Here is a 105,239-nt window from a genome sequence, read left to right on the forward strand (position 1 = left end):
ACAACTCGGGTCGTCGCAGTTGGTGGGGCCACGCCTCCTACGGGCTCGTCGCCGTCGCCGTCGCCGGAGGTGGAGGTGACGCTCATCGAGCCGGGGCGGCCGGTGGCCGCGGCGTTGTCCACCATGTGGGCCGGGTCGAGCCGGTGGAGCCGGGCTCGCCGAACCGGATCGGGGGGCTGACGTTGGCCACCGTGACCTTGGATCCTCCCCTACCGCCGCCGCCGCCGCCGACGCCGCTCGGCTCGCTCGACTCACCCTTCGGCTCCGATGACGGACGTGCCCTAGGAGACCGCCCCGGGTCCGGGCGCCGCTGGGTGTCTCTGGTCACCGCCGAGGTGTCGCTCCTAGCCGTTCACCTCGCGGTCGTCTGGGGTTTCGTGCGGGTCTATGACACCACCGGGTCCCTGGGCGATCTGGTTGCGTTCGCCCTTGCTGGTACCGCCACCGCCACCGCTGCCAGGCGGGCGCGACTGCGCCCCGCTGTGGCGAGCCTCATCTCGCTGACTGGCCTGGCCCTGGTCTCGGCCTGGCTCTTGTTCCCCGACACCCTCGCGTTCGGTGTCCCCAGCACCGCCACCATTCGGGCCGCAACAGATGCGGCGAAGACGGCGGGTCGAGAGTTCGGCACCGTCATCGCCCCCACCCCGGCACTGGTCGGATTTCAACTGCTGACCGGTGTTGCGATCTGGGGCGCGGTGCACTTCGCTGACTGGGCCGCCTTCCGCCTCCGAGCCACCGTCGAAGCTCTGGTTCCTGCCGGGATCGTGTTCGGGTTCGTGTCTGTGCTGTCCGGCGACGACCACCGAGTCGCAGCGGCGGTGGCGTTTGCGTTGACCACGCTCACCTATGTGGCCAACCACCGGGCCCACCTGGCCTGTGTCGGCGACGCCTGGCTCGGGTCATCGCCGATGGCGGGAGCAGCATCGCTTCGTCGAACCGGGTTGGCCATGGTGGCGGTGGCCGTTGTGGCCGGATCTGTCCTGGCCCCGTTAGCGCCTGGGTTCAGCCAGGATCCGCTGGTCCGCTGGCGTCAGACCAAAGACGGTGGGTCCCAGCGTGACACCGTGAGCCCCATCGTCGACGTCCGGGGTCGGATCCTGCGCCAGACGAACCGGGTCATGTTCACGGTCCGCTCCACCGCCCCCGCCTACTGGCGACTCACATCGCTCAACCACTTCGACGGACGGATCTGGTCCTCCAGCGCCGAGTTCCGAAATGCCGACGGCACCCTCCCTTCATCCACCGACCGCACCCTGACCACTCGACGGGTGGTCCAGGGCTTCGAGATCGTCGGGCTTGGAGCGCTATGGGCTCCAGCGGCATTCGAGGCCCGGGAGCTACCTCAGTCCAGCGGTCCTCTCCTGTGGGACCGGGACTCCTCGACGCTCATCGTCGACGACTCCCTTGCCACCTCCGACGGTGTCACCTACACGGTGGCGTCAGAGGTGCCGGTGCTCGATCCGAGTGTCCTGCGGGCCGCTGCCGGCTCTGATCCGACCGAGATCCGAAGCACCTACTTGAACCTTCCCCTCGACCTTCCCGAGCGGGTCCGAACCGAAGCCGAGGCTGTCGTCGCCGGACTGGACAGCCGCTACGACCAGGCCCGCGCCCTCCAGGACTTCTTCCAGAGCGAACGGTTCACCTACAGCACCGAGGTACCTGAAGGCCACGGCAACGATGCCCTGGTGGCCTTCTTGGATTCCGGAGCGGGCTACTGCGAGCAGTTCGCCGGCACCTATGCGGCCATGGCGCGGGCGGTGGGGTTGCCGGCCCGGGTGGCCGTCGGATTCACCCCCGGCGACGCCGATGCCGAAGACCCGACCTTTCACCGGGTGCGCGGCGTGCACGCCCACGCCTGGCCCGAGGTCTACTTCTCCGGCATCGGTTGGGTTCCCTTCGAACCCACCAAGGGACGAGGGATCCCAGGGGCAGAGTCCTACACCGGCCTTACACCAGCCCAGGAGCAAGGTGTCGAGGAACCGGCTTCGACCACCACCACCTCCACCACCACCATCCCGCTGCAACCGGGAACATCGGTTCCCGCTCCGCCAGCCACCACCCCTCCCCCTCCCATCCGGGGAACCTCGCTGGGAGCACCAGACCGAGACGAACCTTCCGTCCTCCAGCGCGGAGCAATCGCCCTGGCCGCGGTGGTGATCATCGCCGGGGCCATCGTTGTTGCCGCACCGTGGGTCAGACGCCGGATGCGGCGACGAGGACAAGACCCCCGGTCACGCACGGCCACCGCCTGGGCCGACATCGTCGACCCGTTGCGCTGGCACACCGGCACCGTGCCCGAAGAAAGCGAAACCCACCAGGAGGTCGTCCTTCGCGCTGCGCCCGGCCTAGGTGAGCTCGCGTCGACGCTTGGCGAGCTTGCCGACCTGACCACCACCGCGGCATGGTCGCCCGATCCCCCCACGACCGACCAAGCCGACCGGGCCGTGGATCTGGGCCGACAGTTCCGCCACCAGGTGCTGGCTAGCCAGACCGCCCGACAACGAGTACGACGACGCCTGTCGTGGCGCGAAGCGTTCGGCATCCACCCGAACCCCTAACTGTCGGTCCGTCACCAGGCGGAGCCGTCCAGCAGAGCTCGGTGGCCGGCCGCTGGGAATGCGGGTCAGATGTCGGTTTCAGACGTGTCGTCGGGTTGCGGCTGCTGGTCCGAGGCGGGGTGGGTTCGAATACCGGGGATCCGCAACGAGTCGGCCAGCTGGTCCATGCCCGCTCGACCCAGTCGGCGAAGGCTGCGCTCGAACCACAGCGCCGCCCCCAGCATCACCAGGAAGCCGCCGAAGGCCACCGGGAACGGGGCGGCGGTGGCCAGGGTGACCACCAGGACGACCACACCGACCAGGAAGACCAAGGTGGCCCGCTTCATGCGGCTCACCGACTCGACGTACAGCGAGTGCCGGCTGATGTCTCCGGCCAGCCTGGGGTCGTCCGCGTAGAACTGCTGCTCGATCTCAGAGAGGATGCGTTGCTCTTCCTCTGACAGCGGCACCGGATGAACCCCTTCGATCCCTTTCGAACCCTGGACCCCCGGTGGGGACCGGCGGCCCGGTCAGTTTCGCACAGCATTCCTAGACCCACAACGCGGAACGATCAGCCCCAGGAACGCGCGTCGCCGGTTGGTTGTGTCCGCGACCCGCGCCGCCTACCAACCGTCGTGGCGATGGCGGGCGTTGGGGTCGTCGTTGCTATCGGGATGATCGTGGTCAGCGTCGGAGGTGGACGACGGCCCGGCGACCGGTCCCCATTGCTGGGCACCCCGGCGGGCCACCCGCAGACCATTGGGACCGATGAGGTTGGCCGGCCCCACGGCGCGGGCTCCGAAGCGGGCCCGCACCTCGTCTACCGCAGCTTCCACCCGGCTCTGCTGACCCCGATCGCCGCCTCCGCCAGGGCCGGGCGCCTCGACGAGCAGATCATCCAAGGAGAGCTGACGGACCGAGCCGGCACCCAACTGTGTGACGCTCACCCCCAACAGCCGGACCCCAGGTGTCAGGTCGATCCCATCGAGCAGGGAGCGGGCCACACGAGTGATCTCGTGGGTGGTGTCGGTGGGTTCGGTCACACTCGACGACCGACTTACGGTGCGAAAGTCGCCGTAGCGGACCTTCACCCCAATCGTGCGCCCCACCGTGCCCGATGCCCGCAACCGCGATGCCACCGCGTCGGCCAAACGAGCCAACTCGACGCGGACCGTTGCCGCATCGGTGAGGTCCCTTGGAAACGTCTCCTCGTGACTGACCGACTTCATGGGTTGACCGGGCACAACGCCCCGGGGGTCGACCACGTTGGCCAAGGCGTGCAGGTGGGTTCCAGAGGCTTTCCCCAACGCGGCGATCAAAGTGGGCAGCGGGGTCTCGGCCAGGTGCCCCACAGTGGCTATTCCCAGGCGTTCCAGCTTGACCAGGGTGGCCGGTCCGACGCCCCACAGGGCTCTCACCGGCATCGGATGCAAGAACTCGGTCTCCCGGCTCGGGTCGACGATCACGACGCCGGGACCGAATCGTGGACCGGTCGGTGAGGCTTTGGGTTTGGCTGCCTCCGAGGCCAACTTGGCCAGGAACTTCACCCGGGCCACCCCTACCGAACAGGTGAGCTTCTCGGTGTCACGGATCTCGGCGCGGATCTGGTGGGCGATCTGTTCGGCGGAACCGATGAGGCGACGGGCACCGGACACATCCAAGAACGCCTCATCTAGCGAGATCGGCTCGACGAGCGGGGTGTAGCGGGCGAACACCGCCATCACCCGGGTGCTGACCTCGCTGTAATGGGCGTGGTCACCGGGCAGGAACACCGCGTGCGGACACAGGCGCCGAGCGGTCACCCCGGCCATGGCCGAGTGCACGCCATGGGCCCGAGCCTCATAGGACGCCGCGGCCACCACCCCCCGGGGCCCGGACCCCCCGACCACCACCGGACGTCCCCGCAACTCGGGGTGGCGAACGAGTTCCACCGCAGCGAAGAACGCATCCATGTCGACGTGGAGGATCGACGGCGCCTCCACGGGGGCGACCCCTCCACCGCTCACGGAAGGGCCGAGACCCGCAACGACCGGTGGTCGGTGCCCTCCACCTGGAATCGGAACGCCCGACCCGTGTCCCACCGCTCGTTCAGCCACAGGCCCAGAGGGTCACGAACCCACGGTGGCGACCCGGCGAGACGCTCGTTGCACTCCCCGATGGCCACGTAGCAGGCGTCGACCACGATGCCGTCAGGGTCGGCCACGCACAGCTCGCCATCCCAGGCCAGGGCCCGGTGAACGACAACGGTGAGGTGCCAGTCCAGGTCGGGGGCCACCGCTTGGATCTCATAGACGGGCTCAGACCAGTCGCTCACCACCAAGCCGGTCTCCTCGGTCACCTCACGGGTGAGCCCGTCGAGGAGCGCCTCGCCAGGATCGACCACGCCGCCCGGTGGGGTCCAGTCGACCCGTCCGTCGTGACGGCGGTTCTGCACCAGCAGGAGGCCCTCTTCCAGCTCCACCAGGGCGCCGGCCACCAGCCATTCCCTCATCGGTCAGCTCCGACGCCGCACTCGCCGGACTCGGTCACGGACGCCCCACCTGGTCACCAGCACCAAGGCCTCACGAACGATGCTCGGAGACATCTTGGACACCCCGAGCTTGCGGTCCCGGAAAGTGATCGGGATCTCCACGATCCGGCCACCGGCCTTGACGACCTCATAGGCCATCTCAATCTGGAAGCCATAGCCGTCGGCACGAACCCGATCGACCCCGATCTTCTCGATGATCGAGGTCCGGTAGGCCCGGAACCCGGCGGTGGCGTCTCTGATACCAAGCTTGAGCATGAAACCTATGTAGCGGTTACCCCACTGCGACAGGATCCGACGGTTCGCGGGCCAACCCGGCACCGCACCACCGGGCACGTAGCGAGATCCGATGACCAGGTCAGCGGGGGCGGTCTCCAGTGTGGAGATCAGTTCGGGCAGCACCGCTGGGTCGTGTTGTCCATCGGCGTCCATCTCCACCAAGACGTCGTGACCGTGTTCCATGCCCCAGGCGAATCCGGCTCGATACGCGGGGCCCAACCCGGCCTTGGCCGGGCGGCGCAGCACATGGATCTGGCCCAGCTCGGCTGCTACCTCGTCGGCCAGGTCGGCGGTGCCGTCGGGACTGCCATCGTCCACCACCAGCACGTGAGCATCGGGCACGACCTCACGCACTCGGGTGAGGGCGTTGCGGATGTTCTCGGCCTCCTGATAGGTGGGAAGGATCACGAGCGGCAACACGGGGGCCACTCTACGGTCCACCGGCTCGTAGCATCGCGCCATGGACGACGACAGCCCCATCGAGTCCGCCGTTCCCCCCGCCACCGCTCGCATCCTGGCTTTCGCAGCCATCGTGTTGGCCGGAATCTGCGGCGGTCTGATCGGTTGGAAGTTCACCGCCCTCCAGGTCGACGACGGCAGCATCCTTCCCGGGGTCGGCGGCGTGGTCGGAGCGGTGGTGGCCGCGGGCGGTGTCGCCGTGTTGTCGGTTCTGGTCATGCGGGCCATGGGTGAGTGGCACACCATCCAGCAGACCGGTGACCCCGGTGCCGCCCGACGGGGCCGGTCCTGATTCCGTGACAACGACGAACACCCATAGCGCCGCGGCATCGGGTCCCGAGTTGTTGGCGGTGGCCCGGCCCGTGGCCGAGGAGGTGGCGGCCGAGCTGGTCCGAGCCCTCGACGGCGACCTCCGGGCCACCACCGTCTCGTCCAAGTCGACGGGGACCGATCTGGTCACCGAGATGGACCGTTGGGCCGAACGTCGGATCACAGAAGCGATCTTGGCGGCCAGGCCCTACGACTCGATCCAGGGCGAGGAGGGGGCCGACGTGGAGGGGACCAGCGGGGTGACTTGGTGTGTCGACCCGATCGACGGCACCGTCAACTTCGTGCACTCGATGCCCGGGTTCTGCGTGTCGATCGCGGCTCAGACGCTCGGGCCCGAGGGCCGACTTCAGACCGTGGCCGCAGTGGTGGTGTCACCCATGCACCAAGACGTGTTCACCGCCACCCGTGATGGTGGGGCATTTCGCAACGATGCCCGGATCCGGGTTTCGGATCCACCGTCGCTGGCTCGAGCAGTGATCGGGACCGGGTTCGGCTACGACCCGGCCCGGCGACGACGCCAGGCCGCGGTGGTCGGCCGGGTGATCGACCAGGTTGCCGACATACGTCGTAGCGGCGCTGCTGCCCTGGACCTGTGCTGGGTCGGGTGCGGTCGCCTCGACGGCTACTGGGAGGTCGGTCTCAATCCGTGGGACCATGCCGCCGCGTCTCTGGTGGCAACCGAGGCCGGCGCCCGCTGCGAAGGCATGCGGGGTGCCCCGCCCTCGAGCGACTTCGTGATCGCGGCTCCCGCGGCGGTGTTCGATGAGCTCCACGCCGTCCTGGCCGAATGCGATGCCATGACGGTCTGAACCACCGGCCCACGGCCTCATGCCACCTCTTGGGGGCCAGGCCCGGCACTAGCATCGCCGCTGTGGCGATCCGGATCCTGACGGTCGAAGATGACGAACGCATCCGCACGGCGGTGAAGCTGGCCCTCGAAGACGAGGGTTGGACGGTGGCCGAAGCCGAGAACGGCGAGGACGCTCTGGCCATCTTCAGTCAGTCACCTGCCGATGTGGTGTTGATCGACATCATGCTGCCCGACATCGACGGCTTCGAGGTGTGTCGGGCCATCCGCCGCCACTCCGATGTTCCGATCGTGATGGTCACCGCCCGAGACGACACCCACGATGTGGTGGCTGGCCTCGAAGCCGGAGCTGACGACTACCTCACCAAGCCGTTCGCCCCCAAGGAGCTGTCGGCTCGCATCCGGGCCTTGTTGCGTCGGGTCCGTTCGGCCGACCCAGGTGCGCCTCAGCTTCGCTTCGGTGATCTGGAGATCGCCCCCGATCAGGGCATGGTCCGAAGGGACGGCACAGAGATCCACCTGACCAAGACCGAGTTCAAGTTGCTGGTCGAACTGGCCACCTCACCGGGCAAGGTGTTCAGCCGAGAAGCATTGCTGGACAAGGTGTGGGGTTATGACTACTTCGCCGATGGCCGGCTGGTCGATGTTCACGTGAGGCGCCTTCGCACCAAGGTCGAGGCCGATCCGGCCAACCCCCGCCACGTTGTGACCGTGCGCGGGCTGGGCTACAAGCTGTTGCCCTGAGCACCACCGCGTCTTCCTCCGCCTCGGCTGCCGGGGCCGCCGGGCCAGACCGGCTCGCGTCGGAAGGTTTCCCGACCGGAGATCCCTCCGATCCCCAGGCCGGTCCGAGGGCAAGAAGCGGCGACGGTCGTCGCGTGCCCCATCCCAGGGGGGAGCGAGTCGCCGCCGCCGCTGGCGGGGCCCGAGACTGGGGCTGCGGTCTCGCATCGTTTTGGCCTTCACATTGAGCGCCGCGCTCATGTCTGCCCTATTGGCCGCCACCACCTGGGGTCTCACCCGGGAGAGCATCGTCAACCAACGTGAGGGCGTGGCCACCACCCAGGCTTTCCGACACGCCACTTTGATGACCCCGCAGTTGGCATCGGAGACCGACGACGAGCAGCTCCGGGCCACGATGGCGTCGTTGGAGAGCGAGAGCGCTACCCGGGCCCTGGTCCGTGACGATCAGGGTTCGTGGACCAACCAGACCACAGCCTTCGACGAGCGAGCGGTCCCCCGGGAGATGCTGGAGATGGTCGAGGCCGGCCAACCGGCGCGGATGCGGGTGAACATCGACGGCGAACCTCAGCTATTGATAGGTGTCCCCTTGCCCTCGGTTGGCGGGCTGTACTTCGAGTTCGTGTCCCTAGCCGACACCCAAGATGCGCTCGAGTCGCTCTCGGCTTCGCTTTTCGGGTCTGCGGTGGTCACCGCCATGGCCGGCGCCGCGGTGGGCTGGTGGGCCAGTCGCCGGACCCTCAAACCATTGGCTCAGGTTTCGGTGGCGGCCGAGGCCATCGCCGGTGGCCGGCTCGATACCCGCCTGGGCGCCGCCCACGACCCCGACCTGGGGGTGCTTGTCACCTCGTTCAACCACATGGCCGAGGTGTTGGAAGGTCGCATCGACCGTGACGGTCGGTTCGCGTCCGATGTCAGCCACGAGCTGCGGTCACCACTCATGACGCTGTCGGCATCGATCGAGGTGTTGGCGTCTCGGCGCGAGGAGATGCCCGACGCATCGGCTCGGGCCGCCGTCGACCTGATGGTGGCCGATGTGGCCCGGTTCAAGCAGCTGGTAGAGGACCTGTTGGAGATCTCCCGCTTCGACGCCGGCGCGGCCCGTCTCGACCTGTCCGACATCCGTCCCGGCGAACTGGTGCACCAGTCTGTGGCATGGTCCCAGAGCCCCGATGTCCCTATCGAGATCGATCCGGAGCTGGCCGACGTGGTGGTGCGGGCCGACAAGCGGCGCCTGGTCCGGGTGGTGGCCAATCTCTTGGACAACGCCCGCAAGTACGGCGGAGGTCCGACCCGCATCGAGCTGACCCGGCTCCCGGCCGCGCTTCAGATCGCAGTGGAGGACGCCGGCCCCGGTGTTCCTGTCGAGGAGCGTGAGCTCATCTTCGACCGCTTCTCCCGTGGGGCGGGGTCGGGGCGCCGCACCGGCAGCGAGGGGGTCGGGCTGGGCCTGTCCCTGGTGGCCGAGCACGTTGCGCTGCACAAGGGGAGGGTGTGGGTCGAGGACCGTCGAGACGAGGAGCCCGGAGCCCGGTTCGTAGTCGAGATCCCGGTGGTATGGGCCGCGTTGGACGACCCCGATGATGCCGACGACGGAGACGAGGAGTTCGCATGAGCCGTTGGCTGATCACGCTGGCGGTGGCTCTGGCCGTGCTCGCCACAGTCGTGACCGGTTGTGGTGTGCCCATCGACGGTGAACCTCGCGCCATAAGTCGCACAACCGTCGATCCCAGCGTGGATGACTCCCGGGTCACCCCCACCACCACAGACCGCCCTGGTGCCGCGACCGTCGCTGCATTCTTCATCGGGGATCAACGTCTGGTCGCTGTGGACTTCCCGGTGGAGGATGCTCCTACTCTGGCCGATGCCCTGGCCTTCACCCTGGGTGAGCCACCTCGGGATCTCACCACCGCCCTGCCGTCGGGAACCAAGATCCTGTCCGCCGTCGTCGGCGACTCGGTGGCCATCGTCGACCTGACCAGCGAGATCAACGACATCAGCGGCCAGTCTCAAAAACAGGCCTATGCCCAGTTGGCGTTCACCACCTTCGAGTTCTCGGGTATGGACCAGATCCAGTTCCTGGTGGACGGCAAAATGGTCGACGCCCCCACCGACAACGGCAACAAGGCGGTGGTCACCGCCGAGGACTACCCGACCCTTGCCCCCGGGATCTAGGCCTGGATCCACCCTGTCCTACGGTTCCAGCTCGTCGGACCGCCAACACCATCGGCGGCCACACAGCTTCGGGGTCAGGTGCGGTCGTAGGGCACCTGGAAGATGGCGCTGGTGCGCAACATGGCGGGTTCGACCATCTTCAGGTGACCAACAGCGTCGGCCACCTGAACCCTGGTGATCTCCCCGGCTTGGAGCGCCACCATCTGCCCCAGTGCACCGTCGGCCACAGCATCCACGGTCGCCACCCCGAACCGGGTGGCCAGGACCCGATCGAAGGCCACCGGAGTTCCGCCCCGCTGCACGTGGCCCAGCACGGTGGTGCGGCTCTCGATTCCGGTGCGCCGTTCGATCTCGGCCGCAACCCGGTGGCCGATCCCGCCCAGGACCTGGTGGTCGTACACGTCGACTGGTATCTCCGGCATCGGCATGGTGCCCTCTACGGGGACGGCACCTTCTGCCACCACCACGATCGAGGACCAGTGGCCGCGCTGATGGCGGCCCGAGATCAACGAGGCCACGTGTTCGATGTCGAAGGGCTCCTCGGGCACCAGCGTCACCGCCGCGCCTCCGGCGAGGCCCGCCCAGGTGGCGATGTGGCCTACGTGGCGACCCATGACCTCGACCACCAGCACCCGGTCGTGGCTCTCGGCGGTGGTGTGGAGGCGGTCGATGGAGAACGTGCAGATCTGCACCGCGGTCTGGAACCCGAAGGTCATCTCGGTGAGACCGATGTCGTTGTCGATGGTCTTGGGAACGCCGACCACTGGGATGCCGTCGCGGTGAAGGTCCTTGACCACCCCCATGGAACCCTCTCCCCCGATGGCCACGATGGCGTCGAGGCCGTGACGGTCAACGGCTCGGCGCACCGCCTCGACGCCGTTGTCCATCTTGTATGGCTGGTCCCGGGACGTTCCCAACACGGTGCCACCTCGGGGCAGAAGACCCCGGCATGATTCGCTGGTGAGCGGCTCCCAGTCGTCGTTGACCACGCCCCGCCATGCATCCTTGAACCCGACGACGGTGCCTCCGTGTTCGATCTCCACGGTCCGAACCGTGGCCCTGATGACGGCGTTGAGCCCGGGGCAGTCTCCGCCCCCGGTGAGGATCCCGATGCGCATGGGTTGGACCCTACCGAGCGTTGATCGCCTCCGATGACGGGTTCCGGGTCGGTAACCTGCGCCGCCATGGCTGTGGTCATTGCTCTTGACGCCGGCACCACCGGGGTGCGGGCCATCGCGTTCGACGAGTCCGGTCTCACCGTTGGTTCCCGTTACCGCGAGTTCACCCAGCACTTCCCTCGGCCCGGCTGGGTGGAACACGACGCCGATGAGATCTGGTCGGCCATGGTCGGGGTCACCGCCGAACTGATGGCCGCACTCGAGACCCCGGTGGCTGCCATCGGGATCACCGACCAGCGCGAGACGGTGGTGGCCTGGGATCGCACCACCGGCAAACCTCTGCACCGGGCCATTGTTTGGCAGGACCGGCGAGGCGCAGCCCGCTGTGACCAGTTGGCCGAGGACGGACACCTCGGTCTGGTCCGCTCCACTACCGGGCTGGTCCTCGACCCGTACTTCTCGGCATCCAAGATCGAGTGGCTACTGACCGAGGGCGGCGTGATGCCTGGGCCGAACCTGGCCCTCGGCACCATCGATTCGTGGTTGCTGTGGAAGCTGACCGGCGGAGAGGTCCACGCCACCGAGGCCTCCAACGCCAGCCGCACCATGCTCTACGACATCGTCGACCACCGCTGGTCGCCCGAGCTGTGCGGCCTGTTCGGGGTCCCGGTCGAGGCGCTGGGCGAGGTCCGTCCATCCAGCGGTCGTTTCGGCGTAACCCACGAACGGAGCGGGCTACCGCCTGGCATCCCGATCTCGGGTATCGCCGGCGACCAGCAGGCCGCCCTGTTCGGACAGGCGTGCTTCTCCCCGGCTCGACCAAGAACACCTACGGCACCGGATCGTTCGTGCTCATGAACGTGGGATCCACCTGTCCCGAACCGGTGGATGGTCTGCTCACCACCGTGGCCTGGACCATCCCCGATGCTTCGGCCCCGGGGGGCCTGCGCACCGACTACGCCTTCGAGGGAGCGATCTTCTCGACCGGCTCGGCCATCCAGTGGCTACGCGACGGACTGGGCATCATCGACTCGGCGGCCGAGGCCGGTCCCCTGGCGGCATCGGTGGACAGCACCGACGACGTGTTCTTCGTGCCCGCGTTCACCGGACTGGGCAGCCCGTGGTGGGACCCCTACGCCCGAGGCACCCTGGTAGGCGTGACACGGGGAACCACCCGGGCCCACCTGACTCGAGCGGTGGTGGAGGCCATGGTCTTCCAAACCCGAGACGTGGTCGATGCCATGACCGCGGGTTCGGGCTTCGAGGTGACCGGCCTGCGAGCCGACGGGGGCGCCACCGCCATGGACCTGCTCCTGCAACTCCAGGCCGACCAACTCCAGGTCCCGGTGCGACGCCCCATGGTCCAAGAGACCACCGCCCTCGGTGCCGCCTATCTGGCCGGCCTGGCCGAAGGGGTGTGGTCCTCCACCGCCGACATCGAGAACAACTGGGCACTAGACGCCGAATTCACCCCTCGCGCCGAGCGGTCCGACACAGACAAGGCCCACACCCGTTGGCTTCAGGCCCTCGACCGCTCCAGGGCGTGGGCCACCTCCTGAGCAGGCCTCGGCCATCAGGACGTGGCGAAGGTCACTACCGCGGATCGGGAGCGATAAGCGTTGAAGCGGCAGCGCTAAGAGGCCGTTAAGGGCCCTTCCAAGCGGTCGTGAGCACCGGTAGGACGGGTGCCATGACAACAACGATGCTGGCCAGGGACCCGGTCCAGCCGGTGAGCCCTTCCGACGCGGGACTCGGCGGACGGTCAATGCACAACCCGCGGCACTGGCTCCACTTCCCGCTGGTGGAGGTCTCCAATGCGTGACCTCGCATTCCTCGCGCTGGTCGTGGTCTTCTTCGCCCTGATGACCGCCTACCTGAAGGCGTGTGTCGCCATCGTCGGCGCCGAGGAGCCCCCACCTCGACCGGGGCCGGATCACATCCACAATCGACCGCGGTCACAGAGATCGTCACGGGAGGTCGGTCATGAGCGTCGACCATCTTCTCGGGCTGGCAGTCGCAGCCGGGGTCGTCGTCTATCTGGTGGTGGCCCTCCTCTTCCCGGAGCGCTTCTGATGAGCGCGTCAGCGTGGCTCCAACTATTCGCGCTGGTGGCGGTGATCGGTCTGGTCACCCCGCTGTTGGGGTCCTATCTGGCCAAGGTGTTCGGCGACGGTCCCTCCCCCGGAGACCGGGTGTTCGCCCCCATCGAACGTGCCATCTACAAGGTTGTGGGCGTCGACCCCGACCAGGAGCAGCACTGGACCACCTACGCCCGTTCCGTGCTGGCCTTCAGCGTCATGTCGGTGATGGCCCTCTATCTGATCCAGCGGGTCCAGGGCTGGTTACCGCTCAACCCGACCGGGCGTGAAGGGGTGGCTCCCGCCATCGCCTTCAACACGGCGGTCAGCTTCGTCACCAACACCAACTGGCAGGCCTACGGCGGCGAGTCGACCATGAGCCACCTCACCCAGATGCTGGGCCTCACGGTACAGAACTTCGCCTCGGCGGCTGTGGGCATTGCAGTGGCCGTAGCCCTGGTGCGCGGTCTGGTACGCCGTCGTTCGACCACCATCGGCAACTTCTGGGTAGACCTCACCCGGTCCCTCACCAGGGTGCTGCTACCCGTCGCCGTCATCGCCGCGCTGGTGCTCGTCAGCCAGGGCGTGGTGCAGAACCTCAGCGGTGGCGTCGACGTGTCGACGGTGGCTGGCGGCGAGCAGGTGGTTCCGGGCGGGCCGGTGGCCAGCCAAGAGGCGATCAAGCTGTTGGGCACGAATGGCGGTGGCTTCTACAACGCCAACTCGGCCCACCCCTTCGAGAACCCGACCGCTCTGGTCAACCTCCTCCAGATCGTGCTGGTGCTGATCATCCCCTTCGCCTTGACCTGGACGTTCGGGACAATGGCCCGCAACCGCCGTCAGGGATGGGTGGTGTTCGCCGCCATGTTCGTCCTGTGGGCCGGAGGGGCGGCCCTGGCCGTGTCCTTCGAGGCCGACGGCAACCCGCTGCTGACCGACCGCGGCGTCACCCAGGTGGCCGACGCCTACCAGTCGGGCGGGAACATGGAGGGCAAGGAGGTCCGCTTCGGCACCACCGGGTCGGGCCTGTTCACCGCCGCGGTCACCGGCACCTCCACCGGTGCGGTCAACTCCGCCCACGACAGCTACACGCCCTTCGGCGGAGCCGTCCCCCTGGTGAACATGATGCTGGGTGAGGTGTCTCCGGGCGGTGTGGGAGCTGGTCTGTACGGCACCTTGGTGTTCGCCCTGCTCTCGGTGTTCATCGCCGGGCTGATGGTGGGCCGCACGCCTGAGCTGTTGGGCAAGAAGATCCAACCGGCCGAGATGAAGCTGGTGATGCTCTACCTGTTGGCGGTTCCGGCGGTGATCTTGGTCTTCGCCGCCATCTCGGTGGTGATGGGTAGTTCCAAGGCCTCGATCTTCAACCCCGGTCCCCACGGGTTGAGCGAGATCGTCTACGCCTACACATCGGGGGCCAACAACAACGGCTCGGCCTTCGGCGGCCTCAACGCCACCACCGACTGGTACACCACCACCATCGGCCTGGCCATGCTTGCCGGTCGGTTCTTGTTGATCGTGCCGGTCCTGGCCATCGCCGGGTCGATGGCCGCTAAGCAGCCGGCGCCGCCTAGTGCCGGCACGTTCCCCACCGACACACCCTTGTTCACCGGTCTTCTGATCGGAGTGATCCTGATCGTGGTCGGTCTGACTTTCTTCCCGGCGCTGGCGCTGGGACCGCTCGTGGAAGGGCTGGGCCTGTGACTACTGCAATGACCGAAGGCCGACTGGGTTCGCCGGTGGCCAAGAACCGTTCCCGCCCCTCGGGGTCGGGCTCTCTGTTCGACCCCGACATCGTCCGGCGAGCGTTGCGAGAAGGCGTGACCAAGCTCGACCCCCGACTGATGGTCCGCAACCCGGTGATGTTCGTGGTGGAGTTGGGCAGCGTCCTCACCACCATCCTGTTCGTTCGGGACTTCGGGTCGTCTTCGAGCTCAGAGAACGTGTTCGCGGGGCTGATCACCGCCTGGCTGTGGTTCACGGTTCTGTTCGCCAACTTCGCCGAGGCGGTGGCCGAGGGCCGCGGTAAGGCCCAGGCTGACACCCTGCGCGCCGCCCGCACCGACACCGCAGCCCGGGTGATGACTTCGGACGGCTCGATCACCGAGCGATCGAGCTCGCTGCTCGAGGTCGGAGACCGAGTGGTGTGTGAGTCAGGCGACATCATCCCCTCCGACGGCACGGTGGTCGAAGGCATCGCCAGCGTCGACGAGTCGGCCATCACCGGCGAGTCGGCCCCGGTCATCCGCGAGTCCGGCGGGGACCGCTCAGCGGTTACCGGTGGTACCAAGGTCTTATCGGATCGGATCGTGGTGGAGATCACCGCCCGGCCGGGAGAGACGTTCCTGGACCGGATGATCTCGCTGGTCGAGGGCGCCGCCCGCCAGAAGACGCCCAACGAGATCGCCCTCAACATCTTGTTGGCCGGGCTGACCATCATCTTCATGTTGGCGGTGGTCACCCTCCAACCCTTCGCCGTGTATTCGGGGGCCGAGCAGAGCCTGCTGGTGCTGATCGCTCTGTTGGTCTGCCTCATTCCCACCACCATTGGAGCACTCCTGTCGGCCATCGGCATCGCCGGGATGGACCGTATGGTGCAGCGCAACGTGCTGGCCATGAGCGGTCGAGCGGTGGAAGCCGCCGGCGACGTGTCCACGTTGTTGTTGGACAAGACCGGCACCATCACCCTCGGCAACCGCCAAGCCGCCGAGTTCGTCGCCCTGCCAGGCGTGTCCATCGACGAGTTGGCCGAGGCGGCCATGGTGGCCAGCCTGGCCGACGAGACCCCCGAGGGGCGGTCCGTGGTCGAGTTGGCCCAGTCCACCTACGGTCGAACCGCTCGGACGTTGGAGGGGGCCATCCTGGTGCCCTTCACGGCCCAGACCCGCATGAGCGGCGTGGACCTGGACGGCCGCCAACTCCGCAAGGGTGCCACCGACTCGGTGCGCCGCTGGGTGAGCGAGGCGGGGGGTCCGGTACCCGAGGAGATGACCACCATCACCGATGCCATCGCCTCGGCCGGAGGCACACCGCTGGTGGTGGCCGAGGCCTCCGCCGACGGCCGCTATTCGGTCCTGGGGGTGATCCACCTCAAGGACGTGGTGAAAGCCGGCATGGCCGAACGTTTCGACCAACTCCGGGCCATGGGAATCCGTACGGTGATGATCACCGGCGACAACCCGCTGACCGCCAAGGCCATCGCCGCGGAGGCCGGGGTCGACGACTTCCTGGCTGAAGCAACCCCCGAGGACAAGATGGCCCTGATCCGCCAGGAACAGGAGGGGGGCCGCCTGGTGGCCATGACCGGTGACGGCACCAACGACGCTCCGGCGCTGGCCCAGGCCGACGTGGGACTGGCCATGAACACCGGTACCCAGGCGGCCAAGGAGGCGGGGAACATGATCGACCTCGACTCCAACCCCACCAAGTTGATCGAGGTGGTGGAGGTCGGCAAGCAGTTACTGATCACACGAGGCAACGCCGACGCCGTCTCCCCCAACCTGCGGCCCACCTTCCTCGACGAAGTCGTTCCGGCCGCAGTGGCCAGCCTGGGCCCCCGGGGGCGGACTGTGAACATCGAGGTCACCGAGACCACTCCGGCGGTGGACGCGGACCCGGGCCTGCTCGAGCGGGTGCTGGCCAACCTCATAGACAACGCCGTCGCCCATTCGCCAGCCGACTCGCCGGTACGCGTCGAGGTGGGTGAGACCGCCGGGCGCGTCATGGTGAGGGTGGTCGACCGCGGTCCGGGCGTCACCAACCGAGACCGGGAGCGGGTCTTCCAGCCGTTCCAGCGAATGGGTGACAGCTCGCCGCGGGCGGGCGCCGGAGTCGGGTTGGGCCTGGCCGTGGCCCGCGGTTTCAGCCGGGCCATGGGAGGCGACGTCACGATCGAGGACACCCCCGGCGGCGGAGCCACCTTCGTGGTCGATCTGGAGGTCGCGGGTTGACCCGGGTTCTGGTGGTGGATGACGAGGCGCCGATCCTGCGCGCCCTCATCGCCAATCTCCGCGCCCGCGGCTTCGAACCGGCCGGTGCCGCCACCGGAGAGGATGCGCTGCGGGTGGCGGCCGAGTTCCATCCCGACGCAGTGGTCCTCGACCTCGGGCTGCCCGGCATCAGCGGCTGGAGGTCATCGTCGGGCTTCGAGGTTGGAACGCTGTCCCGATCATCGTTTTGTCGGCGCGCGACGGTGAGCGCGACAAGGTGGCGGCCCTCGATGCCGGGGCCGATGATTACGTGACCAAACCGTTCGGGATGGATGAGCTCTTCGCCCGACTACGGGCCGCACTACGCCGAGTCGCTCCCGTAACCGAAGCCGCGGTGTTCCTCACCCCCGATTTCTGTGTCGACCTGGCGGCCAAGACCGTCACCCGAGCCGGCGAAGAAGTGAGGCTCACCCCCACCGAATGGGGGATCGTGGAGATGCTGGTCCGCCATCCCGACAAGCTGGTGAGCCAACGTCAGATCCTCCAGGAGGTCTGGGGACCCAACTACGGCGAGGAGACCAACTACCTACGGGTCCACATGGCCCACATCCGTCGCAAGCTGGAGCCCGAGGTTGGTCATCCCCGATACTTCATCACCGAACCCGGAATGGGTTACCGGTTCAGAACCCCCGAGCCCCCGAGCTGACCCAGCGCACTCGGTTGCTCGACCTCTGTAGGTCACCGTCCGTGCGCGCTCATTGATCGGCGCTCATTGATCGGCGCCCGGCTCGGCTCAGGCCAGGGCCGTCCAGCGGATGGCGACGATGTCGGCCAATGCCTCTATCTGACGACGTTCGCGGTCGCGCCAAGCGATGCGGTCTCGGCCGGCGACCAGGGCAAGACCGCACCCCTCCAACCCCACCCAGGTGACGTCGCTCGGGGATGCGTCTCCGCCACCCAGCGATGCCGCCGTCGAAGCGCCGTGGACAAACGCCTGGAGCCATGGGTCCGACGGAGCTCCGTCCCCGGCCACCAGCGTCGTCCCGGCCTCGGTGTCGAGCACCGCCACCCACGTGGCAGCTAGCGAACGGTGGGCCTGGTCTCGCACCACCTCGAGCAGGTGGTCACGGGTGGCCGCCTCGACGAGGCGGGCCGCGGTCACCAGGGTGTCCCGGCGGGGATCGTGGCCCTCGGGACCTACGGGGCGGACCTCCTCCACCTCCACGCCGTCGACCTGGCGGATCTCGCTGATGAGCAGGTCGACCAGGGTCGACTCGGGTAGTTGAACCACCAGTTCGTCCACCGCCTGATGGTCACCGGTCTCGAGGATCTCAATACCTACGACATCTCCCTTGACCGCACCGATGCGGCTGGCCACCGCACCCAGGGCACCAGGACGGTCCGGCAGCCAGACCCGGATCACGTAGCTCTCCATTTCCCCGACGCTAGGCCAACACTGTTTCGGTGGCGTTTCTCATCGGCCAACAGCGCGAGCCGGGGCCAGGTACACCAGCTGGGCGCGGGCACCCGATTCGGTCACAATCCTTGACCAGATGGTCAAGTACGGTGGCGGGGTGGACCGCAAGCTGACCCAAAGAGGCGAGGAGCGCCGCACCCAACTCATGGAGTTCGCGGCGGCACGCTTCGCCCAGAAGGGCTTCCACCCAACCTCGGTCGCCGAGATCGTCGAGGGCATCGGGGTGGGCAAGGGCGTGTTCTACTGGTACTTCGACTCCAAGGAAGCGTTGCTGCGGGCCATCCTCGCCGACGCTCAGCGAGATCTCCGACGCCGTCAGCGGGCCGCCATCGCCGATGGCACCACCCCCATGGAGCGCATCGAACGCGGTATCCGGGCCTCGATCCAGTGGTCGGTCCAACACACCGACAACTTCCGTTTGGTCCAGTTCGCCGCCACCGATGAAGCGTTCAGCAAGGGAGTGCTCAAGGGCCAGCAGGTGGCGGTCCGCGATGCCGCCACCCACATCAGCGAGGCCATGGCCGCCGGGGAGATACCGCCCGGCGACGCCGAACTGGCCGCCCAGTTCATGATCGGGGTCCACACCCACCTGGTTCTCCAGGTGGTCCAGGGTCAGCTCCGGGCCACCGACGAGGTGGTCGACGCCGCCGTGAACTTCTGCCTCCACGGCATCACCGGCCCCCGCCCCTGACCGGCAGACCGGCACACCGGCCCCCGCCCCTGACCGGCAGACCGGCAGACCGGCCCCTACTGGAGTCGGGTGAGGGCCTTCTTCAGGTTGCGGACCGCTTGGCCGATCCGCTGTTCGTTCTCGATCAGGGCGAATCGGACGTGGCCGTCGCCGCCCGGGCCGAAGCCGACCCCCGGTGAGGTGGCGACCTGGGCTTCGCGGACCAGGAACGAAGCGAACTCGACCGAGCCCATCTCACGGTACGGCTCAGGGATGGGTGCCCAGGTGAACATGGTGCCCCTTGGCGGCTCGATCTCCCAGCCGATCCGGTTGAGCCCGTCACACAGGGCGTCACGACGGGCCTGATAAGTCGGGAGCACCTCGCGGGGATGCTCGGGATCCTCGTTGAGGGTGACGGTGGCGGCGATCTGGATCGGCTGGAAGGTGCCGTAGTCGAGGTAGCTCTTGAGCTTGGCCAGCGCCTGCACCACCTCGCGGTTACCGACCAGGAATGCGACACGCCAGCCGGCCATCGAGAACGACTTGGTCATCGAGTACAGCTCCACCGCGCACTCCTTGGCGCCCTCGGCCTGGAGGATGCTGGGCGGCTCGTAGCCGTCGAACCCGAGCTCGGCATACGCGTTGTCGTGGACCACCACCACGTCTTTGTCTCGGGCGAAGTCCACCACCCGCTGGAAGAAGTCGAGGTCCACACACGCGGTGGTTGGGTTGTGGGGGAAGGACAGCACGATCACCCGCGGCTTGGGCCAGGAGTACTCCCACGCCTCTTGGATCTTCTCGAAGAAGTCGGTGCCGGTACCCATGGGGATCTCCCGCACATCGGCCCCCGCGAACAGCGGCCCCCAGATGTGGATCGGATAGGACGGCGACGGGACCAGTGCCGCGTCTCCGGGCTGGAGCAACACCCACATCAGGTGGCTGAAACCTTCCTTGGCCCCGATGGTGGCGATCACCTCGCGGTCGGGATCCAAGGCCACACCGAACCGACGCAGGTACAGGTCGGCCACCGCTTCGCGCAGCTTGGGGATACCCCGACTGGCCGAGTATCGGTGGTTGCGGGTGTTGACCGCAGCCTCGGCCAGCTTCTCCACCGCTATCTGCGGCGAGGGCAGGTCCGGGTTGCCGAACCCCAGGTCGATCACATCGAGCCCCTGGCGGCGAGCCTCGATCTTGAGCCCGTCGATGATGGTGAACACGTACGGAGGAAGACCGGTGATGCGACGAAACTCCATCGGTGCAACCTAATCGGACCTCCGGGCGCCTCCGGATCGGTTTCAGACGACCTCCGATGGTGCCAGAACCCATGCCATGGGCGGCGGGAGGCGGCCGGTTGGCGCGGCGGTCACGGGGCTGAGCACCATGGGGGCCATGTCTTCTGAGCAGCCCTATGTCCCCGTGGTGGTGGAGATCGCCCGCGGTAGCCGCAACAAGTACGAGATCGACCACGAGACCGGTGAGATCTGGTTGGACCGCCGGCTGTTCTCGGCCACCGTGTACCCCGCTGACTATGGCTACATCGATCACACGCTGGGCGGCGACGGCGATCCGCTCGACGCTCTGGTGATCATGGAGGAACCGACCTTCCCGGGCTGTCGCATCAAGGCCCGACCGGTTGGCGTGTTCTGGATGGAAGACGACGCCGGACCCGACGCCAAGATCATCTGCGTCCCCCACGGCGACCCCCGTTGGGACCACGTCCAAGACATCGATCAGCTCCCCGACCACCTCACCGACGAGATCGAGCACTTCTTCGAGGTGTACAAGCAGCTCGAACCCGGCAAGTTCGCCAACACCAAGGGGTTCGAGGGCCGCGAGAAGGCCGAGGCCGAGATCACCGAGAGCCAAGAGCGCGCCCTAGGCACGTCCTTCGCCTAAGGGGTCCTAGCGGATAGGTCCGGTCGTCGTCGCTACCAGGTTGACCAGACCGAGGCTTCGCCTCGGTTTAACCATGCCGTGCTTATGGGTCGGTCCGCCTATCGGCGCACCTCCTAAGGGTCCTAGCGGCTAGAACAAGCGAGGCTCGATCTCGCCGTGGTCAGGGGACGCGGGCTGCGGCCAGCAGAGCCGCGCCCCAGGCCCCGGCTCGCTCGCCCAGCGTGGCTGCCACCACAGGCACCGGCTCACGACGGTCACCACCCATCGGCAGGTCGGTGAACGCCCGGCGGATCGGATCCAACAACAGGTCACCGGCCGCGATCAGTCCCCCGCCGATCACCACCACCTCGCTGTCGAGCACGTTGACCAGGTTGGCCAGCCCTGCCGCCACCCACCATCCGAGCTGTCCCATCACGGCCAGGGCATCGGCATCACCGAGGGCTGCCGCCGCCACGACGTGCTCGCCGCGGATCTCCTCGACACGGCCGCCGGCCTGGGCCAGCACCGCGTCAGCCTTCCCGGCGGCCACCGCTTCCCGTCCGAAACGACCCAGGGCGTTGCCCGACGCGAACTGCTCCCAGCAGCCGAAGCGACCGCACCGGCACTCGGGACCGGATGGGTCGATCATCATGTGGCCGGGTTCGCCGGCATAGCCGTGGGCCCCGCGGAGCACGCCGCCCTTGACGGTGAGTCCCGCACCGATGCCGGTGCCGAGGGTGACGGTCAGCGAATGGTTCACGCCTCGGGCCGCTCCCCGTTCGTGTTCGGCCCAGCCGGCACAGGTGGCGTCGTTGTCGACGGCTACCGGCAATCCCAGATCGGCGCTCAGCTCGGCGGCCAGCGATCGGTCGACCACACCGGGCAGGTTGGGACCGAAGCGGAACACCCCGTTGCGGTCGACCAGTCCTGGCGCCCCTACCCCGACGGCTCGAACCCGGGCCCCGTCGGCGCTGGCCACGGCCTGGGCGATGGCGTCGCGGGCCACCGCGGCCAGGCCCGCCACCACGTCTCCCCCCGGCCGGGGAACCTTGGTGACCACCAGGGGCTCCGCGCTGTGATCATCGGGGTCGACCACCACGGCCAGGAGCTTCGTTCCGCCCAGGTCGAGGCCGCAGACCAGATCTGACATCTGACTACCCCACCACCAGGGCGTGGTCGCGCCCAAGGTCGTGCGCCCAAGCGGCAACCTCGGGCCGGTCGCTGAGGACGATCAGTTGCACCAGGTCGGTGAGGCGAGCCAGGCGCATCAGCACCTCGACCGCCTCGTCGTCGCTCAGGTCCACGAACGGATCGTCCAACACCACCGGAAGGTGGCCGGCAGGCCCCTCCGAACGACAGGCCTCGATGCGAACCATGGCCCTCCAGATCACGTCGTCCACCAGTGCGGCTCGGTCGCTGGGGTCGAAGGCCACGTAGCCGACCGGTTGGTTGCCCGTCTCGCCGACAACGAGCTCGTCGTCCACGGCATCGTCAGGTTCCTCGACCGGCCCATCGGCGACCGGTTCGCCGGCGACGGCTCCCCCGGCGACCGGTTCGCCGCCTACCGGTTCGTCGACGGCCGGTTCGTCGTCGGCCGTAGTCAGTGAACCTTGATCCTGATCAGAATCGACGAATGGGGTTGACACCGTCACGGGTTCGCTGCCGGTTGGGGTTTCGACGTCGCTCGCCCAGCCCGAACTGGCGAAGATGTCACGGGCGCCCCGCTCACCCCAGGCCTTGGTCTCGTCACCTGCGTCGGATCGGCCCGGGTTCGGCGGCAGAGCGGGCCGCGCCAACTCGCCAGCGATGGTCGCGCCGGTCCCATCACCGGCACTGTCGTCGGTGGCGGGAGTGTCGGCGTGCTCGGCAACGTCACCGGGGGCGAGGGCCTGACCCTGCGCGATGAAGTAGACGTCGGTGGCCGCCACCATCTCCAACAGCCCGACCGGGGGCTCAGCCATGTCGGGTAGGTCGGGCAGGTCCGGCAAGCGCGGCACGTCGGCGGCGAGCTCCACCTCCAAGGCGTCCACGTGTACATCGATGGCGGCCACCGCCACCTCCAGCTCCTCGCGGCGACGGTCGTCGTTGGCGACGCCGTCCAGGAACTGCTCGGCCGCCACCATCACCGAGTCGACGTCGGCCCGATCAACCTCGGGCGCGGCCGAGTGCGCGTCTAGGGCCGTGATCAGCCGTGACGTCTCCCGTGACCGGTCCGAGTCGACGCGCAGGCTGCGCAGTTCGTCTTCCACGCCCGATCCCACCGGCTGGTGACCCAGGAGGGCCGCCACCTCGGTGCTGAGGGCATCTTGTCTCTCGCTCAAGTCCTGGCGGCGACGACGTCGTACCGCCGCTCCCGGGGTCGGCGATGCAGTGACCCAACTCTTTGGTGGCCGCCTCCAGGTCGGCCTTCTCTCGACGCATGTCGGGGTCCGCCGCCCGCTTGGAGGTGTTCAGCATGTAGTCGACCCAGGAATCGAAGCCGAAGCGGGCCAGGATCCGGGCCTCCTCAGCCTCGGCGTCGGCGAGCTGCTTTCGAGCTCGGCCCGCTCCGAACCGCCTCTCGTCGACCTTGTCGGAGGCTTCCACGTAGTCGGCGTGGGCCGCTTCGATGCGACGGATCTGGTCGTCGGTGAGTTGGGGTTGACGCAGCACGGCTTCGGCCTCGGCGACCGCCAACTCGGCCGCCAACACCTCGGCCATCGCCGCCCGCTCATCTGAGGTGGTGGCCAACTGGATGGCGGTGGCTTCTCGTTGCAGGTCACGCCATCTATCTGCCAGTTCCTCAGCTCCGGCCACAGGGGTTCCCACCGGCACATCGCGTAGCGCGGCCAAGGCCTCGCTCACCTGGGCGGTGTCGACCCCGGGCAGGGACTCGGCTAGGCGGTTCAGTTCCAGGCGCCGCTGGCGCAGCGCGCTCAGACGCTGCCTGATCGCCTCTGCCACCGGATCAGGTGGGGCCGGTGGCGGCACAGGCGGAGACGGCGCCAAGGCATCAGCCCCTTGGGGGACGACCGCCACCGGCAGGTCGCGGTGGTGGAGGTCGACGCCGCCGCCCTCGGGCTCTTGCGCCCCGGCGATGTCCATGCCGACGGTGTCGGCAGGACCCGTCTCGAATGCCAACGCCCCGTGCACCCCGGTGGTGGCCCCACCCGAGGCCCCGCCGTTAGCGGACTCCGAAACCGGAGGACGCAGGTCTGCGGCCACCACCACCGAACTATGAGCCACCACCAGGCCCAGCGTGGACAGCGACTTATCGGTGAGCGAGAAGCGGATGCCCGACGCTTCGACCTCTCCCGATGCGGTGGAAACCCGGCCAACAGCCAGGTGTCCGATGGTGTCGATGCACCATTGCCGGGCTGGGTCGTGAAACCCCCGAACCACGGTGATCTGGGGGTGCAGGTTGAGGTCCACGTCGGCGCTGGTTCCGCCGTGCAGGTGCAGGATCCTCACCGGTTCCTCCATGGGGTGGGGTGGGCGAGTCGCCCGAAGCTGGTTGTCACGACACCGGGATCCGCTGCACGGGGGAGCCGTCGTCGGGGTCGTCTGGATCGTTGCCTTCGGAACCACTCGCCCGTCCACCCGAACGCCCCGACCCCGCTCCCGCCCGGGTGACATCGGCGGCTGCGGCCCGTACCGTACGGCCGGCCAGGTCGCCGATGTCGGCCACCACCCCGGCCAGGCGGGCCATGCCCTCGGGGCGGTCGACGAGGTCTTCGGCGGCATCGAGCAGGGCTCGAGATGCAGCGATCACCTCGCGGGCGGCCCGTTGAAGGTGATCGAGACCAGCCGCCACCCGCTGGTCGTCACCGCCGGGAACCCGGTGGCTGTCGTGGCCACCCCGAGGTCCGTCGTCGTCCCACCCTTGGGACCAGTCGTCGTCCCAGTCCGAACCCCAATCCGAATCGTGACTGGAGTCGTTCCCGGGGTCGTGACCAGGTTCGTGATCGCCCGGGGCGACGGGAGGCGGGTTCGACGCGGCCCGGGTCGGGTCCGACAGGTCCGGCTCCGCGCCCGAAGGTTTCGCCTGTGGGTCGGGTTTCATCGGGATCGCTCCCCGCCCGAGCTGCCCGCGGCCCGCTCGCCGGGCCGGGTCGATGACGGGGGAGAGTTCCGTCGTCTGTTCGACGACGGCTCACCGGCGAAGGTGACCCGGAGGCGGCCGTCTCGCAGGCTGGCCGCCCCCACCGGGTGACGGCGCAGGGAGTCTGGCAGCATCATCGCCCTGCGATAGCCACCGACCCGGATGAGCAGTTCATCGTCTCGCCGTCCCAGCTCCAGGTCATCACGGTCGGCGAAGGGCAACTCGATCACCAGCTCGAACCCGGCGCCCTTGCGGATCACCTCGACCGGTTCGCCCTCGTGGAGCACACCGGCGGGATCGATGTCTCCGTAGAGGCCTTGGGCGAAGCCCCGCAACGCATCCACACCGACCAGTTCGGTCGGGGCCAGTTCGGCCCGCAGGATCGGCACGGGGGCGAAACCCTCCTCTATCGAGGCCAGATGTTCGGCGTGGCGGGCCTTCCACTCCTTGAACCACGGGTCGTTGATCTCATCGGGCAGGAGCCGGTTGGCCACCACGGCATCCACCCGGTACCCGAACAGCGAGAGATAGGTGTGGGTTCGACGGGCCTCGGCCACCACCAACTTCTCAGGGTTCACCACCAACCGGACGCTGGTCCGGGACGTGTCGCACAGCAGGTCCCGCACCCCGTCGAGTCGGTCATAGAAGCGCGACGCCGAACCGAACACCTCGTCGCCGGGCGTGGGCAGACCGGCCACCCGGCCCAAGATGGGCGACACCACCTTGTTGATGCGCCGACTCATCGGGAACACCCGGTCCATGTACCAGCGCAACACCTCGGGCAACGACAACAGACGAAGGGTCTCCGCGGTGGGGGCACAGTCGACCACCACCACATCCCATTCACCGCTATCCGCGTAGGTCTTGATGTCGCTGAGGCTGAAGATCTCGTCGAGCCCCGGGATGACCGACAGCTCCTCGGCTTCGATGGCCGCCACCCCGGCCCATTCGAACACCTCGAGCAGCCATGCCTGGATCTCGACCCAGGCGTCTTCCATGCGGGCCTGGGTGTCGAGCTGTTGGCCGAACAGCCCGGGCACCACCTCGACGGGATGATCCCCCAGATCCACCCCGAAGGCGTCGGCCAACGAATGAGCCGGATCGGTGCTCAACACGATGGTCCGCAGCCCCGCATCGGCACAGCGCAGAGCGGTGGCCGCCGCGGTGGTGGTCTTCCCAACCCCACCCTTGCCGGTGAAGAGCAGGACCCTCACTGAACCTGGAGCTCCACCCGGGCCTTGAGCTCTCGGAGGGCGGTGTGCATGATCCGGCCCTGCGTGCGTCGCTTGATGAACCCGGGGATGGGAACTATCAGGTCGGCCTCGAGTTGGTAGGTGACCTCGGTGGTGCCGGCCTGGTCGCCTTCGAGCAGCTCGTAGTAGCCGTCCAACTTTCGGGTGATATCGCCTTCGGTCAGCGTCCAGGCCACCACGTTGGGGTCTGAGTGGTCGTAGGCCAGCGTGTAGACGGTGGATTTGCCGAAGCCGGCGGCCCGGAACCGCACCGAGGTACCGCGGCCCTGGTCGTCGGCCTCGAGTACCTCCACGTCCTTGAGATCTGGGGCCCACGCCGGGTACTGCGCGAAGTCCAACAGGACGGCCAGCACCGCGTCGGGGCTGGCCTCGATGGTGGTGTGCTCTATGACCCGATCTGCCATCGGGCCATTCTGCCCCACCCGCTCAGCGAGGGGGGAAGGAGCCGTGGCGACTGGACCACAAGGTGAGGATTCCGATGCCGAACACGGGGGCCATGACCGCCCAGGGCGGCTGGGTGACAGCAACGCTCACGGTGGCCACCGCGATCTGGGTGAACCACAGTCCGAGCAGCATCCGTCGCACCGGGACTGGAGCGGCCCCGGTCAGGTAGAAGAGCCCGGCCAGGTCGATCGTCTCGGTACGACTGCGTCCCGCGGCCCGGAGGAAGCCGACCGCGAAGGCGGCGCAGCCAGCCACGAACAACACGGTGCAGGCCACCAGATAGGCGATCTGGGCCGCTCCCACGTCGAGGACCGCGGCCATCAGGGTGCACATCACCATCAGCGCCGTGCCGACCTGCCCGAGGACGATCACGGCGGAGCCGGCGGTCTGGCCCTCTGGTTCGGTCACCGAGAGTCGGCCCATCGGTGCAGGGCCCGGTCCAGCCGGGCGGCCAACACGTCGTAGGAGAACTCGGCCACCGCTCGACTACGAGCCGACTCCCCCATTCGCCGTCGGCCGTCCGCGTCGGCCAACAGGGAGCCCAAACCGTCGACCAACTGATCAACCGAAGTGGGGTCGTCTATGACCAGCCCGGTTCGACCGTGGTCCACCGCCTCGGCCGCCCCGCCGCTGTTGCCGGCGATCTGGGGTACACCGCACGCCGCCGCCTCCAAGAAGACGATGCCGAAGCCTTCCTGTTCCAATCCGAGCCAGCGGCTACGGCAATCCATCACGAAGACGTCGGCGCTGGCGTAGAGGGCGGGTAGGTCATCGTCGTCGACCCGTCCCAGCATCTGCACCGGCGCCCCGGTCGATTCGACCAGCTTGTCCAGCCGTTTGCGGTCACGGCCCGATCCACCGATCAGGACGACGAGGTCCCGATGACGGGGAGCCAGTTGGGCGGCGGCTCGGATCAAGGTGTCCATCCCCTTGCGGGGGACGAGGCGACTCACCGAGACCACCAGGTCGGCGTGTTCGGCCACCCCGAGTCGGGCACGGGTCTGGCGGCGCAGGTCCGGGCTCAGGGGAACGAAGCGCTCGGTGTCGACGCCGGGCGGCACCGACACGATGGGCAGTTCCCGTCCTACCGCCCGCTCACCTTCGGCGGCCGGGTAGGTACCGGCGGCCACCACCAGCGATGCCCCTCCCAGGACCCGAGCCAAGGCGTGGCGTGGGCCCGGAACCCGGCCCGGGACGGTCACCTCGGCACCGTGGAGGATCACGCCGTAGGGACGTTCGAGGGACGGACCAAGGTGGCCCAGGGGCAGAGCCGGGTCCAGCAACACGAGGTCGGCGTCGATGTCAGCGGCCAGGGCATTGATGTGGTCGCGCACGGCACGACGAGGTAGCAGCACCTTGTCTCGGCTGCGTTCGATCCGAAACCCGGCCTGGCGGTCGAATTCGGCGGCCCCGGCGTAGGGCGTGGTGAGGACGGTGACCTCGTCGGCGGGGAGTCGGCGCCACAGCTCCCACAGGTACGACTGGATCCCCCCGATCTTGGGCGGGAAGTCGTTGGTGACCAGCAGGTGCTTCACGACGGAGAGACAGCTCGGGCCGGCGAGACCAGCGGGCTCACCACTGGGCGGGCCAACTCCTCGGCCACCATGGGGTCCTCATCTCGATCCATCTCCACCAGAAGATCGTCGCACCCCAGGCGCCGTGCGCTCCACACCGCGTGGGCTCTCACCACCGCGACGGGGTGGGCCAGGCATGCGACCAGCACGGAACGGACCCTGGGATCGGTTCCGTCGCCGGTGTTGCCCAGCACCACCAACGCGTTTCGGCGCAGATAAGCCGGGTCGCGTTGGGGCACATACCAGTGGCCGTAGGCGGCCATCACCTCGCGGTCATCGGCTTCGAGCAGGTCCAGTACCGGCACCCACACCCGAGTTGGGTCTCCTTCGGCTTCGAGGGCCTCCTCGTTCGGTCCGGCGCGGCGCACCTCCACCCGATTGGGTGGGCACACCTCCTGGCATTCGTCGCACCCGTAGATCCGATCGCCGAGGGCCTCGCGATGACCGAGGGGGAACGGACCCGTGGTTTGGAGGCTCCAGGACAAGCACCTTCTGGCGTCGACAACACCCGGAGCCACGATGGCCCCGGTGGGACACGCCGGAAGGCAGCGGGTGCACGTTCCGCAGCCGGCGGCCATGTCGGCCGGTGGTTCTTCCTCGGCCCGGTCACCCACAACCGGGGCGTCGGTGAGGACGGATCCCAACAAGAACCAGCTACCCGCACCCGGCACCAGGAGGTTGGCGTTCTTTCCGAACCAGCCGAGGCCGGATCGGTGGGCCACTGCCCGGTCCACCAGGTGGTTCTGGTCTGACACCACGCAGGCCCGCCAGCCCGCAGCCTTCAATTCTGCCGCCACCGCAGCCAACCCGTCGGCCAGCACTTGGTGGTCGTCGGCCCACACGTATCGGGCGACCCGCGCCACCGGCCCCACACCAGCCGGAGCCGGTGGGCGCTGGCGGTGGTAGGACCGAGCCCCCACCAGGATCGAGCGGGCTCCCGGCAACAAGGCCTGAGGGTCGGTGGATCGGGTCGGGTTCTTGTAGGTGAACTGCATGGTGCCGTTCAGGCCGCGAGCCTTGCGATCCTCGAGGTCTCGGCGGGTGTCAGCCAGCGGCTCGGCGTGGGTCCAACCCAGGTGGGCGATTCCCCCGAGGCGCGCAACCTCTCGGAGATGCTCCAGTGAGGGGACCTCGGCCATGCCCCCATCCTTTCAGTGCCATCGCTCCAACCGTCACTCGGCACCACGCACTGCCTGGGCTATCCGGCGGCACCAGCTCGCGGTCGGTGGCGCAGCGGCGGCACCAGGCCGGCGGCATCGAACATCTTGATCGCTCTCACCTCGGCCAGGTCGACCACGACCGGAGATGCCGAGTCGCTTCGGCAGATGAACGTGACGACACAGTCGACACAGGCTGACGTGTCACGCAACGAACAGTCGTTGCAGTCGATCAGCAGTGGCTCTGCTGGCAAGGGGTTGCCCATGATCGGCCTCCGGTAGGGACGACGGGATGTACTGCGCCATCTTCCCCAGCCCCAGTGACAACGAAGCGCTCCGGGTCCCTGCGGATACGTCACCTCACATCTGGACGCCTTGGCGCCGACGGACTCGACTCCGGCGCTCCCAACCCGCTGGCGGGGATGCCGTACGCCTCCGCTGGAACCAGACCTCGGCGGTGACCGGCCCGGTCAGCGCCCCAGGGCAGTCAGGTAGTCAGTGCTCGACAGCACCACCGCGCCCTGACGGCGGGCATCATCGGCCACTTCGCGATCCGAGGACACGACCAGTATCGGCTGGGACACTGGCGTCACGGCGAGAAGAGCAGCGATCTCCTCATCGGCGGTGACCCCGGTGGGCGAGAAGATCACGCGCAGCACTCTGCTCGCCGCCGGAGCCGAGGCGGTGTCATCGCCGTCGAACACCACCGTCACCTCACCTCCAGACCGGGCGGCCGCTTCCTCCAGCAGGACCACGGTCCGGCGACGTTCCTCCTCGGGCAACAACCCGCTCCAAGCCGATCGGGCCAGGTTGTAGCCGTCGACCACCACCAGCACCGCGGGATCAGCCACCAGATGCCTGCGGGCCTCGGGCGAATCAGTGAACAGCCCCGGCGGCACCACCGGCTGACGCCGCCGCACTCGACCGACGCGACGATCGGACCCGTCCCGCCCGGCTGGACCTCGCCCCGCCTTCCCTGGCGACGCCCCAGGCCCATCCTCGACGGGCTCGCCCGGATCCGCTTCGGGGCGTCGAACGACCCGATCGGACCGGCTGACGGCTGGGTCCAAAGCCGCAGCGGCGGCACCGAGGGCCCGGGCCATCTCTCCGGCCGCGGCCGCCGCCGCGAACACGGCATCTCGGGCACCAGCGACGTCCATCACGGGTGCCACTTCGCTGGGCCCGGGAGGTGGAGAGTCACCCTCGCTCGCCACCGCGGTCGCTGGAGGCCCGCTCCGAGCCGAACCGTCGGTACTCGAGCCCTCCCTGGTCGACGCTGACCTTGACGAGCCGGGAGCGGTAGAACCTGCATCGGTGGATACGGAGCCAGCCGCAGTCGGGCGGGCCGTACCGGTCCTCTCGGGCCCGTCATCGGATCCACCGGGCCCCTCGTCGGGCCCCCCGGTTGCCGGCAAGGAGCGGCCCGCCAACTCTGCTTCGGCCTCCCGGGTGGCTTCGCGAGCCACCTTCAGGTCCCGGCGGGTTTGGGAGAGCTCGGTCTCCAGGGCCTTCTGCGCCCGAACGGCGGCGTTGCGCTCGACCTCCAGCCGGTCCACCTCGGCCTTGAGCAGATCTCGTTCGTCGACGAGACGAACGGCTTCGGAACGGGCCTCGTCTCGTTGTTCCGCCGCCCGCCGCCGGGCCGCCTCCGCCCGTTGCGCCTGGTCGCGGGCTGTCTCGAGCTTCGCCTGCAAGCGGGAGACCAGTCGGGGCGGGCCCGATGCCGTCGCTGCCTCGTCGCCGTCGACACCGTCACCCTGCTCCCCTGCGACCTCCGGCCCGACGGTGCCGGTGCCGGTGCCGGTGCCGGTCCCGGGTGGATGCCCGGCCCGACGACCAGCGCCCCGACCTGACCGTGGGGAGGCTTGGGTCTCGAACACCGGGTCCGCAGCCCATCCCTCCGGTTGGGTCAGCCACAGCCAACCGGCTCGACCCACCAGCATCTCGGTGGCTTCGTCAGCCACCCGTAGACGGAAGTCGTCGTCGGACTCGACCACGACGCGTATGCGTCGGTATGCCGCAGCCGAGAGCTTGCGGAAACCGAACAACGGCCGGATGGCGGTCGGTGATGGGATCCGAGGTTCGGCCAGGTCACCTTCGGCGGCCACCTTCAACGCCAGCACGCACGCCTGTCGGAGCAGCCTCGGATCAAAGGCGAGGTCAGCACGGGCCCCATAACGGCCTGCGGCCGTCAGCCAGACGGCCTGGCTCCGGATCGGCCAGCTCGGGCTCGGGTTCGGGCTCGATGGCGCACCTAGCTCTCGGTCGGCGGAGGTGTCACCTCTGCTCCCGGTAGTTCGTCGCCGACCACGGCCTCGACCCGCCCGGCCGAGCCACACCAGCGACATTCGACCAGCTCGACCGTCTCGCCGAGGACATCGACGTGCTCAACGGTCAGCTCCCCTCCCACGGTGTAGTGGTGGTAGGAGCGAGTGCGGCGGGTGGCGGTGACGTCGAACCGAGTGAGGTTTCCGCACGACGTACAGCGATAGCGGGATGGCGTCGACACGTCAGGGACTCTACTGACCGCCACGCTGAGCCAATGCGGGCCGACGCTTCCATAGGTCTCGGGTTTCACTACGTCCCGATCCGGCAGAACTCTTGTTCGTCGAACTTCTGTTCGCTACCTTGCCGGAGATGCAACGCAGCTTCGACGATCTGGGTACCCCGCTCCACCAGGTCACCTTCTGCGTGCTCGACATCGAGACCACCGGCGGGACTGCTGCCGACGGAGGCATCACCGAGATCGGAGCGGTCAAGGTTCGCGGCGGCGAGGTACTCGCCACGTTTCAGACCTTCGTCAACCCCGGCCATCCCGTCCCCCGCCAGATCAGCCTCCTCACCGGCATCACCGACCAGATGGTCGCCACCGCTCCCTCGACGTCAGCCGTTCTGCCCTCCTTCCTCGAGTTCCTCGGAGACGCGGTGGTGGTGGGCCACAACGTGCGCTACGACCTCGGCTACATCAACGCCGCCCTGGAACGAGAAGGCCGTCCCCGGCTTTCCAACCAGGTGGTGGACACCCTCGGGCTGGCCCGGCGGCTGGTCCGCGACCAGGTTCCCAACTGTTCGCTGGGAACGCTGGCCACCCACCTCCGCCTCGATCATCGCCCCAGCCACCGGGCCCTGGCCGACGCCCTAGCCACGGTCGACCTGTTGCATCTTCTGTTGGAACGGGCCGCCTCGTTCGGGGTGTGCGGTCTCGATGATCTGATGGCCCTGCCGTCCATGGGAGGCCACCCCCAGGCCGCCAAGCTCACCCTCACCGACAAGCTCCCTCGAAAACCCGGCGTGTACATGTTCCGTGACGCCCGGGGCGAGGTGCTCTACGTGGGCAAGGCCACCAACCTGCGCAGCCGGGTCCGGTCGTACTTCTCAACCGACGACCGTCGCAAGATCGGCCAACTCCTTCGGGAGACCGCCCGAATTGACCACACCGTGTGTCCCACCCCGTTGGAGGCCGCGGTGTTGGAGGTACGCCTCATCCACCGCTTCGAACCCAGGTTCAACCGCCAAGCCAAGACGTGGCGGCGCTACGTGTACCTCAAGCTCACCACCGATGCCTTCCCCCGGCTGTCGGTGGTCCGCACCATCAGAGACGACGGGGCCCTCTACCTCGGACCGCTCTCGTCAACCCGGGTCGCCCGGCTAGTGGCCGACGCAGTGGAGACCGCCCTCCCCCTCCGGCGCTGCACCGCCACTCCGGGGCGTGCCGTCCGGTCGGGACCATGCGCCCCGGCTCAACTCGGCGTGGCCCATTGCCCGTGCGCCGATCAGGTCAGCCAGGAGCGTTACGCAGAGGTGGTGGAGCGCCTTCGTCGCGGCGTGACTGGGAATCCTGAGGTGCTGCTGGCCCCGCTGGAGGCCCGAATGTTCGCCCTGGCCGCAGCCGAACGGTTCGAGGAAGCAGCCGACGTGAGAGACAGGGCCGCCGCCCTCGCCGCCGCCCTTCGTCGCCAGAACCGCTTCGACACCCTTCGCCGCGCCGGACGGGTGGTGATCGAGGTAGACGGGCTCTCGGGGGTAGAGCTCGACCACGGCCGACTGGTGCGGTCGTGGAAGGTAACCGCCACCGGCGTCGCGCCGGTTCCCCTCCCCCTCCAAGACGCCAACGACACCGACGACGGGCAGACCGGAACGGCCGGGCTCGCCCCTGGATCCCCGTTACCCAAAGCTCTGGCCGACGAGTTGTTGTGCGTGGCGGCCTGGCTGGAACGTGAGATGCACCGGGTGCGGGTGATCAGCGCCGATGGTCCCCTCACCTCGTCCATGGCCCCGATGCCCACCTTCGAGCCAACGTCGGTACCCTCGCGTCGGTGAAGTGGTTCCTGGTGTGGTTCCTTGGGGGGTGGATGGGGGTCATCGCCTTGGCCTGCCTCCTGTTCCTCATGGCCCGGGGCCGTATACGCCGCCACCATCGGGTCGATCGCAAGGTCTCCACCGGCGCCCCCATGCGGTGGATGGTCGATCCCCGCAGCCCGGCCCGTCTGCACCGACGCCTGGTGGCCATCGGATCGTTGGCCACCGCTGTGGCCGAGGAGAACCAACCTCGTTCCACCTTGGGGCGAACCGTGGCCGGCACCATGACCAGGCCATTGGGTCGACGACCCTCACCGTCGCCCATCGCCGCAGCGGCCTCGGAGCTTCGGGCCCAGGCCGTGGCCACCGACCGGCAACTAGCCCGCATCGCCTCGCTGTCACCGTCGGCCCGCCACGTGCCGCTGGCCGCTCTGGAGCGCCGGGTGGCTGCGCTCGAGTCGGCGGCCACCCAGCTCTCCGCGGTCAGTGCCCGCGCCGCCACCAATGCCGTGTTGGCCCACGACGACCCGACCATCGTCGACATCCAGGGCCAACTCGATCGGCTGGCCGATGCTCAACGGGAGCTAGACGCGCTCGACACCGCTTCGGGCCTTGCACCGGCGACCTCCCCCCTCTTCTCCAGCCCGACCAGCACCAGCCCGTAGCGGCCTGCCTTCGGAGCCTGAAGGCCCAGCGACAGCGAGGCCGGTATGGTGCGGCCATGGTCAACGCTTTCGTGCTCTTGAAGGCCGAACCGGCGCGCATCACCGAACTAACCGGCGAGCTGGCCGACCTCGACGGCGTGGCCGAGGTGTACTCGGTAGCCGGCGAGGTCGACCTGGTGGCAATCCTGCGGGTCCGTCACCACGACGATCTGGCCCAGGTGGTCACCGGGCACATATCCACGCTGCCCGGCGTCATCGAGACCCGCACCATGATCGCCTTCAAGGCCTACTCCCGCCACGACCTCGACGCCCTCTGGAACCTCGGCTCCGACTGACCGATCTGGCCGAGCCCAGCCATCCGAGGACAGTCGGGGGATTTGTACGGCCGCTCCCGACGTCTGGCAGGATCCCCCTCTAGCCCTCCGCAGCTACATCGAAGCCGGACGGAAACACAACCACCACGCCCTTGACCTCCTCACCACAGGCCCCTGGACCATCCCCCACCCGCGGTGGCCACAGGTGGAGCCAATCAGGTGAGCCCTACTCGCCCAAGTGGGGTCGGATCAGGTGAACACACCCACCCACCAGCTGAATAGTTACCCTGCAAGACCCCCTTGTGCGAGGCATGTTCGCTTCGCCACCCGAACTGGGTGTGAACTCGCCCCCTCCACCGTAGCGACTAACCGAGCCACGGCCAGTCCCCGGCGACAAACCTCATTAGGTTCAGAACAGTTCGCGATACATTCCGAAGAGAAGTGCAGTAACAGCTAACCCAATCAGTATGTTAATTTGCCAGAAGTCCGACTTGAACCTGGGTAAGCACTCAGTCCATGGCTGACGTTCTGGTGATCCTTGTCTTGCCATCAGAGCCCGCCAAAGACCGGACCATGAGGTGCCAACGATCCTGAGAGAAATGGCGAGGACGCCAATAGGAAACAGCATAATAACCGCAAAGGCGAACGGACCCGCCACCCACTTCCCCCTTCAATAGCAATCCACTGGCGCCCGTGACGCTGGTCTACCAGCTGGTTCCAGTGGCTTGTCGGCCCAACCAGAAAGTCCGGGAAACCCAAAGCCAACACCTGTGGCGCTCGCCGCGAGTCCAAATGCCGCCATTGGAACCGCCAGCTCGACTACCTCGACCGCGGCAGCAGATGCTGCAATAGCACTTGAGCCCCGCCCGAGCGCGGTCCCAATCCCACCGAACACAAGACTTGCTACATTGAAGAAGCAGGAAGCATCGGCGCCCTGCATGCAGTCGCCTACCGTAATCACCGTCTGCGCCACAAGGGACGCGACTGCAAATGCGTTCGCCAATGTTGATGCGGACAGTGCTGAGGTTGCGCCCAGGCCGGCGACGCCTCCCATTGCCGCCCATCCGCCTAGCACCAAGGCTGCTACGGCTAGTGCGAAGGCGGCGCATCCTGCGGCTGCTCCCCAAGAGCCGCCGCATGTGTCACTGAACCATCCCCCGACTGCGGTGAAGGCGCCCGTTAGAGCGCGCGGGTTGACGGGGTTACCACCTGAGTAGCTGTAGGGGCTGACCCCGATGCTTGAGAGTGGGTGGCTGGAGGTGTACTGGCCGCTTTGGGGGTCATAGAAGCGGGTTCCGGTGTGGATGTAGCCGGTTTCGGGGTCGTGTTGCAGAGACGCGAACCCGATTAGCGGTTGCTCGAGCCACCAGTTTGTGTTTCCTGAGATCTGCCCGGTGGTCTCATAGGTGATGGTGTTGCGGGTGGTTCCGTTGGGGTTGGTGGTGAGCCGGATGGAACCCTGGTGGTCCTGGTGCAGGTATTGGACGTCGCCGGTGGTGTTGATCTGATAGATCGGCACTCCGCCGGGACCGTGGATCACAAGTGCTGTCTGGGACCCTTGGTGTTCGGCCAACAGCAAGGGCCGCCCTCCCACCATCATCCAGCTGAACTCTTTGCGCCATTCGGCCCCGGTGCCAGTGGTGTTGTCGAGTTGTTTGGCGGTGCGCATGCCGGTGGTGTCGTATTCGTAACGCCACGTCCGGGTCGGGGCCCTGAACACGCCGATCACATCGACCGCCACATCAGTCTGGGTCCACGATCCGATCGTGAACGTCCCGGTATCGGTGAGCGGGATGATCATGGTCGTCGACGCGTGTTGGGCGGGGTCGAACACCACGATCCCACCATCGGGCTCACCCTCTTGTGTGCCGACACCGACGACACCAGCGGCGGTCTGGTCGATCGCAGTCACCGAAACCATCACCGCATTGATATCACCACTCAGCCCGCCCTGGCCGGTGGCCTCCACGTCGACAGGGTCCATTGCTCGAAGCATTCCACACGGGCTTCCATCACAAGTCCCAGCGCCGGTGGTGGTGTCCACAAGGCGGGTGGGGGCATCGAGCAGATTCAAGCCGAGACCGGTGTCGGTTCCGGTGGGGATCTTCCAGTACCCGGTGACCGCAACACGAATACCGGCAGAACCAGCGGTGTGGAGAGTGATCGACCCGTCCGGGGCCAACGGAACAGTCAACACACCAGCAGCCCCGACACTCCCCGCTTCCCACGACTACTCACCCGCTGGGGCGGGGTCATTAGGGGCGACCCGTACGGGGCGCCACCACGCCGACCTGGCCCAGGTGGTCACCGGGCAAATATCCACGCTGCCCGGCGTGATCGAGACCCGCACCAGAATCACATTCAAGTCCTACTCCCGCCACGACCTCAACGCCGTCTGGAGCCTATGCACTGACCAATCAGGCCGAGACCAACCAACTGAGGACATTCGGCGGCAACTGTTTGGCCGCTCCAGCCGTCTCGCGGTACGCGAGTCGACCAACCATTCATTGCAAGCAGCTACCGGACCTCCGCATAGACGCTGAGAAGTAATGAGCCGACGATTAGCAATACCGATAGATTGATAAGAATGAAGAACCCTTTGAATTTGGGTGGACACTCATTCCATGGTCGCCGCTGAGGCGATTCCTTATTCGCGATCCATCCCCGCCAAAGCGTCGTCCAACTAGTCCCCACAATTCTCAGACACGCTGACATGACAATCGTTTGAAAAGACATGACTATTGAAAAGAAAAGTAATATTCCAGCCACCTCTCCGCCTTAATGCGTTAGCAGGTGATTTGCACTTCTGGAATGCGGCTTGCATCCTCCGCGGTTCTCCCATCTGCCCAGCCAGATAGACCGGGGAACCCGAACCCAGCACCCACGGCGCTTGATGCGAGCCCCGCTGCAGCTAAGGGAACCGAAAGTTCTAGAACTTCACGCGCGGCTGCAGATGAGGCTAACGCGCTCGATCCCCAGCCCATTGTGGCTCCGACTCCTCCGAATACAAGGCTTGCGGCGTTGAAGAAACAGGATGCATCAACTCCGTGGCTGCAATCCATGCCCGTCAGTACCGTCTGAATTGTAATGGAAGCCCACGCAAGGTAGTTGGCAAGTCCGGCCGAGGATGATGCAGACGTGGCACCCAATCCGGCGACGCCTCCCATCGCTGCCCACCCACCGAATACGAGCGCTGCTACTCCAATGGCGAAGGCTGCACAACCTGCTGCGGCTCCGGCTGAGCTTCCACAGGTGTCCATGAACCAGCTACCAACAGCGGAGGCAGCGCCCCTAAGGCCGAAGGGGTCGGTTGGGTTGCCTCCTGCGAAACTGTACGGACTGATTCCGATGCTTGAGAGTGGGTGGCTGGAGGTGTATTGGCCGCTTTGGGGGTCATAGAAGCGGGTTCCGGTGTGGATGTAGCCGGTTTCGGTGTCGTGTTGCAGCGACGCGAACCCGACCAATGGCTGTTCGAGCCACCAGTTGCTGTTCGATCCGATCTGACCGTTGGTCTCATAACTGATGGTGTTTCGGGTGGTGCCGTTGGCGTTGGTTGTGAGCCTGGTCGATCCTTGGTGGTCTTGGTGGAGGTACATGACCTCACCGGTTTTGTTGACCTGATAGATCGGCACACCCCCAGGACCGTGCACCACCAACGCGCTCTGTTCACCCGAGTGCTCAGCGAGCAGAAGCGGCCGCCCACCGACCATCAACCACGTGAACTCTCTACGCCACTCGGCACCGGCGCCAGCGGTGTTGTCGAGCTGTTTGGCGGTGCGCATTCCGGTGGTGTCGTATTCGTAACGCCAGGTCCGGGTCGGCGCCCGAAACACCCCGATCACATCGATGGCGACGTCGATTTCGGTCCAGGACCCGATCGTGATGGTTCCGGTGTCGGAGAGGGCGACGATCATGGTGGTGGATGCGTGTTGGGCGGGGTCGAACACCACGATCCCACCATCGAGCTCACCCTCTTGTGTGCCGACACCGACGACACCAGCCGCGGTCGGGTCGATCGCAGTCACCGAAACCATCACCGCAGTGATATCACCACTCAGCCCACCCTGGCCGGTGACCTCCACGTCGACAGGGTTCATCGCTTGCAGCGTCGCACACGGGCTTGCGTCACATGTCCCCGTGCTGTTTGTGGTGTCGACGAGGCGGGTGGGGGCGTCGAGCAGATCCAAGCCGAGACCGGTGTCGGTTCCGGTGGGGATCTTCCAGTACCCAGTGACCGCAACACGAATACTGGTAGGACCAGCGGTGTTGAGGGTGATCGACCCGTCCGGGTTCAACGGAACGGTGAACACACCAGCAGCCCCGACACTCCCCGCCTCCCACGACAACTCACCCGCTGATGCGGCCCCGTTCGGGGCGACCCGAACGTGGCCACCAGTACTGTCTTGGGCCACGATCGACACCGTCACCGCGTTTACACCAACAGCGGGAATGCCGCCGTGACCAGCGGTCGCGATGTCGGTTTCACCAGCAGGCAGGGTCCCGCACGGCGAACCATCACAAGTCCCGACACCCGAGGCCGATTCGGCGGTAACGGCGGGGGTGACAGGCCAGTAGTTCAACGCCGGAACCCACGGGGACGGCGCCCGGAAGTAGCCGACGACATCGACCGACACATCCACCCCAACATCAGAAGCGAGCACGATGGTGCCGTTGGCTGCGACCTTCGCCGTCACCGTCTGAGCCGACGTTTGCCCAGAGTTGAGCGGCAGCGTTCCGGCGGCGGCGTCCCCGGCCGGGTTCACCTCCAACCAGCCATCCGATGTGGTGCCTGACGCGATGATCGACACTGCCACCGCCGTCACCCCCGTGGCGGGGACACCGCCCACACCAGCGACCTTTACCGACACCGGATCACCAGCGGCGATGCGGGCACACGGCGCGCTGTCACAGGTCCCGGTGCCCGCCGCGCTGTCCGCGACGCGGGTGGCGGGGACGGGGACGTATTGGCGGGCGGTGTCGTCTTGCCACGTCGTCGGCAACTCCGCCGAAGTCATGCGGTTCTCGGCATCAAACCCATACGTTGCGGCCGTTCCCGACGGGAACGTCATCGAGGTCCGGTTCCCGCGGGCGTCATAGCCGTAGGTGGTGGCATCAGCGGGTGGGGTCCCACAATCACCGCCCTCAGCAGTTTGCGATGTCCAGCACAGGCGTTGGGCGGGGTCGAACACCTGCAACACCCCATCCGCGTCGACCAGGTTCGTAGCTGCATCAAACCCGAACCCCTCCGTCCCAGTCGAAGTGAGGCGGTCCCGGTCGTCATAGGACCACGACTGGTTCTGGCCAGCGACCACGCCGGTCCCGGTGACGGTGGTGACCTGGCCCTTCAGGTCGCGGGGCCCATACGCGAGCGAGCCGAGCACGGTGGAACCGCGGTTCCAGGACACTCCGACCATCCGATCAGCCCGGTCAAAGTTGTAGACGTCACGGTTCTGTGAGGACACCGGGAACACCGTTTCGGACCAGTTGCTGTTCTCGTCATAGGCGAACGTGGTTAGCCGCCCGGTCCAGTCCGTGACCGACTCCAACCGTCCCGCATCATCGAATTCTCTGGTCACCGGTGTGGACTGGCCGGGGTAGGAGATCGAGGTCAGGTTCGACATGTCATCCCAGCCATAACCCGTGGAACGACCATTCACGTCGGTGTGGGACTTCAACCTGGAACGCTGATCCCACACCCACATCTCAGTATCACCGCCCCGCGAGGCGTGAGTGCGGCGGCCAACCTGGTCATAGACGATCCCCTCCACATCGGGTGTGGCCGGATCGGCGTAGTCGACACCGGTCGGGCGGCCTGCCAAGTCATAGGAGTAGGTGATGCAATCGGTTCGGGGTGCAACACAGGTGCCGCCGGGCTGGGTCACCGACCCGAGGTGGCCCTCATCGTTCCACGTGTAGCCCGTGGTCGCGTTGACTGGGTCGGTCACCGATTCGAGGCGACCTAGCCCGTCATAGTCATAGGTCCATTGGCCGTTCAGTTCGTTCGCGAACCTGGTTCGGCGCCCGTCAGGGTCATACTCGTAGGTCCGTGCCCCTGGACCGGGTGGATCCACCACCTCGAGACGATCCACCTCGTCATACCCGTAGGTGGTGACGTCACCTGTGGTGACCGTGGCTGACAACCCTGTCTCCACCCGAACCATGTTCCCGTTCAGGTCGTAACCGGTCTTCATCCGGTTCCCCAGCGGGTCGGTCTCCTCGATCACCCGCCCGAACGCGTCAGACACCAGCACCGTCTTCCACATCTGCGGGTCAGCACCAGCCAGGTTGCCTTTCGGGGAAACCACCCACTCCAAACGCCCGATCGGGTCATAGCCCATCGACGTCTTGTTCCCCAACGGGTCCGTCACCGACTTCAAATCCCCGGTTCCGGGATCATAGGAATACGCCCAGTGCTGGTTGCGGCTGTCGATCACCTCCACCAGATCATCCCGGTGCACCGGGTCATACACCAACGTCGTGGACGCCTCATCAGGCGTGCCCACCGCGTCGACCACCGTCTCGGGCATCCCATCAGCGTTGTAGCCGACCGTGGAGGTCACCACATTCGCAGTCGAGGGCGGCAACGGGGCCGCGGTCTCCCCCACCGACACCGACGTCACCTGATCAAACAGGTTGTAGGTCCAACGCGTCACCCGCCCCGACGCATCACGGGCCATCTCCCGGTTCCCACGAGCATCGTTGTCGAACACCACCACCCCAGCCGGGCTGGTCAGCTCTTCGCACGCGAAGGTGACCGGATCACGTTCCCACTCGGTCACCTGCTCGAGGGCCGTACCCGGAGCCAGAGTGGTCGACTCGTGCACCCCATGGGAGTTGTAGTGGTCGATACGCCGCATACCCGACGGGAACACAATCGTCGTCGACCCGGGAACCGGAGTGAAATAGTTCAACTCGGTCCGCTGGCCCGCCTCATCAACCTGAGAAACCACCCGCCCCAGATGATCAAAGGTGTTCACAATCTGAGGACCCGACGGTTGATGAACCGGTCGGCGAACCTTCCACAAACGATGCCCAGAATAATATTCGAAAGACCACACCCCACCACCAACATCGGTAAACGAAACCAGATCACCCCACTGGTCATAGTCCAGCGACACAGACCGCACACCGTCAGACACAGTCTCGACACGGCCCGCGTTCCAACTAAACGTCAACCGGCGTTCCGCCTCATCTTCCATGAACACGACCTGGCCGCTGCCATCACGAGAAACCACCGTCTCGTTGCCGAACTGATCCCCCAACCCCACCACACGACCAGCCGCGTCAAACCGGAACACCTCGAAATGATTCCTGGTGAACACCCAACCACCACCCGGAACCGCCGCTAAAGATGCCCGGAACCGGCCCGGCGCCACCCAGCCACCCGAACCATCCGGACCGAAACGAACCGTCGACCCGCCCTCCTGAGTGACCACCCGATCCGCACCAGCCGCAGCCACCTTCATCGTCAACACCGACGACCACCCAAAACCCACCACAGAATCCGACCACGCCGCCGACGAGTTGTAGGCAACCCCAAACCCCAAACCCGCGCCCCGACCATCCACCCCAATACCAGGCAACGGGAAACTGATACTCCCAGTCCGAGTGTCCACTGGGTCAGCCACACCCCGAGACGTACCACACTGATCAACCATCGCCGGATTCGACCCCGCCGTCTCCGAATCATCAAAATCACCCGTCGGACACGCCGGAGCCCCAACCGACCCAACCGGGTCACCGCTCCCATCCGTCAACGAAAAGGTGACCGACCACTCCAAACCCAGGCCCTGGCCGCGCAGACTACGCAACTTGATCGCCACCACCCGTCCAGAAGATCCATGATTCTGAAACCCGGCATAAACAGTTCTCGGCGCAAACTCGACCCACTCCTCAACCCCAGACCCACTGCCCTGGCTCACCAACGTCGAAGATTCAGTGGCCACCAGCGGATCCCCGCTAGAAGGATCGTAAGCCTGGAACCGCGCCTCATACTCACCGTGATTCCGGCTGTACCCGAACTGGGTATGAACCCGACCCTCAACCGTGGCCATCATGCGAGTACCCGCCGGCACCCACACCCCCACAAAAGCCTCCGGCGACCACTGCTGTGTCCCCGGATGAGACACAGACACCCGCTGCGACGAAGTACACCACAACGCCGGCGCACCAACCGCGGAACCACTCCCACCCACCGGCTCCAGTGCATCCACACGATCCGGCACCACCGCCAAACCACCCGCAACCAAACCAACCAGAACCAGACGCCAGATCGCTAGGCGACGGCGAGTTCAACCGGTCATCGCGACAGCGTGATGGTAGTGGTGGGCGGCGGTGGTCCAGCCGAGTGAGCGTCGGGGGATGGTGTTGATGCGGTGGGCGATTCGGTCGAGGTCGGCTTGGGTGTAGATCGAGAGGTCGGTGCCTTTGGGGAGCCAGCGTCGGATAAGGCCGTTGGTGTTCTCGTTGGTTGGGCGTTGCCATGGTTTGTGGGGGTCGCAGAAGTAGATGTCGATTCCGGTGGCTTGGGCGATGGCGGGGTGGTTGGCCATCTCGCTGCCGCGATCCCAGGTGAGGGTCAGTCTCAGCTCGGGTGGGATCGTTTCGAGGGTGGCGGTGAGGGCGTGTTGGGTGCTCAAGGCGGTGTAGGCACAGTTGGGTGTGTCGTGGCGGGCGAGCCACAGGTACCGGGGTTTGCGGTCGACGAGGGTGATGATGGCGGACTGGTTGCGGGCGCCGATGATCTGGTCGCCTTCGAGGTGACCGACCTCTGCCCGTGCCTCGGCGGCGGGTGGGCGGTTGTGGATGATGTTGAACTGGCCGAGAACGCTGGATCGTTGCTGGCTATGGCGTTGACCGGTGTGTCGGCGTCGTGGACGACGGCGGTGCAACATCTTAGACCTTGGTGGGCAGGCCGTGACGTTTCGGGGCGTAGACGCCCTGGTAGATCGTTTCGTGGGAGATGTTGGCGGTATAGCCGTGGAGGCCTTGGGCCAACTCGATCGAGATCGTCATCGGCGAATCTCCGGCCACGAGACGTTTGGTCACCTGCCACGCCAGTTCGGGTTCAGCGACCAGCATCGGTGCTTTTGGTCGCAATCGTGCCTTGTCAGCTCGGACCTGCGCTTTGGTCGCGGTGTACGCGGCTCGGCCACCGTTGCAGGCGATCTCGCGGCCGATCGTGCTGCGATGACGTCCCAGCCCGCGGGCGATACAGGCGTCGGAGTCACCGCGTTCGATCCCAGCGCGGATTTGCTCACGATCAGACGCGGTGAGTGGGTTAGCTGGCATGCTGGGACTCTCCATCGGTTCAGGGTGCTGTGTAGACAGCGGCCATCATGGCCGCCATCACGCTCTGACCGGTGGAGACCCATCACCTCACGGTGTTGCCGTCACCCCTTGAACCCGCCGACCCCTAGCACCAGGCCAGAGAGAGAGAGAGAGAGAGAGCCCGACCAATACGCATTTAGACAACATCGACCCAGTGACCGCAACCTTGAGGACTATCTGTGGGCTAGCCAGGTTTCCGCACAAATGCAGGCTTGATGCTGATCCCAGTGAGATCCGCTGCGTCTGTCCGAGATCGGCCGCGGCAAGGGTCGGTGGCGCCGGCAGTCATCACCGAGCGGCGGCCAGCACCTTGGTCGACCGTTCAGAACACGGTGGCGAAGGCGTGGATTATCACGCCGACCAGGCCACCTACCACCGTTCCGTTGATCCGGATGAACTGAAGGTCGCGTCCTACCTGTAGCTCGATGCGCCGGCTGGCGTCATCGGCATCCCACCGCTGCACCGTGCCCGAGATCAGGTCGGCTACCTCGTCTCGGTACTGGTCGAGCAGGTACACCACGGTTCGCTCCACCCATGAGTCGACCTTGGCTTGTAGCTCTCCGTCTCGTTGGAGGGTGTGACCGAGACGCACGATCCCCTCCTCGAGGCGGGCCCGCAGTTCGCTATTGGGGTCTCCGGCCGCGTCCACCATCGCCGACTTGAGGTCCTGCCACAACGTCGACGTCCAGGCCCGAACCGACGGGTGGGCCAGGAGCTGAGCCTTCAGCTCCTCCCCTCTGGCCTCGAGTTCGGGCGAGGTGCGGAGGCGTTCCACCAGATCGCGGGCTCGTTCATCGAAGTGGAGCCGAACCTGGTGATCGGGCTGCCCGCCCACCTCGGCCACGAACCGACGTATGGCATCGGTAAGCTTGGCGAAGACCCGGTCGTCGATCGGTTCGGGCACCCACCACGGCGATTCCTCACCGAGACGTTGACGCAGGCTGGTCTCGTTGCGGTCGAGGTATCCGCTCACCCCGGCGAGCAGGGAATCGATGGCGATCTGATGGTGACCATCCACCATGGCCGCTTCCAATGTCCGCGCTGCCAACGGGGCCGCGGGCACCGCGGCCACCCGGTCGGTGACCATCTGCTCGATCACCGGAGCCACGTCCTCGTCACGCAACACGTCGACAGCGGCCGCCACCGCGTCCCCGGCACTGTGGCCGATCTTGGCGGCGTTGACCGGATCGGCCAGGTACTCACCGATGCGGGCCGCCACCCCCACCGATGCGATCTTGTCGGCGATCACCGGCCCGCTCAAGAAGTTGCCCTGCACGAAGGTTCCCAGGCCTCGGCCTATGTCGTCTTTGCGCTCAGGGATGATGGCGGTGTGGGGAATGGGCAACCCCAGCGGGTGGCGGAACAGAGCCGTCACCGCGAACCAGTCGGCCAACGCCCCGACCATGGCCGCCTCGGCAAAGGCCTCGATGTAGCCGGCGGCCACCGAATCGAATCGACGGGCCACCACGAACACCACTGCGGCCGCCACCAACAACCCGGTAGCCAACGCCTTCATCCGGTTCAGGGCCCGGCGCCGCTCGGCCTCGTCACCTGCCCCCATGGGCGTCGAAGGCGCCGGCTGAGAAGGCCCAGGCTGAGACGGCTCAGGTTGAAGCGGCCCTGAGCGGGATGACGCAGGGCGGAATGACTCAGGGCGGAATGGCTCGGTGTGAGTTGGCCCGCGGCGGCCGGGCTCGGTCGAGGCCCCCGATGCTGATGCCATGGTCGCCTCGCCCGTCAGGCTTCTCGGGCTGCGGCCTCGTTCGATGCCCGCACCAGGGAGTCCAGCGCGGCCGCGGCACCACCCTCGTCGAGAGACACCCTCGCCGCTTCGACCCCGGCGCCCAGGTCGTCGACCACCCCTGCCGCCAACAACCCAGCGGCAGCGTTCAGGATCACGATGTCGGCCTTGGGGCCACGCTCTCCGCTGAGTATCCGGCGGCTGAGCTCCGCGTTGGTGGCGGCGTCTCCGCCCCGCAGATCGTCGAGGGTTCCCCCACCGAGCCCCCAATCGGCGGGGTCGACGTCATAGGACCAGATCTCGCCATCGCGCAGTTCATACACCGTCGACGTGGTGGTGATGGTCAGCTCGTCGAGGCCATCGTGGCCGTACACGACCAGGGCTCGCTCGGATCCTTTGGCCGCCAAGACCTGGACCATGCGCTCAGCCATGGCGGCGTCGGCCACACCGGTGACCTGCCGCCGGACCCGAGCCGGGTTGGCCAACGGCCCGAGGAAGTTGAACACGGTTGGTACACCCAGCTCCCGGCGTGGCGGCCCGGCGTGGCGCATGGCGCCGTGAAAGCGCGGCGCGAAACAGAACCCGATACCCACACTGTCCACGCAGTGGGCCACACCAGCCGGACCCAGGTCGAAAGCCACCCCCAACGCCTCCAACACGTCAGCGGTGCCACACGCCGACGAGGCGGCCCGGTTGCCGTGCTTGCAGACCCGGCCCCCGGCACCGGCAATGGTCAGGGCAGCCAACGTCGACACGTTGATCGAATGGCTCCGGTCTCCACCGGTTCCGACGATGTCGATCACACCTTCGGGATCGGCCAAGGTCACCGGTGTGGCCCGATCGATCATGGCCGACACCAGCCCGGTGAGCTCCTCGACCGTTTCGCCCTTCATGCGCAGCGCCACTATGAACCCGGCGATCTGGGCCGGCGTGGCATTGCCTTCGAGGATCTCGGCCATGGCCGCGCCAGCAACGTCGGCGGTGAGGTCACCTCGCCCGGTGAGGGTGCCCAACACCCCAGACCACCCCCCCGCATGGTCGAACGCCACCTGCTCATCCATGTCGGCCATCCACCTGTTCGCCCCGGTCACCCATGCCGCCCAGCTTGGCAGATGCCCGTCACCCACGGACACGGCAGTTCCGGCCGATCGTGTGCCCCCACCGGGGTTCCGGCCGGGCCGGTGCCCGAGAGAGACCACACCGGGTCGGGCCGCCGATCCGCCATGCTTTGGGGATGGAACTGGGGACGATCCTGGCCAGTGGGTGGTCTAGCGGGCTCAACCTGTATGCCACTGCGCTGTTGATCGGGCTGGCTGGTCGGTTCGATTGGGCTGAGACTCCCCACCAGCTTCAGCAGCCGTGGGTCCTGGCCGTGCTGTTCACACTGTTCGCGGTCGAGTTCGTGGTGGACAAGGTCCCGTGGTTGGACAGCACCTGGGACGCCATCCACCTGGTGGTGCGTCCGCTGGGCGGAGCGATGCTCACCGGGATGATGGCCGCCGAGTCCGGCTCACCGGAGGTGTTGGTGGCCATGCTGGGCGGCACGTTCGCCCTGACCGCCCACGGGGCCAAGTCATCGACGCGGGCCCTGGCCAACACGTCGCCCGAGCCGGTCAGCAACGTGGCGTTGTCGCTCGGCGAGGACGGCATCGTGGCCGCCATGGTGGCGTTGGCCTTGGCCTACCCGGTGGTGGCCGGCGTGGTGGCAGTGGTCCTGGCCCTGGTGTGCGTGGCTGTCACGTGGGTGGTGTTTCGAACGGCCCGACGCCTCCGGGCCCGGTGGCGGGACCGCAAGGCATCCAGGGCGACCACGCCATGACCGTGGTTCGGTCCATCCGGGCCGTGGCTCCGGTCCGGGTGTGTGACGTCGGCGGCTGGACCGACACGTGGTTCGGCTCGCCCGGTCAGGTGTGCTCGGTGGCGGTCGGGCCCGGGATCGAGGTCATCGCAGACCTGTTCCGCCTCGGCCCTGGAGTACACCACCGCCCACCGGTCGTGCACCTGGTGGCCCCCGACCTGGGGGCCGACTACCGCTTCGACCCGGCGGCGGTGGTGAACCCGCGGCACCCGCTGTTGGAACACTGCGTGGCCGATGCCACCGCTGGCCGTATCGAGACTCTGACGGCGACCGGCTCCGGCCATGACCTGAGGGTGACGATCCGCTCTGGTGTCCCGGCCGGGGCGTCGTTGGGCACCTCGGCCTCGGTCATGGTGGCGGTGCTGGCCGCCCTGGACCGCCTGCTCAACTCCCCCGCCGATGACTCAGGTGGTGATGCCGACCGAGAACTGGCATCGCCGGTCACCGAACTGGCCCGAAGAGCGCACGGCATCGAGACTGGCCCTGCCGGGCGTCAGGCCGGGGTCCAAGATCACTGGGCGGCGGCACTCGGCGGTTTTCAACACCTAGTCGTGGACACCTACCCGGAGGTGAGGGCCCGGCCTCTCACCATCGCCGAGGCTGTCTCCGCCGAACTGGGTGACCGGTTGGTGACCGTGGTGTTCGGCCCCCACGATTCGTCCGAGGTCCACAACGAGGTGATCCACGCCCTGTTGTCGTGTGACGGTGACGGCCACCACCGGGTCCGCCAGGCCACCCGCAAGCTGAGCTCGCTGGCCGCCCAGGCAGCCACCGCTCTCGAAACCGGCGACCTCGACAGCTGGGCCGACGTCTTGACCCGCTCAACCGTCACCCAGGCCGAGCTTCATTCCCGGCTGGTGGGTCCGGCCCACACCGCGGCCATCGACGCGGCGCGGTCCCTGGGCGCATCTGGCTGGAAGGTCAACGGAGCAGGAGGCAACGGCGGCTCTCTGACCGTGGTGGCCGGCACCGGGCCACAGGCGGCGTCGCCCGCCGAGATCCGCTCCCACCTGACCACCATCGACCCGAACTGGACCACACCAGACCTCCAACCATCCCCCGGAGTGACGGTCCAACTCCACCCTGAGTCACCCGCAATGCACGGCGAGGATCTAGTCAGGCGCGGCCGGACTCGTCCGAGCATCGACCTTCGCAGCTCGGATGCAATCATCGGTTACGACGACGATGGGCTCCCAACATGAGCGTCGTGACGCCCCGTTCCAACCAGACCGACAACGCCCCCGTCGCCTGACGGATCCCAAATGGGGCCGTACCCATGCGGTCTCGGTTGGTGAGAGGTACCACCAGGGGACTCTCCGGCGGCCTGTCGACCTCACCCCAAAGCGTCGGCCTCTCGCTGCTCGCTGATGGCACGTACCAGGGCGAGGATCTCGGGGTCGGCCTTGGACGGCGAGCCCGAGTCGAAGGGAGGTTGGGGGTCGTACTCGATGCCGAGCTGCACCGCTTTGGCCACATCCTCTCCCCACAGCTCTGCGGCCATCGCCAGGCCCAGATCGATACCCGCCGAAACCCCGGCTGCCGTCCAGACCTTGCCTTGGCGCACCACCCGCTGTTCGGTCGGGCGAGCGCCGAAACGGGCCAGCTCCTCATATGCGAACCAGTGGGTGGTGGCGTCGAGACCGTCCAGGACACCGGCCGCTCCCAGCACCAGCGCCCCAGTGCACACCGAAGTGGTGAAGGTCGTGGTGGCGTGGGCGGCCCCAACCCAATCCACGATGGCGTCGCCGTCACGGACCAGCCGACGGGTGACGAACCCGCCCGGCACCAGGAGTACGTCCGGAGCGGAGACCTCGTCGAAGGTGTGCTCGATGTCTAAGTGCAACAGGCCGGCGTCATCGGACAGCCGTCCGGCCCGTTGGGCGCACAGCAGGACTTCTGCACCGGGCACATTGGCCAGTACCTGATATGGGCCGATGGCGTCGAGGGCCGTGAACCCGGGATAGAGCCCGATTGCGATTTGCATGGGGGAGATCCTTGTCGCGTCGGTGATGTCGAGTCGCGTATTTCTCACGGTCCGTTGAGATCGAGCGCTGAAGCCCGAGTCATTCAGCTACCGGCCTGAACGAACCCGGCAACCGACCGGCTGGGGCGGGGTCAGTCCCACCAGAGGTCGTGGGCCAGCACACCGCGGGCGATGAGGCCTAGCTGGACCTGGCTGGTGCCCTCCACGATGGTGAGCTGCTTGGCGTCGCGGTAGTACAGCTCGGTCATGTGGTCCTTCATGTAGCCGGCCGCTCCCAGCATCTGAAGGGCGATGTTCGACGCCTTCACCGCCACCTCGGTGGCGTAGTACTTCGACATCGACAGCATCGGGACGTGTTCCTTGGTGTACTCACCCCGGTCGGCCATCCACGCTGCCCGATAGGTGAGCAGCCGGGCCGCCTCGATCTCGGTGGCGACCTTGGCGATCTCCCACTGGATGCCCTGCATGTCGGCGATGGTCTTGCGGAAGGCGGCCCGCTCCTTGACGTACTCGGTGGCGTACATGAGCGCTCCCTCGGCCAGTCCGATGCCTCGGGCGGCCACGATGGGGCGCATCGAGTTGAGGCCCTGCATGGCGAGCTGGAACCCGCCGATCTCACCGATCACGTTGGCGGCCGGGACCCTCACGTCGTGGAGCAACAGCTCCCCGGTGTCGACGCCGCGAACGCCCATCTTGCGGTCCAGCGAGCCGACTTCGACGCCGTCCCAGCCCCGCTCGACGATGAAGGCCGAGATCGAGTTGTGGTTGCGTTCGGTGACGTCGTCGGACGTCTTGGCGAACACCGTGTACCAGTCGGCTTGGGCCACACCGGAGATCCAGCACTTGGTGCCGTTGAGCACCCACTCGTCTCCGTCACGGACCGCCTTGGTCCGCATCCCCATCACGTCGCTGCCGGCCTGGGGTTCGCTCAGGCAGAAGGCGGCCCGCTTGGAGCCGTCGGCGATCGGTGCGATGTAGCGCTCGTTCTGATCCCGGGACCCGGCGATCATCACCGGCCCGGTGGGCAGGCGAGTGAGGAGCAACATCAGGGCCGCGGTGTTGGAGTACTTCGCCACCTCCTCGATGGCGATGGTCAGACCCAAGATCCCCGCTCCCCCGCCGCCGAGGTCCTCGGGGATGCACAACCCGAGCAGACCGGCGTCACGGAACACCTCGAACAGGTCCTGGGGGTACTCGCCGGTCTCGTCGATCTCCCGGGCCCGGACCTTGACCTTGTCCTGGGCGATGCGGCGGCAGGCTTCTTGTAGGGCGGCCAGTTCGTCGGTGAGGGCGAAATCCATGGCCGCTGACCGTAGTACCGACTTCAACCGTCCGGTTCAGCCCGCGGCCAGGCCTCCGGGCCTCACCGGCCCGTCATCACAGGCTCAGCGGCCGGGTAGGTCGCGCACCATCTCCAACTGCCTGATACGAGGTTCGGGCTGGTAGGGAATCTCCGAGCCCGTCGCCCGGAAGCCCTGCCCCTCATAGAAGGCCCGGGCGTGACCGTTGCGTTCCACCACCCACAGCCGTAGGCGCCGGGCCCCCGCTTCGCTGCCGGCCCAGACCGCAACCGCGTCGAGGAGGGCCTCGGCCACCCCCTGGTCTCGGTGCCCAGGAGCGGACCACAGGCCGATGATGTTCACCGTCCCGTCCTTGTTGGCGTAGGCGCCGACCATGCCCGCACCTTCGCTCGGTCCCTGTTCGGGGTCACCAACGGCTTCGCTGGCCACGAAGGTGGCGTGAAGCGGCCCAGAAGCGTTGGCGGCTGCCGCCTCCTCCCAGTGGTGGCAGTCGTGGGCGCGGGCCCGAGCCAGAGTGGTGGTGGCGTCACCGGGAGCATCGGCCAGGGCGGCCAGCCTCAGGTCTCGCAGTACCGCGCCTTCATGTGCACCGATCCGTCGCACTTGGAACACGAGCGGAGCCTACGACCACCAAAGGTTGCGGGTAGTGAATATCAGGCCGTGCGCCGACGCTGACGGATGATCCGGCGGCGCTCCCGCTCGGTGCAACCGCCCCAGACGCCTTCCTTCTCCCGCCGGACCAACGCGTACTCCAAGCACAACGTCTGCACCGGACACACGCCACACACCGCTTTGGCCTCCTCCGCTTCCTCATCGGTCTCGGGGTAGAAGGTCTGCGGGTCCAGGCCATGACATGCGGCCTTGTCTCGCCAAGAGGTGTTCATCTGGTGGAGGGTTGCTCCCTCGGGTTCTGGGACGGCAGCCGCCCCGGTGGGCGACGGTTGGGGGCCGGCGAGCCTGGGAGGAAGGCCCAGGTCGGGGGCGAGGGCTGAGTATGGCCTCGCGGGTGTGCCAATGTCCACATCAGGCGGCACGGTTCACATTCCCGCAACGTTTCTCCCCCACCGGGGCCCTCACCACCGGCGCCGGGCTAGTTCGGTCCCGATCCACGCCGCACCGTGCCGACAGCGGACCGGGCTACCTAGGATCGGTCCATGGCCCTGCGCTGTAGCACCAAACCCGATCTGGCCCACTCGTCCCGGCTGGCAACCCCGGGCCACCACTCGTGAGCGGCGGCTGGTTCGACCGAGTCGACGCACTGCGCCGTCTGGCCGACGACCCCTTCGATGTGCTGGTGGTCGGCGGTGGGGTAACCGGAGCGGGCGTGGCTCTAGACGCCGCGTCCCGCGGTCTTCGTACCGCCTTGGTGGAACGAGATGACTTCGCATCCGGAACGTCATCGAAGTCATCGAAACTGGCCCACGGCGGTTTGCGTTACCTCCAACAGGGTGAGATCGCCCTCGTCTACCAGGCCCTCCACGAACGTCAACGGCTGCTCCACAACGCACCCCACCTAGTGAAGATCCTGCCCTTCCTGCTCCCAATCCTCACCGGGGCCGGCAGCGTCATTCCCCGCAAGGTGTCGCGGGCGCTCGGTGCATCGATGTGGATGTACGACCTGACCGGAGGGGCCCGGATCGGCAAGCTCCACGAACGCATCTCTGCGGCCGAGGCCCTGGCTCACATGCCGACCCTGCCCGCCGACAAGCTGGCCGCGTCCTACCTGTACTACGACGCCACCGTCGACGATGCCCGACTCACCCTCACCCTGGCTCGTACCGCCGCCATCGACCACGGCGCCGTCGCCGTCAACGGTGCCGCCCTGGTCGGGTTGGACAAGACCCCTGACGGAAAGATCCGGGGAGCGCGCGTGCGGGCCGGGGACGACGAGATCGAGGTCCGTTGTCAGGTGGTCGTGAACGCCGCCGGCGTCTGGTCCGACGAGGTGCGTGCCCTCGACGAGGGCGGAGACCCACAATCGATCCGTCCTGCCAAGGGCATCCACATCACGGTGCCGTGGAGCAAGGTCCGCAACGAGATCGCCGCCGTGATCCCCGTCCCCAAGGACAAACGGGCCGTGTTCGTGGTGCCGTGGGGTGACCTCACCTACATCGGCACCACCGACACCGACTACGACGGCAGCCTGGACGATCCGCCCGTCACCCGAGACGACGTCGACTACTTGCTGCGGGCCATCCGCTTCACCGGCGTCACCGACCAAGATGTCGTCGGCACCTGGGCCGGGCTGCGACCGCTGGTCAAGACCGGCGGATCGGGACGAACCGCGGATCTGTCCCGACGCCACCGGGTCTCGCCCACTGCGTCGGGCGTGGTCACCATTACCGGAGGGAAGCTCACCACCTACCGAGAGATGGCCGCCGATACCGTCGACGAGGTGGTCGAGATGCTCGACGATCGCCCAAGGCGTGGCCCGCCACAGCCGTACCCGCAAGCTTCGGCTGCGCGGTGCCGACGGATACGACGCCCTGGATCGGCTCAGCGATCCCACCACCAGCCATCTCGCCAACCGCTTCGGCGGAGAAGCTCGCACGGTGCTGGCCCTGGCCGAGTCCGATCCCAGCCTTCGCGAGCCACTGGTGGCCGGCCTCCCGTACCTGCGGGCCGAAGCCGTGTACGCCGCCCGCCACGAGATGGCCCGCTCCGTCGACGACATCCTCACCCGACGCACCCGGGCTCGGCTGCTGGCCCGCGACGCCTCTGCGGCAGCCGCAGTCGATGTCGCCCGCCTGATCGCTCCTGTGCTCGGACTGTCCGAGGCCCAGGCCGCAGGTCAAGCCGCCGAATACCAGCGCTCCGTCGATGCCGAACGAGACACCGCCCAACTGCCGTCCACGCCGTTGGATCTCGTTGCGCGCTTGGCACTCACCGCGGACGGCCACGACGCCCCAAGTCCCCGCCCCGAGAACTCGGCGGGTGCATAGGCTGCGGCACCGATGACGCTTCAGCCCGCACCCGGATCACCCACCCCTCCAATCGCGCTCTCGGGCGAACCGGGCTCGACCACCGGTCGACTCAAGGCGCCGATCGTGCTGTTGGACGACGCCTTCCTCGAACAGCTCGCCGAGGTCTGCCCCGATGTGAGCCTCGACGCCACCGACCGGGCCGAAGCCAGCCGGGACTGGTGGCCCCTGGCCATGATCTGGGCCACCCAGGGCCAAGTCGGCCAGGTGGCCGGAGCGGTGGCACGACCCACCTCCACCTCCGAGGTGGCAGCGGTGATGCGCCTGTGCCATCAGACCCGTATCCCGGTCACGCCCGCCGCAGGCCGCTCCAGCGTGGTGGGCGGCACGGTTCCCGTCCACGGTGGTGTGCTCCTGGATCTGACCGCCCTGTCCGGCATCGTTGCCGTCGACTCCGAGTCCGGTGTGGTGGAGGTGATGGCCGGAACGTTCGGTGATGCAATGGAGGCCGAGCTGGCCGACCGGCACGGCCTGACCGTGGGCCACTGGCCCCAGTCGATGTCACTGTCGACGGTGGGCGGATGGGTGGCGTGTCGAGGCGCAGGCCAGCTTTCCAACCGCTACGGCAAGATCGAAGACATCGTGGTGGGACTCGAGGTGGTGCTGGCCGATGGGCGCACCATCCGCACCGGGGGCCAACCCCGAGAAGCGGTCGGCCCCGACCTCACCCGCCTCTTCGTGGGGGCCGAGGGCACCTTGGGTGTGGTCACCCGGGCCTGGCTCCAGGCCTGGCCCACCCCTACCGGCCAGGGCCGGTCGGCATGGGGATTCGCCTCGTTCGCCGACGGCCTGGAGACCATGCGACGCATGGTTCGGCGAGGCGCGGCCCCAGCGGTGCTGCGGCTCTACGACGGGATCGAGTCCGAACGGAACTTCGGCGTGGACCGTTCGGTCAACGTGCTGCTCGCCTACGACGAAGGAGACCAGGTCCTCGTCGACGCCACCATGGCTGTGGCCGCTCAGGAATGCGAGGCCACCGGATCCACACGGCTGGGAGACGACCTGGTGGACAAGTGGTTCGGGCACCGCAACGACGTGGCCGCCCTCGAGTCCTACATATCCAAGGGCTTCGTGGTCGACACCTTGGAGATCTCGGCACCGTGGTCGGCGTTGAGGGCGATCTACACCGAGACCATCGCGGCGATGAGCGCCGTGCCGGGATCAGTGCTGGTCTCGGCCCACCAATCCCACTCCTACCCGACCGGGGCGTGCCTCTACTTCACCTTCGGCGGCATGGTCGCGCCAGACGAACGGGACGCGTACTACACCGCGGTGTGGGATGCCGGCACCAGGACCGTTCTGGCCAACGGCGGCAGCCTCAGCCATCACCACGGCGTAGGCATGAACCGGGCCCGCTTCATGCCCGAGGCTCTCAAGGGAGGGTTCGGGGTCCTGGCTGCCATCAAGGCCACCCTCGACCCCAACGGGGTGTGCAACCCGGGCAAGCTCGGCCTTCCCGACGCCTTCGGCGGGCCGGGATGGCCCGCTCCGTGACCTCCACCGAGGAACCATCGGGCGGGGCCATCAACCGGATCGTCGTCGGCCGAGGGGCGGCGTTCGCCCTGTTGGTGGGTGCACCGGCCGCGGTCATCAACGGATTCCTCGCCGACCAGGACCCCAAGCCCAAAGCGGCCCTCAACGCCACCCTGGTGGCGCTGCTGGCCGCCTTCTGGATCGCCGGGTTCGTGGCCAGCCGTGAAGCCACCATCCGCCGACCGTTGCACGGGGTGCTGGCCGGCATCACCACGTTCGCCCTGGTGGAGGTGATAGGTGTGATCGGCCGACTCGACCGCGGTACCCCGGTGAGCGTGGGGTCCATCATCGTGTTGGGGGTCATGGCCATCGCCTTGTCCACCGGCGGAGCCGGTGTCGGTAGACGGGCCGAGCCCCGTCACCCCCAAGGATCCACTCCCACCCCCGGAGGTTCATCGTGAAGATGCTCGTCATCGACGTCGGCACCAGCGGCATCCGGGCCGCGGTGGTGCAACCGGGCCGCGGCGTGATCGACAGCCGCCATCGGGTTCTCCTCCCCATCAGCCCAGCGCCGGGCCTCGTCGAATTCGACGCCAGGGCCATGGCCACCGCCGTCGTCGAACTAGGTCTAGAAGTGGTCGCCGAGGTGGGCGCCGTGGACGGTGTCGGCGTCACCAACCAACGGGCGTCAACCATCGTCTGGGATCGTCACACCGGCGAACCGGTCGGTCCGGGGATCGGCTGGCAAGACCTGCGCACCGTCATCGACTGCCTGACCCTGGCCGGTCAGGGCATCCGGCTCGCCCCCAACCTGAGCGCCACCAAGGCATCGCACCTCCTCGACCAGGCTGATCCCGACCGCAGCCGGGACCTTTGCATCGGCACCGTCGACTCGTGGGTCATCTGGACACTCACCCAGGGACAGGTCCACGTCACCGATGCCACCAACGTGGCCCTCACCGGGTTGCGTACCGACGACCAGGAACAATGGAACGACCAGGTCCTCCAGGCCTTGCGCATCGGGGTTGGCGCCCTGCCCGCGGTGGTCGACTCGATCGGCGTCGTGGGCTCGGCCACTGCACTGCCCGGCAACCCACCCATCGCCGGCATCCTCGGCGACCAGCAGGCGTCGTTGCTCGGACAGGGCTGTGTAGAGCCCGGCAACGCCAAGATCACCTTCGGAACCGGCGGCATGCTCGACCTCTGCCTCGCCGACCGTCCCAGTTTCGCCACCCAGGGCGCCGGCGGCACGTTCCCGATCGTCACCCGAGGCGCACAAGGCCAGCGTCGCTGGGGGCTCGAAGCGGTGATGCTGGCCGCAGGCACCAACGTGGAGTGGCTGCGAGACGACCTGGGCATCATCACCGACGCCGCCGAATCCCATCAGGTCGCATCGCAATGCGCCGACAGCGAAGGCGTGGCCTACGTTCCCGCCCTTTTGGGCTTGGGCACCCCGACCTGGGACTACGGGGCACGCGGTGCGTTGTTGGGTATCACCCGAGGCAGCGGACGGCCCCAGATCGTTCGAGCCGTGCTCGAAGGGGTGGCCAACCGGGCCGCCGACCTGGTGGAAGCGGCCGAAGCCGACAGCAGCTTGACGATCCCGGTCCTGCGTATCGACGGAGGGATGTCTGACAACCCCACCTTCGTCCAGGCCCTGGCCAACGCCACCTCCCGGCCCATCGAGGTGTCGCCCGAGAAGGAGTCCACCACCCTCGGGGCCGCCTACGCCGCCGGGCTGGCCCTCGGAGCCTGGAAGGACGACTCCGAGATCGCCAGCACCTGGCAGCCCCGCACCGTCGTCGAACCAAACGCCACCGTGGACCGCGACCGGTGGGCCGACACCCTGAAGCGGGCCGAACGCTGGTTCCCCGAACTCTCGGCCATCTCGTTTTGAGGAGGCCAACCGAAGGGCGAGCCCACCCAGCACACCCCATCGTTCAGCGCTTGCCCAGCAAGGCTTCAACCAGTTCTGACAAGGACGAGACGTGACCTTGCCGATCGGGTCCTGGGACTCGATCAGCACCGTCCCGGATGGTCACGCCCACCCCGATCCGCGCCCATGACCCCTCTCGCTTGGACTCGACCCCACTCGGTTGAGCACACTTCACAACCGGACCCATGATCCCAGGAGGATTCCGCGTGCCGATCCACCACACCGAGACCGCCGCCACCGGCTCCAGCCGCCGGGCCTTCCTGGCCCGCACCGCCGCCGGAGGCGCCGTGGCCGCCTCGGTCGGCGCCATCGGTCTGAACGGAGGGCTCGGGGTTCTGCCCGCCCTGGCCCAAGAAGGCGGCGAAGGCCCCACCGCCATCAAGGCCAAGCTCAGCGCCTCTGACTTCGCCACCCTGGTAGCCCCCCTCGAGCTGGCCGCCACCCAGGCCTACCTGTCGGCGATCACCAACGGGCGCACCGAACTGAGCGACGAGTGGCTCGATCACCTCTCCCAGTTCCTCCGCCATCACCAGGAGGTCGCGACCCTGCTGGTGAGCATGATCCAAGAAGCCGAGGTGGCTCCCACCGCCGACCCCGGCATCACCGCCCAGTACAGCCCACAGCTCGGTTCTGACCAGAACGCCATCTTGGGCCGTCTGGGTGAACTGGAGGCTGGCCTGGCCGCCACCCACCTGGCCGTGATCGGCGATCTCGAAGACGAGGTGACGGCTAAGACCGTCATCCAGGTCAGTGCCACCGAACAACAGCAGGCAGTGGCCCTGTCCCGGGCCGCCGGCGTCTCCATCGAGGACCTGACCCCAGCGGTGGCATCGATCGAAGGAGCGTTGGTGGCCGGTGGCACTCCCGCCACCCCCTTCGGTGGCGAAGAAAGCACCACCACCGAGGCCGAGTCCTCCGAGAGTGAAGGTGAAGGCGAAGGCGATCTCACCACCACCACCGAGGCCGACGAAGAGTCCACGACCAGCACCACCGAGTCCACCGACTCGGGCAACTGACGCCGCCACCACGAGGAACGAGACAAATGGAAACCACCACTCCGCGTCAGTCCGATCCCACCCCGACCCGCCGGGGTGTGTTGGCCGCCGGGACCACCGGCTTGGCCGCCACCGCTTTGCTGGCCGCATGTTCCAGCGACGGCCCCAAGGCCGGCATCTCCGGTGCTCCCCCATCCACCACGCTGGTCCCGCCCACGGTGCCCACCAAGGCTCCCACCCAGGCTCAGCTCCAAGCCGACCTGGACACCCTGGCCACCGCCAACTCGCTCGAGATGTTGGCCGTTGAGGTCTACCGCCGTCACTCCGGCGAGCTCGCAACGCCTGAGCTGGTGGAGGCCGCCGCTCGTTTCCAAACGGATCACACCGCGGCGGCCGACGTCTTCGGTGCCGACGTGGCCGAGCACGCTGGTGTGGGCGAGCCCAACGAGTACCTGCTCACCAACCTGATCGACCCGATGCGGTCGTTCCTCACCTCAGAGGCTGCTGTCGCCGACCTCATGTCCACCGTCGAGAGCTCCATCGCCGCCACCTACATCGCCGCGGTCGGATCGATGCTCGAGTCGAGCTGGCGTCAGACCTTCGCCGAGCACGCTGGCGCCGCCGCGAGGCGGGCCACGCTGTGGGGCAACGGCGGCACCGGGTCCACCCCGACCGCCGCCCTGTTCCCCATGTCGGACCTGATCTCCACGGCTGCTTACCTCAGCACCGCCGCCGAGGAAGAGCCGGCCGAAGGTGAAGGTGAGGGCGAGGCCGGGGCAGAGGGCGAGACCACCACCACCGAAGCCGGCGCCTGAACCACACGCGCCCTGGCGCCGAAACGACCAGCCCCGCCAGGCACCGCCCGCGCTGAGCCGCTCCCGGGACAGATCCCGGCCGAGCGGGTCGCTTTGGTATCGACGGTGAGCCCCCCTGTAGGCGGGGTTCTGTTCCCCGGCCCCTTACGGGGTTCCGGTTCGGTGACCATCCATCTGTGCGGCCCACCTGAGGGTCCCTCCGAGGAGGGGCGAACGGTCCGCTCTGCCCTCTGTTTGGCCTTGCTCCCGGTGGGGGTTGCCGAGCCGGCCGGGTCGCCCCGGCCGCTGGTGCGCTCTTACCGCACCGTTTCACCCTTACCTGTGCCGGGCGAACCCGGCCATCGGCGGTCTGCTTTCTGTTGCCCGGTCCGCGAGGTCGCCCCCGCCTGGCTCTCGCCAGCACCGTTGTCCTGTGGAGCCCCGACCTTCCTCAGCCCGCTGCACCGAGGCACAACGGACCGCGGTCACCCGGAGGACTCACCGTCGGCCAGACCCTACCGCGCCACCCACCAGGGCTCCCCCGCGTCACCCCGGCGATCTGCGAGGCAACGGTTGGTGAGGGCCGGTCAGCGTGGGTCAGGCCCGTCGGGCAAGCGCAGCCGACCGTCGGACCAGAACCGATCTCGGGCACCTCGATCATGGAGGCCGAAGAGGTTCCACGCCCATACCCCCACCGCCACCCCCACCACTTCGAGGATCAGCGCCAACCCCAGGTGCTCCAGCTCGGGAATCTGACCCGACGCGAACTCCAAACCCCGGACCGGCCACCAAAAAACCTCGGTCTGGGTGAAGGAGCCATCGAGCACCAAGTGGCACATGACCCCGATCGGGATACCCAAGAGGCGCCGCCGAACCAACCTAGACCCCACCGTCGCCACCATGACGATCCCCAACAGGGCGACGGCCCCGACCAGTGAGTGCAGCACACGAGGTCCGCCGGCCACCGCTTCCAGGACGGGTAGCACCGATCCCAGGATCACCGTGCGGTAGTCGATGGCTGGACTCCTGAACACGAAGGCGACCAACACCACCGACACCACGGCGAACCAGATGAACACGAACCGCTCCGAACCGAGGCTCAGGGCACGAGGAGTCGCCCGCACTCCTCACAGTGGGTGATCTCACCATCGGCCAGCTTGCGCACCCGGGCCACCTCTACAGCGGAGAGAGCCAGGTGACAGCCCCCGCACTGCGACCCCACCAGGCGGGCCACCCCCACACCCCCCAGGGCCCCGCGCAGGGTCTCGTACTCGGCCAGGATCACCCCGTCTACCGCCGAGACCAAGGCGTCCCTCAGGGCCTGCTCAGCATCGACGGCCACCGCCAGTTCGGCCTCGGCCGCGGTCAGCGTCGCCTCGGACAGTTCCAATGTGGCCACGCGTTCGGCCCGATCAGAGGCCAGTTGGCTCAGCGTCGTGTCGAGCGGTTCGATCAGCTCCATGATCTCGAGGTCTTGGTCCTCGAGGGCAGTGATACGACGCTTGAGCGCCTCTATCTCCTCTTGGAGGTCCTGGAGCGCCCGGGCGTTGGTGACGGTTCCGCCATAGAGGGTGGCCTCCTCGTGGGCTCGCTTGGCCCCGATCGTCTCGATCTCGTCGTCGAGTCGCTTCTGTTGGCGGGCCAGGTCGGCCCGAGCCGACTCGGCTTTGGCCGTGGCCGATTCGACCTCGGCCACCGCCGCCGCAGCCGCGTCCCTGGCACCACGCTCTGGTAGGCCGGCGAGCTGGTGTCGCAACTGGTCGAGCCTGGTGTCGTGGGCTTGGATGTCGAGCAGCACATCGAACGCTTTGGTCAACTCAGCCTCCGGGCGAGGGTGCGGTGGTGGCCGGTGGCGACGTGGCCGGCGGGCTGGTGGTTCCGCCAGGCGTGGTCGTAACCGTTCCACCAGGAGTGGTGGTTCCGGTGGTGCCGCCACGGGGACGCGACGACGAGCGGGGCTGTGAGCTACCCCCCGCCTCGTAGGGCACTTTGCCCACCGACTTGCCTCGACGGGCCGATTCCGGCTCCCGGAAGTCGACGGTCGCCTGGTCGGCCATGAGCAACGAGTAGTAGACGCCCCACGTCTTGGCCGGGTACCGCCCACCGGTGGCGCCACCCAACCCGGCGTTGGCCAAGCTGATCGCCCCTTCGGGGGCTCCCATCCACACCGCGGTGGCGAGCTGGGGGGTGTATCCCACGAACCAGACGTCGGTGGCGTCGTTGGTGGTACCGGTCTTGCCGGCGGCAGGCTGACCGCCCGAGATCCGTGCATTTCGACCGGTGCCACCGGTGACGTTGGCGGCCAGTACCTGGGTGACGAGCCGGGCCGTCTGCTGGGACACCACCCGTTCGGGATCAGACCGGTGCTGGTAGATCACCCGGCCGTTGCGATCCTCGATCCGTTCCACCATGTACGGCTCGTTACGCAGACCATCGTTGGCGAACACCGCGTAGGCCGCGGCCATGTCCAGCGGGGTGACCTCCATGGTGCCCAGCGTCAGGTTCCACGGCGGAGCGGTGGGACGCCCTTCGTCATCGGTCAGGTAGAGCTCGCTCGTGATGCCGAGGCGAGACGCCATGAGGGCAACGTTCTCCACGCCAGCCACCTGAGATAGGCGCATGTAGCCGCAGTTCGAGGACACCTGGGTGATCTTGGTGATCGTGGTGTAGCCGGTGTTGCCGCTGAGGCTGTAGGGCTTGGACTCCCCCGGGAACTTGAACGTGCACCGCCCACCGCTGACCGTGTCGTTGGGGACGTGCTCGACACCATCGGCACCATCACCTTCGAACAAGGTCGCCATCGTGAAGGTCTTCATGGTCGACCCGGCCTGACGACCCGGTGACTTGGTGGCCAGGTTGTACTGCCATCTCTCGAACCCGGGCCCGCCCACCAGCACCCTGACCGCTCCACTGGACGGCTCCACCGACGCGATGGCCTGGGTACCGAAGGTCGTCTGGCCGGTGCGAGGGTTCTTGACCTCGAAGGTGGCGCCGTCTTCGCTCTTGGGCAACGTTTCGGCCCGGGCTTGGACAGCCTGGGCCTGCATCACCGGGTCATAGGTGGTGAACACTCGGATCCCGCCCTCGTACACGGCCCGGTTACGAGCCGCGGGGGTGGAACCGAGACCAAAGCGAGGGTCGTGGAGGAGCTGCTGTTTGACCTCCTCCACGAAGTAGTCGTAGGGAGGGATCGGCGGGTTGGGGTCGTCGGGGAGCGGAATGCCCTCCGAGAAGGCCACCTCTTCCTCGGTCAAGCGGCCGGTGGCCACCAGCCGGCCGAAAACCAAGCTGCGCTGACGCCGGGCCAGCTCCGGGTTCTTGAACGGGTCGTATTCGCTGGGGGCGCGGATCATGGCCGCCAGAAGGGCACCTTCAGCCCAGTTCAACTCGGCCACGTCCTTGCGGAAGTAGTACTCGGCTGCAGCTTGTACGCCGTAGGCCCCACCACCGAAGTACACGCTGTTGAGGTAGCGCTCGAGGATCTCGTCCTTGGACATCTGCTTCTCGAGCTCCACCGCCAAGAACGCCTCACGCAGCTTGCGGCTCAGGCTCTCCTCGTCTCCCACCAGCGAGTTCTTGACCACCTGCTGGGTGATGGTTGACCCGCCCTGGCTGACGCCACCGCTCTCCAGGTTGGCGTCCACGGCCCGCACGATGGCCCTGACGTTCACCCCGGAGTGCTCGTAGAACTGGGCGTCCTCCTGGGCGATGACCGACCACTTCACCGTCTCGGGGATGTCGCCGATCGGAACCTGCGAGCGGTTCTGCGGGTCGCTGCTGTTGGTCATGGTGCCCTGGAGGTTCCCGTAGGAATCGAAGATCAACGACCTCTCGGCGAGCGGCTTGAGGTTGATGCGTTCGTGATCGGAACGGTGAGCGCTGACGATGGTGACCAGGTGCGGGCCGATCAACACCAAGGACCCAGCCATGACCCCCACCAGGGCGGTCATCACGAACACGAAACGGAAGAAGCGACGGACCACGACCACGGTGAACCCATCGTAGACGGGTCCGGCCCCACAACCCCGGCGCGCCACGTAGTGTGGTGAACAGGGTTTGCCCGCCGATGCCGAGGGGAGGACCAGTGGATCAGGTACCGGACCGGAACGGCACTGAGGGTCCTCTGCGCCACGACTCCGACCGGGACCCAACCCGCGCCCTCACCGAGCTGGCGTCGTTGGCGCCAGACGCCGTGGTTCGATGCATGCACGCCATGGGCAACCCGACGACGCTGCCTCCTGCTTTGGTCGGCCTGTTGGCCGAGGATGTCGCGCTGCTCCCCCTCGACGCGCTAACTCACATGGTGATCGACCCAAGCGGTAACGCCGCCTTGCACCAGGCTTGGCTGGACGCAACGGTAAGGCCAGACCGCACCGGCACCGCCCACGTGAAGTCGGCCGGCCCCATGCAAACCATCGATGGCCGGGTGGTCGATGCCCAGTTCCTGATGGTCCATATGTACGACCTGGTCGGGGTACCGAGCTTCGAGGTGATGGTGGCCACCCTGGAGCCGACGCCGCTGCCTCCTACAGACCACCGGACGTCGATGGTGGCGTTCCGCCTTCACCTGGACCGCTTCGGAGCGATCATCGACTGCGCCGGCGACGTTGCGGGAGCCCTCGGCCGTCACGGCGACGACCTCATCGGGACCCTGGCCACCGACCTCATCCATCCCGCTGACATCGATGGCTGCCTGGCCGACTGGGTGGCGGTGCTGTCCACCCCCGAGCTCCCCCATCCGGGGCGGGTCCGTCTGTGCCAGGACGACGGGAGCTGGCGCTGGTTCGAGTTCGTCAACTGGAACGCCCTGGCCGATCCGGGGATCAGAGCGGTGGTGACCGAGCTGCTCGACATCGACGCCCAGGTCAAGGTCGAACAGTTGGGTGTGGCCAGCAGCCGTGCCCACGAGCGTCTGGTCCGGGTTCTAGACGACGTCGACGACATGGTGCTCATCGGTCACCCCGACGCGGGCCTCGTCTACTGGAACCATGCCGCTGAGGCTCGCCTCACCGACCTTCGTACCGGCGTCCCGATTGGCGACCTGATGGCCCCCACCGTCGCCCACCTGGTGGACAGCACCATCCGCCCGCTGTTCGACCGCATGGAACGTTGGAGCGGAGACCTGGATCTGGAGTTCAGGGACGGCCAGGTTCACACCCTCGCCGCCACCGTCACCCCGGTGCTCGATGGTGCCGAGGCCCGGTACTTCGGGGTGATCCTGCGCGACGTCACCGCTGAACGTCGCCACGCGCGCCAACTCGACGAGCTGGCCCACGTGGACCCGCTCACCTCGCTGCCCAACCGGCTGTCACTCAACGAGATGCTGAGCGCAATTTCGGCCAACGACGTCGCACTTTGCTTCATAGACCTCGACCACCTGAAGGTCGTCAACGACGGGCTGGGCCACGGGGCCGGAGACAAGCTCCTTGTAGCGGTGGCCGACGCGTTGGTCGAAATTGCCGGGTCCGGCACGGTCACCCGGTTCGGTGGTGACGAGTTCGTGGTCGTCCACAGCGACGTCGGCAGCATCGACCACGCCACCGACCTGGCCACCAAGCTGCTCCACGCTATCGAGGACGTGCGGGTCCCCGACGTACCCACCAGGCTCTCAGCCAGCGTCGGCGTGGCTTGGACCCCAATCGACGACCTCGACCCCGAGGAGCTCATCAAGAACGCCGACACCGCCATGTACGCCGCCAAACGGCGAGGCCGAGGCCGCATCGCCCGCTTCGACCACGACCAGCGAGAAGCGGTCACCCGCCGCTTCGTACTCGAGACTGCCCTCCAACAGGCCATCACCAACGACGAGATCCAGGCCTACTTCCAACCGGTGGTTTCCATCGAGGACGGCCACATCGGTGGGTTCGAGGCGTTGGCCCGCTGGGACCTGGTCTCGCCCGCAGAGTTCGTGCCCACCGCCGAAGAGTCGGGATTGATCATCCCGCTCGGGTCGCGGATCCTCCACCGTTCGCTCGACAACCTGGTTCGAATAGACGACCACTGGCGTACCAACCTTCCCGCCGGTTCAGAGCCCACCGCCCCGGCAACGGTCGTCTCGGTCAACGTGTCAGGACGCGAACTGCTCGAGCCGTCATTCGCCCAGCGCACCTTGCAGGCCCTCGCCGACCGCCACCTGTCAGCAGATCGGCTGGTGCTCGAACTGACCGAATCGGTGCTAATCGACACCCTCGATGAGGTCGACCAGACGTTGCGAACCCTGCGAGATGCCGGGGTGTCGCTGGTCCTGGACGACTTCGGCACCGGTTACTCGTCGATCGCCTACCTCCGGCGCTACCCGATCGACGGCCTCAAGCTGGACATCAGCTACACCCGGGCGCTGATGACCAACACCGACACCAGGGTGATCGCCGAGATCATCATCGAGCTGGGCCGGCGCCTCGGGTTGTCGATCGTGGCCGAAGGGGTCGAGGAACAAGCCCAGGTAGATGTCCTGCGAGAGCTGGGGGTGCCCTGGGTCCAGGGCTACCTGATGGCCCATCCCATGGCAGTAGACGATCTGTTGGCCGGGCCTCTCGCTGACCCCCTCAGCCGGCTCCGTCACAGCGAAGGGTGAACCAACTCCACCACCCGGGCCACCGGCCCGACTCCAGTGGGCCAATCGATCACTCCTCCGGCCACGTCGGCCAGATCCACGGCCCGCGGGTCATGGTGGGGCGACAGGTCGGTGGCGGCCTCGAGCGTCCCCCTACTCCCGGCCCTCAGCCAGGGGATCTGAACTCCAGCTCCCCCAGGTGACGACCCCAGGTCCTCGTCGTCCAGCCGGAATATGAACACCACGCTGCGTGACCGGTCGGGAGCGAGATAGGCGAGCGAACCACGATCGGTGCCGACCGGCGACTCCAGACGGAACAGCTCGCCATGCTGAACGACATCTCTGATGCGATGGTGCACGGCCACCGCTCGCCGAGCACAGGACCATTCGTGATCGCTGAGCGAGGTCAGGTCGAGGTCGAAGCCGAACCGTCCCGAAAGGGCGACGGCACAGGCGAAGGGAACCGGTTTGAGGCCCCAACGGGTGACGTGGGCACCGAGCACCGAAGCGGGCAGCAGGTGCGACGCTCCCCACTGGATCCGCACCCGGTCCACCGGATCGGTGTTGTCCGAGGTCCACAGTTCGTGGAAAGAGGCCAGGGTGCCCAGGTCGCTGCGTCCACCACCGGACGCGCACAGCATCATCTCCACATCGGGGTGGCGGGCCGCCACCTCGGCCATCACGTCCCACGTGTGACGTACCCGATCGACGGCTAGATGGGTCTGGGAGTCGTCGCTCAACGCCCCCGAGCCGGGCTCGGTGATGTCTCGGTTGGCATCCCACTTCAGGTAGGTGATCCCTCGGTGCTGGGTCAGTAGAGCGTCGATGGTGTCGACCACGAAGTCCCGAACGTCGGGTCGACACAGGTCCAACACGAGCTGTTGACGTTCCTCGCGTCGAGCCCGGCCCGGTTCGGCGATCACCCAGTCCGGGTGAGCTTCGTACAACTCCGACCGGGCGTTGACCATCTCCGGTTCCACCCACAGCCCGAATCGGAGACCGGCCTCGATGGTGTGATCGATGACCGGTTGCAGTCCGTCGGGAAGCTTGGAGCGGTCCGTCGTCCAGTCTCCGAGCGAGGTGGTGTCGTCATCTCGGGGAAAGCGATCACCGAACCAGCCGTCGTCCAACAAGAACAGTTCAACCCCAAGTTCGGCGGCCCGGTCGACCTGGCGGGCCAGGCCCTCGGGGTCGAGGGAGAACCCCAACGCCTCCCACGTGTTGGCCACCGACGCCCGGATTCGATCGCCGTCGCGAACCACCTCGGAACGCACGTAGCCGTGGAAGGCCCGGCTGGTGGGGCCCATGCCTTCCTCGGACCAGATCCAGAGCACGTGTGGTGACTCGAAGGAATCACCGGCATCCAGCCTCCGTTCGCTGCCACGGTCCTGGTGGCCGGCCAGGACCCGGACCTGACCGTGGAGGAATACCTCGGCATCGAAACGGACATCACCACCCCAGACCACCGTGCAGGCCCCGACCGTGCCGTGCTCCTCGCCGGCGGGACCATCGGGGTGGAACAACACCACCGGCGCCCGGTACAACGCCGAACGCACGCCGCCGGCCGAGGCCAAGGTCTTCACCCCGGGGGTCAACGCCTCGGTGGTCTCGGTCCACTCCCCTGCCCATCCGCCACCCCAATGGGTCAGGTGGGGGGACGTGCCAGCGAAGGCAGGGGCCGACCCGGCCACTCGGTGCAACTCCACCGGGTCGACACCCCCGTTGGTCACCTCAACCCACTGTTCGATCAAGTGATGATCCGGCCACGCCCGCACGTTGAGATCGACGGTCAACGGCGAGATCCGGTCGGTCATCCGCACCGTGGTCGTCGAGAACCGGCCCCGACCTGTTCCGGCGCCGGGCCCACGAGAGACCACATCGACCACCCGCAGCCGCGTCGAGGTCACCCCGTCGCCATGGGTCACCCGCAAGGCCGGTTCCCGCAGCGGTTCCTCCCCGAAGGTCGGGTAGGCCAGCGGGTACAGCCCGACTGGCAGCTCCGGGCTCCGCCCGCTGGCACCGGGACCGAAGGCGATCTGGTGGAGGCGTCCGTCGTCACCGACGGCCCACACCAGACCGGTTCGCCCGGCATCCACCCTGATGATGGTCCCCTCGAAGCTCATGGGAGCCGACCGTACCGGCCGGGTGTTGCATTCGGCATCGAAGCCGTCAGAATGAAGACGTGGATGGCCTCGACTTGGTCACCGGTGCGTTCGGGAACACAGGATCCGCCATCGCCCGGCTACTGGCCGAGCGGGGGCGGGCGGTGCGCACCCTCACCGGTCACCCCCCGGCTGATCCGACCGGCGCCGGGGCCATAGACGTGCAGGAGTTCGCCTGGGGTGACCCGTATCGAATGGCCAAGGCCTTCGAAGGTGTCGAGACCTTCTACAACACCTACTGGATGCGCCTGGGAGACGGTCACGGCGCTTATGACCTGGCGGTCGACCGTTGTACGCAGCTCATCGAGGCGGCCGAGGCCAGCGGCGTGGAGCGCATCGTCCACGTGAGCGTGGCCCACCCGTCGCTCACGTCTCCCTACCCGTACTTCCAGGCCAAGGCACAGGTAGAGGAGCGGCTGGACAAGAGCAGCGTCCCGACGCTGGTCGTGCGTCCCACGCTGGTGTTCGGTGGTCAGTCGGTGCTCATCAACAACCTGGCCTGGTTGCTACGAAAGATGCCGGTCTTCGCGGTGGCCGGGTGGGGCCACTACCGCGTCCGGCCCGTTCACGTCGACGACCTGGCGTTGTTGTGCGTCGGCGGACCTCGTCTGGTCGATCAGCCCGAGGTCCACGCCGAGCACACGGTTGCTCCCGCGCCTCATGTGGTGGTGGACGCGGTGGGACCGGACCGACCCACCTACATCGAGCTGGTCCGAGAGCTCCGCTACGTGCTGGGGGCTCGCACGCTGTTGATCAACCTTCCCGCCACCGCCGTCCTGCTCGGGGGCCGCGTCGTGGGGGCCGTGCTCCACGATGAGCTCCTCGACCACGACGAGCTCATCTCCACCATGGCCGGCTTGGCCGACACGGAAGGTCCCCCGACCGGCGTGGTCTCGTTGAGGACTTGGATCCACGACAACGCCGACCTACTCGGTCGCAGCTACCACAACGAACGCCAAGCCCGCACCCGACCGAGTTCGACGACGGGCTGACCCGGCAAGGAGGCAAGCCGATAGGCCCACCCTGTCCAGCGCCGACCATGAGCCACTGTGCCGACCGTCAGTCGTCATGCCGCCGTGAAGCACCGATTGTGGCCTTGATTGTCAGCCGCTTCCAGCGGGGTCGGGGGCCATTCCGGCCAGGGGGTTGGCGACCCGTACGGCATTGACCTCGGTATCGAGCAACAACGGTTGACCCACGAGCCTCCATGCTTCGGCCAGGATCCTGGCCTTGTGGCCGGTCTGCACCCAGGCGTCGATCTTCGAGTAGGTCAGCTCGGCTTCCCAGGCATCGCTGCTGGCGGTGGCCTTGGCCACCTCGTGACCAACCCGCGATGCCACCCGTTCCATGAGCCCCCGGTCACCCAGCGCGGCCGCGGCCCGAGCACAGTCGAGGACCTCCTCGAGTGTGGTGGCGGCCTCCACGGCCATGCTCACCAAGGCCTCGATACCGGCCTGGGTCGTCTCCAGCTCCGACATGGACTCCATCGCTCCTGCTCCCTCCGTGGCTACCAGCCATTGATCCGACTCCAGGGTGGAACCTCACAGATCGCGACGGAAGAGTCGAAGGTCCGACATCACGCCCACCACCCCGAGGATCCACGTTGGCTCATCACCCAAGGTGCCCCGGCAAACACATCCCGTGAGATTCAGAGGGGTACCGCATCAATATCGCCGCTATGTTGCAGGCCCACGCCGCTTACACGCTCAATGTTCCGGGGGAACAGATGACAAGAGCCCGCACGACCCGCGCACTATTGGTGGTGGCGATGTCCACGATCGTCGCGGCCGGAACCCTGGCCTTCGGTCCCGCCGAGGCCGCCACCAACGCCCAGGTACTCGATGGCCAGGTGACCCGCCTCTACCGAGCCTATTTCTTGAGGAACCCCGAGGCCGAAGGTCGGGACTACTGGGTTGGCCGCAGGTCAGCCGGAATGCCCCTACGCGACATTTCGGAGTACTTCGCCGGTTCGCCCGAGTTCAAGACCCGCTACGGAGCACTGGACAACGCTGCGTTCGTGGATCTCGTCTACAAGAACGTTCTCGATCGCACCCCCGACGCTTCTGGCAGGGCGTATTGGATCTCCAGCCTCGACTCGGGCAGGGCCAAGCGTGGAGCCGTGATGATCGGCTTCTCGGAATCACCCGAGTTCGTGGCCAAGACCGGGACCACCCCACCGAACCCACCGACTACATCCACCACGACCACAACCACCACAAAGCCTCAGCCGGGCTGTTCCACGGCGGGTATCTACGCCGCGGCCAACGGAACCTGCGTGGCCAACTACCGCGACGGCAGCGGAGACGTCGACTGTGGTCAGCTACCGGCCGCCACCAAGCCCATCACCGTCCTCAACCCCGGCAACGACCCCGACCGCTTGGACTCCGATGGAGACGGCCAAGGCTGCGAAACGACCTGACCACACCGCCCCGCCATTCGACCGGACCGTCGCACACACCGAGCCCACCCTCGCCAATGCGGCGTCCGGCGCGGTGTTGGGGCTTTCACCGCTTGAGACCAGTGTGGTGCTGAGTGCGGCAAAGCCGACTTCACCGGCCGGACCGGACAGGGCAGAGATGCCGCCTTACCTGGATTTTCTATGGTGGGCGCAGAGGGACTCGAACCCCCGACATCTGCCTTGTAAGGGCAGCGCTCTAGCCAACTGAGCTATGCGCCCGTGAGGGGATCGCAGGCTAGTCGCGTCGGTTGGTCTGACCGGAAGGCCGTTCACCTCGGGCCACGTCCTCCTCGGTCAGCACGACGATGCCGGTGTTGCGGAGGGCGGCGGCGGTGACCCCGTCCCCGTCGACGAGCCTGGCCGAGAACGTGCCGTCATAGACCAGTCCTGAACCGCACGACGGCGAGCGAGCCTTCAGCACCGCTGCGACCACCTGCTTGGACGCGGCCAACTCGACCGCCACCCGGGCCCCCTGCTCGAACGAGGCGGTCACGTCGATGCCATCGGCGGTGCGGACCCGGCCGTCGGGGCCGATCTCTGCGGGTGGGCGCGGCACCGGTAGGCCACCTTCCACCTCGGGACAGATGGGGATCAGTTCGAAGTCATCACCCAGGTCTGAGACACAGCCCCGAGGGCTGGCCGCCGCTTTGTAGTTGCACGGACTTCCCAGAAGGCACGCAGACACCAACAGCCGGGGTCGCCCCGAGGGGGAAGGTCCACGATCTGGATCGCCGCGCCGGTTACCGTCGACCACCTGTAAGACGGTAACCGGGCCTGACCCGGTTCTCTCCCCCGGAGCGCGCGTGTCGGGCCACCGAACCACGGTCGACCAACGTGAGTTGGTCCTCCGCCGTCACCTCAACACCATCGGCACCGTCCCCGAGCTGACGCCCGCGGAGGAGCTGGCAGCAGCCGCCGTCGTGGCCGACGGGCGATCCGCCGAGAACGAGCTGGCCGCGCTGGCCGGGGCCCCCATGCTCGACCTGGAGTCGATAGCACTGCTGCGCGATCGGGTCCGCCACAGCGATGCGGCCCGCGAGCACCTGATCGCGTCCTGTCGTCCGCTGGTCGTCGATCTGGCCCGCCGCCATCAGGCCACCGCCGGGGTGACCGCCCTGCTCCTGTCGGCCGGAGACGAAGCACTGGTACGAGCCGTGGACCGCTACGACCCCACCGGTGGTCTTCCCTTCAGCTCCTTCGCCCGGTGGTGGGTCGAGCGGGCCATGCGGGAGGTGGAACGCAACCCCTCGGGACGAGCCGTCTCCGCCCCCGGCAACCCCGCTGGTGGCAGCCGGGCCGACTCCGTGGTCGACACTGCCCTGCTCACCGCCCTCGGTCACCTCCACCAAGAGGACTGTCGGATCCTGGAACTACGCCTCGGCCTCGACGGCGGTCCCGGCCTGTCCTCCGATGACGCCGCCATGGTCCTGGGCCTGGATCCCGACCATGCCATCGAGAAGGAGGAGAAGGCACTGGCCAAGCTCCGGCACCCCTCGACCCCCGGGGACCTCTCCCACCTGCGGCGCATCTGATCCGCCGTGGCAACGCAACGCGTGGCGTCGATGGGGAGCCCCTAGCGGTTGCCCCAAGCGCCTAGCGCCTCCAGAGCCTGCACCGTTTCCTCCTGGAGATCAGGAAGGTCACGGAGCGAGAACCAGCCCACCTCGGCGATCTCGGGTGACACGGCCTTGACCAGGTCGGGCTCAAAACCGGCGGCGGGAGTCGCCCGATAGACGACATCCACTCGGCGAGCATCGGCGTCGACGACCACCGCCGGCTCGCCGATCAGGTCCAGGGCCAGCCCCACCTCCTCGAGCGCCTCACGTCGGACCGCCGCGTCGGGGGCCTCGCCCCGCTTGAGGTGACCTCCAGGCACTCCCCAATCCCGGCGGTAGACCTGGCGCAACAGGAGGACCTCGTCTCCCGAGCCCTCGATCAGACAGATCGCTCCAACCGTGTAGGACGGCGTCAGCGCACGAACCACTCGACGCCGGGATCGGCGCGGCAGTCGGGCGTACAACCTCAGGGCCAGCAGGTGGACGCGGTCACGCACGGCCGTCACCCCAGGGTCGACCACCAGCAGGGCTGGTATCACCCGGACCTCCTTCCTCGTATCGGTCCTGGGCTCGCCGGGTCCACCGGTGCAAGGCCGACAGGCTGTCGGCCAAGGTCTCCGTCGCTCCGGCCACCGGGATCCTTCTGGCTCCGTGTTCGAGTGTGGTCAGCCCCCGGCCAGCGACATCGAACACTGATCCACCCGCCTCCCGGCAGATGAGCGTCGCACCCAGGTAGTCCCAGGACCCGAGCTGATCGGTGGTGCAGTCCAGGTAGCCGTCCAGGGTCCCGTCGGCTACCGCGCACAGGTCTAGGGCGGCTGACCCAAGGGCCCGGTACTGGGCCCACCCGCCGTGGCCGTCAGGTACCCCGTTCAGGCCGACAATGGCATCGGCCAGAGCGATGCAGCCCGACGTGCGGATCGTCTCTCCGTCTCGCCGAGCCCCCTGCCCCCGAACCGCGCTCCAGCGGTTTCCATGGCGGAGATCGACCACCAGCGCCACCAGCGGGCCGTCTCCATCCACGGCGCAGAGGCTCACCGCCCACCATGCCAGCCTCCGTGAGGCGTTGGTGGAACCGTCCAGCGGGTCCAGAACCACCGTCACCGGCAAAGGACCAATCTGGTGACCGCTCTCCTCGCTCAACACACCCAGACCCGTCGGCCCGAGCACCTCCATTGCGGCACCGTCGGCGGTGATATCACTGTGGTGCTGTCCCGGCCGGGTGCCGGCCTCGCCCCATTCGACGGCGGACGCCAACGCCTCCGACACGGCCGCGGCCGCGTCGTCCAGCACTCCTGAAAGCCATGAGGTGGTCAACGGCGCGTCGGTCACGTTGACGGACCGTATCCCGGGCGTGGCAGGCTGGGGGACGTCAACCGCTCTCCCTGGAGGTTCACGTGGCGGTCATCGACGTGGCCGGATTCGTGGCCGACCTCAAGGATCACGCAGTCGACCATGGTTTCCACGTGCACGACGAGCGGCACTTCGTGGAGACCTACTCGCTGCGCCAGGCCTGGGAGGTGGACCTCCACCCCGAGGACGCCTGCGGCGGGCCGCTGGACCTTCACCTCGCCCTGGAGATCGATCCCCGGGTGTTGCTCTCGTTCGAAGATCTGGTGCTGGAACTGGATGAAGGTGACGATCCGCCCGACCTGCACCGGTTCCCGCTCCACTTCACCTGGGGCATGCCTCCGCTCCCCCACGGACCGGACCTGTTGATCCTGGCCACCGACCTGGCCGGCGTCGGCGGCCCCGAGCTGCCCCTCGAGGTCTCGGCCATCGATTCCTACGCCTCGGTCACCGACGGAGCCGACCGCACAGTCAGCATCGTCGGCCGGGTCGAAGTGTCGCTGTCCCAGGTGTACGTGGGCCAGCAAGACCTGCTGTGTGACGTGCTGGACCGTTGCCACGCCGTCAGCGCCTACCTGCTGGAACGGGCGCCGGCCTGGTTGGGCGACACCTTCTGATCTGGTGGGGCAGGCGGGGATCGAACCCGCAACCAAGGGATTATGAGTCCCCTGCTCTAACCATTGAGCTACAGCCCCGCCGGACATGCTGCCAGACCGGGCCACGGTCCCAGAACACCGCCGAAGTGACTATCCCTCGGCCATCCTGGCCTTCACCTCGATCTCGAGTCCGTCCATCAACTCGGCCATGAGCACCACCCGGGACGCGGGCCCATCCGAGCACAGGAGGTGGTAGCGGTCCATGGCACCGAATGGAAGCATCAGCGCCAGTTCCCACAGCCCCGGGTCTGGGTGACTGTCGATCTCGGCGAGCGGCCGGGCCGGGAACCCCAACTCGGCCAACTGCGCCAGCACCGACCGGGCTCGGCGCACCAGGTCGGTGTAGGCAGATTCAACCGCAGCGCCGTTTTGAGGTTTGACGTCGGGCCACTCTGACACCAGGGCCCGGGGGTAGGGATCGTCGTCGAGCCAGCTCCGAACACGGATCCGCCTGGTCCCGACCGCCAGCACACCCCACCGACCATCGGGCGCTTGATCGGCTTCCAGGATCCGCGCCACCGCACCAACCGCGGTCCTCACATCTCCGCCCCCGACCTCGCTCCCCCGTTCGATCAGCGTGACCTCGAACTCACGGCTTGCGGCCAGGCAGCGGTCCATCATCACCCGGTAGCGCTTCTCGAAGACGTGCAGGGGAAGGCTCATGCCCGGCACCAGCACCGTACCCAGCGGGAACATCGCCATCTCCGAACCCTCGTCCCCGGTCGGCGACCTCTCGTCGGGGTTGACCGCTCCCATGTTCGGGGACCCTAGGTCAGGTCGGACCCTCAGGCCGCGGGCCGGCCGAGCCCCGATCACCATGAAGATCACATGGCCCGAGAAACTGAAAGAGCCGACCCGGGGGCCGGCTCTTTCAGTGCTTTGGCTCGGGGGGTGGGGCTCGAACCCACGACCCGCTGATTAACAGTCAGCTGCTCTGCCATCTGAGCTACCCCCGAAAGGCGAGGCCTCAACGTAGCAGCGCGGACCACCCCGATACGAACCCCGATTCGGGCCGAGGACGCGGCGCCGATCCGACGCCACCGTCGGGCAACGGGCCGATGCTGCCAGGCCGACTCAGTCGCCTTCGAGGTAGTCGCGGAGCTTCTGGCTACGGTGCGGATTGCGGAGCTTGGCCAGCGTTTTGGCTTCGATCTGGCGGATCCGTTCTCGGGTCACGCCGAATTCCCGACCCACCTCTTCGAGGTGCGGGCCTGGCCATCGGTCAGCCCGAAACGCATCCTCACCACCTCTTTCTCCCGGTCGCTCAGCTCGTCGAGGGCTTCGAGCACGGCGTCGCCCAGCATCTTGCGAGCGGCCATCTCGGCGGGAGAGTCGGCCTGGGTGTCCTCGATGAAGTCGGACAGGTTGGAGTCGTCGGCCTCACCAACCGGCGAATCCAGGCTCAGCGGATCCTGGCTGATCCGCAGGATCTCACGAACCCGATCTGGCGTCATGTCGACCTTGGCACCCAACTCCTCCATGGTCGGTTCCCGTTCCAGCTCCTGCATCATCTGACGCTGGATCCGGTGGACCTTGTTGATGGACTCCACCATATGAACCGGGATGCGGATGGTGCGGGCCTGGTCGGCGATGGCACGGGTGATGGCCTGTCGGATCCACCAGGTTGCATAGGTGGAGAACTTGAAGCCCTTGGTGTAGTCGAACTTTTCCACCGCCCGCATCAGGCCCAAGTTGCCCTCTTGGATCAGGTCGAGGAGTTGCATTCCCCGACCCACGTAACGCTTGGCGATGGACACGACCAGCCTGAGGTTGGCCTGGATCAGGTCTGACTTGGCCCGCTCGCCGTCTCGGGCGGTGCGCTCCAAGCGGCGCCTCGGCGTTGCCTCCAACTCATCGAGCCGGCCGGCGGCGGCCAACTCGGCCAAGCGCACAGCGGCCTGACTGCCAGCTTCGATGCGGCGGGCCAGGGCCACCTCTTGGGGACCGGTCAGCAGCGCCACCCTACCGATCTCTTTGAGGTACACCCGGACCGGGTCGGCGCTACCCCCCCGGTCGACCGAGTGCCCCCTGCTGGGCCGCACCAGGTGCAGGCGGCGGCGGGCTACGTCATCGGGCTCGTCGGTGGCCAGGTCAATCCCGCCGAGCGGATCGGCCAACACTGCGGACGCCCTGGCGTCGGCCTCCGCTTCGGGATCGACCTCGACACCGGATTCGAAGTCGTCGTCTGGTTCGTCGTCGTGGTCATCGCTCGGCTCTGCCTCCGAGACCCCCCCTAGACCTTCGAACACCGGAGAGCCCTCGGTGGCGTCTTCTCCGGTTGCGCCGGGAACGACCCCCAGATCAGAAAGTGACATCAGTTCGACCGACTCGTCGAGTGTGATCCCCTGCTCTGTCAGTTCACCCCGGATCCAGGCCAGGTCGGCGTCGAGGGTGTCGACGTGGAGGTCGAGCACCTCGAACAGCTCTTCTTGGGTGACCGTCCCCCGCTCCTGACCCCGTCGCACTAGCTCGGACCATGCCGTCGAAGGGAAGCGGGGGGTGGCGGCTCCTGGGTTCATCGCTCGTCCTCCACCCTCTGGGCCAGCCAATCTAGCAACTCATCTTCGAGCAGGTCGCTGGGAGGAGCATCGGGGTTGACCGCTTCGATCCGGGTCTTGAGCCAGGAGATGGATCGGGCGTAGGGCTCGATGTCGACAGCCGTCCGCGCTTCTCGTTCGAGCTCGGCCAGCACGGCCAACGAGTGGTCGCGGAGCAGGAGACGACGAACATCGCGGGGATCGGCGTCGGTGTCCTCCACCGCCAGGCGAGCCAGGTGTTCAGCCACCATCGGATCAGCGTTCTCGGTGGCCCGATGGATATCGCCTCCGGCCACGATCAGCGCGCCCAGCACCGCCCGGTGGCGCTCGTCATCGAACAAGATCTCGTGCAGCAACGGCAACATCTCCGCCGGCTGGGTCACCGCCAGGCGGAGCGCTTCGGTCTCGGGGGTGTTGTGGCGGGTCGGCCGGTTCTGAGAACGCTCGCGGCGGAGGCGAGGCCTGATGCCACCGGAGCGCAAGGAAGCTCGAAGCCGGTCCGGATCGAGGTGGCACCGATCAGCCACCACCATCAGGTACTGATCTCGCACGAAGTCGCTCGGATGCTCGGCGATGGCCGCCAACGCCGTCTCGGCCGTCCGGCCCCGTCCCTCGGGGGTGGTCAGCGATCCGCGAGCCAAGATCCGGTCGACCCTGAACCCGAGGAAGGGTTGTGCGTCGGTGACGGCTCGACGCAGGGCGTCGGGGTCGGTGCGGGCCAGATCGGCGGGGTCTCCGCCCGGCGGTAGCGCGGCCACCGCTACCTCGACCTCGTGCTTGCGTTCCCACTCATAGACCCGGTCGGCCGCGGCCTGACCGGCAGCGTCGGGGTCGAAGGCCAGCACCAGCCGAGGGGCCCAGCGTTGAAGGGTTCGAACGTGTTCGTCGGTGAGAGCGGTCCCACAGGTGGCCACCGCGCGGCCCACACCCACCGATGCGAAGCCGATCACATCGGTGTAGCCCTCACAGATCACGAACTCGTTGGTCCGCACCGCTTCGTCTTTGGCCCAGTTGAGGCCGTAGAGAACTTTGCTCTTGCGATAGAGGGTGGTCTCGGGGGTGTTCTGGTACTTGGGTGGATGGCCGCCGGGCATCATGCGCCCTCCGAAACCGAGCGGGTCACCCTGGGAGTCGAAGATGGGGAACAGCACCCGAGCACGGAAGAAGTCGTTGGTGCCGCCCCGCTTGTTCTGACGCCCCAGCCCGGCGTCGCGCAGCACCTTGGGCGGGAACGGCAACGCCTTCACCAGTTGGTCCCAGTCGTCTGGCGCCCAGCCGATCCGGTACCGGCGGACGGTGTCTCCGTCCAGCCCCCGTTCCCGCAGGTAGCGCCGAGCGGCGCCCGCGTCGGGACTGGTCAGGAGACGCTGGTGGTACCAGTCCACCGCCGCCTCCAACGCTTCTCGCAACCGAGATCGGGCTTCTCGTCGCTCGCCTTCGTTGCGGTCGGTGTATCGCACGGCGATGCCGAACTTGGCGGCCAGCTGCTCGACCGCGCCCTGGAAGTCGAGGTGGTCGATGTCTCGCACGAAGGTGATTACGTCACCCTTGGCCTGACAGCCGAAGCAGTAGAAGACGCCCTTCTCCTGGTTGACCGAGAACGATGGGCTCTTCTCTCCGTGGAACGGACACAGCCCGGTCCAGGAACGTCCCACCCGCTTGAGCTGGGTGTGAGCCGAGATCACCGCCACGATGTCGGCGGCCTCACGAACGCGGACCACGTCCTCGTCGACGATGCCCATCAGGTGCGCTGGTGTCCGCGACGGGAGGGTGTGGTGCCGTCCGGAGCCTTCACGGCCCCGGACGGTACCAGCGTCGGGTTAGACCCGGTCAGGCGTCTCGGGGGTAGAGCCCTCGGCGGCCGCCTTGGCGTCGTCCCGCTTGTCGGCGAGCAGCGACGCCACCATGGTCACAGCCAAGATTCCGAGGATGACCACCAGCGACAGCCAGGTCGGAGGATGGAGCCCCAAGAAGAAGCTGGCCAGCATCTTGAGACCGACGAAGGCCAAGATCACCCCGAGGCCCAGGTTCAGGTAGCGGAACTTGTCCTGCATGCCGTTGAGCAAGAAGTACAGCGACCGGAGGCCCAAGATGGCGAAGGCGTTGGAGCTGAACACGATGAACTGCTCGTGGGACACGGCCAAAATGGCCGGGATCGAGTCCACGGCGAAGATCACGTCGGTGGTCTCCACCATGATCAGTACGGCCAGCAGCGGTGTGGCTAGGCGCTTGCCGTTCTTGATGGTGAAGAGCTTCTGGTCGTCGTATTCGGGGGTGGAGGGGATGAACCGGTTGACCAGCTTGAGGATCGGGTTGTTCTCGGGATGGACCTCGGCTTCGTCGTGCTGGGCGATCTTCCAAGCCGAGTAGAGGAGGATCAGGCCGAAGATGGCCAGCGTCCACTCGAAGGATTCGATCAGGGCCACACCGGCGAAGATGAAGATGGCCCGCAGCACCAACGCGCCGAAGATGCCCCAGAACAGGGTGCGGAACTGGTACTTCTTCGGTACCGCGAAGTAGCTGAAGATCACCGCCCACACGAACACGTTGTCGATCGACAGCGACTTCTCGATCAGGTAGCCCGAGATGTACTCGCCCGCAGCTTGACCGCCGTGCCACCAGAACATGACGCCGGTGAAGGACAAGCCGATGGCGATCCAGATCGCGGACTCGATGGCTGCTTCCCGGAACGTGATCTCGTGGGCGGTGCGGTGCACCAACAGCAGGTCGGCGGTGATGAGAACGGCCAGGAACCCCACGAACACACCCCACTGCCAGGGGTGGACGTCGAAGCTGGCGAAGTTCTCAGCCCGGGACGATCCCGAGGCGAGTACCGGGGTTAGGACCGGCGAAGCCAGGGTGGTCAGGGACGCAAGCATTTAGGTGGTTCTCTCCGGCTGATCATCGGAACGGGGACGTGTCAGCCGAGAGTCTCTCCGCCCCACCTCGCAGTGAGACCAACCGCCCCGGGAGCGAGGCTCCGTGTTGACGTTGCGGCTGCGAGGGATACTCCCTCCCGGTCGGCACCATCCTAGGGCGGCGGACCTCGGCGACAGCTACCAGGTTCGACCGATCTACGCTTCGAGAACCATGACCACCAACTCCCAGCCTGCCCCGTCCCCGTTCAGCCCCGAGGTCCAGGCGGCCGTCGTCGCCCACATGAACGGCGACCACCCAGGGGACAACCTGATGATCGTGCAAGCGCTGGGGGGTGCTGGGTCGGCCACCGCCGCCACCATGACCGGCTACAACGAGGATGGCGCCACCTTCGATGCGAACGTCGACGGCGAAAACGTCGCGGTGACCGTACCGTGGGCCGAACCGATCCTGGAACGGGCCACCATCCGCCACGAAGTCGTTCGCATGTACAACGAGGCGTGCGCCATCCTCGGGGTCACCCCTCGGGGCGAGGGCGACCATTGAGCCGCGGGGTGCGTTCATGCCCAAGGTGATCGGCGGCAGCCTGGATGCTCACCGCGAGCACACCCGGGGACTGCTGTTCGAGTCGTTCGGCCGCCTGTTGTACCAGCGGCTACGACGACTTGACCCTGGCCGAGGTAGCGCGGGATGCAGGTCTGGCCCGTACCGCGATCTACAACTACTTCCCCGACAAGGAGTCTCTGCTGGTGGCCTACGCCACCGCCGAGACCGCCGGGTTCGTGGCCCGCCTCGATGATGCCTTGCGAACCGTCGACAACCCGGTGGACCAGCTTCGTACATACGTGCGCCTGCACCTCGAGTACTTCTCGGCCAACCACCTGCCCCCCGGCCCGACCCTTCGGGTCCTCCTACCGGAGACAGCGGCCGAACGTCTCATGGAACACGTCGGGGTGCTCGAGAGCCGCCTGTACGACATCATCCGGCGGGGTCGGGATCGGCGCTACCTACGAGCCGAGGACATAGATGCCACGGTGGCCATGATCGCAGCCTGCATCGGGCGGGCCGGCAGCGACGCCAACTCAGCCGGTTCGATCCGGGAAGCGGTCGACGCGGCCGAGGCCTTCGTGTTGCGGGCCGTGGATGCTCGGGTGGCAGCCGACGGGACACCGCGCCGTCTCCCCCGCCGCTGAGGACGCGAGCCGACAAGTGAGCCGCCTGGACCTAACCGCCACGCGCGCGAACCGACGGTCCATTGGCCCCCTTGGACGCGCTGACGGCCCGCCCTCAGATCCAGGGCGGGCCGTCAGGCCGGCGACCGAACTCTGCCGGAAGGCTCTGCCTTTCGGCGGACCTAGGCTAAGGGGCCTAGCGGATAGGTCCGGTCGTCGTCGCTACGAGGGTGATCAGACCGAGGCTTCGCCTCGGTTTAGCCATGCCGTGCTTATGGGTCGGTCCGCCTTTCGGCGGACCTCCTAAGCCATGCGGCGCCGGCGGTCAGCGGCGAGCAGGCCGAAACCGGCGGTCAGGGCCAGCAGAGCGACAGCTACCGGAGTGGTGGCATCGGTTCCAGTGCGGGGCAGCGGAGTGGTGGACCCACCCGGTCCCGATGCTGAACCACCGGCGGTACGGAAACTGATCGGCGACATCACCTGAACCGCGGTGTCGTCACCCGAGACGGCCCAGGTCGCGATGACGCAGCGAGCCGTGGTGGCCTGGCAGTTGGTGGAACCGAAGGTGGAGCGGACCACCAGCGAGATGCTGAACGAGCCAGGTCCACCGAGACGGGCGGTGCCAGCCGACGCCGTCGCCTCCACGACGTTGGTGAAGTCACACGCGGCGAAGTTGGCGACGGTGTCGTCACATACGCCGACGAACACCGAGCGACCGGGCTTGAAGCCCTCGCCGTCCACGGTGACCTTCTGACCCGACACCAGGTTCGACGATGGTGTGATCGACAGCCGGGCCGACCCGGTTGGCGGGGCGACCGTTCCCGAACCGAACGTGATCGGGACGAAGACGTCCTGAGAGAAGTCGGTGGCACCGCCGCTGTGGTCTCGGCGGACAGACACACCACACGCGTCGACACGACAGTCGACGTCGCCGAAGAGCGCCGCCACCGTCAGGTCGGTGCTCCAGGTTCCATCGCTACCCACCGGGTTGATCCACACGGTGTGGGTGCCGTCCTGCTCGGGGTAGCAGTTGTCGGCCCGACCGGCCGCCGTGCCCGACTCACCCTCGGGAGCGGCGCACGTCTGGACGTACAGGCCCTGGTTGGGAGCGAAGCCGGTACCGGAGACGGTGATGACCTCACGGTCAGCCAGGTCCGTCGACGCGCTCAGCGACACCGCGGGGCGGTTCCCCGATGGCACGGTGGTTGTCGTCGGCTTCGTGGTGGTGGTGGCCCCGGGTTGGGTCGTGGTGGTCTCGGCCTCGGTGGTGGTCGGAGGCTCGTCGACGGCGAAGCTCACCGGTGTGAACGTGTCCTGATCGAAGAGGTGACCGTCGAGGTGGTCGTTGCGGGTGACGACGCCACAAACGGTCGTCCCATCGGTGCAGTCGACGCCGGCCCAGGTTCCGACAACATCGATGGTGGCGGTGAAGGTTCCGTTGCCGCTCCAAGCCACCGGGGCTCCCATGGCGGTGCTACCGATCCAGTTCTGGGCACCGGAGCACTGCCCGCCGGTGGGGCGACCCGCTGCCTGCTGACAGAACATCAAGTAGATGCCGCGGGTCCCCGAGGAGTCGAAGCCCGAGCCTTGCACGGTGAGGGTCTCACCGGCGGGGTTGATGCCCGAGGTCTTGCTGAGCGACACCGAGCCGGCGGCGGCCGCTGGACTGGCGGTGACGGTCAGGACTCCAGCCACAGCGGCCAGAGCGATCGACGCAGCACCGAGGATCGAGCGGGCCGACGGGCGCCGACGCTTACGGTCCGATCGGGTCGAGGGCGGAACAGGGCGGGACATGTGACCTCCTGGTCAGTTGTGGGGTTGGGGCGAAATGAAGATCGAGGTGATCAATGTGGGGTTTGGCGCGGGATCGGAACCGCTCGGGCGGCGTTCAGTCGGGATCAGCGTCGCTCCGTCGGCGGCGCACCGCGACTAGGCCAGCAGCCCCGACTGCGGCCGCTCCTGCGGACAGGGCTATGACCAGGCCGCGGGAGCTCCCGTCACCGTCCGGTTCGGGTTCGCCGGTGGTACTGGCCAGCTCGGGGTCTCCCGGTTGTGGGGCTCGGTCACCGGAGTCGTCTTGGCTTCCCGAGGTCGAGTCTGATGCTTCGCCGGGGACCGCGGTGGTCGTGGTGGAGCTAGGCGGCGCCGAGGTGGCGGTGGTGGTAGGTGCGGCCGAGGTCGAGGGGCCCGGAACCGTCGCATCGGGCGGGGCGACGGTGGGCGCGGGCGCGGTCGGTTCGGTCTGGGGTGGGACAGTCGGGGCGGGAGCGGTGGCGAAGTAGATGGGCGTCGACCGATCCTGGGACCGGTCGTCGCTGTGGCCCGACACGGCGCTGGTCATCACCGCGCACTGCTCGACAGTGCAGTCAGTTGCCCCGAACCGTGACACGAGGCGCATGGCATCGGCGGTGAACGAACCCGATGCATCGGTGGTGACCTTGCGCAGGCCCACCGAGTTGCACGAGTGGTCGTCGGTGGAGTTACCCCGGCACTGCATCACGAAGAGCTGGGTGTTCGGCAGGTATCCCGATCCCGACACCACCACGAACGCCGCCGCCGGATCGAGCCCGGTAGAGGGCGAGACCACCAGGACCGGTTCGGCCCCGGCCGGAGACGTCGAGAGCATCAACGCCGCCACCATCGAAACCACGAGGCTCCCTAGCGCGGCCCTCATCTTCGGCGCTCGAACCGCACACCGAAAGTCCCGTCCGGCGGTCCGACGTCCTGAAACTTGGATGTGGTGACGCTGATACTGATCAGGATGGGACATAGACATGAGTTGTTAGGCTACCCTTTCCTCCGAGGGATTTCCATACCAAGACCCGAACTACACGACCGGGCGTCTCATGATCACGACAACTAGTCGTATAATCATCGGGGCTCGGCCATCACCGAACCGTGACCCCTGCCAACCCCAACATCGATCCCGGAGAATTCCATGACCGCCAGCTCGGCCACCGTCACCCCGTTCTCGGCTGTACTCGCCGCCGAGACGGCCACCGATCACCGTGGCGCAGAACACTCTCCGTTCATGCACGCGCTGATGCGAAAGACGCTGCCCCTCGCCGGATACGTGGACCTCTTGACGCAGTACCTGCACGTTTACCGAGCACTCGAGGACGGCGCCACCGCTCTGGCATCGGATCCCACCGTGGCACCGTTCCTGGACCGGGCCTTGGACCGCGTGCCGGCGCTGGAGGCCGACATCTCCGGCCTCACCGCCCGGCCCGAGCTCGCCGGTGTCACCTTCTCGGCGACCACGGCCACCGAGACCTACGCCGCCCGCATCAGGGAGGTCACCACCGGGTCACCCGCCGCCTACGTCGCCCACCACTACACCCGCTACCTGGGAGACCTGTCGGGCGGATTCGCCATCGGACGCATCGTCACGGCTGCCTACGACCTGACCCCCACCGAGGGCGGACGCTTCGCGGTGTTCGAGGACATCGCCGACCCCGCAGAGTTCAAGACCAACTACCGGGCCGCCCTCGACGCTGCTCCCTGGACCGAGTCGGAGCGGGCCGATCTGATCACCGAGGTCCACGCTGCCTACCGGTTCAACGTGGAGATCTTCCAGAGCCTCGATCACCACGGCGCCTGAGCACCGAACCACACCACTTCCGACCCGACCTCACCCAGCCCCGAGTCCGGGCTGACCGCTGGGTGACCCGACTCCATACGACGATTCGATGACCGGTTACGTGATCAGTCGTACCGGGTCGTTCTTCGTGAGCCTGTTCATCGGGCTGTCCTTGTTGTTCCTCCTGCTCCACGCCCTTCCGGGCGGGGAGACCGCTGGCCTGGCCCCATCGGTGGCCGCCGACCCCGAGGCGCTGGCCGCGGTGATCGCCGACCAGGGCCTGGATCGCCCCCTAGCCATCCAGTACCGAGACCACATGTTCGGGATCGCCCGAGGTGACCTGGGCGTGTCCTATACCGATGGCTCCCCGGTGGCCGACTCGGTTGGACCGGCGGCGGCAGTCTCCCTCCAACTCGGCATCCTGGCCGCAGTCTTGGGCATGCCCACCGGACTGATCGCCGGAGCCGCCGCCGCGCTTCGTCCTCGACGAGGCGTCGACGGCACCGTGCGAGTGATGGCCTTGCTGGGAGTGTCGATCCCCTCGTACTGGCTGGCCGTGCTGTTGTTGGTCTACGTCGGTGATCGGTGGCCAGAACTGGTTCCCCGCCCTGCCACCTTCGGAACCGGATCGACCGACATCGCCACAGACCTGCGGGCGCTTGTCCTTCCCGCCTTGGTGCTGGCCGTCGGGGCCTTCGGCATGGTCGCCCGCACCATCCGCTCCGCTCTGATCGATGTCTTGGGTGCAGACGACGTTCGCTTCGCTCGGGCCATGGGGCTGTCGGACCGCCAGGTGCTCACCCGCATAGCCCTCCGCAACGCCGCACCGGCCGCGGTCACCGTGGCCGGGATGGTGGCCGCCGGGCTGCTGGCTGGAACGGTCCTGGTCGAGAACGTGTTCCAGGTCCCTGGACTGGGACAGCTCCTTATCACGTCGTTCGGGCGCCACGATCATCCCGTCGCCATCGCCGCGGCATCAGTGACCGCCGTCGCCTACCTGGGCATGAACCTGTTGGTAGATGTCACCGTTCGCGCCGTGGGTCCTCACACCGAAACGGCCCAGCCGGCCCGAACCGGTGCATGGCGGCACCGGCAGCGGGATCTGGGCACTCCACCCGAGACGGTGACAGCCACATGAAGGCCCTCGGATCCCGCTCCAGCCTCGGAGGCATCGTGCTCCTCGGGGTATTCGCCACCGTGGCGGTGGCCGGCCACCTCCACGGGGACTCGCTGGCGCTGGTCGGTGAACCTCTCACCCCACCCAGTGCCACCCATCCCTTCGGGACCGACTTCTTAGGACGGGACCTGCTGGCCCGAACCGGCCGCGGTGCCACCACCTCTGCTCTGGTGGCCGGCGCCTCGGTCGGTCTGGCCACCCTCATCGCCACACCGATCGGGATGGTCACCGGTTGGTTCAGCCATCGAGGCGCGGCCAAGGTCATGCGTTGGGCCGTCGAACTGTTGCAGGTCGTTCCCCCGTTCGTGCTGGTGGTGGTCCTGCTCGGCCTCACCTCTGCCCCCGATGCCACCGTGTTCGGCTCGAGGTTGTCGCCGCAGTGGAGGCTGATCATGAGCCTGGCCATCGGCTTCGTCCCCTACCTGACCCGTGTGATCCACGCGGCAACCGCGGCCGAGCGGAGTCGTGACCACATCGAAGGCCTTCGACTGCTCGGAGTTCCTCAACGAGAGGTGTTGGTCGGCGAGGTGATCCCCAACCTGGCCCCGGTGGTAGCCGTGCAGATGTTGCTGGCGCTCAGCCTTTCGGTGTTCGCCGAGGGAGGCCTCAGCTACCTGGGAATGGGAGTGCCGGCGCCGGCGCCCACCCTCGGAAACCTGATCGCAGAAGCCGGAACCCAACTCCTCGACGGCGCCTGGTGGTACGCCGTCATACCGGGGCTGGTGCTGGTGTGTGGCATAACCGGCATCAACCTGGCCGCGGACGCCGGTGCCGATCACATGGTGGGGCTCCGGGCCGCCACCGATGCCAGCGATCCCACCGATGAGTCCGACATGGCGCTACCCACAACGTCCCCCCTCGAGCCCATCCAACGGGAGGCCCTGACATGACCACCACCTCGGGCCACACCCAGTCCTCAGATCGCCAGACTTCCGCCCAAGAACAGGATCGAGCCCGGGCCATCGTCGACCGTCGCCGGTTCTTGGGGATGAGCTTCGGTGCCGTGCTCACGGGACCGGCACTGCAGGCGGCATGCGGCGGCTCGACCAAAGGCGACCGGGTCACAGACCGTCACCGCGACGGGATCCTGCGCATCGGCGTCGCCGGAGCCCCCGGAAACATCAACCCCCTCGACTCGGGCTCCGAGCTCACCCAATGGCCGGCCGAAGCGATCATGGAATCGCTCTACACCTACGACGAGGAGCTCAATTCGGTTCCCCTCCTTGCCGCGGGAGAGCCGGTGATAAGCGCCGATCGCCTCACCTGGACGATTCCGCTGCGCCAGGACGTCGAGTTCCACAACGGCGACGCCTTCAACGCCCACCACGTCGTGTCGACACTCGACCACCTGCTCGACTTGAGCTCGGGGAGCGAGTGGATCACTTACCTGATCGACTACGTGCAATGGTTCGAAGCCGCCGACGACCACACCGTCACCATCGGTCTGGCCAAGCCATACGGGCTCCTTCGATCCCACCTGACCAATCTGCCCATGGGTCACACCGACTTCGTCGCCCGACGCGATGCCATGATGGGTACCGGCCCCTACCGCCTCACCGACCACAAGCCGGGCCAGAGCTACACGCTGACCCGCTACGACGGCTACCACGGTAGCGCCCCTTCGTTTGCGGGCGTCGAGTACAGCGTGTTCGTCGACGGTGGAACCCGGCTCCTCACCCTCCAACAGGGCCGGGTGGACCTGATCACGTCCCTACCCCACACCAACCTCAAGACGGTGGAACGAGATGAGGACCTGGTCCTGAGCCGGGCCGAGGCACCACTCGATGTGCTCACCTACGTGAACCTCCACGCCGAGCCGTTCTCCGACGAGAACTTCCGGCGGGCGGTGGCGGTGTCCATGGATCGAGCCGGCGTGAAGGACCGAGTGTTCGGAGGCCATGCCACCATCGGTCAAGGACCGATTGGACCGGCTCAGAAGGGGTGGGACCCCGACCTCGAGGTCTTCTCCGCCGAGGCCGACCTCGCCGAAGCCGAACGGCTTCTGGCCCGCGCCCGCACCGACCGCCTGGACTTCACCATCACCGTGGGTACCACCCAGGTCGGGCGAGACATCGCCACCGTCTTGGCCGCCGGTTGGAAGGAGCTGGGGCTCGACGTAACCATCGAACAGTTGACCGGCGGCCCGTGGTCTTCTCGTTGGCTGGCCAACGAGTACGAGATGCTCATGAACATGTTCCAGAGCGGGTTCACATCGGGACCGGCGAACTACATGACCCTCTCCCCCGCAGATTCCCGCAGCCTCCTGTCGTGCGGGTTCGAGGACCCCGAGGTCGACCAGTGGATCGACGTCATCTGGCAGACCGAGGACGACGTCGAACGAACCGAGGCCCTAACCCGGCTCAACCAGCGTCTCGCCGAGGAAGCGGTGATGTTCCCGCCCGTGTACCCCGAGTTGCTCATGGCCCAGCGCCGGGAACTGTCACCGGTCGATCCGGACGGGCTGCGCATCAGTCGACTGAGGCCTCAACACCTCTCCTTTACGACGTGATGGCCGGTAGCGACCCGCTGCTCGTCGTGGCCGGCCTGACCGTCACCTACCCGGCACTCGATGGGCACCCAACCTCGAAAGCGGTGAACCGAGTTGGCTTCACCGTCGGACGCGGTGAAGTGGTCGGGCTGGTCGGCGCTTCTGGCTGTGGGAAATCGACGATCCTCCACGCCCTCGCTGGCCTCGGCGACCCCGGCACCACCGTTTCCGCAGACACCCTCGCGCTCGATGGCCAAGACCTCACCGCGCTCGACGGCCGAGGTTGGTTGAACCTACGGCGGGCCCACATCGGCCTGATACCGCAACAGCCCATGACCGCACTGACGCCTACGGTCTCGGTGGGTAGTCAACTCGACTGGTACCTCGGTCCCGACGCCGTCCAGAGACATGCCGACGCCCTAGGCCAGATCGGTCTGGAGTCCGTGGTCCAACGCCCACAGGATCTCCCCGGTCGCTTCTCCGGTGGCCAGCTCCAGCGGCTTCTCATCGCCCTGAACACCTTGGGCAAACCGCGGTCCCTGCTGTTGGCCGACGAACCCACCAGCACCTTGGACGTGACCGTGCAAGCCACCATCTTGGACCACCTCCGCGAGCTGCGAGCAGAGACGAACGTCTCGATGGTGCTGGTCTCCCATGACCTCGCCGTCGTGGCCAACACCGTCGATCGGGTCGGCGTCATCCACCACGGAGAACTGGTCGAGATCGCCCCAGTGACCCAGATCTTCGAGGAACCCACCCATGCCGTCACCAGGGCCCTGGTGGCGGCGGTCCCCCGTAGGGCCGCTACATCTCCGACGTCATCGGAAGCCAGCAGCCCACGGGCCGCTCGTCCAGATCATCAAGATCCTCAAGATCCTCCAGCTCCCCCCGCCCCACCCGTCACAGCCTCCGCCGCCGAGCCGATCCCGGCGCTGGAGGAGACCCAACCGCACCCGAACCCGAACCCGGACCCGGCTCCGGCACTGGTCCTGGACCGGATCTACCACTACTACGGGTCCCAGGCACCGAGGACGAGGGCCCCCCACAACCGCCGATCCCGCGTCGGTACCGCCCACCATGTCGTCAGAGCGGTGGACGAGGTCAGCCTCACCATGTACTCGGGACAATCGGTGGCCGTGGTCGGAGAGTCAGGATCGGGTAAGTCGACACTGGCCGGCGTGATCGTCGGGTCCATCGAACCGACAGCAGGATCGGTGGCCCTGGACGGAACCGCCCTCGCCATGTCGAGAACCCTCGATGAGCGCCGGGCCGTCCAACTGGTCCCCCAGAACGTGCGGACCGCGCTCAACCCTCGCCGCCGGGTCGGTCACGCCCTCCGTCAAGCCCAGCGCATCCATCTCATCGGCTCGGACCGTTCCGATCGAGATCGTCGCAGCCGCGAGATGCTCGAGGTCGTTCACCTGAACCCCGACCGCCTGGATCGCAGACCGACCGAGCTCAGCGGTGGCGAGCTTGCTCGTGTCGTCCTGGCCCGTGCCCTACTGGTCCAGCCCCGGGTCCTGATCCTCGACGAGCCGACGGCCAGCCTTGACGCCAACGTCAAGGCCTCGGTAATCGACGTCTTGGACGAGATCCGCCGGGACCTCGGTCTGTCGATGTTGGTTATCACCCATGAGCTGGCAACGGCCCGGGCCTTGAGCGAGAGGGTGATGGTCCTCCACCGAGGCCAGGTGGTGGAGGCCGGACCTACAGCGACGGTCCTGTCGACACCCAGCCACGACCACACCCGGTCGCTTCTGGCCTGTGAGCTGACTGCCTGATCGACCTCTGGTTCACAGAGCCAGGCGGGTCAGCACATGCTCGACGACGCTGTCGATCGGAACCCGTTCCTGAGCCATCGAATCCCGGTCGCGCACCGTCACCGCACCGTCCTCGATCGAATCGAAGTCGTAGGTGATGCACAACGGCGTACCCAGCTCGTCCTGGCGGCGGTAGCGCTTGCCGATGTTCTGCGTCTCGTCGTAGTCGCACATGACGTGGGACTGGAGTCGGGCCAGCAAATCCTCGGCCGGCCCGGTCAGCTCAGGCTTACGCGACAGTGGGAGCACAGCCACCTTGTAGGGAGCGAGACGAGGATGAAGCCGCAGCACGGTGCGGGTCTCACCCCGTACCTCCTCTTCGTCATATGCGGCCATTAGGAACGCCATCATCGTGCGGGTGGCCCCGGCCGCAGGCTCGATCACGTGCGGGGTGTAGCGCGAGTTGGTGGCGGGGTCGAAGTAGTCGAGCCGTTCGCCCGAGCGGGTGGCGTGGGGGGTGAGGTCGTAGTCACCCCGGTTGGCGATGCCCTCGAGCTCGTCCCAGCCCCACGGGAAGAGGAACTCCACATCCGCGGTGCCCGACGAGTAGTGGCTGAGCTCATCGGGGTCGTGGTCACGAAGGCGCAGGTGTGTGGCCGGCATGCCGAGGTCGAGATACCACTGGAACCGCTCGTTGCGCCAGTACTGGTACCAATCCTGGGCCTCGTCGGGCGGGACGAAGAACTCCATCTCCATCTGTTCGAACTCACGGGTGCGGAACACGAAGTTGCCGGGCGTGATCTCGTTACGGAACGACTTGCCGATCTGGGCGATGCCGAACGGGGGCTTCTTGCGGCTGGACTGCAACACGTTGGCGAAGTTCACGAACATGCCCTGGGCGGTCTCGGGTCGCAGGTACACCTCGTGGCCCTTGCCCTCCACCGGCCCGGCGTGGGTCTTGAACATCAGGTTGAACTGGCGGGCCTCGGTGAAGGTGCCACGTTTCCCGCAATTGGGGCACAGGTCAGGGTCCTCGAGTTTGTCGAGACGGAACCGTTCCTTGCACTCCTTGCAGTCGACCAGGGGGTCGGTGAAGTTGGCCAGGTGACCCGATGCTTCCCACACCGCCGGCGGCGAGAGGATGGCAGCATCGAGGCCCACCACGTCGTGGCGCATCTGCACCATCGAGCGCCACCAGGCATCTTTCACGTTGCGCAGGAGCAGCACGCCGATCGGGCCGTAGTCATAGGTGGAACGGAACCCGCCGTAGATCTCCGCCGAGGGGAACACGAAGCCCCGACGCTTGGTGAGGCTCACGATCCGATCGAACAAGGCCGGATCGGCGGAAACCCCCGAGGTGTCCCCGGCGGCGGGCACGGCCTTCGATTCAGCTGAGGAGTCGGGAGTTGGCTCGGACATGTTCGGGATCCTACGGGGCCTCAGATGCCGCCCTGAACCCGGTAAATCCTCCGCACCTCCGTGGTCGCCACCAAGTCCAACCGGAGACCTCGCCGCCACCGGCAGGGCCCACGCTCTAACGTCAACGACCGTGAGCATGTACGGCACCCCCACGCCCAACTACGGCGCCCCATCGGACCCAACTGCAGTGGTCGGGGTTCGGATCGGCGCCTGGATCATCGACCTCATCATCTATCTGGGCCTCGTGTTCGCCTTCACCGCGGCCACGGGCGGGGTTGAGGCCATCGCCTACAGCGACCTCACCTGGTCCGAGGCCCACTCGCTGTGTGACCGGTGGGAGGAAGCCAACGAGGGCTTCTGCTTCGTGAACCAAGACGCCACCAGTGGATCCGAGACCTTCGGTGAGACCAACTACACCGCGCAGACCATCGAGGGCGGGTCGGCCGGCCTGTTGTTCTGGACCGGTCACCTCGTCGCCTACGCCGTCATCCAAGGCCTCACCGGGGGCAGCCTCGGAAAGCTTGCGGTGGGTCTGCGGGTCGTAGACCAGAGCGGCCAGGTGATCGGCATCGGTCGCTCGCTGGCCCGCACGTTCGCCTGGCTGATCGACGCCCTGACCTGTGGCCTTCCGGTGATCGGTGGCGTCGCCATGGTCAGCACCAAGGGCCACCGTCGAGTGGGCGACATGATCGCTGGTACCTACGTGGTCAAGAAGGCATCGGTGGGAATGCCGATCAACACGTCGGTCCCCGTCGCCACTCCGTCAGCCGGTTGGGGCGCTCCCCCGACCCCAGGTTGGCCACCGGCCGGACCGGGCTCGACACCGATGCCGGGTGCAGGCGGAAGCTCGTGGTCACCGGCGGGGCCCACCTCGGGTAGCCCGTTCGCTACGACGCCTCCGGCGTCGCCCTCCGGCGACGGCCCGACCTGGGACCCGGCCCGCAACACCTACATCCAATACGACCGTGATCTAGGGGCGTGGCTCCAATGGGATGACGGCACCCAAACCTGGGGACCGATCAGCCAGTAGCTCAGGACGCGATCCACCGATCGAAAATGGTTCGCGCTCGAGTCTTTCCGCCGAAAGGCTCTGCCTTCGACGGAATGCAGGCTCAGTCCAATGCACCCACCGAACGCAGCCTCCGTTCCAGATGGTGCTCGACCACCCGGGTGGCCAGGTTCTCCACCTCTCTGGTAGCCGATGACTCAGGGCTGTCGAGGGCCTGGGCCAGCCGTCCACCCAGGATCTGACGCATCAGTTCCACTGCGTCGGCCGACACCCGGGTCCCCCGCCGATGCTCCGGGCACAACAGCCCGCCCTCCACCGGGTCGAACGCCACCAGGTCGGCATCCTCGTCACACAACACGCACGTCTCCACCACCGGACGGAAACCTTCAAGGGCCAACAGCTTCCAATGGAAGCCCGCCACCACCAACGGACTGTTGCGGGCCGCCAACGAACGCAGCGCTCCCAGCAGCATCCGGTACAGGTCGGGGTTGGGTTCTCGTTCCATGGCCACCTGGTCGACGGTCTCGAGCATGGTGGCAGCCCGGCCCAGGCGATCCAGGTCATCGCGAATGGAACGGAAGTGGTCAACCGACTCGGCCTGGGTGACGATGTCCAGCTCCCGCCCCTCATAGAGCTGGAGGGCGACGTGACTGGTGGGTTCGAGGCGAGCCCCGAACTTGGAGCGAGTCTTGCGGACGCCCTTGGCCACCGCCCGGACCTTGCCGTGTCGTTCGGTGATGAACGACACGATCCGATCGGCCTCACCCAGCTTGTAGGTGCGAAGCACGATCCCGTGATCGCGGTAGAGCGTCACCGGATCGTCCCGGCTCAGATCCCGCCGAAGCGGCGTTCGCGGGCCTGGTACTCCCGGATGGCATCGACCAGGTGCTCGGTGCGGAAATCTGGCCACAGCGTCTCGGTGAACACCAGCTCGCTGTAGGCCAACTGCCACAGCAAGTAGTTGGAGGTCCGCGATTCACCCGAGGTACGAACCATCAGCTCCGGGTCGGGCATCTCCGGGTCATAGAGGTGGGATCGGATCAGCTTCTCGTCGACCTTGTCGGGCTTGACCCCGTCGGCCACGATCTGGCGGACGGCATCGACCAGTTCGGCCCGACCCCCGTAGTTGAAGGCGATGGTGAAGGTGAGCCCGGTGTTGGACCGGGTCAGGTCGGTGGCCCACTCGATCCGCTTGAGAACACCGCGCGGCACCCGCCAGTCCCGCCGACCGATGAAACGGATGCGTACGTTGCGTTGGTTGAGACGTTCGGCGTGGCGTTCCAAGATGCCCTTGTTGAACCCCATAAGGAAACGCACCTCATCGGGCGGTAGTTTCCAGTTCTCGGTGGAGAACGCGTACACGGTGAACCAGTCGAGCCCCAGGTCGATGGCCCCGTCCACGGCATCGAAAAGGGCCTCTTCCCCGGCGGCATGCCCGTCGGTTCGCTTGAGGCCACGACGCGTCGCCCACCGCCCGTTTCCGTCCATCACCACAGCCACATGGCGGGGGATCCGGTTTGGGTCAATGCCGGTGAGGTCCACGACCGCCCAATCTACCGGTCCCCCGACGGTGCTCCGGTGCACGGCTACCCTCGCCCGAATGCCATCCGCCCAGCGAACCGTGGCCGCGCTGGCCCGGTTGGCCGGAGCTTCCAGCGGTGGTGAACGCCGTGTCCCCCAAGAGCAGATGACCACCGCCGTGGCCGAAGCCATCAACGGTCAACGCCACCTGCTGGCCCAGGCCGGGACCGGGACCGGCAAGAGCTGGGCCTACCTGGTACCCGCCATCCTGTCGGGTCGACGCACGGTGGTGGCAACCGCCACCAAGGCGCTCCAGGACCAGCTCGCCACCAAGGATCTCCCGTTCCTGAGCGAGCACCTGGGACACCCATTCGAGTTCTCGGTGCTCAAAGGCCGGTCCAACTACGTGTGTCGTCAGCGGCTCCACGAGATCGACTCCAGTGGCCAGCTCGCGCTAGATGGCCTGGCCCAGCGAGCATCCCCCACCGAGATCACCGCGCTGGCCGACTGGGCCGAGGGTTCGGCCACCGGGGACCGAGCCGAGCTGGCCACCGAACCGTCGGGTCCGGCGTGGGCCGCGGTGAGCGTGTCAGCGCAAGAGTGCCCCGGCGCCCGGCGCTGCCCGATGGGTGAAACGTGCTTCGCGGAGGCCGCCCGGCGTCGAGCCGGCGAGGTCGATGTGGTCGTGGTCAACCAGCACCTCCTCGGCCTGGACCTGGCCACGGGAGGCTCGGTGCTTCCCGAACACCAACTGGTGATCGTGGACGAGGCCCACCAACTCGAAGATGTGGTCTCTGACACCTGTGGATTCGAACTGTCGGCGGGACGGTTCCACAATCTGGCCCGCTCGGTCCGGGCCATCCTGGATGACCCCTCGACCGTGGACGATGTGGAGACCTCCGCCACGCTGCTGACCGCGGTGCTCGAACCCCACGTCGATCGCCGGATACGCGGCGCGCTCGATGCCGACCTCGCTGATGCTCTGGCCCTGGTTCGGGCCCGACTGGACCGGGTGGCCGCTGCCCTACGCAAGGTCCCCGACGACGGCCCCGACGACACCGTTGCCCGCAAGACCCGGGCCGTGCAGATCACCGGCCACCTCCAAGCCGACGTGACCGCCGCGGCCGAGACCAGGGAGGGGACCGTCACCTGGGTCGAGGGGCCCGCCGCCAACGCCCGCATGCGGGTGGCTCCGATCGATGTGGCCGAGGTGCTGCGCACCGGCCTGTGGGGTGAGACGACCGTGGTCCTCACCAGCGCCACACTGCCCGCTGCCATGGCCACTTCGCTCGGGTTGGGCACCGACGACCACGACCAGGTCGATGTCGGAAGCCCCTTCGACTACGCCGGCCACGGACTCCTCTACTGCGCTGCCCACCTACCCGATCCGAGACAGCCTGGCTTCGACCCCGCCGTCCACGACGAGCTCGAAGCACTGATCAACGCGGCCGGTGGCCGTACCCTCGCCCTGTTCACCTCATATCGAGCCATGGATGCAGCGGTCGAGGCCTTGCGTCCACGGTTGGCGACCCCGGTACTGAGCCAGCGGGACATGCCCAAACCAGCACTGTGTCGGCCTTCAGCACCCAGGAGGAGGCCAGCCTGTTCGCCACCTTGGGGTTCTGGCAGGGGGTAGACGTACCGGGTAGGACCCTGTCGCTGGTCACAATCGACCGGCTCCCCTTTCCGCGCCCCGACGAACCACTTCTCCAGGCTCGCCGCGAACTGGCACGGGCCGACGCCTTCCGCACCATCGACCTGCCTCGGACGGCCACGATGCTGGCCCAGGGGGCGGGGCGACTGATCCGCACCGCCGCCGACATGGGTGTGGTGGCAGTGTTCGACCCTCGGTTGGCCACCGCTCGCCGCTACCGCTGGGAGCTGATCAACGCCCTTCCCCCCTACCCCCGCACCCGGGACCGGGCCGAAGCCGAGCAGTTCTTGCGCCGGGTCACCAGTGACGAGGGCGATTCCCGCGGCTACCGGGCCGATCAGTAGCCGAGGCGCTCCAAGGCCTTGGGACGGCGCTGCCAGTCCTTGTCGACCTTGACGAACAGCTCGATGTAGGCACCGGGCGGGAGCTGGGACCGAACCGCGATGCCCACCGCCTTGAGCACCGCTGCCCTTCTTGCCGATCACGATCCCCTTCTGGGAGTCGCGTTCCACCAGGATCTCACAGCGGACCCGAGGCCAGTCCCATTCGGTCACCCTGGTCGCCACCGAATGGGGCACCTCGTCACGCAACACGGCCAAGAGCTGCTCCCGCACCAGCTCGGCCACCCAGAACGCCTCGGGCACGTCGGTGACCATGTCGTCGGGGTAGTAGGCTGGCCCTTCGGGGAGACGGCGGATGATCGTCTCGACCAGTTCTGCCACGCCCTCACCGGTGCGCGCCGACACCGGGAAGTACTCGTCTCCCCCCGTCAACTGGTCGGCGGCCGCCTGCAACTGGACCAGCACATCGTTGGGCGCGGCCAGGTCTGTCTTGTTCACCACAACGATTGCGTCCGATGGCACTCGCTCGGCCACCCACTGGTCGCCGCGACCGACCGGAGCGGTGGCGTCGACCACCAGGCACACCACGTCCATGTCGCGGACGGTGCTGGTGGCCGTCTCGTTCAGCCTCTCCCCCAACAATGTCCGAGGCTTGTGGATGCCGGGCGTGTCCACGAACACCACTTGGGCATCGGGCCGGGTCAGCACCCCCCGGACCTGGGTACGGGTGGTCTGAGGCTTGTCGGAGACGATGGTCACCTTCTGACCCAGGATCTGGTTCAAAAGCGTCGACTTGCCGACGTTGGGCCGACCCACCAAGGTCACGAAACCGGACCTCATGAACTCACCACCTCGCCGGTGTCGGCGGCGATGTCTGGGTCGGCCACCTCAGGAGACGGCTCGATCCGTACCCGCATGATCCGGCGGCCCTGCACCCGCTCGACCACCAGACGACAACCGGGCACCGCCGCCACGTCACCCACCGAGGCCAAGCGGCCCAGTTCGGCCAGGACCAGACCGCTGACCGTGTCGAAGTCTCCTTCGGGCAGCGTCACATCCAGCAGGTCGTTGGCATCGTCGATGGTGAGGCTGCCGCTGACCCGAACACCGCCCCCCGGCACCGGTTCGACGCGGGCGTCCTCGATGTCGAACTCGTCGACGATCTCCCCCACCAGCTCCTCGATCAGGTCCTCCAGGGTGACGAGACCGGCGGTGCCGCCGTACTCGTCGATCACCAACGCCATGTGGAACTGGTCGGCCTGCATCTCCCGCAACAGCTCCGAAACCGGCTTGGTCTCGGGCACTGCTCGGGCGGGGCGAACCAGGTTGGCCACCGGTTCGTCCTCGCGGCCGTCGCGCTCGGCCCTCATCAGGTCCTTGGCGAACACCAGACCGATGATGTCGTCGATCCCCTGGCCAAGGACCGGCACCCGACTGAACCCGTTGAGGAGCACCACCTCCATCACGTCGGCCACCCGGAACTCGTGGGACACGGTGACCATGTCCGGCCGGGGGACCATGACCTCGCGGACCACGGTGTCGCCGAACTCGATGATCGATTCGATGAGCCGCCGTTCCTCGGGTTCGATCGTCTCGGCTTCGGCGGCCTCGGCGGCCACCGCCAACAGCTCTTCCTCGGAGACGAACGGTCCTTCCTTGAGACCCTTGCCCGGCAGGATGACGTTGGTCAGACCGATGAGGCCACGGGCGATGAGTCGGAGGGGCGCGAAGTTGACCACCATGCGAACAGGCCCGGCTGAGGCCAACGCCGCCCGCTCGGTGTTCTGGATAGCCCAGGTCTTGGGGGCAGCCTCGGCCACCACGAACATCACCACCACGTTGAAGAAGGTTCCCACCGCCACGCCCAGGCCACCGAACAGTCGGTTGGCCAGAACACCCGTGAGCGTGGACTGCACGAGTTGGCAGACCAATACCACCAACAAGAACGCGTTGATCCACCGGTCCGGAGCATCGACGAGCTCGGCCAGGTCCTTGGCCCCCCGTCGACCCGAGTCGACCAGACCGGTGGCCTTGGACCGGCTGATCCGCATGATGGCGGTCTCGGCCAACGCGGTGAGCATGGCCAAGATCACCAAGACCACAATGGCCACGGCCATCCAGATGTCGACGGTGGTCAGCTCGGCGGCCACCACCACGGTGGAGGCAGACACGAGAGCGCTCACCATGATGAGCTCCCCAGGTCCGCCCCGGGACTACTGGGGTCGTCGTCGGTGGACGACTGTGGCATCACGTCGTCCTCGAATGGTGCTGGTCCAGCAGTTCGCGCTCGCGAGCCTGCATCTGACTGGTCTCCTCTGGGGTTGCGTGGTCCCAGCCCAGCACATGGAGCACCCCGTGGACCACCAGAAGGGCGATCTCGTCGTCGTAGGTGCCAGCGTGGGTCGGGGCGTTGCGGGCCGCCACCGCCGGGCAAATCACCACATCTCCCAGCAACAGGGGCACATCCCCGAACGGATCGCGGTCAGGTCCAGAGGTGGAACCGTCGGGAGACCGGCCCACACCAACCTCTTCGTCATCGATGGGGAAGGCCAAGACATCTGTCGGTCCGTCGGCGCCCATGAACGTCTGGTTCAGGTCGGCGATGGTCGCCTCGTCCACGAACAGGAGCGCAAGCTCAGCCTCGCCGGACACGCCTTCGGCCACCAGCACGGCCCGGGCCAGGGCCTCCCATCGGGCCGGCTCGATCTCACGTTCGGTCTGCTCGTCGGCGACGAACACTTCGAGGTCTCCCTCGTCGGCTCGACGACGGCGGGGTCTGCCCCGCGCTGGTGGCCGGATCACGACTGGGCCGGACCGACGTCGGGTCGGGCCGCGTCTCGTTCGTAGGCGCTGACGATGTCGGCCACGATCTGGTGGCGGACGACGTCACGCCCCGACAGGTGCACGAAGGCCAAGCCGTCTATTCCGCCCAGCACCCGCTCCAGTCCGGCCAGCCCGGACCGACCCCCGGACACATCTACCTGGGTGGTGTCACCGGTGATGACCGCCCGCGACCCGAAGCCGATACGGGTCAGGAACATCTTCATCTGCTCGGGCGTGGTGTTCTGGGCCTCGTCGAGGATGATGAAGCTGTTGTTCAGGGTCCGCCCCCGCATGAAAGCCAACGGTGCCACCTCGACGGTCCCACGTTCGAGCATCCGAGCGGCCGTCTCATTGTCGACCATGTCGTGGAGGGCGTCGTACAACGGCCTGAGGTATGGGTCGACCTTGGCCATCAGATCTCCGGGCAGGAAACCCAGCCGCTCACCGGCCTCGACCGCTGGTCTGGTGAGGATGATCCGGTCGACCTGCTTGGCGTGTAGCGCCCGCACTGCCATCGCCACCGCCAGCCAGCTCTTGCCGGTGCCGGCTGGGCCCAGCCCGAAGGTGATGATGTTGTCGGCGATGGTGTCCACGTAGCGCTTCTGGCCCGCGGTCTTGGGGCGGACGCGGCGCCCGTGGGCGGCCCGCAAAACCTCGTGGGTCAACACCTCCGAAGGTCGCTCATCGGCGCTCACCATGTCTATGGCGCGGGCGACGACGGTGGCATCGAGGGTCTGGCCAGACTGGACGAGGGTGACCAGTTCGCCAAAGACCCGCCCGGCACGGTCGGCATCTGACCCACCGATGGCGACCTCGTTACCCCGAACGTGGATGTCCGCGTCGGGGAAGGCCGCCTCGACCATGCGCAACAGCTCGTCGCGCTGGCCGAGCAACGGACCCATCAGGTGGTTGTCGGGTACGTGGATGGTGAGCTGTGTGGTTGACAAGTCGGGCTTTCGGGACGGCTGTGGTTCTGATCGTAACGCTGACACCCGCCAGGACCTCGGGGTCATTTTGCTTCGCTCCACCGATCGAAGTTTGGGTCGTGTTCGATTTCCGGTTCACCCGGGCGTATCCGGCTTTCTGTGCGACCACAATGTCGGCTCGCCTCTCAACTCGCCTCCTCAGCCCCATTTCGTCCCTGGCTACAGTCGGTACGGTGACAGCGGCAGCGGCGGACCGCCCCGACCACCCTGACCAGTCCGATCGGCCCACCCTGGTCGACCAGGCTCTCCGGGATCTGACCGACGATCAGCGCCGATCCGACGCGGCCGAGGCTCGGCGACGCGAACAGTGGTTGAGGCGCCAGAGCGAAGAGGAAGGCACATTCCACGGGGTACTCACCGACCTGGTCGAACGTCGGGCGCCTGTCGCCGTCCACACCGGGGCGGGCCGAGTGCTGCGAGGCGAGCTCCACACTCTGGGCCTGGACTTCGTGGTGGTGGCCGGTCCTGGCGGTGAGCGAACGGTGGTTCCAGTTACGGCGCTGACCAGCGTCCACCCCGAACCCGGTACCAAGTCCACCGTGGGGGATCGGCGTGGCTGCACCACCGCCACCCTCGACGTAACACTGGTGGAGCTGGCCTCGGATCGTCCAGCTGTCAGCGTCCACACCGTCTCGGCGGAACGGGTGATGGGCCGCCTTTGGTGGGTGGGCCGGGACGTGATCTGCATCCGAGCCGACGCCGCCGAGCACTACCTGCCCATGTCGAGCCTCAACGACGTGACCCTGGGCTGACGAGGGCGAACCGAGGCGACCAATCCCCGGTTCCGTTCACCCCGACGTTCGGGCTCGTGAGCCCGGTGCCAAGGTTCAAGCCCGCGAATCTCCCACTACCTCGGGGTAGAGGTGTTCGAGGGTGCCCGGTTCGATGCGGCTGGACTCGATGAAGGTGTCTACATCGGTCTGCTTGAGGCGGATGACCCGCCCGAACCGGTACCCGGCGATCAAACCCTCGTCGATGAAGCGGTAGAGGGTGCGGGAAGTGATGCCGAGGTACTTGGCAGCGTCAGCAGTGCTCAACCACTGGATTTGCGTGGACATAGCAGCATTATACCTAGTGATGCCTTTCATGGTGTGACCATCCTCCATCTCCCATGACGACCCCACCTTTCCAGACAGCGCGTTCCTTACCCTGACCGCCTTTCCACAAACTTCGATGTTTTTGGAACTTTCGGTTTGAGCCCGCTCGGACTGGGGAAGCATCACGACCCCGGCGCCCGGAAGACATCCTCGCCGCGGCGGAAACAAGGAGCAGGACGCTGTCCGTCACCACCCTCACATCGACGCGCTCGCGCGCCCATACCAAAGGCGACACTCCCTCGACCACGGGGCTGGAGATACGTCCCCGGCGCGCCCTTCCTGGCAGCCGATCGGTAGTGGGTGGGTTGCTCGTGGCGGTTTCCGCCCTGCTGGCATGGTGGGCAGCTTCCGGTGCCGGTCAACCTCCGACCACCCGCTACGTCGTGGTCGTGGGCGAGGTCGGTCCCGGTGAGGTCATCGAGGCCTCGGATCTTGCGCTGGCGGTGGCCGACCTTCCCATCGAAGTGAAGAAGGTCGCTTTCACCGACGCGACGACGGTGGCCGGCAGGGTGGCGCTGGGCCCCCTCATTCCCGGATCCCTGGTCACATCTGGCTCTGTGTCTGACCGTGATCCAGCTCACGGTGAGCGGGAGCTCACCTTCCCGGTGATATCGGGCTGGGCCCTCGACGGCGACCTCCGGGTCGGAGATCGCATCGATGTGTTCGCCACCTACGGCGACGGCGTCACCTCCCAGACCATGCGGGTGTTGGCTGGTGCCACAGTACGGAGGATCTCCGCCAACGACGGTGCCCGCCTTGGAGAAGGGAGCGGCCCGACCCTCACGGTGGGAATAGGTCCAGACGTGGCGCTGGAGCGGGTGGTGAACGCCACTCGGGCCGCCGAGGTGACGGTGGCCCGAGTGACCTCGACGAACAAGCCCCGTACCGACCCAACGGCCGGTCAAGACCGGTACCGGGCCGCCACCGACCTGGCGGGCCCCGGAACCGACGCCGCAGTGACAAGCGCCGACGCAACCTCGATCCCTCCGGGAACCTCCGACGGGGGTGGGCGTTGAGCACGGACCGCTATGTGGTCATCGGACTGGCTCACGTTCGCTCCACTTGGTTCACCGAGGTGGCGCGGTGGGCCACCTCCGGCTCCATTCCCGTCGAGTTCGTCAAGTGCCTTTCAACCGAGGAGCTGCGGGCACGGGTGGCCAGCGGCCGCCCGTTCTCGGCCGCACTCCTAGACGGTCGGCTGCCATCGGTGGACCGCGATCTGATCGCCACCTTGGCCGATGCCCGGATACCGAGCCTGGTGGTCGCCGCCGACGGCGCCCCGACCGATTGGACCCAACTCGGCGCGGCCACCGCCCTCGGTTTCGAGCTGTCCCGGGTCGATCTCATTGAAGCCTTGGTCGACCACGCCCGACCCGTCGGCCCAGTCGACAACGGCCTCATCGACGGGCGAGGCTCACCCCTTCCCCCGGCCTGGCTCGGGCGCCTGGTGGTGGTCACCGGCCGGAGCGGCAGCGGCGCTTCCACGGTCTCGGCCGCTCTGGCCCAAGCCTTGGCCACTGACCCTCGTTACGGGAACTCGGTCGTCCTGGCCGACCTGGCCCGCCACGCCCACCAGGCCCTGTTACACGATGCCCGCGACGTCGTACCGGGGGTTCAAGAACTGGTCGAAGCCCACCGCAACGGTCATCCCACTATGTCCCAGCTTCGAGAGCTGCTGTTCGCCGTCCCCAGCCGGGGATACCACCTGCTCCTCGGGCTGCGCCGTCCCGCAGACTGGATAACTGTCCGATCACAGGCATTCACCGCGGCCCTCGACGGACTGAGGTCCACAGCCCGGGTCGTGGTGGCAGACGTGGACCACGACATCGAAGGCGAAGCCACCACCGGATCACTAGACATCGAGGATCGCAACCTCATGGCCCGCCACGCGTGCGCCGAGGCCGATCTGGTGTGCGTCGTGACCACCCCCACCGTCACTGGGATCCACGGACTGGTCTGCCAACTCGACGCGCTTCGAAACCACGGCGTGCCCGGCAATCGGTTGTTGGTGGTGGTCAACCGGGCTCCACGCGGGGCCCGTTACCGATCCGAGCTGACCAGCAGCATCGCGGTCCTGACCGGCAGTGCGGAACGCTCCGACCCTCACGTGGGTCCGGTGTTCCTGACCGATCGCCGATCGATGGAGAACACCCATCGAGACCTGGCCCGCTTTCCGGCTGCATTCACCGGGCCGCTCGCCCACGGAGTCACCGAAGTGCTGGAGCGTGAAGGCCGACGAAACGTCGGAGCCGGCGAGCCAATGGCCATTGTCCCCGGCTCACTCGGGCGCTGGGCCGACGAGGAGGAGGCCAGTTCATGACCACGCCATCCCCCCTTCAAGAGATCGAGCACCTCGTTCAGGAGCGAGCCCGGGACCTGACCCTGGATGCCGACCGAGAACCCGACGTGCTGCGTTCCCTCGTGGTCGACACCGTCGCCCAGTGGTCCGTAGATCACAAGCGTGGCATCAGGCCTTTCGACCTGGCCGACCCGGCCGCAGTGGTGGAACGAGCCGTCCGGAACCTGAGTGGGTACGGACCCCTGGAAGAACTCCTTGCCGACGAGGACGTCTGGGAGATCATGATCAACGCTCCTGCGGAGATCTTCGTCAAACGTCACAGCGGCCCCAGCGGCTACCACCACGAGGTATTCCACGACGACGCCCATGTGGTGCGCACGCTCACCAAGATCTTGAGCGACGCATCGGGCGCCCACCGCAAGCTGGACCCGACCGAGGGTCTCCAAGATGCCCAGCTAGACGACGGCTCCCGTCTGCACATCGTTCATGGAGACATCGGGTTCGGTGGCCATGTCATGGTGAACATCAGACGGTTCACAAACGTCGCCTTCCACGACCTGACCCAGCTCGTCGACCGAGGGATGCTGACCGCCGATGCCGCCCGCTTCCTGGCCGGCTGCGTGCGGGCCAAGTCCTCCATCGTGTTCGCAGGTGCCCCGGGTTCGGGCAAGACCACCATGCTTTCGTGCTGTTGTGCCGAGCTGGACCCGAGCCTGCGGGTGGTGGTGGCCGAAGAGGTGTTCGAGGCCGATATTCCATTAGCGAACGTGGCAAAGATGCAGACCCGCCCCGCCCGCGCTGATCGACCGGCGGTAGATCTGCGCCGCCTGGTAGCTGGGTTCTTGCGCATGGCGCCCGACGTCGCGATCGTCGGTGAGGTCCGAGACCGCGAGGCTCTCCCCCTCCTTCTCACCCTGTCGTCGGGAGTCAAGGGATTCACCACGATCCACGCCGGGTCAGCCCGCCAAGCCCTGACCCGGCTCCGGTTCATCTGCCAGTTGGCCGACACCGAGCTGCCCATGTCGGCCCTCAACACCTTGGTCTCCGAGGCAGTAGACGTCGTCGTCCATTGCGCTCGCACCCCGATCGGTCCGAGGGTTATGGAGATCCTGGCCGTCGAGGACCTGGCCGGCGGTGTGGAGGCCACCCAGTTCACGACCACCGCCGTGTTCTCCCGGGCCACCCCCGAGGATCCGTTGATGTGGACCGGACAGTTCCCGGTTCGGCTCGCCGGGCTGTTCGGGCAGTCCGGGACCAGCCTCCACGACCTGTGCGATGGCTGGGTCACAGCCTCTGGAGCTAGGGCGTGATCGCGTTGGTGGCGGCATCGCTGGCCGGTCTCGGCGTTCACCTGTGGTGGACGGCGCGCTTCGAGGGAATACGAGGATTTGCCAGTCGCCCCGAGAGGAGCTTCGACCACGGCCGCACCTCGGCCACGGACTGGTTGGTGCAGGCTGGCCTAGACCAAGTGAGGCCACGAGAGTTCGTGGCGGCAACCCTCGCCATCGCCTTGTTGACCGCGATGGTCACTTACGGGATCTTCGCTTCGATCGCCCCATCCCTGGTGATGGGCGTCTTCGGAGGCACCGCACCGGCCGGGGTTCTGAGACAACGTCGAATCCGGGCCCGTGAGCGCGCTCAGGAAGCGTGGCCTCGGATCATCGAAGAGATCCGCATCCTCACCGGCTCGGTGGGCCGGTCGATCCCCCAAGCCTTGTTCGAGGCGGGGGCCCGCGCCCCCGAAGAGCTCCGACCGGCTTTCGAGGCCGCTCACCGGGAGTGGCTGATCACCACCGACTTCTCGCGGACCACCTCGGTCCTCAAGGCCCGATTGGCCGATCCCACCGCCGATGCCACCTGCGAGACGTTGTTGGTCGCCCACGAGGTGGGAGGAGCCGACCTGGACCGTCGCCTCGAAGCCCTGGCCGAAGACCGGATCCACGATGTGCACGGAAGGCGCGATGCCCGCGCCCAGCAAGCCGGCGTCAGGTTCGCCCGCAAGTTCGTTCTCATCGTTCCCTTTGGTATGGCGTTGGCGGGGATGTCGGTTGGAAACGGCCAGTCCGCCTATCGCGAACCGACTGCGCAGGCGATCGTGGCCGTGGCCATCCTCATGGTGGTGGTGTGTTGGTCATGGGCCGGGCGCATCATGCGCATCCCCGAAGAGGAACGGGTGTTCGCGTCATGAGCCGCCTGGTGGTGCCGGTCCTCCTCTTGAGTGGGGTGGGTGCGACTCTGATCCTGTCCGAGCTTCGGTGGTTCTCTCGACGGCCGCTCGACGAGCGGCTTCAGCCCTACGTTCCGGGAGGCTGGCAACGCCCTCCCCGTCTTGGCCTCCTCTCGGTGGGAACGTTCCGCGAGGTGATCCGACCGTTGGCCACCGTCGTCCGGCGTCTGGTTGGCCAGGTCTTCCCGGAGTGCGTGACGACCTCGCCACCGTCTGGCCCGCATCCACAGCCCGCTCGATGCCGGGGCTCTCCGGGTCCGACAACTGGCGTGGGCCACAGGAGTGTTCGTCATCGGGGCCGCGACCGTCGGCCTAATCTCACCTCCCCCGCTGCTGGCCTTGCTGGTGCTGATC

Annotated in this window: 92 protein-coding genes, 3 tRNA genes, 1 other RNA gene and 5 pseudogenes (1 of these 101 only partly in view); 46 read left to right on the forward strand and 55 right to left on the reverse strand. The window is 67.1% G+C overall.

From position 1 onward, the window contains the following. On the forward strand, positions 1-180 hold the 3' end of the coding sequence (locus IPG97_18985) for a DUF58 domain-containing protein (protein MBK6858571.1). The gene continues 1,029 nt to the left of window position 1, outside the view; the window shows 180 of its 1,209 coding nt (coding positions 1,030-1,209); its start codon lies off the left edge, out of view; the stop codon is at positions 178-180. Positions 181-191: 11 nt separating this feature from the next. Further along, the gene (locus IPG97_18990) at positions 192-2,558 is read left to right on the forward strand and encodes a transglutaminase domain-containing protein (protein ID MBK6858572.1); all 2,367 of its coding nucleotides are present in this window, start codon (positions 192-194) and stop codon (positions 2,556-2,558) included. Positions 2,559-2,623: 65 nt separating this feature from the next. Here the strand turns inward: IPG97_18990 and IPG97_18995 are convergent, their stop codons facing one another. The 4 genes from IPG97_18995 to IPG97_19010 form a co-directional block, all read right to left on the reverse strand. Further along, complete coding sequence (locus IPG97_18995) at positions 2,624-3,007, reverse strand: DUF3040 domain-containing protein (protein MBK6858573.1); 384 nt, start codon at positions 3,005-3,007, stop codon at positions 2,624-2,626. A 153-nt stretch (positions 3,008-3,160) separates the two neighbouring features. Beyond that, positions 3,161-4,489, reverse strand: coding sequence for a DNA polymerase IV (gene dinB / locus IPG97_19000; GenBank protein ID MBK6858574.1), 1,329 nt, complete (start codon positions 4,487-4,489; stop codon positions 3,161-3,163). Between the two features lie 50 nt (positions 4,490-4,539). Further along, positions 4,540-5,028: an NUDIX hydrolase gene (locus IPG97_19005; protein MBK6858575.1), complete on the reverse strand. Its 489-nt coding sequence runs from the start codon at positions 5,026-5,028 to the stop codon at positions 4,540-4,542. A gap of 3 nt (positions 5,029-5,031) precedes the next feature. After that, complete coding sequence (locus IPG97_19010; protein MBK6858576.1) at positions 5,032-5,805, reverse strand: polyprenol monophosphomannose synthase; 774 nt, start codon at positions 5,803-5,805, stop codon at positions 5,032-5,034. On the opposite strand from IPG97_19010, the gene IPG97_19015 reads away from it, so the two are divergent. The 5 genes from IPG97_19015 (at position 5,804) to IPG97_19035 (ending at position 9,856) form a co-directional block, all read left to right on the forward strand. Then, complete coding sequence (locus IPG97_19015; protein ID MBK6858577.1) at positions 5,804-6,094, forward strand: hypothetical protein; 291 nt, start codon at positions 5,804-5,806, stop codon at positions 6,092-6,094. The two genes, IPG97_19010 and IPG97_19015, sit on opposite strands and share 2 nt — an antisense overlap. 4 nt (positions 6,095-6,098) lie before the next feature. Further along, the gene (locus IPG97_19020) at positions 6,099-6,941 is read left to right on the forward strand and encodes an inositol monophosphatase (GenBank protein ID MBK6858578.1); all 843 of its coding nucleotides are present in this window, start codon (positions 6,099-6,101) and stop codon (positions 6,939-6,941) included. Continuing rightward, the gene (locus IPG97_19025) at positions 6,920-7,684 is read left to right on the forward strand and encodes a response regulator transcription factor (protein MBK6858579.1); all 765 of its coding nucleotides are present in this window, start codon (positions 6,920-6,922) and stop codon (positions 7,682-7,684) included. The genes IPG97_19020 and IPG97_19025 overlap by 22 nt, the downstream gene beginning before the upstream one ends. 238 nt (positions 7,685-7,922) lie before the next feature. Next, positions 7,923-9,296 carry a HAMP domain-containing protein gene (locus IPG97_19030; protein ID MBK6858580.1) on the forward strand — a complete coding sequence of 458 codons (1,374 nt, stop codon included), beginning with the start codon at positions 7,923-7,925 and terminating at the stop codon, positions 9,294-9,296. Continuing rightward, entirely contained in the window at positions 9,293-9,856 is a 564-nt protein-coding gene (locus IPG97_19035; protein ID MBK6858581.1) for a GerMN domain-containing protein, read from the forward strand. Before IPG97_19030 ends, IPG97_19035 begins: the two co-directional genes overlap by 4 nt. Positions 9,857-9,930: 74 nt before the next feature. On the opposite strand, the gene IPG97_19040 is transcribed toward IPG97_19035, so the two are convergent. Further along, positions 9,931-10,974, reverse strand: coding sequence for an ATP-dependent 6-phosphofructokinase (locus tag IPG97_19040; protein MBK6858582.1), 1,044 nt, complete (start codon positions 10,972-10,974; stop codon positions 9,931-9,933). Between the two features lie 66 nt (positions 10,975-11,040). Here IPG97_19040 and glpK point away from each other — a divergent pair. The 5 genes and pseudogenes from glpK (at position 11,041) to IPG97_19065 (ending at position 17,687) form a co-directional block, all read left to right on the forward strand. Then, positions 11,041-12,533: pseudogene (glpK, locus tag IPG97_19045) on the forward strand (glycerol kinase GlpK). Between the two features lie 424 nt (positions 12,534-12,957). After that, positions 12,958-13,047, forward strand: a complete 90-nt coding sequence (gene kdpF, locus IPG97_19050) for a K(+)-transporting ATPase subunit F (protein MBK6858583.1) — start codon at positions 12,958-12,960, stop codon at positions 13,045-13,047. Continuing rightward, entirely contained in the window at positions 13,047-14,756 is a 1,710-nt protein-coding gene (kdpA, locus tag IPG97_19055; GenBank protein ID MBK6858584.1) for a potassium-transporting ATPase subunit KdpA, read from the forward strand. The genes kdpF and kdpA overlap by 1 nt, the downstream gene beginning before the upstream one ends. 8 nt (positions 14,757-14,764) lie before the next feature. Next, a complete protein-coding gene (kdpB, locus tag IPG97_19060; GenBank protein MBK6858585.1) occupies positions 14,765-17,002 on the forward strand; it encodes a potassium-transporting ATPase subunit KdpB in 2,238 nt (745 codons plus the stop codon). Then, positions 16,999-17,687, forward strand: a pseudogene (locus tag IPG97_19065) (response regulator transcription factor). Before kdpB ends, IPG97_19065 begins: the two are co-directional and overlap by 4 nt. 87 nt (positions 17,688-17,774) lie before the next feature. Here IPG97_19065 and IPG97_19070 read toward each other — a convergent pair. Then, positions 17,775-18,416, reverse strand: a complete 642-nt coding sequence (locus tag IPG97_19070) for an ACT domain-containing protein (protein ID MBK6858586.1) — start codon at positions 18,414-18,416, stop codon at positions 17,775-17,777. Between the two features lie 118 nt (positions 18,417-18,534). On the opposite strand from IPG97_19070, the gene IPG97_19075 reads away from it, so the two are divergent. Continuing rightward, entirely contained in the window at positions 18,535-19,149 is a 615-nt protein-coding gene (locus IPG97_19075; GenBank protein ID MBK6858587.1) for a TetR/AcrR family transcriptional regulator, read from the forward strand. A gap of 56 nt (positions 19,150-19,205) precedes the next feature. On the opposite strand, the gene IPG97_19080 is transcribed toward IPG97_19075, so the two are convergent. Further along, positions 19,206-20,381 carry an aminotransferase class I/II-fold pyridoxal phosphate-dependent enzyme gene (locus IPG97_19080; protein MBK6858588.1) on the reverse strand — a complete coding sequence of 392 codons (1,176 nt, stop codon included), beginning with the start codon at positions 20,379-20,381 and terminating at the stop codon, positions 19,206-19,208. Positions 20,382-20,517: 136 nt separating this feature from the next. Here IPG97_19080 and IPG97_19085 point away from each other — a divergent pair, with 136 nt between their 5' ends. Continuing rightward, positions 20,518-21,024, forward strand: coding sequence for an inorganic diphosphatase (locus IPG97_19085; GenBank protein ID MBK6858589.1), 507 nt, complete (start codon positions 20,518-20,520; stop codon positions 21,022-21,024). Between the two features lie 160 nt (positions 21,025-21,184). On the opposite strand, the gene IPG97_19090 is transcribed toward IPG97_19085, so the two are convergent. The 12 genes from IPG97_19090 to IPG97_19145 all read right to left on the reverse strand — a co-directional run bounded on the left by IPG97_19090 (position 21,185) and on the right by IPG97_19145 (position 32,021). After that, positions 21,185-22,153: an ROK family protein gene (locus IPG97_19090; protein MBK6858590.1), complete on the reverse strand. Its 969-nt coding sequence runs from the start codon at positions 22,151-22,153 to the stop codon at positions 21,185-21,187. Positions 22,154-22,157: 4 nt separating this feature from the next. Next, positions 22,158-23,252, reverse strand: a complete 1,095-nt coding sequence (locus IPG97_19095; protein ID MBK6858591.1) for a hypothetical protein — start codon at positions 23,250-23,252, stop codon at positions 22,158-22,160. Beyond that, positions 23,149-24,453, reverse strand: a complete 1,305-nt coding sequence (locus tag IPG97_19100) for a hypothetical protein (protein MBK6858592.1) — start codon at positions 24,451-24,453, stop codon at positions 23,149-23,151. Before IPG97_19100 ends, IPG97_19095 begins: the two co-directional genes overlap by 104 nt. 46 nt (positions 24,454-24,499) lie before the next feature. Beyond that, positions 24,500-25,045, reverse strand: coding sequence for a hypothetical protein (locus tag IPG97_19105; GenBank protein ID MBK6858593.1), 546 nt, complete (start codon positions 25,043-25,045; stop codon positions 24,500-24,502). Then, positions 25,042-26,298, reverse strand: coding sequence for an ArsA family ATPase (locus IPG97_19110; GenBank protein MBK6858594.1), 1,257 nt, complete (start codon positions 26,296-26,298; stop codon positions 25,042-25,044). Before IPG97_19110 ends, IPG97_19105 begins: the two co-directional genes overlap by 4 nt. Next, a complete protein-coding gene (locus IPG97_19115) occupies positions 26,295-26,741 on the reverse strand; it encodes an SRPBCC family protein (protein ID MBK6858595.1) in 447 nt (148 codons plus the stop codon). Before IPG97_19115 ends, IPG97_19110 begins: the two co-directional genes overlap by 4 nt. Before the next feature lie 22 nt (positions 26,742-26,763). Next, a complete protein-coding gene (locus tag IPG97_19120) occupies positions 26,764-27,189 on the reverse strand; it encodes a hypothetical protein (GenBank protein ID MBK6858596.1) in 426 nt (141 codons plus the stop codon). Next, the gene (locus IPG97_19125) at positions 27,186-28,316 is read right to left on the reverse strand and encodes a glycosyltransferase family 4 protein (GenBank protein MBK6858597.1); all 1,131 of its coding nucleotides are present in this window, start codon (positions 28,314-28,316) and stop codon (positions 27,186-27,188) included. The genes IPG97_19120 and IPG97_19125 overlap by 4 nt, the downstream gene beginning before the upstream one ends. Then, positions 28,313-29,494, reverse strand: a complete 1,182-nt coding sequence (queG, locus tag IPG97_19130) for a tRNA epoxyqueuosine(34) reductase QueG (GenBank protein MBK6858598.1) — start codon at positions 29,492-29,494, stop codon at positions 28,313-28,315. Before queG ends, IPG97_19125 begins: the two co-directional genes overlap by 4 nt. A 59-nt stretch (positions 29,495-29,553) precedes the next feature. Then, entirely contained in the window at positions 29,554-29,778 is a 225-nt protein-coding gene (locus IPG97_19135) for a hypothetical protein (protein ID MBK6858599.1), read from the reverse strand. Between the two features lie 204 nt (positions 29,779-29,982). Further along, complete coding sequence (locus tag IPG97_19140) at positions 29,983-31,635, reverse strand: NYN domain-containing protein (GenBank protein ID MBK6858600.1); 1,653 nt, start codon at positions 31,633-31,635, stop codon at positions 29,983-29,985. A gap of 131 nt (positions 31,636-31,766) precedes the next feature. Continuing rightward, positions 31,767-32,021, reverse strand: a complete 255-nt coding sequence (locus IPG97_19145) for a hypothetical protein (GenBank protein MBK6858601.1) — start codon at positions 32,019-32,021, stop codon at positions 31,767-31,769. A 128-nt stretch (positions 32,022-32,149) separates the two neighbouring features. Between IPG97_19145 and IPG97_19150 the strand changes: the two genes are divergently transcribed. Genes IPG97_19150 through IPG97_19160 form a run of 3 tightly spaced genes read left to right on the forward strand, consistent with a single transcriptional unit; the run spans position 32,150 to position 34,811 of the window. Next, on the forward strand, positions 32,150-33,832 hold the full coding sequence (locus IPG97_19150; protein ID MBK6858602.1) for a DEDD exonuclease domain-containing protein: 1,683 nt from the start codon (positions 32,150-32,152) through the stop codon (positions 33,830-33,832). Continuing rightward, a complete protein-coding gene (locus tag IPG97_19155) occupies positions 33,829-34,476 on the forward strand; it encodes a hypothetical protein (GenBank protein MBK6858603.1) in 648 nt (215 codons plus the stop codon). The genes IPG97_19150 and IPG97_19155 overlap by 4 nt, the downstream gene beginning before the upstream one ends. A gap of 56 nt (positions 34,477-34,532) precedes the next feature. Beyond that, positions 34,533-34,811: an Lrp/AsnC ligand binding domain-containing protein gene (locus IPG97_19160; protein ID MBK6858604.1), complete on the forward strand. Its 279-nt coding sequence runs from the start codon at positions 34,533-34,535 to the stop codon at positions 34,809-34,811. Positions 34,812-35,460: 649 nt separating this feature from the next. Here IPG97_19160 and IPG97_19165 read toward each other — a convergent pair. From IPG97_19165 to trpD, 6 genes are all read right to left on the reverse strand, one after another. Beyond that, positions 35,461-36,984 carry a hypothetical protein gene (locus IPG97_19165; GenBank protein ID MBK6858605.1) on the reverse strand — a complete coding sequence of 508 codons (1,524 nt, stop codon included), beginning with the start codon at positions 36,982-36,984 and terminating at the stop codon, positions 35,461-35,463. Positions 36,985-37,576: 592 nt separating this feature from the next. After that, entirely contained in the window at positions 37,577-42,256 is a 4,680-nt protein-coding gene (locus IPG97_19170) for a hypothetical protein (GenBank protein MBK6858606.1), read from the reverse strand. 825 nt (positions 42,257-43,081) lie between these two features. After that, positions 43,082-43,684 carry an IS30 family transposase gene (locus IPG97_19175; GenBank protein MBK6858607.1) on the reverse strand — a complete coding sequence of 201 codons (603 nt, stop codon included), beginning with the start codon at positions 43,682-43,684 and terminating at the stop codon, positions 43,082-43,084. Position 43,685: 1 nt separating this feature from the next. Continuing rightward, on the reverse strand, positions 43,686-44,081 hold the full coding sequence (locus IPG97_19180) for an IS30 family transposase (protein MBK6858608.1): 396 nt from the start codon (positions 44,079-44,081) through the stop codon (positions 43,686-43,688). A gap of 361 nt (positions 44,082-44,442) precedes the next feature. Beyond that, a complete protein-coding gene (locus tag IPG97_19185) occupies positions 44,443-45,681 on the reverse strand; it encodes a DUF445 domain-containing protein (GenBank protein ID MBK6858609.1) in 1,239 nt (412 codons plus the stop codon). 176 nt (positions 45,682-45,857) lie between these two features. Then, entirely contained in the window at positions 45,858-46,922 is a 1,065-nt protein-coding gene (gene trpD, locus IPG97_19190) for an anthranilate phosphoribosyltransferase (GenBank protein MBK6858610.1), read from the reverse strand. A 173-nt stretch (positions 46,923-47,095) separates the two neighbouring features. Here trpD and IPG97_19195 point away from each other — a divergent pair, with 173 nt between their 5' ends. Beyond that, complete coding sequence (locus IPG97_19195) at positions 47,096-47,680, forward strand: DUF4126 domain-containing protein (GenBank protein ID MBK6858611.1); 585 nt, start codon at positions 47,096-47,098, stop codon at positions 47,678-47,680. Continuing rightward, positions 47,677-48,921: a hypothetical protein gene (locus IPG97_19200; protein MBK6858612.1), complete on the forward strand. Its 1,245-nt coding sequence runs from the start codon at positions 47,677-47,679 to the stop codon at positions 48,919-48,921. The genes IPG97_19195 and IPG97_19200 overlap by 4 nt, the downstream gene beginning before the upstream one ends. A 131-nt stretch (positions 48,922-49,052) precedes the next feature. On the opposite strand, the gene IPG97_19205 is transcribed toward IPG97_19200, so the two are convergent. From IPG97_19205 to IPG97_19220, 4 genes are all read right to left on the reverse strand, one after another. Further along, positions 49,053-49,703, reverse strand: a complete 651-nt coding sequence (locus IPG97_19205; GenBank protein ID MBK6858613.1) for a DJ-1/PfpI family protein — start codon at positions 49,701-49,703, stop codon at positions 49,053-49,055. Between the two features lie 131 nt (positions 49,704-49,834). Further along, positions 49,835-51,004 (reverse strand): acyl-CoA dehydrogenase family protein, encoded by a 1,170-nt coding sequence (locus tag IPG97_19210; protein MBK6858614.1) that lies wholly within the window; start codon positions 51,002-51,004, stop codon positions 49,835-49,837. Between the two features lie 84 nt (positions 51,005-51,088). Then, positions 51,089-51,616 carry a GNAT family N-acetyltransferase gene (locus IPG97_19215; GenBank protein ID MBK6858615.1) on the reverse strand — a complete coding sequence of 176 codons (528 nt, stop codon included), beginning with the start codon at positions 51,614-51,616 and terminating at the stop codon, positions 51,089-51,091. Positions 51,617-51,657: 41 nt separating this feature from the next. Then, positions 51,658-51,888 carry a WhiB family transcriptional regulator gene (locus IPG97_19220; protein ID MBK6858616.1) on the reverse strand — a complete coding sequence of 77 codons (231 nt, stop codon included), beginning with the start codon at positions 51,886-51,888 and terminating at the stop codon, positions 51,658-51,660. 341 nt (positions 51,889-52,229) lie between these two features. Between IPG97_19220 and IPG97_19225 the strand changes: the two are divergent. The 7 genes and pseudogenes from IPG97_19225 (at position 52,230) to IPG97_19255 (ending at position 59,204) form a co-directional block, all read left to right on the forward strand. Further along, positions 52,230-53,270, forward strand: a pseudogene (locus tag IPG97_19225) (glycerol-3-phosphate dehydrogenase/oxidase). Between the two features lie 160 nt (positions 53,271-53,430). Beyond that, positions 53,431-53,946 carry a hypothetical protein gene (locus tag IPG97_19230; protein MBK6858617.1) on the forward strand — a complete coding sequence of 172 codons (516 nt, stop codon included), beginning with the start codon at positions 53,431-53,433 and terminating at the stop codon, positions 53,944-53,946. Positions 53,947-53,958: 12 nt separating this feature from the next. Further along, positions 53,959-55,479 carry an FAD-binding oxidoreductase gene (locus tag IPG97_19235; GenBank protein MBK6858618.1) on the forward strand — a complete coding sequence of 507 codons (1,521 nt, stop codon included), beginning with the start codon at positions 53,959-53,961 and terminating at the stop codon, positions 55,477-55,479. Next, positions 55,464-55,919 (forward strand): DUF3792 family protein, encoded by a 456-nt coding sequence (locus IPG97_19240; protein ID MBK6858619.1) that lies wholly within the window; start codon positions 55,464-55,466, stop codon positions 55,917-55,919. The genes IPG97_19235 and IPG97_19240 overlap by 16 nt, the downstream gene beginning before the upstream one ends. Further along, positions 55,916-57,355 carry a glycerol kinase gene (locus IPG97_19245; protein MBK6858620.1) on the forward strand — a complete coding sequence of 480 codons (1,440 nt, stop codon included), beginning with the start codon at positions 55,916-55,918 and terminating at the stop codon, positions 57,353-57,355. The genes IPG97_19240 and IPG97_19245 overlap by 4 nt, the downstream gene beginning before the upstream one ends. 245 nt (positions 57,356-57,600) lie before the next feature. Further along, positions 57,601-58,410 carry a hypothetical protein gene (locus IPG97_19250; protein ID MBK6858621.1) on the forward strand — a complete coding sequence of 270 codons (810 nt, stop codon included), beginning with the start codon at positions 57,601-57,603 and terminating at the stop codon, positions 58,408-58,410. Positions 58,411-58,436: 26 nt separating this feature from the next. Next, the gene (locus IPG97_19255) at positions 58,437-59,204 is read left to right on the forward strand and encodes a hypothetical protein (protein MBK6858622.1); all 768 of its coding nucleotides are present in this window, start codon (positions 58,437-58,439) and stop codon (positions 59,202-59,204) included. A gap of 102 nt (positions 59,205-59,306) precedes the next feature. On the opposite strand, the gene rnpB is transcribed toward IPG97_19255, so the two are convergent. The 4 genes from rnpB to IPG97_19275 all read right to left on the reverse strand — a co-directional run bounded on the left by rnpB (position 59,307) and on the right by IPG97_19275 (position 63,172). Further along, an RNA gene (gene rnpB / locus IPG97_19260) (RNase P RNA component class A) lies at positions 59,307-59,684 on the reverse strand. Between the two features lie 86 nt (positions 59,685-59,770). Continuing rightward, positions 59,771-60,262, reverse strand: coding sequence for a hypothetical protein (locus tag IPG97_19265; GenBank protein ID MBK6858623.1), 492 nt, complete (start codon positions 60,260-60,262; stop codon positions 59,771-59,773). A 20-nt stretch (positions 60,263-60,282) separates the two neighbouring features. Next, positions 60,283-60,999 carry a hypothetical protein gene (locus tag IPG97_19270; protein ID MBK6858624.1) on the reverse strand — a complete coding sequence of 239 codons (717 nt, stop codon included), beginning with the start codon at positions 60,997-60,999 and terminating at the stop codon, positions 60,283-60,285. Between the two features lies 1 nt (position 61,000). After that, the gene (locus tag IPG97_19275) at positions 61,001-63,172 is read right to left on the reverse strand and encodes a transglycosylase domain-containing protein (GenBank protein MBK6858625.1); all 2,172 of its coding nucleotides are present in this window, start codon (positions 63,170-63,172) and stop codon (positions 61,001-61,003) included. Positions 63,173-63,267: 95 nt separating this feature from the next. Between IPG97_19275 and IPG97_19280 the strand changes: the two genes are divergently transcribed. After that, on the forward strand, positions 63,268-65,757 hold the full coding sequence (locus tag IPG97_19280) for an EAL domain-containing protein (GenBank protein MBK6858626.1): 2,490 nt from the start codon (positions 63,268-63,270) through the stop codon (positions 65,755-65,757). Here IPG97_19280 and IPG97_19285 read toward each other — a convergent pair. Next, positions 65,742-67,859 carry an alpha-galactosidase gene (locus IPG97_19285; protein ID MBK6858627.1) on the reverse strand — a complete coding sequence of 706 codons (2,118 nt, stop codon included), beginning with the start codon at positions 67,857-67,859 and terminating at the stop codon, positions 65,742-65,744. The two genes, IPG97_19280 and IPG97_19285, sit on opposite strands and share 16 nt — an antisense overlap. Positions 67,860-67,918: 59 nt before the next feature. On the opposite strand from IPG97_19285, the gene IPG97_19290 reads away from it, so the two are divergent. After that, positions 67,919-68,890, forward strand: a complete 972-nt coding sequence (locus tag IPG97_19290; protein MBK6858628.1) for an NAD(P)H-binding protein — start codon at positions 67,919-67,921, stop codon at positions 68,888-68,890. A 111-nt stretch (positions 68,891-69,001) separates the two neighbouring features. On the opposite strand, the gene IPG97_19295 is transcribed toward IPG97_19290, so the two are convergent. Continuing rightward, positions 69,002-69,385: a hypothetical protein gene (locus IPG97_19295; GenBank protein MBK6858629.1), complete on the reverse strand. Its 384-nt coding sequence runs from the start codon at positions 69,383-69,385 to the stop codon at positions 69,002-69,004. Positions 69,386-69,666: 281 nt separating this feature from the next. Between IPG97_19295 and IPG97_19300 the strand changes: the two genes are divergently transcribed. Then, the gene (locus IPG97_19300) at positions 69,667-70,317 is read left to right on the forward strand and encodes a DUF4214 domain-containing protein (GenBank protein MBK6858630.1); all 651 of its coding nucleotides are present in this window, start codon (positions 69,667-69,669) and stop codon (positions 70,315-70,317) included. A gap of 181 nt (positions 70,318-70,498) precedes the next feature. Here the strand turns inward: IPG97_19300 and IPG97_19305 are convergent. Continuing rightward, a tRNA-Val gene (locus tag IPG97_19305) sits at positions 70,499-70,575 on the reverse strand. A gap of 16 nt (positions 70,576-70,591) precedes the next feature. Further along, the gene (locus IPG97_19310; GenBank protein ID MBK6858631.1) at positions 70,592-71,047 is read right to left on the reverse strand and encodes a DUF523 domain-containing protein; all 456 of its coding nucleotides are present in this window, start codon (positions 71,045-71,047) and stop codon (positions 70,592-70,594) included. A 112-nt stretch (positions 71,048-71,159) separates the two neighbouring features. Between IPG97_19310 and IPG97_19315 the strand changes: the two genes are divergently transcribed. Then, on the forward strand, positions 71,160-71,888 hold the full coding sequence (locus IPG97_19315; GenBank protein MBK6858632.1) for a hypothetical protein: 729 nt from the start codon (positions 71,160-71,162) through the stop codon (positions 71,886-71,888). 41 nt (positions 71,889-71,929) lie between these two features. On the opposite strand, the gene IPG97_19320 is transcribed toward IPG97_19315, so the two are convergent. Both IPG97_19320 and IPG97_19325 read right to left on the reverse strand, forming a co-directional pair. Then, on the reverse strand, positions 71,930-72,409 hold the full coding sequence (locus tag IPG97_19320) for an NUDIX hydrolase (GenBank protein MBK6858633.1): 480 nt from the start codon (positions 72,407-72,409) through the stop codon (positions 71,930-71,932). Further along, entirely contained in the window at positions 72,402-73,244 is an 843-nt protein-coding gene (locus tag IPG97_19325) for an inositol monophosphatase (protein MBK6858634.1), read from the reverse strand. Before IPG97_19325 ends, IPG97_19320 begins: the two co-directional genes overlap by 8 nt. A gap of 92 nt (positions 73,245-73,336) precedes the next feature. Between IPG97_19325 and IPG97_19330 the strand changes: the two genes are divergently transcribed. Continuing rightward, complete coding sequence (locus IPG97_19330) at positions 73,337-73,879, forward strand: hypothetical protein (protein ID MBK6858635.1); 543 nt, start codon at positions 73,337-73,339, stop codon at positions 73,877-73,879. A 2-nt stretch (positions 73,880-73,881) separates the two neighbouring features. Here IPG97_19330 and IPG97_19335 read toward each other — a convergent pair. The 6 genes and pseudogenes from IPG97_19335 to IPG97_19360 all read right to left on the reverse strand — a co-directional run bounded on the left by IPG97_19335 (position 73,882) and on the right by IPG97_19360 (position 79,334). After that, positions 73,882-73,957 (reverse strand) — tRNA-Ile (locus IPG97_19335). Positions 73,958-74,008: 51 nt separating this feature from the next. After that, on the reverse strand, positions 74,009-74,674 hold the full coding sequence (locus tag IPG97_19340) for an LON peptidase substrate-binding domain-containing protein (GenBank protein ID MBK6858636.1): 666 nt from the start codon (positions 74,672-74,674) through the stop codon (positions 74,009-74,011). 124 nt (positions 74,675-74,798) lie between these two features. Next, positions 74,799-74,874 (reverse strand) — tRNA-Asn (locus IPG97_19345). A 118-nt stretch (positions 74,875-74,992) separates the two neighbouring features. After that, a pseudogene (rpoD, locus tag IPG97_19350) lies at positions 74,993-76,437 on the reverse strand (RNA polymerase sigma factor RpoD). Beyond that, positions 76,434-78,197 (reverse strand): DNA primase, encoded by a 1,764-nt coding sequence (locus IPG97_19355; GenBank protein ID MBK6858637.1) that lies wholly within the window; start codon positions 78,195-78,197, stop codon positions 76,434-76,436. The pseudogene rpoD and the gene IPG97_19355 overlap by 4 nt, the downstream one beginning before the upstream one ends. 78 nt (positions 78,198-78,275) lie before the next feature. Beyond that, on the reverse strand, positions 78,276-79,334 hold the full coding sequence (locus tag IPG97_19360) for a TerC family protein (protein ID MBK6858638.1): 1,059 nt from the start codon (positions 79,332-79,334) through the stop codon (positions 78,276-78,278). A gap of 211 nt (positions 79,335-79,545) precedes the next feature. On the opposite strand from IPG97_19360, the gene IPG97_19365 reads away from it, so the two are divergent. Together IPG97_19365 and IPG97_19370 are read left to right on the forward strand one after the other, a co-directional pair. After that, positions 79,546-79,878: a DUF2470 domain-containing protein gene (locus IPG97_19365; GenBank protein ID MBK6858639.1), complete on the forward strand. Its 333-nt coding sequence runs from the start codon at positions 79,546-79,548 to the stop codon at positions 79,876-79,878. Between the two features lie 44 nt (positions 79,879-79,922). After that, positions 79,923-80,525, forward strand: coding sequence for a TetR/AcrR family transcriptional regulator (locus IPG97_19370; protein MBK6858640.1), 603 nt, complete (start codon positions 79,923-79,925; stop codon positions 80,523-80,525). A 282-nt stretch (positions 80,526-80,807) separates the two neighbouring features. Here IPG97_19370 and IPG97_19375 read toward each other — a convergent pair whose 3' ends face one another. Further along, positions 80,808-82,298 carry an LPXTG cell wall anchor domain-containing protein gene (locus tag IPG97_19375; GenBank protein MBK6858641.1) on the reverse strand — a complete coding sequence of 497 codons (1,491 nt, stop codon included), beginning with the start codon at positions 82,296-82,298 and terminating at the stop codon, positions 80,808-80,810. 94 nt (positions 82,299-82,392) lie between these two features. Next, positions 82,393-83,178 carry a hypothetical protein gene (locus tag IPG97_19380; GenBank protein MBK6858642.1) on the reverse strand — a complete coding sequence of 262 codons (786 nt, stop codon included), beginning with the start codon at positions 83,176-83,178 and terminating at the stop codon, positions 82,393-82,395. Positions 83,179-83,442: 264 nt separating this feature from the next. Between IPG97_19380 and IPG97_19385 the strand changes: the two genes are divergently transcribed. The 5 genes from IPG97_19385 to IPG97_19405 all read left to right on the forward strand — a co-directional run bounded on the left by IPG97_19385 (position 83,443) and on the right by IPG97_19405 (position 89,530). After that, positions 83,443-84,105 (forward strand): biliverdin-producing heme oxygenase, encoded by a 663-nt coding sequence (locus IPG97_19385; protein MBK6858643.1) that lies wholly within the window; start codon positions 83,443-83,445, stop codon positions 84,103-84,105. Between the two features lie 88 nt (positions 84,106-84,193). Next, entirely contained in the window at positions 84,194-85,222 is a 1,029-nt protein-coding gene (locus tag IPG97_19390; protein ID MBK6858644.1) for an ABC transporter permease, read from the forward strand. Beyond that, positions 85,219-86,151 (forward strand): ABC transporter permease, encoded by a 933-nt coding sequence (locus IPG97_19395; GenBank protein ID MBK6858645.1) that lies wholly within the window; start codon positions 85,219-85,221, stop codon positions 86,149-86,151. The genes IPG97_19390 and IPG97_19395 overlap by 4 nt, the downstream gene beginning before the upstream one ends. Then, positions 86,148-87,770 (forward strand): ABC transporter substrate-binding protein, encoded by a 1,623-nt coding sequence (locus tag IPG97_19400; protein ID MBK6858646.1) that lies wholly within the window; start codon positions 86,148-86,150, stop codon positions 87,768-87,770. Before IPG97_19395 ends, IPG97_19400 begins: the two co-directional genes overlap by 4 nt. Further along, positions 87,767-89,530, forward strand: coding sequence for an ABC transporter ATP-binding protein (locus IPG97_19405; GenBank protein ID MBK6858647.1), 1,764 nt, complete (start codon positions 87,767-87,769; stop codon positions 89,528-89,530). Before IPG97_19400 ends, IPG97_19405 begins: the two co-directional genes overlap by 4 nt. Positions 89,531-89,542: 12 nt before the next feature. Here IPG97_19405 and IPG97_19410 read toward each other — a convergent pair whose 3' ends face one another. Continuing rightward, positions 89,543-90,928, reverse strand: coding sequence for a glycine--tRNA ligase (locus IPG97_19410; protein MBK6858648.1), 1,386 nt, complete (start codon positions 90,926-90,928; stop codon positions 89,543-89,545). A gap of 130 nt (positions 90,929-91,058) precedes the next feature. On the opposite strand from IPG97_19410, the gene IPG97_19415 reads away from it, so the two are divergent. After that, positions 91,059-91,958, forward strand: a complete 900-nt coding sequence (locus tag IPG97_19415) for an RDD family protein (GenBank protein ID MBK6858649.1) — start codon at positions 91,059-91,061, stop codon at positions 91,956-91,958. Between the two features lie 82 nt (positions 91,959-92,040). Here the strand turns inward: IPG97_19415 and recO are convergent, their stop codons facing one another. Together recO and uppS are read right to left on the reverse strand one after the other, a co-directional pair. After that, on the reverse strand, positions 92,041-92,751 hold the full coding sequence (gene recO / locus IPG97_19420; GenBank protein MBK6858650.1) for a DNA repair protein RecO: 711 nt from the start codon (positions 92,749-92,751) through the stop codon (positions 92,041-92,043). A gap of 14 nt (positions 92,752-92,765) precedes the next feature. Next, a complete protein-coding gene (uppS, locus tag IPG97_19425; GenBank protein MBK6858651.1) occupies positions 92,766-93,650 on the reverse strand; it encodes a di-trans,poly-cis-decaprenylcistransferase in 885 nt (294 codons plus the stop codon). Here uppS and IPG97_19430 point away from each other — a divergent pair. After that, positions 93,538-95,094 (forward strand): ATP-dependent DNA helicase, encoded by a 1,557-nt coding sequence (locus IPG97_19430; GenBank protein ID MBK6858652.1) that lies wholly within the window; start codon positions 93,538-93,540, stop codon positions 95,092-95,094. The two genes, uppS and IPG97_19430, sit on opposite strands and share 113 nt — an antisense overlap. Further along, entirely contained in the window at positions 95,028-95,456 is a 429-nt protein-coding gene (locus IPG97_19435; GenBank protein MBK6858653.1) for a hypothetical protein, read from the forward strand. The genes IPG97_19430 and IPG97_19435 overlap by 67 nt, the downstream gene beginning before the upstream one ends. On the opposite strand, the pseudogene era reads toward IPG97_19435, so the two are convergent. The 4 genes and pseudogenes from era to IPG97_19455 form a co-directional block, all read right to left on the reverse strand. Then, positions 95,450-96,293: pseudogene (gene era, locus IPG97_19440) on the reverse strand (GTPase Era). The gene IPG97_19435 and the pseudogene era sit on opposite strands and share 7 nt — an antisense overlap. Further along, positions 96,290-97,639, reverse strand: coding sequence for an HlyC/CorC family transporter (locus tag IPG97_19445; protein MBK6858654.1), 1,350 nt, complete (start codon positions 97,637-97,639; stop codon positions 96,290-96,292). Before IPG97_19445 ends, era begins: the two are co-directional and overlap by 4 nt. 61 nt (positions 97,640-97,700) lie before the next feature. Next, a complete protein-coding gene (gene ybeY / locus IPG97_19450) occupies positions 97,701-98,192 on the reverse strand; it encodes an rRNA maturation RNase YbeY (GenBank protein MBK6858655.1) in 492 nt (163 codons plus the stop codon). Between the two features lie 59 nt (positions 98,193-98,251). Beyond that, positions 98,252-99,289 carry a PhoH family protein gene (locus IPG97_19455; GenBank protein ID MBK6858656.1) on the reverse strand — a complete coding sequence of 346 codons (1,038 nt, stop codon included), beginning with the start codon at positions 99,287-99,289 and terminating at the stop codon, positions 98,252-98,254. Positions 99,290-99,435: 146 nt separating this feature from the next. On the opposite strand from IPG97_19455, the gene IPG97_19460 reads away from it, so the two are divergent. Next, the gene (locus IPG97_19460; GenBank protein ID MBK6858657.1) at positions 99,436-100,014 is read left to right on the forward strand and encodes a hypothetical protein; all 579 of its coding nucleotides are present in this window, start codon (positions 99,436-99,438) and stop codon (positions 100,012-100,014) included. A 75-nt stretch (positions 100,015-100,089) separates the two neighbouring features. Here IPG97_19460 and IPG97_19465 read toward each other — a convergent pair whose 3' ends face one another. After that, entirely contained in the window at positions 100,090-100,320 is a 231-nt protein-coding gene (locus IPG97_19465) for a helix-turn-helix domain-containing protein (protein MBK6858658.1), read from the reverse strand. Between the two features lie 350 nt (positions 100,321-100,670). Between IPG97_19465 and IPG97_19470 the strand changes: the two genes are divergently transcribed. Genes IPG97_19470 through IPG97_19485 form a run of 4 tightly spaced genes read left to right on the forward strand, consistent with a single transcriptional unit; the run spans position 100,671 to position 104,846 of the window. Beyond that, positions 100,671-101,375, forward strand: coding sequence for a hypothetical protein (locus IPG97_19470; protein ID MBK6858659.1), 705 nt, complete (start codon positions 100,671-100,673; stop codon positions 101,373-101,375). Continuing rightward, positions 101,372-102,679 carry a hypothetical protein gene (locus IPG97_19475; GenBank protein MBK6858660.1) on the forward strand — a complete coding sequence of 436 codons (1,308 nt, stop codon included), beginning with the start codon at positions 101,372-101,374 and terminating at the stop codon, positions 102,677-102,679. The genes IPG97_19470 and IPG97_19475 overlap by 4 nt, the downstream gene beginning before the upstream one ends. Next, positions 102,676-103,968, forward strand: a complete 1,293-nt coding sequence (locus IPG97_19480; protein ID MBK6858661.1) for a CpaF family protein — start codon at positions 102,676-102,678, stop codon at positions 103,966-103,968. Before IPG97_19475 ends, IPG97_19480 begins: the two co-directional genes overlap by 4 nt. Then, positions 103,965-104,846: a hypothetical protein gene (locus IPG97_19485; protein ID MBK6858662.1), complete on the forward strand. Its 882-nt coding sequence runs from the start codon at positions 103,965-103,967 to the stop codon at positions 104,844-104,846. Before IPG97_19480 ends, IPG97_19485 begins: the two co-directional genes overlap by 4 nt. The last annotated feature ends 393 nt before the right edge of the window (positions 104,847-105,239 follow it).

The sequence above is a fragment of the Microthrixaceae bacterium genome (genome assembly GCA_016702505.1).
GTDB lineage: Bacteria > Actinomycetota > Acidimicrobiia > Acidimicrobiales > Iamiaceae > Aquihabitans.

Bases quoted from the DNA above. Each gene is read 5' to 3' on its own strand.
- dinB (MBK6858574.1), bottom strand. From the start codon at position 4,489: ATGGATGCGTTCTTCGCTGCGGTGGAACTCGTTCGCCACCCCGAGTTG.
- IPG97_19005 (MBK6858575.1), bottom strand. From the start codon at position 5,028: ATGAGGGAATGGCTGGTGGCCGGCGCCCTGGTGGAGCTGGAAGAGGGC.
- IPG97_19015 (MBK6858577.1), top strand. From the start codon at position 5,804: ATGGACGACGACAGCCCCATCGAGTCCGCCGTTCCCCCCGCCACCGCT.
- IPG97_19010 (MBK6858576.1), bottom strand. From the start codon at position 5,805: ATGGCGCGATGCTACGAGCCGGTGGACCGTAGAGTGGCCCCCGTGTTG.
- IPG97_19025 (MBK6858579.1), top strand. From the start codon at position 6,920: ATGCGATGCCATGACGGTCTGAACCACCGGCCCACGGCCTCATGCCAC.
- IPG97_19030 (MBK6858580.1), top strand. From the start codon at position 7,923: ATGTCTGCCCTATTGGCCGCCACCACCTGGGGTCTCACCCGGGAGAGC.
- IPG97_19035 (MBK6858581.1), top strand. From the start codon at position 9,293: ATGAGCCGTTGGCTGATCACGCTGGCGGTGGCTCTGGCCGTGCTCGCC.
- IPG97_19040 (MBK6858582.1), bottom strand. From the start codon at position 10,974: ATGCGCATCGGGATCCTCACCGGGGGCGGAGACTGCCCCGGGCTCAAC.
- kdpF (MBK6858583.1), top strand. From the start codon at position 12,958: ATGAGCGTCGACCATCTTCTCGGGCTGGCAGTCGCAGCCGGGGTCGTC.
- kdpA (MBK6858584.1), top strand. From the start codon at position 13,047: ATGAGCGCGTCAGCGTGGCTCCAACTATTCGCGCTGGTGGCGGTGATC.
- kdpB (MBK6858585.1), top strand. From the start codon at position 14,765: ATGACCGAAGGCCGACTGGGTTCGCCGGTGGCCAAGAACCGTTCCCGC.
- IPG97_19070 (MBK6858586.1), bottom strand. From the start codon at position 18,416: ATGGAGAGCTACGTGATCCGGGTCTGGCTGCCGGACCGTCCTGGTGCC.
- IPG97_19075 (MBK6858587.1), top strand. From the start codon at position 18,535: ATGGTCAAGTACGGTGGCGGGGTGGACCGCAAGCTGACCCAAAGAGGC.
- IPG97_19080 (MBK6858588.1), bottom strand. From the start codon at position 20,381: ATGGAGTTTCGTCGCATCACCGGTCTTCCTCCGTACGTGTTCACCATC.
- IPG97_19085 (MBK6858589.1), top strand. From the start codon at position 20,518: ATGTCTTCTGAGCAGCCCTATGTCCCCGTGGTGGTGGAGATCGCCCGC.
- IPG97_19090 (MBK6858590.1), bottom strand. From the start codon at position 22,153: ATGTCAGATCTGGTCTGCGGCCTCGACCTGGGCGGAACGAAGCTCCTG.
- IPG97_19105 (MBK6858593.1), bottom strand. From the start codon at position 25,045: ATGAAACCCGACCCACAGGCGAAACCTTCGGGCGCGGAGCCGGACCTG.
- IPG97_19115 (MBK6858595.1), bottom strand. From the start codon at position 26,741: ATGGCAGATCGGGTCATAGAGCACACCACCATCGAGGCCAGCCCCGAC.
- queG (MBK6858598.1), bottom strand. From the start codon at position 29,494: ATGGCCGAGGTCCCCTCACTGGAGCATCTCCGAGAGGTTGCGCGCCTC.
- IPG97_19135 (MBK6858599.1), bottom strand. From the start codon at position 29,778: ATGGGCAACCCCTTGCCAGCAGAGCCACTGCTGATCGACTGCAACGAC.
- IPG97_19150 (MBK6858602.1), top strand. From the start codon at position 32,150: ATGCAACGCAGCTTCGACGATCTGGGTACCCCGCTCCACCAGGTCACC.
- IPG97_19160 (MBK6858604.1), top strand. From the start codon at position 34,533: ATGGTCAACGCTTTCGTGCTCTTGAAGGCCGAACCGGCGCGCATCACC.
- IPG97_19170 (MBK6858606.1), bottom strand. From the start codon at position 42,256: ATGAAGGTGGCTGCGGCTGGTGCGGATCGGGTGGTCACTCAGGAGGGC.
- IPG97_19175 (MBK6858607.1), bottom strand. From the start codon at position 43,684: ATGTTGCACCGCCGTCGTCCACGACGCCGACACACCGGTCAACGCCAT.
- IPG97_19180 (MBK6858608.1), bottom strand. From the start codon at position 44,081: ATGCCAGCTAACCCACTCACCGCGTCTGATCGTGAGCAAATCCGCGCT.
- IPG97_19185 (MBK6858609.1), bottom strand. From the start codon at position 45,681: ATGGGGGCAGGTGACGAGGCCGAGCGGCGCCGGGCCCTGAACCGGATG.
- trpD (MBK6858610.1), bottom strand. From the start codon at position 46,922: ATGGATGAGCAGGTGGCGTTCGACCATGCGGGGGGGTGGTCTGGGGTG.
- IPG97_19195 (MBK6858611.1), top strand. From the start codon at position 47,096: ATGGAACTGGGGACGATCCTGGCCAGTGGGTGGTCTAGCGGGCTCAAC.
- IPG97_19200 (MBK6858612.1), top strand. From the start codon at position 47,677: ATGACCGTGGTTCGGTCCATCCGGGCCGTGGCTCCGGTCCGGGTGTGT.
- IPG97_19205 (MBK6858613.1), bottom strand. From the start codon at position 49,703: ATGCAAATCGCAATCGGGCTCTATCCCGGGTTCACGGCCCTCGACGCC.
- IPG97_19210 (MBK6858614.1), bottom strand. From the start codon at position 51,004: ATGGATTTCGCCCTCACCGACGAACTGGCCGCCCTACAAGAAGCCTGC.
- IPG97_19220 (MBK6858616.1), bottom strand. From the start codon at position 51,888: ATGAACACCTCTTGGCGAGACAAGGCCGCATGTCATGGCCTGGACCCG.
- IPG97_19235 (MBK6858618.1), top strand. From the start codon at position 53,959: ATGACGCTTCAGCCCGCACCCGGATCACCCACCCCTCCAATCGCGCTC.
- IPG97_19240 (MBK6858619.1), top strand. From the start codon at position 55,464: ATGGCCCGCTCCGTGACCTCCACCGAGGAACCATCGGGCGGGGCCATC.
- IPG97_19255 (MBK6858622.1), top strand. From the start codon at position 58,437: ATGGAAACCACCACTCCGCGTCAGTCCGATCCCACCCCGACCCGCCGG.
- IPG97_19285 (MBK6858627.1), bottom strand. From the start codon at position 67,859: ATGAGCTTCGAGGGGACCATCATCAGGGTGGATGCCGGGCGAACCGGT.
- IPG97_19295 (MBK6858629.1), bottom strand. From the start codon at position 69,385: ATGGAGTCCATGTCGGAGCTGGAGACGACCCAGGCCGGTATCGAGGCC.
- IPG97_19300 (MBK6858630.1), top strand. From the start codon at position 69,667: ATGTCCACGATCGTCGCGGCCGGAACCCTGGCCTTCGGTCCCGCCGAG.
- IPG97_19340 (MBK6858636.1), bottom strand. From the start codon at position 74,674: ATGGGAGCGGTCAACCCCGACGAGAGGTCGCCGACCGGGGACGAGGGT.
- IPG97_19355 (MBK6858637.1), bottom strand. From the start codon at position 78,197: ATGGGCATCGTCGACGAGGACGTGGTCCGCGTTCGTGAGGCCGCCGAC.
- IPG97_19360 (MBK6858638.1), bottom strand. From the start codon at position 79,334: ATGCTTGCGTCCCTGACCACCCTGGCTTCGCCGGTCCTAACCCCGGTA.
- IPG97_19365 (MBK6858639.1), top strand. From the start codon at position 79,546: ATGACCACCAACTCCCAGCCTGCCCCGTCCCCGTTCAGCCCCGAGGTC.
- IPG97_19370 (MBK6858640.1), top strand. From the start codon at position 79,923: ATGCTCACCGCGAGCACACCCGGGGACTGCTGTTCGAGTCGTTCGGCC.
- IPG97_19375 (MBK6858641.1), bottom strand. From the start codon at position 82,298: ATGTCCCGCCCTGTTCCGCCCTCGACCCGATCGGACCGTAAGCGTCGG.
- IPG97_19380 (MBK6858642.1), bottom strand. From the start codon at position 83,178: ATGAGGGCCGCGCTAGGGAGCCTCGTGGTTTCGATGGTGGCGGCGTTG.
- IPG97_19385 (MBK6858643.1), top strand. From the start codon at position 83,443: ATGACCGCCAGCTCGGCCACCGTCACCCCGTTCTCGGCTGTACTCGCC.
- IPG97_19390 (MBK6858644.1), top strand. From the start codon at position 84,194: ATGACCGGTTACGTGATCAGTCGTACCGGGTCGTTCTTCGTGAGCCTG.
- IPG97_19395 (MBK6858645.1), top strand. From the start codon at position 85,219: ATGAAGGCCCTCGGATCCCGCTCCAGCCTCGGAGGCATCGTGCTCCTC.
- IPG97_19400 (MBK6858646.1), top strand. From the start codon at position 86,148: ATGACCACCACCTCGGGCCACACCCAGTCCTCAGATCGCCAGACTTCC.
- IPG97_19410 (MBK6858648.1), bottom strand. From the start codon at position 90,928: ATGTCCGAGCCAACTCCCGACTCCTCAGCTGAATCGAAGGCCGTGCCC.
- IPG97_19430 (MBK6858652.1), top strand. From the start codon at position 93,538: ATGCCATCCGCCCAGCGAACCGTGGCCGCGCTGGCCCGGTTGGCCGGA.
- uppS (MBK6858651.1), bottom strand. From the start codon at position 93,650: ATGGCTTCGGCCACGGCGGTGGTCATCTGCTCTTGGGGGACACGGCGT.
- IPG97_19445 (MBK6858654.1), bottom strand. From the start codon at position 97,639: ATGGTGAGCGCTCTCGTGTCTGCCTCCACCGTGGTGGTGGCCGCCGAG.
- IPG97_19455 (MBK6858656.1), bottom strand. From the start codon at position 99,289: ATGACCCCGAGGTCCTGGCGGGTGTCAGCGTTACGATCAGAACCACAG.
- IPG97_19465 (MBK6858658.1), bottom strand. From the start codon at position 100,320: ATGTCCACGCAAATCCAGTGGTTGAGCACTGCTGACGCTGCCAAGTAC.
- IPG97_19480 (MBK6858661.1), top strand. From the start codon at position 102,676: ATGACCACGCCATCCCCCCTTCAAGAGATCGAGCACCTCGTTCAGGAG.